This window comes from Gordonia sp. ALPHA1B1 (assembly GCF_005502615.1).
Lineage (GTDB): Bacteria > Actinomycetota > Actinomycetes > Mycobacteriales > Mycobacteriaceae > Gordonia > Gordonia hongkongensis.
Window position 1 is genome coordinate 1 of record NZ_SCOC01000014.1, and the last position, 115,343, is coordinate 115,343.

The 115,343-nt window shown below is 67.4% G+C and carries 102 protein-coding genes, 4 tRNA genes and 2 riboswitches; of the genes, 61 read left to right on the forward strand and 45 right to left on the reverse strand.

What is annotated here, in order from left to right; genetic code table 11:
* Positions 1-256: 256 nt before the first annotated feature.
* From FFS52_RS11440 to FFS52_RS11455, 4 genes are all read right to left on the reverse strand, one after another.
* The gene (locus tag FFS52_RS11440; RefSeq protein WP_137809746.1) at positions 257-703 is read right to left on the reverse strand and encodes an Hsp20/alpha crystallin family protein; all 447 of its coding nucleotides are present in this window, start codon (positions 701-703) and stop codon (positions 257-259) included.
* 251 nt (positions 704-954) lie between these two features.
* A complete protein-coding gene (locus FFS52_RS11445; RefSeq protein ID WP_137809747.1) occupies positions 955-2,247 on the reverse strand; it encodes a saccharopine dehydrogenase NADP-binding domain-containing protein in 1,293 nt (430 codons plus the stop codon).
* A gap of 57 nt (positions 2,248-2,304) precedes the next feature.
* Positions 2,305-3,390: an AbrB family transcriptional regulator gene (locus FFS52_RS11450; RefSeq protein WP_137809748.1), complete on the reverse strand. Its 1,086-nt coding sequence runs from the start codon at positions 3,388-3,390 to the stop codon at positions 2,305-2,307.
* Between the two features lie 45 nt (positions 3,391-3,435).
* The gene (locus FFS52_RS11455; protein ID WP_058253339.1) at positions 3,436-4,053 is read right to left on the reverse strand and encodes a class I SAM-dependent methyltransferase; all 618 of its coding nucleotides are present in this window, start codon (positions 4,051-4,053) and stop codon (positions 3,436-3,438) included.
* A gap of 64 nt (positions 4,054-4,117) precedes the next feature.
* Between FFS52_RS11455 and menD the strand changes: the two genes are divergently transcribed.
* Complete coding sequence (gene menD / locus FFS52_RS11460) at positions 4,118-5,821, forward strand: 2-succinyl-5-enolpyruvyl-6-hydroxy-3-cyclohexene-1-carboxylic-acid synthase (RefSeq protein ID WP_137809749.1); 1,704 nt, start codon at positions 4,118-4,120, stop codon at positions 5,819-5,821.
* A 77-nt stretch (positions 5,822-5,898) separates the two neighbouring features.
* The gene (locus tag FFS52_RS11465) at positions 5,899-6,441 is read left to right on the forward strand and encodes a hypothetical protein (protein WP_058253358.1); all 543 of its coding nucleotides are present in this window, start codon (positions 5,899-5,901) and stop codon (positions 6,439-6,441) included.
* Here FFS52_RS11465 and FFS52_RS11470 read toward each other — a convergent pair.
* A complete protein-coding gene (locus FFS52_RS11470; protein ID WP_137809750.1) occupies positions 6,422-7,042 on the reverse strand; it encodes a Type 1 glutamine amidotransferase-like domain-containing protein in 621 nt (206 codons plus the stop codon). The two genes, FFS52_RS11465 and FFS52_RS11470, sit on opposite strands and share 20 nt — an antisense overlap.
* Before the next feature lie 108 nt (positions 7,043-7,150).
* On the opposite strand from FFS52_RS11470, the gene FFS52_RS11475 reads away from it, so the two are divergent.
* Positions 7,151-8,305 (forward strand): glycosyltransferase family 1 protein, encoded by a 1,155-nt coding sequence (locus FFS52_RS11475; protein ID WP_137809825.1) that lies wholly within the window; start codon positions 7,151-7,153, stop codon positions 8,303-8,305.
* A gap of 73 nt (positions 8,306-8,378) precedes the next feature.
* A complete protein-coding gene (locus tag FFS52_RS11480) occupies positions 8,379-9,113 on the forward strand; it encodes a demethylmenaquinone methyltransferase (protein ID WP_058253357.1) in 735 nt (244 codons plus the stop codon).
* Here FFS52_RS11480 and FFS52_RS11485 read toward each other — a convergent pair.
* Entirely contained in the window at positions 9,110-10,066 is a 957-nt protein-coding gene (locus FFS52_RS11485; protein ID WP_065629242.1) for an oxygenase MpaB family protein, read from the reverse strand. The genes FFS52_RS11480 and FFS52_RS11485 overlap by 4 nt on opposite strands.
* Before the next feature lie 124 nt (positions 10,067-10,190).
* Positions 10,191-11,450, reverse strand: coding sequence for a geranylgeranyl reductase family protein (locus FFS52_RS11490; protein WP_137809751.1), 1,260 nt, complete (start codon positions 11,448-11,450; stop codon positions 10,191-10,193).
* A gap of 117 nt (positions 11,451-11,567) precedes the next feature.
* Here FFS52_RS11490 and FFS52_RS11495 point away from each other — a divergent pair, with 117 nt between their 5' ends.
* Entirely contained in the window at positions 11,568-12,584 is a 1,017-nt protein-coding gene (locus FFS52_RS11495) for a polyprenyl synthetase family protein (RefSeq protein WP_137809752.1), read from the forward strand.
* 33 nt (positions 12,585-12,617) lie between these two features.
* Here the strand turns inward: FFS52_RS11495 and htpX are convergent, their stop codons facing one another.
* The 6 genes from htpX to FFS52_RS11525 form a co-directional block, all read right to left on the reverse strand.
* Positions 12,618-13,475: a zinc metalloprotease HtpX gene (htpX, locus tag FFS52_RS11500; RefSeq protein ID WP_137809753.1), complete on the reverse strand. Its 858-nt coding sequence runs from the start codon at positions 13,473-13,475 to the stop codon at positions 12,618-12,620.
* Positions 13,476-13,639: 164 nt separating this feature from the next.
* Positions 13,640-14,131 carry a YajQ family cyclic di-GMP-binding protein gene (locus FFS52_RS11505; RefSeq protein WP_058253332.1) on the reverse strand — a complete coding sequence of 164 codons (492 nt, stop codon included), beginning with the start codon at positions 14,129-14,131 and terminating at the stop codon, positions 13,640-13,642.
* A gap of 51 nt (positions 14,132-14,182) precedes the next feature.
* The gene (locus FFS52_RS11510; protein WP_137809754.1) at positions 14,183-15,028 is read right to left on the reverse strand and encodes an ABC transporter ATP-binding protein; all 846 of its coding nucleotides are present in this window, start codon (positions 15,026-15,028) and stop codon (positions 14,183-14,185) included.
* Positions 15,021-15,815 carry an ABC transporter permease gene (locus tag FFS52_RS11515; RefSeq protein WP_058253330.1) on the reverse strand — a complete coding sequence of 265 codons (795 nt, stop codon included), beginning with the start codon at positions 15,813-15,815 and terminating at the stop codon, positions 15,021-15,023. Before FFS52_RS11515 ends, FFS52_RS11510 begins: the two co-directional genes overlap by 8 nt.
* On the reverse strand, positions 15,790-16,827 hold the full coding sequence (locus FFS52_RS11520; protein WP_137809755.1) for an ABC transporter substrate-binding protein: 1,038 nt from the start codon (positions 16,825-16,827) through the stop codon (positions 15,790-15,792). Before FFS52_RS11520 ends, FFS52_RS11515 begins: the two co-directional genes overlap by 26 nt.
* Entirely contained in the window at positions 16,824-17,534 is a 711-nt protein-coding gene (locus tag FFS52_RS11525; RefSeq protein ID WP_137809756.1) for a TenA family protein, read from the reverse strand. The genes FFS52_RS11520 and FFS52_RS11525 overlap by 4 nt, the downstream gene beginning before the upstream one ends.
* Positions 17,522-17,616: riboswitch (TPP riboswitch) on the reverse strand. It overlaps the preceding gene by 13 nt.
* Positions 17,617-17,771: 155 nt before the next feature.
* On the opposite strand from FFS52_RS11525, the gene FFS52_RS11530 reads away from it, so the two are divergent.
* The 10 genes from FFS52_RS11530 (at position 17,772) to rplA (ending at position 22,715) form a co-directional block, all read left to right on the forward strand.
* Positions 17,772-17,852, forward strand: a tRNA-Tyr gene (locus tag FFS52_RS11530).
* Positions 17,853-17,969: 117 nt separating this feature from the next.
* Positions 17,970-18,042, forward strand: a tRNA-Thr gene (locus FFS52_RS11535).
* Between the two features lie 21 nt (positions 18,043-18,063).
* Positions 18,064-18,137 (forward strand) — tRNA-Met (locus FFS52_RS11540).
* 93 nt (positions 18,138-18,230) lie between these two features.
* The gene (rpmG, locus tag FFS52_RS11545; RefSeq protein WP_045823858.1) at positions 18,231-18,398 is read left to right on the forward strand and encodes a 50S ribosomal protein L33; all 168 of its coding nucleotides are present in this window, start codon (positions 18,231-18,233) and stop codon (positions 18,396-18,398) included.
* A 94-nt stretch (positions 18,399-18,492) separates the two neighbouring features.
* Positions 18,493-19,590 carry a fused (3R)-hydroxyacyl-ACP dehydratase subunits HadA/HadB gene (locus FFS52_RS11550; RefSeq protein ID WP_137809757.1) on the forward strand — a complete coding sequence of 366 codons (1,098 nt, stop codon included), beginning with the start codon at positions 18,493-18,495 and terminating at the stop codon, positions 19,588-19,590.
* A 246-nt stretch (positions 19,591-19,836) separates the two neighbouring features.
* A tRNA-Trp gene (locus FFS52_RS11555) sits at positions 19,837-19,909 on the forward strand.
* A 39-nt stretch (positions 19,910-19,948) separates the two neighbouring features.
* Positions 19,949-20,422, forward strand: coding sequence for a preprotein translocase subunit SecE (gene secE / locus FFS52_RS11560; RefSeq protein WP_137809758.1), 474 nt, complete (start codon positions 19,949-19,951; stop codon positions 20,420-20,422).
* A gap of 70 nt (positions 20,423-20,492) precedes the next feature.
* A complete protein-coding gene (gene nusG / locus FFS52_RS11565; protein ID WP_137809759.1) occupies positions 20,493-21,371 on the forward strand; it encodes a transcription termination/antitermination protein NusG in 879 nt (292 codons plus the stop codon).
* A 75-nt stretch (positions 21,372-21,446) separates the two neighbouring features.
* Positions 21,447-21,878, forward strand: coding sequence for a 50S ribosomal protein L11 (gene rplK, locus FFS52_RS11570; RefSeq protein WP_065629250.1), 432 nt, complete (start codon positions 21,447-21,449; stop codon positions 21,876-21,878).
* 120 nt (positions 21,879-21,998) lie between these two features.
* On the forward strand, positions 21,999-22,715 hold the full coding sequence (rplA, locus tag FFS52_RS11575; RefSeq protein WP_065629251.1) for a 50S ribosomal protein L1: 717 nt from the start codon (positions 21,999-22,001) through the stop codon (positions 22,713-22,715).
* Between the two features lie 171 nt (positions 22,716-22,886).
* On the opposite strand, the gene FFS52_RS11580 is transcribed toward rplA, so the two are convergent.
* The 4 genes from FFS52_RS11580 to FFS52_RS11595 all read right to left on the reverse strand — a co-directional run bounded on the left by FFS52_RS11580 (position 22,887) and on the right by FFS52_RS11595 (position 27,622).
* Complete coding sequence (locus FFS52_RS11580) at positions 22,887-24,416, reverse strand: HNH endonuclease signature motif containing protein (RefSeq protein WP_249357907.1); 1,530 nt, start codon at positions 24,414-24,416, stop codon at positions 22,887-22,889.
* 205 nt (positions 24,417-24,621) lie between these two features.
* The gene (locus FFS52_RS11585) at positions 24,622-25,701 is read right to left on the reverse strand and encodes an ABC transporter substrate-binding protein (RefSeq protein ID WP_137809760.1); all 1,080 of its coding nucleotides are present in this window, start codon (positions 25,699-25,701) and stop codon (positions 24,622-24,624) included.
* Positions 25,702-25,712: 11 nt separating this feature from the next.
* On the reverse strand, positions 25,713-26,519 hold the full coding sequence (locus FFS52_RS11590) for an ABC transporter ATP-binding protein (protein ID WP_137809826.1): 807 nt from the start codon (positions 26,517-26,519) through the stop codon (positions 25,713-25,715).
* A gap of 23 nt (positions 26,520-26,542) precedes the next feature.
* The gene (locus tag FFS52_RS11595) at positions 26,543-27,622 is read right to left on the reverse strand and encodes an iron ABC transporter permease (RefSeq protein ID WP_065629253.1); all 1,080 of its coding nucleotides are present in this window, start codon (positions 27,620-27,622) and stop codon (positions 26,543-26,545) included.
* A gap of 46 nt (positions 27,623-27,668) precedes the next feature.
* Positions 27,669-27,847, reverse strand: a riboswitch (cobalamin riboswitch).
* Between the two features lie 117 nt (positions 27,848-27,964).
* Between FFS52_RS11595 and FFS52_RS11600 the strand changes: the two genes are divergently transcribed.
* The gene (locus FFS52_RS11600; protein ID WP_137809761.1) at positions 27,965-28,918 is read left to right on the forward strand and encodes an L-lactate dehydrogenase; all 954 of its coding nucleotides are present in this window, start codon (positions 27,965-27,967) and stop codon (positions 28,916-28,918) included.
* 2 nt (positions 28,919-28,920) lie between these two features.
* On the opposite strand, the gene FFS52_RS11605 is transcribed toward FFS52_RS11600, so the two are convergent.
* Positions 28,921-29,805 (reverse strand): alpha/beta fold hydrolase, encoded by an 885-nt coding sequence (locus tag FFS52_RS11605; RefSeq protein ID WP_137809762.1) that lies wholly within the window; start codon positions 29,803-29,805, stop codon positions 28,921-28,923.
* A gap of 125 nt (positions 29,806-29,930) precedes the next feature.
* Here FFS52_RS11605 and FFS52_RS11610 point away from each other — a divergent pair, with 125 nt between their 5' ends.
* From FFS52_RS11610 to FFS52_RS11635, 6 genes are all read left to right on the forward strand, one after another.
* Positions 29,931-30,323, forward strand: coding sequence for a hypothetical protein (locus FFS52_RS11610; RefSeq protein WP_249356598.1), 393 nt, complete (start codon positions 29,931-29,933; stop codon positions 30,321-30,323).
* A gap of 150 nt (positions 30,324-30,473) precedes the next feature.
* Positions 30,474-30,746, forward strand: a complete 273-nt coding sequence (locus FFS52_RS11615) for an excalibur calcium-binding domain-containing protein (protein ID WP_137809763.1) — start codon at positions 30,474-30,476, stop codon at positions 30,744-30,746.
* Positions 30,747-30,767: 21 nt separating this feature from the next.
* On the forward strand, positions 30,768-31,244 hold the full coding sequence (locus FFS52_RS11620; RefSeq protein WP_137809764.1) for an AraC family transcriptional regulator: 477 nt from the start codon (positions 30,768-30,770) through the stop codon (positions 31,242-31,244).
* Positions 31,241-31,702, forward strand: coding sequence for a VOC family protein (locus FFS52_RS11625; RefSeq protein ID WP_065629259.1), 462 nt, complete (start codon positions 31,241-31,243; stop codon positions 31,700-31,702). The genes FFS52_RS11620 and FFS52_RS11625 overlap by 4 nt, the downstream gene beginning before the upstream one ends.
* A gap of 72 nt (positions 31,703-31,774) precedes the next feature.
* Positions 31,775-32,476, forward strand: coding sequence for a DUF1275 family protein (locus FFS52_RS11630; RefSeq protein ID WP_249356597.1), 702 nt, complete (start codon positions 31,775-31,777; stop codon positions 32,474-32,476).
* A gap of 10 nt (positions 32,477-32,486) precedes the next feature.
* A complete protein-coding gene (locus FFS52_RS11635) occupies positions 32,487-33,317 on the forward strand; it encodes a DUF2786 domain-containing protein (RefSeq protein ID WP_058253315.1) in 831 nt (276 codons plus the stop codon).
* On the opposite strand, the gene FFS52_RS11640 is transcribed toward FFS52_RS11635, so the two are convergent.
* Positions 33,314-34,255, reverse strand: coding sequence for a YhjD/YihY/BrkB family envelope integrity protein (locus FFS52_RS11640; protein ID WP_058253352.1), 942 nt, complete (start codon positions 34,253-34,255; stop codon positions 33,314-33,316). The two genes, FFS52_RS11635 and FFS52_RS11640, sit on opposite strands and share 4 nt — an antisense overlap.
* Positions 34,256-34,372: 117 nt before the next feature.
* On the opposite strand from FFS52_RS11640, the gene FFS52_RS11645 reads away from it, so the two are divergent.
* Positions 34,373-34,891: a TIGR04338 family metallohydrolase gene (locus FFS52_RS11645; protein ID WP_058253351.1), complete on the forward strand. Its 519-nt coding sequence runs from the start codon at positions 34,373-34,375 to the stop codon at positions 34,889-34,891.
* 6 nt (positions 34,892-34,897) lie between these two features.
* Here FFS52_RS11645 and FFS52_RS11650 read toward each other — a convergent pair whose 3' ends face one another.
* The gene (locus FFS52_RS11650; RefSeq protein WP_137809766.1) at positions 34,898-36,925 is read right to left on the reverse strand and encodes a CocE/NonD family hydrolase; all 2,028 of its coding nucleotides are present in this window, start codon (positions 36,923-36,925) and stop codon (positions 34,898-34,900) included.
* A 214-nt stretch (positions 36,926-37,139) separates the two neighbouring features.
* Positions 37,140-38,327 (reverse strand): glycoside hydrolase family 76 protein, encoded by a 1,188-nt coding sequence (locus FFS52_RS11655; RefSeq protein ID WP_058253309.1) that lies wholly within the window; start codon positions 38,325-38,327, stop codon positions 37,140-37,142.
* 279 nt (positions 38,328-38,606) lie between these two features.
* Between FFS52_RS11655 and rplJ the strand changes: the two genes are divergently transcribed.
* From rplJ to FFS52_RS11735, 16 genes are all read left to right on the forward strand, one after another.
* Positions 38,607-39,137 carry a 50S ribosomal protein L10 gene (gene rplJ, locus FFS52_RS11660; protein WP_004019499.1) on the forward strand — a complete coding sequence of 177 codons (531 nt, stop codon included), beginning with the start codon at positions 38,607-38,609 and terminating at the stop codon, positions 39,135-39,137.
* Positions 39,138-39,224: 87 nt separating this feature from the next.
* The gene (gene rplL / locus FFS52_RS11665) at positions 39,225-39,614 is read left to right on the forward strand and encodes a 50S ribosomal protein L7/L12 (RefSeq protein ID WP_004019500.1); all 390 of its coding nucleotides are present in this window, start codon (positions 39,225-39,227) and stop codon (positions 39,612-39,614) included.
* Between the two features lie 283 nt (positions 39,615-39,897).
* On the forward strand, positions 39,898-40,857 hold the full coding sequence (locus tag FFS52_RS11670) for a hypothetical protein (protein ID WP_137809767.1): 960 nt from the start codon (positions 39,898-39,900) through the stop codon (positions 40,855-40,857).
* A gap of 373 nt (positions 40,858-41,230) precedes the next feature.
* Positions 41,231-42,460 (forward strand): ABC transporter ATP-binding protein, encoded by a 1,230-nt coding sequence (locus FFS52_RS11675; RefSeq protein ID WP_137809768.1) that lies wholly within the window; start codon positions 41,231-41,233, stop codon positions 42,458-42,460.
* On the forward strand, positions 42,457-43,263 hold the full coding sequence (locus FFS52_RS11680; protein ID WP_005199661.1) for an ABC transporter permease: 807 nt from the start codon (positions 42,457-42,459) through the stop codon (positions 43,261-43,263). The genes FFS52_RS11675 and FFS52_RS11680 overlap by 4 nt, the downstream gene beginning before the upstream one ends.
* 56 nt (positions 43,264-43,319) lie before the next feature.
* Positions 43,320-44,147 (forward strand): ABC transporter permease, encoded by an 828-nt coding sequence (locus tag FFS52_RS11685; protein WP_081598192.1) that lies wholly within the window; start codon positions 43,320-43,322, stop codon positions 44,145-44,147.
* Positions 44,148-44,149: 2 nt separating this feature from the next.
* Positions 44,150-45,487 (forward strand): MCE family protein, encoded by a 1,338-nt coding sequence (locus FFS52_RS11690; protein ID WP_005199664.1) that lies wholly within the window; start codon positions 44,150-44,152, stop codon positions 45,485-45,487.
* Entirely contained in the window at positions 45,484-46,566 is a 1,083-nt protein-coding gene (locus FFS52_RS11695; RefSeq protein WP_005199666.1) for an MCE family protein, read from the forward strand. Before FFS52_RS11690 ends, FFS52_RS11695 begins: the two co-directional genes overlap by 4 nt.
* 5 nt (positions 46,567-46,571) lie before the next feature.
* Complete coding sequence (locus FFS52_RS11700) at positions 46,572-47,663, forward strand: MCE family protein (RefSeq protein ID WP_024499808.1); 1,092 nt, start codon at positions 46,572-46,574, stop codon at positions 47,661-47,663.
* Entirely contained in the window at positions 47,663-49,012 is a 1,350-nt protein-coding gene (locus tag FFS52_RS11705; RefSeq protein WP_005199668.1) for an MCE family protein, read from the forward strand. Before FFS52_RS11700 ends, FFS52_RS11705 begins: the two co-directional genes overlap by 1 nt.
* The gene (locus FFS52_RS11710; RefSeq protein ID WP_024499809.1) at positions 49,012-50,316 is read left to right on the forward strand and encodes an MCE family protein; all 1,305 of its coding nucleotides are present in this window, start codon (positions 49,012-49,014) and stop codon (positions 50,314-50,316) included. Before FFS52_RS11705 ends, FFS52_RS11710 begins: the two co-directional genes overlap by 1 nt.
* Complete coding sequence (locus FFS52_RS11715) at positions 50,313-51,554, forward strand: MlaD family protein (RefSeq protein ID WP_137809769.1); 1,242 nt, start codon at positions 50,313-50,315, stop codon at positions 51,552-51,554. Before FFS52_RS11710 ends, FFS52_RS11715 begins: the two co-directional genes overlap by 4 nt.
* A gap of 82 nt (positions 51,555-51,636) precedes the next feature.
* On the forward strand, positions 51,637-52,293 hold the full coding sequence (locus FFS52_RS11720) for a hypothetical protein (RefSeq protein WP_005199671.1): 657 nt from the start codon (positions 51,637-51,639) through the stop codon (positions 52,291-52,293).
* Positions 52,293-53,132: a hypothetical protein gene (locus FFS52_RS11725; RefSeq protein ID WP_024499810.1), complete on the forward strand. Its 840-nt coding sequence runs from the start codon at positions 52,293-52,295 to the stop codon at positions 53,130-53,132. The genes FFS52_RS11720 and FFS52_RS11725 overlap by 1 nt, the downstream gene beginning before the upstream one ends.
* A 346-nt stretch (positions 53,133-53,478) precedes the next feature.
* The gene (locus tag FFS52_RS11730; protein ID WP_137809770.1) at positions 53,479-56,967 is read left to right on the forward strand and encodes a DNA-directed RNA polymerase subunit beta; all 3,489 of its coding nucleotides are present in this window, start codon (positions 53,479-53,481) and stop codon (positions 56,965-56,967) included.
* A gap of 35 nt (positions 56,968-57,002) precedes the next feature.
* Complete coding sequence (locus tag FFS52_RS11735) at positions 57,003-60,959, forward strand: DNA-directed RNA polymerase subunit beta' (protein WP_137809771.1); 3,957 nt, start codon at positions 57,003-57,005, stop codon at positions 60,957-60,959.
* A gap of 60 nt (positions 60,960-61,019) precedes the next feature.
* Here the strand turns inward: FFS52_RS11735 and FFS52_RS11740 are convergent, their stop codons facing one another.
* The 5 genes from FFS52_RS11740 to FFS52_RS11760 all read right to left on the reverse strand — a co-directional run bounded on the left by FFS52_RS11740 (position 61,020) and on the right by FFS52_RS11760 (position 67,004).
* Positions 61,020-62,000, reverse strand: a complete 981-nt coding sequence (locus FFS52_RS11740) for an alpha/beta hydrolase (protein ID WP_137809772.1) — start codon at positions 61,998-62,000, stop codon at positions 61,020-61,022.
* Between the two features lie 235 nt (positions 62,001-62,235).
* Positions 62,236-63,750, reverse strand: coding sequence for an acyl-CoA synthetase (locus tag FFS52_RS11745; RefSeq protein WP_137809773.1), 1,515 nt, complete (start codon positions 63,748-63,750; stop codon positions 62,236-62,238).
* A gap of 31 nt (positions 63,751-63,781) precedes the next feature.
* Positions 63,782-64,618, reverse strand: coding sequence for an SDR family oxidoreductase (locus FFS52_RS11750; RefSeq protein ID WP_137809774.1), 837 nt, complete (start codon positions 64,616-64,618; stop codon positions 63,782-63,784).
* Between the two features lie 65 nt (positions 64,619-64,683).
* Entirely contained in the window at positions 64,684-65,481 is a 798-nt protein-coding gene (locus FFS52_RS11755) for a maleylpyruvate isomerase N-terminal domain-containing protein (protein ID WP_137809775.1), read from the reverse strand.
* 68 nt (positions 65,482-65,549) lie between these two features.
* The gene (locus FFS52_RS11760) at positions 65,550-67,004 is read right to left on the reverse strand and encodes an aldehyde dehydrogenase (RefSeq protein ID WP_137809776.1); all 1,455 of its coding nucleotides are present in this window, start codon (positions 67,002-67,004) and stop codon (positions 65,550-65,552) included.
* Between the two features lie 116 nt (positions 67,005-67,120).
* On the opposite strand from FFS52_RS11760, the gene FFS52_RS11765 reads away from it, so the two are divergent.
* Positions 67,121-68,143, forward strand: coding sequence for an AraC family transcriptional regulator (locus FFS52_RS11765; RefSeq protein ID WP_137809777.1), 1,023 nt, complete (start codon positions 67,121-67,123; stop codon positions 68,141-68,143).
* Here FFS52_RS11765 and glsA read toward each other — a convergent pair.
* The 7 genes from glsA to FFS52_RS11800 all read right to left on the reverse strand — a co-directional run bounded on the left by glsA (position 68,140) and on the right by FFS52_RS11800 (position 73,562).
* Positions 68,140-69,405 carry a glutaminase A gene (gene glsA / locus FFS52_RS11770; RefSeq protein ID WP_137809778.1) on the reverse strand — a complete coding sequence of 422 codons (1,266 nt, stop codon included), beginning with the start codon at positions 69,403-69,405 and terminating at the stop codon, positions 68,140-68,142. The genes FFS52_RS11765 and glsA overlap by 4 nt on opposite strands.
* Positions 69,406-69,426: 21 nt before the next feature.
* On the reverse strand, positions 69,427-69,798 hold the full coding sequence (locus tag FFS52_RS11775; protein ID WP_137809779.1) for a VOC family protein: 372 nt from the start codon (positions 69,796-69,798) through the stop codon (positions 69,427-69,429).
* Between the two features lie 212 nt (positions 69,799-70,010).
* Entirely contained in the window at positions 70,011-70,871 is an 861-nt protein-coding gene (locus FFS52_RS11780; protein WP_137809780.1) for a hypothetical protein, read from the reverse strand.
* Positions 70,872-71,207: 336 nt separating this feature from the next.
* Entirely contained in the window at positions 71,208-72,089 is an 882-nt protein-coding gene (locus tag FFS52_RS11785; RefSeq protein ID WP_137809781.1) for an ATP-binding protein, read from the reverse strand.
* Positions 72,090-72,147: 58 nt separating this feature from the next.
* A complete protein-coding gene (locus FFS52_RS11790; protein ID WP_078113060.1) occupies positions 72,148-72,474 on the reverse strand; it encodes a hypothetical protein in 327 nt (108 codons plus the stop codon).
* Positions 72,475-72,611: 137 nt separating this feature from the next.
* A complete protein-coding gene (locus tag FFS52_RS11795) occupies positions 72,612-73,151 on the reverse strand; it encodes a sigma-70 family RNA polymerase sigma factor (protein WP_068970782.1) in 540 nt (179 codons plus the stop codon).
* 63 nt (positions 73,152-73,214) lie between these two features.
* Positions 73,215-73,562 (reverse strand): hypothetical protein, encoded by a 348-nt coding sequence (locus FFS52_RS11800; RefSeq protein WP_137809782.1) that lies wholly within the window; start codon positions 73,560-73,562, stop codon positions 73,215-73,217.
* Positions 73,563-73,721: 159 nt separating this feature from the next.
* On the opposite strand from FFS52_RS11800, the gene FFS52_RS11805 reads away from it, so the two are divergent.
* The 3 genes from FFS52_RS11805 to FFS52_RS11815 are packed head-to-tail and all read left to right on the forward strand — an operon-like array spanning position 73,722 to position 78,821.
* The gene (locus tag FFS52_RS11805; RefSeq protein WP_249356498.1) at positions 73,722-75,104 is read left to right on the forward strand and encodes a GTPase; all 1,383 of its coding nucleotides are present in this window, start codon (positions 73,722-73,724) and stop codon (positions 75,102-75,104) included.
* A gap of 48 nt (positions 75,105-75,152) precedes the next feature.
* The gene (locus tag FFS52_RS11810) at positions 75,153-77,006 is read left to right on the forward strand and encodes a dynamin family protein (protein ID WP_137809828.1); all 1,854 of its coding nucleotides are present in this window, start codon (positions 75,153-75,155) and stop codon (positions 77,004-77,006) included.
* A gap of 45 nt (positions 77,007-77,051) precedes the next feature.
* Positions 77,052-78,821 carry an Hsp70 family protein gene (locus FFS52_RS11815; protein WP_137809784.1) on the forward strand — a complete coding sequence of 590 codons (1,770 nt, stop codon included), beginning with the start codon at positions 77,052-77,054 and terminating at the stop codon, positions 78,819-78,821.
* A gap of 27 nt (positions 78,822-78,848) precedes the next feature.
* On the opposite strand, the gene FFS52_RS11820 is transcribed toward FFS52_RS11815, so the two are convergent.
* Positions 78,849-79,502, reverse strand: coding sequence for a hypothetical protein (locus tag FFS52_RS11820; RefSeq protein ID WP_137809785.1), 654 nt, complete (start codon positions 79,500-79,502; stop codon positions 78,849-78,851).
* Between the two features lie 305 nt (positions 79,503-79,807).
* On the opposite strand from FFS52_RS11820, the gene FFS52_RS11825 reads away from it, so the two are divergent.
* On the forward strand, positions 79,808-80,512 hold the full coding sequence (locus FFS52_RS11825) for a hypothetical protein (RefSeq protein ID WP_137809786.1): 705 nt from the start codon (positions 79,808-79,810) through the stop codon (positions 80,510-80,512).
* Between the two features lie 41 nt (positions 80,513-80,553).
* Positions 80,554-81,684, forward strand: coding sequence for a DNA polymerase IV (locus tag FFS52_RS11830; RefSeq protein WP_137809787.1), 1,131 nt, complete (start codon positions 80,554-80,556; stop codon positions 81,682-81,684).
* A gap of 716 nt (positions 81,685-82,400) precedes the next feature.
* Here the strand turns inward: FFS52_RS11830 and FFS52_RS11835 are convergent.
* The 3 genes from FFS52_RS11835 to FFS52_RS11845 all read right to left on the reverse strand — a co-directional run bounded on the left by FFS52_RS11835 (position 82,401) and on the right by FFS52_RS11845 (position 86,462).
* Entirely contained in the window at positions 82,401-83,660 is a 1,260-nt protein-coding gene (locus FFS52_RS11835) for an HNH endonuclease signature motif containing protein (RefSeq protein WP_137809788.1), read from the reverse strand.
* Between the two features lie 754 nt (positions 83,661-84,414).
* On the reverse strand, positions 84,415-85,605 hold the full coding sequence (locus tag FFS52_RS11840) for a nucleotide pyrophosphatase/phosphodiesterase family protein (RefSeq protein ID WP_249356557.1): 1,191 nt from the start codon (positions 85,603-85,605) through the stop codon (positions 84,415-84,417).
* 5 nt (positions 85,606-85,610) lie between these two features.
* Positions 85,611-86,462 carry a GNAT family N-acetyltransferase gene (locus FFS52_RS11845; RefSeq protein WP_137809790.1) on the reverse strand — a complete coding sequence of 284 codons (852 nt, stop codon included), beginning with the start codon at positions 86,460-86,462 and terminating at the stop codon, positions 85,611-85,613.
* 73 nt (positions 86,463-86,535) lie between these two features.
* Here FFS52_RS11845 and FFS52_RS11850 point away from each other — a divergent pair, with 73 nt between their 5' ends.
* The 4 genes from FFS52_RS11850 (at position 86,536) to FFS52_RS11865 (ending at position 89,316) form a co-directional block, all read left to right on the forward strand.
* Positions 86,536-87,051, forward strand: a complete 516-nt coding sequence (locus FFS52_RS11850) for a YtxH domain-containing protein (protein ID WP_137809791.1) — start codon at positions 86,536-86,538, stop codon at positions 87,049-87,051.
* 86 nt (positions 87,052-87,137) lie between these two features.
* Positions 87,138-87,869, forward strand: coding sequence for a YcnI family protein (locus FFS52_RS11855; RefSeq protein ID WP_137809792.1), 732 nt, complete (start codon positions 87,138-87,140; stop codon positions 87,867-87,869).
* Complete coding sequence (locus FFS52_RS11860) at positions 87,862-88,410, forward strand: copper resistance CopC family protein (RefSeq protein ID WP_137809793.1); 549 nt, start codon at positions 87,862-87,864, stop codon at positions 88,408-88,410. The genes FFS52_RS11855 and FFS52_RS11860 overlap by 8 nt, the downstream gene beginning before the upstream one ends.
* 6 nt (positions 88,411-88,416) lie before the next feature.
* A complete protein-coding gene (locus FFS52_RS11865; protein WP_065631018.1) occupies positions 88,417-89,316 on the forward strand; it encodes a CopD family protein in 900 nt (299 codons plus the stop codon).
* Between the two features lie 238 nt (positions 89,317-89,554).
* On the opposite strand, the gene FFS52_RS11870 is transcribed toward FFS52_RS11865, so the two are convergent.
* Positions 89,555-90,478, reverse strand: coding sequence for an alpha/beta hydrolase (locus FFS52_RS11870; RefSeq protein WP_065631017.1), 924 nt, complete (start codon positions 90,476-90,478; stop codon positions 89,555-89,557).
* A gap of 30 nt (positions 90,479-90,508) precedes the next feature.
* On the opposite strand from FFS52_RS11870, the gene FFS52_RS11875 reads away from it, so the two are divergent.
* Positions 90,509-91,405, forward strand: coding sequence for an alpha/beta fold hydrolase (locus FFS52_RS11875; protein ID WP_171011617.1), 897 nt, complete (start codon positions 90,509-90,511; stop codon positions 91,403-91,405).
* 109 nt (positions 91,406-91,514) lie between these two features.
* Here FFS52_RS11875 and FFS52_RS11880 read toward each other — a convergent pair whose 3' ends face one another.
* Positions 91,515-92,774 carry an HNH endonuclease signature motif containing protein gene (locus tag FFS52_RS11880; protein ID WP_137809795.1) on the reverse strand — a complete coding sequence of 420 codons (1,260 nt, stop codon included), beginning with the start codon at positions 92,772-92,774 and terminating at the stop codon, positions 91,515-91,517.
* A 128-nt stretch (positions 92,775-92,902) separates the two neighbouring features.
* Positions 92,903-93,190, reverse strand: a complete 288-nt coding sequence (locus FFS52_RS11885; RefSeq protein ID WP_137809796.1) for a hypothetical protein — start codon at positions 93,188-93,190, stop codon at positions 92,903-92,905.
* Between the two features lie 833 nt (positions 93,191-94,023).
* Here FFS52_RS11885 and FFS52_RS11890 point away from each other — a divergent pair.
* The 4 genes from FFS52_RS11890 to FFS52_RS11905 are packed head-to-tail and all read left to right on the forward strand — an operon-like array spanning position 94,024 to position 100,868.
* A complete protein-coding gene (locus tag FFS52_RS11890) occupies positions 94,024-95,568 on the forward strand; it encodes a hypothetical protein (protein ID WP_137809797.1) in 1,545 nt (514 codons plus the stop codon).
* A 23-nt stretch (positions 95,569-95,591) separates the two neighbouring features.
* Entirely contained in the window at positions 95,592-97,010 is a 1,419-nt protein-coding gene (locus FFS52_RS11895; RefSeq protein ID WP_137809829.1) for a glycosyltransferase family 2 protein, read from the forward strand.
* Positions 97,003-98,967, forward strand: coding sequence for a hypothetical protein (locus tag FFS52_RS11900; protein WP_137809798.1), 1,965 nt, complete (start codon positions 97,003-97,005; stop codon positions 98,965-98,967). Before FFS52_RS11895 ends, FFS52_RS11900 begins: the two co-directional genes overlap by 8 nt.
* On the forward strand, positions 98,964-100,868 hold the full coding sequence (locus tag FFS52_RS11905; protein WP_137809799.1) for a glycosyltransferase family 39 protein: 1,905 nt from the start codon (positions 98,964-98,966) through the stop codon (positions 100,866-100,868). The genes FFS52_RS11900 and FFS52_RS11905 overlap by 4 nt, the downstream gene beginning before the upstream one ends.
* Before the next feature lie 3 nt (positions 100,869-100,871).
* Here the strand turns inward: FFS52_RS11905 and FFS52_RS11910 are convergent, their stop codons facing one another.
* From FFS52_RS11910 to FFS52_RS11920, 3 genes are all read right to left on the reverse strand, one after another.
* Complete coding sequence (locus FFS52_RS11910) at positions 100,872-101,288, reverse strand: hypothetical protein (RefSeq protein WP_137809800.1); 417 nt, start codon at positions 101,286-101,288, stop codon at positions 100,872-100,874.
* Between the two features lie 86 nt (positions 101,289-101,374).
* Complete coding sequence (locus FFS52_RS11915; RefSeq protein WP_137809801.1) at positions 101,375-102,202, reverse strand: SGNH/GDSL hydrolase family protein; 828 nt, start codon at positions 102,200-102,202, stop codon at positions 101,375-101,377.
* 94 nt (positions 102,203-102,296) lie between these two features.
* A complete protein-coding gene (locus tag FFS52_RS11920; protein WP_137809802.1) occupies positions 102,297-103,493 on the reverse strand; it encodes a lipase family protein in 1,197 nt (398 codons plus the stop codon).
* 116 nt (positions 103,494-103,609) lie between these two features.
* Here FFS52_RS11920 and FFS52_RS11925 point away from each other — a divergent pair, with 116 nt between their 5' ends.
* Genes FFS52_RS11925 through FFS52_RS11935 form a run of 3 tightly spaced genes read left to right on the forward strand, consistent with a single transcriptional unit; the run spans position 103,610 to position 107,606 of the window.
* On the forward strand, positions 103,610-105,274 hold the full coding sequence (locus tag FFS52_RS11925; RefSeq protein WP_137809803.1) for a cellulose synthase catalytic subunit: 1,665 nt from the start codon (positions 103,610-103,612) through the stop codon (positions 105,272-105,274).
* Positions 105,271-105,453: a cellulose synthase (UDP-forming), glycosyl transferase family 2 gene (locus FFS52_RS11930; RefSeq protein WP_137809804.1), complete on the forward strand. Its 183-nt coding sequence runs from the start codon at positions 105,271-105,273 to the stop codon at positions 105,451-105,453. Before FFS52_RS11925 ends, FFS52_RS11930 begins: the two co-directional genes overlap by 4 nt.
* A 26-nt stretch (positions 105,454-105,479) precedes the next feature.
* Entirely contained in the window at positions 105,480-107,606 is a 2,127-nt protein-coding gene (locus FFS52_RS11935) for an acyltransferase family protein (protein ID WP_137809805.1), read from the forward strand.
* A 103-nt stretch (positions 107,607-107,709) separates the two neighbouring features.
* On the opposite strand, the gene FFS52_RS11940 is transcribed toward FFS52_RS11935, so the two are convergent.
* Positions 107,710-108,000, reverse strand: coding sequence for a hypothetical protein (locus tag FFS52_RS11940; RefSeq protein ID WP_137809806.1), 291 nt, complete (start codon positions 107,998-108,000; stop codon positions 107,710-107,712).
* An 88-nt stretch (positions 108,001-108,088) separates the two neighbouring features.
* A complete protein-coding gene (locus FFS52_RS11945; RefSeq protein WP_249356549.1) occupies positions 108,089-109,084 on the reverse strand; it encodes a glycosyl hydrolase in 996 nt (331 codons plus the stop codon).
* A gap of 709 nt (positions 109,085-109,793) precedes the next feature.
* Between FFS52_RS11945 and FFS52_RS11950 the strand changes: the two genes are divergently transcribed.
* From FFS52_RS11950 to FFS52_RS11965, 4 genes are read left to right on the forward strand one after another with little or no spacing between them, the layout of a single operon-like run.
* Entirely contained in the window at positions 109,794-111,197 is a 1,404-nt protein-coding gene (locus FFS52_RS11950; RefSeq protein ID WP_349291572.1) for a sugar transferase, read from the forward strand.
* Positions 111,197-112,498, forward strand: a complete 1,302-nt coding sequence (locus FFS52_RS11955; protein ID WP_137809832.1) for a UDP-glucose/GDP-mannose dehydrogenase family protein — start codon at positions 111,197-111,199, stop codon at positions 112,496-112,498. The genes FFS52_RS11950 and FFS52_RS11955 overlap by 1 nt, the downstream gene beginning before the upstream one ends.
* A gap of 54 nt (positions 112,499-112,552) precedes the next feature.
* A complete protein-coding gene (gene gmd, locus FFS52_RS11960) occupies positions 112,553-113,575 on the forward strand; it encodes a GDP-mannose 4,6-dehydratase (protein WP_137809807.1) in 1,023 nt (340 codons plus the stop codon).
* Between the two features lies 1 nt (position 113,576).
* Positions 113,577-114,557, forward strand: coding sequence for a GDP-L-fucose synthase (locus FFS52_RS11965; RefSeq protein ID WP_137809808.1), 981 nt, complete (start codon positions 113,577-113,579; stop codon positions 114,555-114,557).
* Positions 114,558-115,343 lie beyond the last annotated feature (786 nt).

The following is a 115,343-nucleotide window of genomic DNA, read 5'->3' on the forward strand; positions in this document are numbered from 1 at the left end:
CCTTCTGAGCTGGAATGTTTTGTTGTCTCAACACCACCAATCATTCCAGCTCAGAGGGCATTTTCACGTTATCGACACCCCGCACCCATCCACGGATCCAGGCTCAGGGAGCAGAGAGAGACGGCACCGCTTTACCCGACAGACCAACGGTTCTGCGGTTCGTTCGGACTAGGGAGCGGGATGATTCGTCGTCGATGGCACCCCCCTTCGACATGCGGCTGTTTCCTCAAATGTGTTGCGGCTCCAGACGATCAATTCATGTGACCGTACTGGTCTCGATCGCCTGTGGTCGGCCGGCCGACTCCACCTCGATCCGCCGCGGCTTGGCCTTCTCGGCGACCGGGATGGTCACGGTGAGAACGCCGTTGTCGTAGCGCGCCGAGATGGCCGCGCTGTCGATGGCGTCGCCGAGAGTCAGTTGGCGGCGGTAGGTTCCGGAGAATCGTTCGCTCGTCAGCCACTGCACACCCTCGTCGGACGGTGTGCTCCGCTGGGCGGAGAGGGTGAGGACCCCGTTGTCGACGCTGACGTCGATGGAGCCGGGATCGGCGCCGGGCAGATCGGCGACGAGTAGGTAGTGGTCCTCGACCTTGTACAGGTCCAGGGGCATGAAGCGGGGAGTGCGGGCAGTTCCGGCCGCTGAACCGGTCATCATGCCTCGGGTCCAGGCATCCATGTCGGAAAAGGGATCGAAACGAAGCACAGCAGTTCACCTCCTGATTCTCAAGGCTGCTCGCCACCCGTTAGACGAGCAGTTCATCGCTGTACTGCCAACGAAGATAGCACCGGATCCGGCACTCGTCTAGCACTTTGGAGGTGAGAGTGCCAGATTTTTCCGGGGTCCGAAGACGACGCCGCCCGACCGCGAGTTCGACTGTGCCGGAGTGGGTCCGGTCTGCGCCGGCGTGGCTGCCGGAGGGTCGAACGACGCGATCGGGCGGGGTCGGGGCAGGGTCAGTCGGTGAGCTCGGTGGCGTCGATGCTGAACCCGGCGTTGCGGAGACGGTCGATGAGGGCGTCGCCCATCGCCACGGCGGTCGTCAGCACTCCGGCCCGCTTGGGCAGGTGGTCGCGGTCGAGGGCCAGTGCCAGTGCGCTCTCGGCGAGCATCACCGCGGTGGCCTTGTAACCGGGGTCGCCCTGGGCGCGCATCCGGGCCTTGTAGCGTCGTCCGGTGGTGGTCCGTGTGAACGTGTCGACCACGAAATAGCCGTTCTCGCGGGCCTTTTCGCTGGGTCCGTCACCGGGCTTCGGCAACACGCGGTCGAGGACACGTCGCGTGGGGCCGAAACTCATCGCTCCCATGAACGCGCCGGTACCGACCGCGACAGCGCCGGCGATCAGGGTCGACACCGCGGGGACGCCGCCGACGCTCATCGTCTCCGCGTAGTGGAAGTCCTTGCCGTAGGCGTTGTCCAGCAACGCATTCGATCGCCGCACGATCCGGGTGTTGTGGGCGGCCATGAAGAAGGGGGCGAGGGTGCCGCGCAGCGACGGGTCGACCTTCTTGGCGTTGATGATGGACAGGTCGCTCGGTTCGTCGGACAGGCTGACCCGCGGGACCTCGCCGGGGCCGCCCGAGAGGGCCTGTGGGTTGAGCATGAGCCGCCGGGACTGGGCGTTGCGGGCCTCCTCGGCGATGACCCGCATCGAGTCGATCGTTCCGCCGGAGATCCCGCCGCGGAACGACGCGACGACGAGGGTCGTGTCGGTCATCTCGCCGGCGGCGTCGTCGGAGACCTTGCGGTGCAGCGCGTAGGTGGTGATGTCGGAGGGCACGGAGTCGAAGCCGCAGGAGGGCACGATGCGTGCCCCGGAGGCGGCGGCGACGTCGTGGACCTTGTCGATCGCGTATCGCACGAACGGCACCTCGCCGGTGAGGTCGACGTAGTCGGTTCCGGCGGTGGCCGCCGCCACGATGAGGGCCTCGCCGTACTTGAGGTAGGGGCCGACGGTGGTGCAGACGACCTGGGTGCGCGCGACCATCGCGTCGAGCGCCGCGGGGGATTCCGCGTCGGCGATGATCAGCGGCCAGTCGTGTGCGCGCAACGGCAGGCGCTTGCGGGCGTCCGTCAGCTTCGACCGGTTGCGGCCCGCCAGCGCGATCTTCGTACCGATCGGGGCGTGGTCGGCCAGATACCGTGCCGTGAGTTCGCCGACGAAGCCGCTGGCGCCGTAGACCACGACGTCGAACTCGCGGCCGTGGGAGGTGGATGATGTGGTGTCGGTGTTCGATTCCCCGCTCATCTTCCCGACCTTACGTGGGACCGGGGTCACACGTAACCGTCGAGTCGGGTGTGACGGTCACGACGCCCGCCGAGCGGCGAGGCGCGCGGCGAAGGGCGCCACGAACAGCATGAGCAGGACGCGCAGGATCTGGGCGGCCACGACGAACGCGACGTTCCCGCCCGCCCCGGTGGCCGCGGCGAGGACGGCGTAGATCCCGCCCGGAGTGGTCGCGAGATAGCAGTCGAACATCGACTCGCCGGTCCACGCGGACAGCACGACCCCCAGCAGGGCGCAGCCGGCGCCGATGACGAGGATCAACACCAGCGCCAGCGGCAGGACACGGCCGATCGCACGCAACCGCGGCATCGTGAATCCGAGGCCCGCCTGCCAGCCGATCACCGCGTAGGCGACCGCGAGCAGTGCGGGGGACACCTCGGCGGAACCGGCGATCCCGGTCAGTTCGGCCGCGGTGGCCAGCGCCAGCGGACCCAGCAGACCGGCTGCGGGCATGCGCAGCAACCGGCCGAGCGGGATCCCGACGCCCAGGCACACCGCCAGCAGTAGCAGTCCCCAGCCCTGATTCTGCAGCGTTTCCGCCGACCAGGCGTCGGATCCCGGTGCGACGGCTCCGTTTGCGGCACCGAACACGAGCGAGGCGACCACCGGGATGGTGACGGTGACCAGCGCGACGCGCAGGTACTGGATGACCGCAACCATCCGTTCGTCGCCGCCGAACTCGCGGGTCAGCGCCACCAGCCCGGACGCGCCGCCCGCGACGAGCGCGAGCGAGCCGGTCAGGGAGTCGACGTCTCGGTGCAGCCCGAGCAGGGCGCCGCAGGCGATCGAGATGACCAGTGTCCCCAGGCCGATGACGAGCACCGGGAACCACGACGACCCGAGTCCGCCGACGGTCTCGGGCTCGGCCATCGTGCCGATGAAGACGCCGAGGACACCCTGCGACGCCACGAACGCCCATCGCGGGACGATCGGGTCGTCGGATTCGTCGGCGTCGGTGTTCGTCCGGCCGGGCGCGCGGCCGGCGATCGCGAGAGCACCCGCGACCACGAGCCCCGCGAACAGGGCGGCGGCGTCGACCTCGAGGAGCTCCAGAACGAGCGTCGCGACCGCGGTGAGGAGTACCAGCACTGTCCAGCGACGCACTGGCTCCACAGTAGGCCCGCCGCCGGGAGCGGAGCGAGCGGGACCTCAGACCGGCCGGGCGGTCCCGACGGTCAGCGCGCCGAACGGCTTCGGTACGCCGGGCTGATAGAACGCATCGACCGGCCCGAGTGCGAAGCCGGCGGCGGTGAGCTCGGCGCGTACGTCGCGGGTGAGATGGCAGCCGCCTGCGACGCGTTTCTGGATCGGTTCGAGTCGGCGCTGCCACCGCCGGACGCGGGCGTCGGGGGCGGAACCGTGTTCGAGGAATCCGAGTTGTCCGTCCGGACGCAGCACGCGGCGGAGTTCGGCGAGCGCCGCCTGGTGGTCGGGGATGGTGCACAGGGTGAAGGTGGTGAGCGCGGCGTCGAACGAGTCGTCGTCGAACGGCAGTCGTTGGCCGTCGAGTCCGGCACGTTCGATGGGCACCGGGGAGGTGGCGACGCGGTCGGCGGCCATCGACCATCCGACGGTCGACGGTTCGACGGCCGCGACCTCGGTGAGCCCGGCCGGGTAGACGCCGACGTTGAGGCCCGAGCCGAAGCCGATCTCGATCATCCGGCCGGACAACGACGCGCAGGCCCGCGCCCGCAGCGGGGTCAACGCCGCCATGCCGCAGGTGCGCTCGATGAGGTGCGGCAGGACTCGATCGTCGTAAAAGCCCACGTGACGAGGGTAACCCCGCTCCCCGCCGCGATGTGTGGACTCGGGAGAGCACTAGGCTTGTGGGATGAACCGACCGGCCCAGAACGCCCCCGGGCCCAACCCGTCCACACTGCAGGCCCGGGTCATCGTCGACGAGATGATCCGCGGCGGTGTCCGCGAGGCCGTGCTGTGTCCGGGGTCGCGCAACGCGCCGCTCGCCTTCGCCCTCCACGCCGCCGACGCCGCCGGGCGATTGCGTCTGCACGTGCGGATCGACGAGCGCTCGGCGGGTTATCTGGCTCTGGGGCTCGCGGTGTCGTCTGGACAGCCCGTCCCCATCGTGATGACCAGCGGCACCGCCGTGGCGAACATGGGACCGGCGGTCTTCGAGGCCAACTATGCGCGGGTGCCCCTGGTCGTCGTCAGCGCCAACCGGCCGTACGAGCTGCTCGGTTCCGGCGCCAACCAGACCGTCGAACAGTTCGGCATCTTCGGGACCCAGGTGCGCGCGGCGATCAGTCTCGGCCTCGCCGAAGAGGATCTCGACACCAACAGCCAGTGGCGGTCGGCGGTCGGTCGCGTGCTCGCCGCCGCCCGGGGCGCGCGTACCGGCAACGCCGGCCCGGTGCAGTTCGACATCCCGCTGCGCGAACCGCTGGTCCCCGACCCGGACGAACTGGCCGGCCCCGACCCGTCGACCGACCTCGGCTCCTTCTCCGGCCGGCCCGGCGGACTGCCCTGGACGCAGGCGCCCGTCGGCAAGCTCGACGTCCCGCTGCCCATCGACCTGTCGCTGGACACCGTGGTCGTGTCGGGGCACGGGTCGGGCATCCACCCGGTTCTGGCCGGGATCCCCACCGTCGCCGAACCGACGGCACCGCGGCCGGCGACGCCGCTGCATCCGCTGGGCCTGAACTCCGTCCGGCCCCAGCAGGCGATCATCTGCGGCCGGCCGACGCTGCACCGCGGGGTGTCCCGCCTGCTCGCCGACCCCGAGGTCCGCGTCTACGCGCTGACCACCGGTCCGCGCTGGCCCGACGTCTCCGGCAACGTCTACGCGACCGGCACCCGGATCGAGGTCGTCGGCGAGCCGCGCGAGGACTGGCTCAAGGAGTGCGCGGCGGTACAGGAGCGGGCGGCCTTCGCCGTCACCGCCGAACTCGACGAGCCGGGCCCGGCCACCGGGCTCCACGTCGCACGGGCGGTCAGCGACGCCATGGCCGCCGGCGACCAACTCGTCGTCGGCGCCAGCAACCCCATCCGGGACATCGCCCTGGCCGGCCGGATCACCGACGGGGTGCGGGTCCTCTCGAACCGCGGGGTCGCGGGTATCGACGGAACCAATTCGACGGCGATCGGTGCCGCCATGGCACGTGACCGGGATCAGGCCGGCGCGCGGACCATCGCCCTGATGGGCGACCTGACCTTCGTGCACGACGCGACCGGTCTGGTCATCGGCCCGGGCGAGCCGCGCCCGACATCGCTGCGGATCGTGGTCGCCAACGACGACGGCGGCGGGATCTTCGGTCTGCTCGAACAGGGCGACCCGCGCTACAACACCGGGCTGTACGCCGGGGCCTACGAGCGGGTCTTCGGGACCCCGCATCGGACCGACATCGCGTCGATGTGCGCGGGTTTCCACATCCCGCATCGTCGGGTCGGGGTCGGTGAGGTCGGCGCGGTGCTCGCGGAGGAGCCTGCTCCCGGCGGGATCGAGGTCGTCGAGGTCGCCACCGACCGCGAACGGCTGCGATCCGTGCACGCGGCGATCGCGGCGCGCCTGCGGTAGTGCGGCCGGTGCGTCCCGGCGGTGCGCGACCGGTCGGGCCGGGCGCCGGCGGATCGGTGCCCGCTAGTCTGAACGGCATGAATCCGGTGATCCAGCGACGCGTGCAGCTCGGTCTGCTCGTCGTCGGCGTGACGATCACCTTCATGGCGATGACGCTCATCGCCGGTTGTTTCAAGAACGACGCGACGATCGAGGCCAGCAAGGCGACCGTGATGGCCGAGGTCGTGTCCGTGGACAGCCTGCACGCCGCGGTGAATTTCCAGACACCCGACGGCTCGTTCCACAGTCCCCGCTTCGGGCTGCTGTATCCGACCGAGCTGAGCGAGGGACAGCGCATCAGCGTCGACTATGCGGTCTACAACCCGGATCTCGCCCGCCCGACCGGTCGCACCGCGGTGCTGTCCATCATCCCCGCCCTGTCGGTGATGGTCGGAGCGTGGCTCGTCATCGGCCTGCTGATGGTCGGGGTCGCGGAGTCCAGTCGCCGCTGGGCCCGTCGCGGCACCGCCGACGGTGCTGTCGCCGACGATGCTGTCGCCGAGGACGCCGACAGCGACGCGGCAGACCGGGACCCGGCCGCGGCCGACCGGGACGAGACGGTCAGCCCGGGATCACCCTGAGGTCTCCGCCGGCGACGACGATCGCCTCGGCGTCGGTCAGGAAGTGCAGCCGGTGCTCGGCGCCGAACCGTTGCCTCGTCGCCTCGATCGGTCCGCGACCCCCGACGGTGCCCTCCGCGTGCGGGATCACCGTGGTGTCGATCAGTCCGAGGCCCGCGGTCGAGGTCAGGGGTGCGGCCTCGGCGGGATCGTCGAGCAACGACAGGGGAGCGATGTCGGGGCCGACGACCGCGGCGCCCGCGCTGACCCCGATGTAGGGGAGGCCGGCGCGGACCGCGTCGACGAGGGTGCGGTCGGCACCCGCCAGCCGCAGCGCCCCGAGCAGATGGAAGGTGTTGCCGCCGGCGACGAACACCGCGTCGACCCCGGCGAGCTCCCGGGTGAAGACGGCTGACCCGGTCAGCTCCGGATCGAGGTCGGTCACCTCGAAACCCTGCTGCCGAAGGGTGTCCCGCTCGAGGTCGAGCCAGGCGTGATCGGGATAGATCGACGACGCGGTGGGGACGTAACCGATGCGGCAGCCCGGCCCGGTCAACGGGGCGAGGAACTGCGGGACTGGGGTGAGCCAGCGGCTCAGCAGCAGGAGGTGGGTGTCGGCCACCCCTCCACTGTGCCCGGTGGCCGGGGCAACGCACCGTTCATCCTGAATTGGGTGGGCCGACACGTGCGCCGTGCGGTCCGGTCAATTCTGCGGGGGACGATCGCGATCATGCGCGTCGCGATCGTCGCCGAGAGCTTCCTGCCCCAGATGAACGGGGTGGTCAATTCCGTCCTCCGGGTTGTCGACCATCTCGAGTCCACCGGCCACACCGCCGTCGTCATCGCACCCGACACCCCGCGCGGCGTGCCGGGCGGGCCGCGGATGGTCGGCCGCCGGACCCCGGTGCACCTGCTGCCCGCGGTGCAGGTGCCGCGGGTGACCTCGCTCCCGGTGGGCGTGCCGTCGCCGCTGCTGTACCGCACCCTGCGCGACTTCGAACCGGATGTCGTCCACCTGGCGTCACCGTTCGTGGTGGGTGCCGCGGGCGCAGTCGCCGCCCGGGCGCTCGGCGTGCCCGTGGTCGCCGTGTTCCAGACCGACGTCGCCGGGTTTGCGGCGGCCTATCGGCTGGGCGCGGTGGAGAAGCTGGCCTGGCGCTACACACGCCGGCTGCACGAGATGTGCGACCTCACCCTCGCGCCGTCGACCGCGACGCTGGAGGTCCTCGCCGCCCACGGCATACCGCGACTCGCCCGCTGGGGTCGCGGCGTCGACGTCGGACTCTTCTCGCCGGACAAGCGCGACCCGTCGCTGCGCGCGGACTGGCTGGGTGCCGCCCGCGACGCACTGGTGGTCGGGTTCGTGGGTCGGCTCGCGCCGGAGAAGCACGTCGAGCGCCTGGCCGGACTGTCGGGGAACCCGCGCGTGCAACTGGTGATCGTCGGGGACGGCCCCGAGCGGGACCGGCTCCAGCGCGCGATGCCGGATGCGGTGTTCACCGGTGAACTGCGCGGGGAGGCGCTGGCCCGCGCGTACGCGAGCTTCGACGTCTTCGTGCACGCCGGCGAACACGAGACGTTCTGTCAGGCCATCCAGGAGGCGATGGCCAGCGGTCTGCCCGTGATCGGTCCCGACGCGGGCGGCCCCCGCGACCTGGTGTCGGCGTTCCGGACCGGATATCTGCTGGAGGTCGGACGCTTCGCCGAGGAGCTGCCCGCGATCGTCGAATCCCTGCACGACGAGTCGGTCCGGGCGGCGTTCGGCCGAGCCGCGGTACAGGCCGTGCGTGCTCGCACCTGGCCGTCGGTGTGCGCGGAGCTCGTCGGCCACTACGCGAGCGTGACGGGCCGCGGAGTCGTCACCGAGGTGGGACGGCCCGCCTGAGGGCGGCCGACCGCCCGGCGAGGCGACGCACCTCACGGCGGTCCTGGCCCGAACGACCGGTAGCGTGATCGGCATGTCATCGACGGGTGCGACACCACCGGAACGAGCGGGTCTGGGCCGGAGTGTGGGCCGGGCAAGTCTGGAGAAGGACCCGGCCGAGGTCGCGGCCATGTTCGACGGCGTCGCACGCCGCTACGACCTCACCAACACGGTCCTGTCGTTCGGCCGGGATCGCGGCTGGCGCAAGAAGACCCGAAGGGCACTCGACCTGCGCCCGGGCGACGTCGTCCTCGACCTCGCGGCGGGCACCGCGGTGTCGACCGTCGAACTCGCCTCCTCGGGGGCGCACTGCATCGCCGCGGACTTCTCGCTCGGCATGCTCAAGGCCGGTGCGCATCGGGACGTGCCGAAGGTCGCCGCCGACGCCCTGTCGCTCCCGTTCGCCGACGATTCGTTCGACGCCGCCACCATCTCCTTCGGTCTGCGCAACGTCAACGACGTCCCGACGGCGCTCGCCGAGCTCCGTCGGGTACTCAAGCCCGGCGGACGTCTGGTGATCTGCGAGTTCTCCACGCCGACGCTGAAGCCGTTCCGCACGGTGTACATGGAGTACCTGATGAAGGCGCTGCCCGCGGTCGCGACCAAGGTGTCGAGCAGCCCGGCCGCGTATGTCTATCTCGCCGAGTCGATCCGGGCGTGGCCGGACCAGTTCGCGCTGGGCGACCTCATCCGCGACGCCGGGTTCACCGGGGTGCGATGGGAGAACATGACCGGTGGGATCGCCGCGATCCACTCGGCGCGGGCCTAGTGGTTCGCGGCCCGCGGGGTCTCGTCGTGCGACACCGGGCACCCGGGCGCGAAGGTGCCGAGGTCGTCGATGCGGAAACCGCCGGGGTAGCTGCGAACCTGCTTCGTCTGGCGACCGAAGAGCGGTTCGGTGCGGGGTGACGCGAAGAGGCGGATCGCGAGCCCGCGAGCCTTGAGCCCGCCGCGCACCAGGACCCGTTCGACCGCGGTCGGTTTCGGATACTTGAACGCCGCGAGCAGCCGATCGTCCATGAGCGCGAACGACATCCGACGCACCACCGCCCGCGGCAGCAGCTTGTACGGCATGAACGTGCCGAGCAGGTCGAGGGTGGCGTCGGCGACGGCCAGGGAGTCGGGACTGAAGGCGAAGTGGGCGGTCTCGTACTCGTCGTAGAACGTCTTGAAGTCGTCGTAGGTCTCGGGGATGTCCTTGATGCCCATCAACTGGCCGAGCCGGCGGTAGTAGTTGGTGAGGCCGAGGATCTCGTGGTTGGTCAGTGAGCGCCACTCATAGGAGTTGACCCACTCGACCGGGCAGACGACGAAAGTGGCCAGCACATAGAGGAAGTCGCTGTTCGGGATGTCGTACATCCCGTGCATCTGGTTGATGCGCCGGATACCGGCCCGTCCGGCCGGGCTGTCGACCCCGTGCTCGATCGGGGCGTCGAGCAACAGGACCGTGTCGTCGTAGCGCTTCTGCGTCGACTCGGTGAACTGGCTGGTCTTGTATAGGAGGTCGCCGATCGACGGCACCGCGTAGGTCCGGAACAGGGCGAAGCTCAACGCCTGCGTGATGCCCCACGGGAATTCCTGCGTGCCCAGGGCGCGGGCGATCGCGGTCGGGTCACCGACGGCATCCATGCGGTCGATCTCGCCGCGCAGGTGGTAGCGCTGTGCCAGGCGGTTCTGGACGGCGTGCTTGGCTCGGGTGGCGAGAGTGGATGCGGCGGACATCTTCCATCTCCTGGGTCGACGGGTGGCCTGATTCTGTCACAGCTGTGGCCGCGGCCACACGTGTTGGAACACTACAGCCCGATCGTCTCAAAGCGCCACCGGGTTGGCGGCCCGGCGGCCCCTCTCACGAGAAGGGCGGGCGCGGGTCGACCTGCCGGGAGACCCGCCCGGCGGTGCGCCAGGCCCGGGCCACGAGGTCGGCATCCTCGGCGGTGATCAGGTTGCCCATGACCCGCACCACCATGGACATCAGTTGCGGCGACCGGATGCCGGGCCGGCCCAGGGTGGGGACGGTCTTGGGCATGGTGAGCAGGCCGGCGAGACGGCGGGCGGCGGAGAAGGCGAGCCCGTAGTGCTCCACCAGCACATCGCGCCACCGGTCGGTGTAGTCGTCCGTGCCGAGGAGTTCGACGGCGAGCCGGGCGGTCTCCAGGGCGTAGTCGATGCCCTCGCCGTTGAGCGGATTGACGCACGCGGCGGCGTCGCCGATCAGCATCCAGTTGCGACCCGCGACACCGGACACCGCACCACCCATGGGCAGCAGGGCGGACGTGATCCGGACGGGTGGGCCGTCGAGAGCCCACTCGTCGTGCACCATCGCGGCGTAGTGCTCGAGGATCGGTCGAAGTGCCATGTGCGCCGGACGTTTCGACGTCGCGAGCGCCCCGACGCCGACGTTGACCTGTCCGCCCCCGGCCGACCCGAGGGGGAAGACCCAGCCGTACCCGGGCAGCAGTGCGTCGTCGGGTCCCCGGAGTTCGAGGTGCGACCCCATCCAGTGCGAGTCGGCGCGCGCCGACGGTGCGTACGCCCGGGCGGCGACTCCGTAGGCGGTGTCCCGATGCCATTGCCGCCCCAGCGATTTGCCGATTCCCGAACGGACGCCGTCGGCGACGACGAGGTCGGTGACCCGCATCGTGTGTGTGCCCGCCGGGGTCGCGAAGGTCACCGCGCCCACCCGGTCACCGTCCATCTCGACGCCGATGGCCTTGGCGCCCTCGATCATTCGCGCTCCCACCGACACCGCATGCGTACGGATGGCGTCGTCGAACTCGGTGCGTGCCACCGCGCTGCCGTAGGCGGGGAACCGGCCGGAGGGCCACCGGACCTGCTGGCGTGCGCCCCAGCCGTTGAGCAGGAGTCCGTCGATGCGCGGACGGTCGTCGAGGAGTGCGCCGAGCCCCAGCGCGTCGAGTTCGGCGACGGCCCGCGGCGTGAGGCCGTCGCCACACGTCTTGTCGCGCGGGAACACCGCGGCGTCGGCGAGGACCACATCCCGGCCGGCGGCGACGGCATGGGCGGCCGCCGCCGATCCACCCGGTCCGGCGCCGACGACGAGGACATCGGCGGAATCGGGGAAAGTAGGCGTCGTGTCCGTGCTCACCCGACCAGTATGTCCGGACCCCCGACGGGCTAGGCTCGCAGCAGGTGGGGTCTACGCGGCAGCCGCGTGTCCGCCGTCGAGTAGTTGCCGGATCAGACGAGATGGGGCCGCGTTTCCGTGAAGTCCACATTCGCCGGGGTTGACCTGGTGTCGGATGAGTTCGCCGATACGGTGCGCTCGTCGCTGCAGCGGGTCGAGGATCTGTTGCTCGCCGAACTCTCGTCGGGTGACGAGGTCATGACCGAGGCGGCGACCCACCTCGCGAAGGCCGGGGGCAAGCGGTTCCGGCCCATGTTCGCGATCCTGGCCGCCCAGTTCGGTCCGCGCCCGGATTCCGACGATGTCATCACCTCGGCGACGGTGGTGGAGATGATCCACCTCGCCACGCTCTATCACGACGACGTGATGGACGAGGCCGCGATGCGCCGCGGTGCGGCGAGCGCCAACGCGCGCTGGACGAACAGCGTGGCCATCCTGTCCGGTGACTTCCTGTTCGCGCGCGCCTCCCGACTCGTCTCGACGCTGGGCCCCGAGGCGGTGCGCATCATCGCCGAGACGTTCGCCGAACTCGTCACCGGCCAGATGCGGGAGACGGTCGGGGTCAAACCCGGCGCCGACCCCATCGAGCACTACCTGCAGGTCGTCTGGGAGAAGACCGGCTCGCTGATCGCCGCCGCCGCCCGCTTCGGCGCGATGGCCTCCGGGGCCGAGTCCGACGACATCGAGCGGCTCTCCCGCATCGGCGACATCGTGGGAGTCGCCTTCCAGGTGTCCGACGACATCATCGACATCAGCTCGGTGTCGGTGGAGTCGGGCAAGACCCCGGGTACCGACCTTCGCGAAGGCGTCCACACGCTGCCGGTCCTCTACGCGCTCACGGGCGACGACGCGACGTCGGCCCGGTTACGCGAACTCCTGGTGGCCGCCGACGGCGCCGCCCGGCCGCTCACCGACGACGCCGAGGTCGCCGAGGCGATCGAACTGCTCGGTTCGTCGGCGGGTATGACCGCCGCCCGGGCGAAGTTGCAGGAGTTCGCCGACGAGGCGCACGCGATGCTGGCCGAACTCCCCGAGTCGCCGGCCCACCGTGCCCTGGCGTCGCTCGTGGACTACACGATCGAACGCGTGGGCTGAGGGGTCGACCGGCAGGATCTCTGCTCAGCCGGCTCAGCGACCGTCGCGGGCCATCTCCTGCAGGCGGCGGATGCGTTCCGCGGTCGGCGGGTGGGTGGCGAACATCTTGGCCATCCGGTCGGTCGCGCGGAACGGACTCTCGATCATCATGTGCGACTGGGCCGCGATGTCGGGCTGCGGCGGCAGCGGCGCGGCCTGCACCCCGCCGGAGATCTTCGCCAGCGCCGATGCGAGTGCGAGCGGATCCCCGGTGAGTTCGGCCCCGGACTGGTCGGCCTGGAACTCGCGTGAGCGGGAGACGGCCAGCTTCACCAGGGTGGCCGCGATCGGTCCCAGCAACGCGATGAGCAGCATCGCCAGCGGGTTCGGCGCGTTGTCCCGCCCGCCGAACGCGCCCATGAACATCGCGAAGTTGGCCAGGCCGCTGATCACCGCCGCCATCGCGCCGGCGATCGAGCTGATGAGGATGTCGCGGTTGTACACGTGGGACAGCTCGTGGCCCAGCACGGCGCGCAGCTCGCGCTCGTCGAGCAGGTGCAGGATGCCGGTGGTGCAACACACCGCGGCGTTCTTCGGGTTGCGGCCGGTGGCAAACGCGTTGGGCGACTCGGTGGGGGAGATGTAGAGGGCGGGCATCGGCTGGTGTGCCGTGGTCGCCAGCTCACGCACGATCCGGTACATGGCCGGTGCCTGCAGTTCGGTGACCGGTTGCGCGTGCATCGCCTTCAGCGACATCTTGGCGCTGTTGAAGTAGACGTAGGCGTTCATGCCGACGGCGACGATCACCGATCCCCACAGGATCAGCGGGCTCTGGAACAGTGCGCCGATGCCGACGATGATCGCCGACATCAGACCCAGCAGAGCCGCCGTCTTCAATCCGTTGAAATGCATCGGGTCCTCGTCTGTCCGGCGCCGCGGGTCTCGGGCTCCGGGCGGCCCGGGTGAACCCGGTGCCGGCCGCGGAGTGCAGGCGCCTCATCCGGTCAAACGACGCAGCGCCCGTCTGGGTTTCCGACGGTCGGGGTTCGGTGCCGCCGACCCACCGACCGGGCGGGTCAGCGGTAGTTGACGAACTGCAGGGCGATGCCGAAGTCCTCGCCCTTGAGCAGCGAGATGACGGCCTGCAGGTCGTCGCGCTTCTTGCTCGACACGCGCAGCTCGTCGCCCTGGATCTGCGCCTTGACGCCCTTCGGCCCCTCGTCGCGGATCTTCTTGGAGATCTTCTTGGCGTGCTCGGAGTCGATGCCCTGCACCAGCGAGCCGGTGATCTTGAAGGTCTTGCCGGAGCCGACGACCTCGCCGGCGTCGAAGGCTTTCAGCGAGATGTCGCGTCGGATCAGCTTCTCCTTGAACACCTCGAGGCCCGCCTGCGCGCGCTCCTCGGCGTCCGAGGTGATCACGATGTTCTCCTCGCCGGACCACTCGATGCCGGTGTTGGTGCCGCGGAAGTCGTACCGTTGCGACAACTCCTTGGCAGCCTGGTTCAGGGCGTTGTCGACCTCTTGCCGGTCGACCTTGCTCACCACGTCGAAGGAAGAATCAGCCATGTCCGACAGGGTATGTCATGGCGATCAGCGGAAGTGGGCGGCCGCGCGGGTCTACCGGGGTGTCCGACGCTGTGCCTGCTCGGCGAGGGCACGACGCGACTCGTCATGGAGTACCTCGAGTAGTTCTCGCTCGAGGGCGACGAACTCGGGCGCGGTGAGCCCCGCCGGATCGCGCGGGCGCGGGAGGTCGACGCGCACCTCGTGGACCACGGTGGCCGGGCGGGCGGACAGCACGATCACGCGGTCGGAGAGGTGGACGGCCTCGCGGACGTCGTGGGTGATCATCAGCACGGTCCACCGGTAGCGCTGCCACACCGACTGCAACCACGTCTGCATCTCGGTCCGGGTGAGTGAGTCGAGGGCGCCGAACGGCTCGTCGAGCAGCACCAGGTCGCGATTCTGGACGACGGTGCGCAGCAGTGCGGCGCGCTGTCGCATCCCGCCGGACAGCTGGAACGGGCGGGCGTCTTCGAATCCGGCGAGTCCGAAGGCGGGGAAGAGGTCCGCGGCCCGGCGTCGGGCCTCCTTCGTCGGCACGCCCTGCACCTGGAGGCCGAGGATGGTGTTGTCCAGCACGGTGCGCCATGGGAACAGCAGGTCCTTCTGCGGCATGTACGCGCAGTGTCCGGCGACGGCGGGTTCGGAGCCGACGGACGCGCTGCCGGAATCGGGGACGTCGAGTCCGGCCAGCAGGCCGAAGACGGTGCTCTTGCCACATCCGCTGGGCCCGATGACGGAGACGAACTCGCCGGGCTCGGCGGTGAACGACACCCCGTCGAGGACCTCCCGGCGAGGTTGTCCGAGTCCGGGTCGGGGATAGGACTTGGTGAGCCGGTCGACGACAAGTCGGTGGTCGCCGATCAGCGGGTTGTCAGCGTCGAGCCGTTGGTCAGTCATGGTGGTTCCGGTCCTCGGCGCGGGCCCAGGGCGCGACGATCCGCTCGACGGCGAAGGTGAGCAGGTACAGGGTCACGCTCAGGAGCGCGGTCACCAGCACCGCCGCGAGCACCAGGTCCGTGCGGAACGAGTTCTTCTGCAGGCTCATGTAGATGCCGAGCCCCTGGGTGGCGCCGACGTACTCGGCGAACACGGCGCCCACCACCGCATAGGTGATGCCGATCCGCAGCGCGGTGAAGAACCTGGGTAGCGCGGACGGGAGCCGCACGTACCGGAAGACCTGGCGGCGGGTGGCTCCCATGCTGCGCATCAGTGCGCCGGCCTCGCGGTCGGTGGCGGCGAATCCCTCGATCAGGCCGATCGCCACCGGAAAGAACGTGACCAGGGCGATGACCAGCACCTTCGGGAGTAGGCCGAAGCCGAACCAGATGATCATCAGCGGTGCGATCGCGATGATCGGCAGGGTCTGGGAGGCGACGAACAACGGCACGAACGCCCGTCGCAGCGCCGGCGAGAAGTCGACGACGATGGCCAGCAGCCAGGCCAGGACCAACGAGACCGTGAACCCGATCAGGGTCACCTGCAGCGTCGCCGCGGCGTGCACCCCGATCTCCGCGCGGTGCGACCAACCCTGCGCGACGACGCGCGACGGCGACGGCAGCACCTGCGGCCGGATTCCGCTGACGTCGACGTAGACCTGCCAGACCGCCACCAGGACGACCACCGCGACGAGCGCGGGCGCGATGCGACGCAGGCCGGTGCTACCGAGGGGTGTCGAGGTAGTCATTGGTGAAGTACGTCGACCAGTCCGGCTCGGTCGTGAGCGGCGCCCCGTCCGGGCCGGTCAGCAGACCACTGCGGTACAGGAACCCGGAGTTCCCGGCCCACTGTTCGAGCGTCTGTCGCCCGACCTGGCCGTCGGCGTCCTTCATGTACTGACCGGCGAGCATGCGCTGGCTCTCGAACACCAACTGCTCGTCGTTGAACGCACCGGGGTTGGCGGCGAGGAGGTCGCGGGCCGCCGCGTCCGGGTCGTCGGCCGCTGCCTGGTAACCGCGCTGCAGCGCCGTCACGAAGGCCGCCGCGCGGTCCGGGTTGTCCGCCAGCCAGTCCTCGTTGGCGTCGACGACGATCGCGTATGCCTCCGGGAATCCGAAGTCGGTGTAGTGGAAGTACCTCATCGGGGTTCCGCGATGCTCGGCCTCGATGCCCTCCCACGCGAGATAGGAGACGGTGAAGTCGGCCTGACCGGAGTAGACCGCCTCGTATGCCGAGGTCCCGAGGGTCACCGAGGTGAACTCGCCGGTGCCGCCGTCGTTTCGGATCACCTGCTCGAGGGTCTTCTCCTCGCCCGGGTCGCCGAAACCGGCGTATGTCTTCCCGTCGAGGTCCTTCGGGCTCGTGATGTCGCGGCGGTCGGCGCGGACACCGATGCCGGTGGCCCACTTCTGCAGCGGCGCGAACACGGAGATGGTGTGCGCGCCCGATGCCCGCGAGAAGGTCGACGAGTTGTGGGTGCTGATCCCGAACTCGGCGTTGCCCGCGTCCACGATGGTGTCCACGGCGGTGTTGTTGTACGGCAGGATCTCGACGTCGAGTCCGGCCTCCTCGAACCAGCCGCGCTGCTGCGCCACGAACAATCCCGTGTGGTTGGTGTTCGGGGACCAGTCGAGCGCGAATCGGATGGTGCCGTCCGAACCGGCGCCCGAACCGCACGCGGTGATCGCCGACGACGCGACGACCGCGGCGGCGAGCGCGGTGAGGAGGCGGCGCGCGCGGGCGCTCATGCGGGCGCTCATGCGGCGGGCCACGGTTGCGGGTTCAGCGCGGTGTCCCAGAACAGAAGCTCGAACCGGGTGGCGACGGTGAACGCCGTGGCCATCGCGGCCCGCTCCCGCTCGCCGGCGTGCGCCGCAGCCTCGTCCACGAGTTCCCTTGCCCGCGAGGCGGATTCCTGGAACTCCGGGGCGTCGTAGGTGGTCACCCACTGCGCGTAGGGGTGGTTCGGGTCGGCGGCGAGCACCTGGGCGGCACTCGCGGCCAGGGCCCGGCCGACTTCCGCGTAGATCCAGAAGCAGGGCAGGGCCGCGGCCGCGCCGACCGCATACGACTCGGTCGCGGCGACGGCGGTCAGGTAGGACACGTACCCCAGGCACGCCGGCGACGGCTCGGGTTCGCCCTCACGCGGAGGCAGCTGGCCGCCGTTGAGCAGGTCGCCGTGCAGCGCCGACTCGACGGTGGCCGCGGTGGCCGACGAGTTCGCCCAGAACCCCGCGGTCTGCGGGTCGGGGGACTTCGACGCCAGGATGGCGAGGGCCTTCGCGTACCCGGCGAGGTACAGCGAGTCCTGCTCCATGTAGGTGCGGAACACCTCCAGTGGCAGCGTCCCGTCGCCGAGCCGCCGCAGGAACTCGAGGTCGTCGATCGCCGTCCGCAACCCCTTCGTCTCCTCCCAGAGGTGGTCGGAGAAACGGCCGGAGACCGGCATGCGCGCATGCACAGACATGACATCCCTTCGTCAGCATTACCTGGACAGGTTCTCGGGTCTCATCTCAGCCCCGCGTCGCGGAGCACCCCGTGTCAGAACGCAGCCACAGTAGCAGGAGTGGGGGTCGCAGTGGGACGCCTGTGCCACGACCGGGTCCCGGCCTGTTGACCAGCCGGTTTGCGCGTTGATGCGGTGTTCGTTGTATTCTTCACGGCGTTGTTCGTACGGCCGTCACGGTGGCCGGAAGAGCGGCACGGCAGGTTGCCCGAGCGGCCAAAGGGAGCGGATTGTAAATCCGTCGCGCAAGCTACATAGGTTCGAATCCTATACCTGCCACAGCGTGGTTCATTCTCGCGAAACTGCTCTACAGACGGTCTCCGACCAGCGATTTGTCTAGCGCAGACGCGAGTGTGTAACCTCGTTAAGGCTCTCGGGCACAACCGCCCGGGGCACGCCCCCTTAGCTCAGTCGGCAGAGCGTTTCCATGGTAAGGAAAAGGTCGACGGTTCGATTCCGTCAGGGGGCTCGCTGGACGAGAAGTCCGCGGGGCGGTGTAGCTCAGCTGGTTAGAGCGCACGACTCATAATCGTGAGGTCGAGGGATCGAGTCCCTCCACCGCTACACATCGGGTCCGACCGGAACCGAGCGCAAGGGTCGCAAGCCCTGAGGGAACTTCCGAACCCGACCACGTACCACCCGAAAGAAGGCAATCAAGTGGCCTCCTCAACAGATGTTCGCCCCAAGATCACCTTGGCCTGCGAGGTGTGCAAGCACCGTAACTACATCACGAAGAAGAACCGCCGCAACGATCCCGATCGCCTCGAGATCAAGAAGTTCTGCCCGAACTGCGGCAAGCACCAGGGGCACAAGGAATCGCGCTGACGCCGTCGTCGGCCGTTTCGAAGTACCACCAGCAGCGGGCTGCCTCTCGATGAGGCAGCCCGTCTTGCTGTGTCGGCCGAAGGAGTAGAGCTCAATGTCACAGGTAAGCGGAGCCGAGATCCAGGATCGTCCGGACGAGGCGTCGAACGGTGGCGCGAAGCCGACCCCCGACGAGATCGCCGCCCACACGCAGAGCCTCGTCGGCTTCCACTACACGGTCGACGACTATTACGAGATCGGCCGCGAGGAGATCCGTAAGCACGCGATGGCGGTGCAGGATGCGCACCCGACCCACTGGAGCGAGGAGGGCGCCCGGGCCTTCGGTCACGACCGCCTGATCGCCGCGCCGACCTATGTGTCGGTGCTCGGGATCATCGCCCAGCGCAAGCTCTTCGAAGACGTCGTCACCGGCTACGACATGTGGCAGATCATGCAGACCGACCAGCGGCTGGTCTACCACCAGCCGATGAAGGTCGGGGACCGCCTGATCTGCGACGTCTCGCTCGAGTCGTTCCGGCACGTGAGCAGTCCCGAGATGATCGACCTGATGGTCACCAAGAACGTCATCTGGAACCAGCACGACGAGCCGGTCATGACCACGTGGACCTCTCTGGCCGCGCGTCCCGGCATGGACGTCGACCCCGAACTCGAGGCGTCACTCGACCACGTGATGATCAAGGTCGACGCCATCGGCGAGTCCGGGCACACCGTCGAGTCGAAGGCGGGTCGCTACGACCTCCCCGACCCGACGCAGTCGCCGGGCGCCTTCGGTGCCGTCGACTTCGACACGCTCACGGTGGGTCAGGAACTCACGCCCAAGCGCTACCTGCTGACGCGCGGCAATCTCGCGAACTACGCGGGCGTGGCCGGCGACCCCAACCCGATCCACTTCTCCGACCACGTCGTGAACGCGGCCGGGATGGACGACGTCGTCGCGCACGGCATGCAGACGATGGGGCTCGGCGCGAGCTTCGTCTCCGAGTTCATCGGCGACCCGGCGGCCTTCTGCGAGTACAACGTGCGCTTCACCAGCCCGGTGTACGTCCCGGCCGACGACAGCGCGGCCGTCGACTTCACCGGCAAGGTGAAGTCGCTCGATCCCGCGACCCGCCGCGGGACCATCGCGATCACCGCCAAGCAGGGCGATCGCCGCATCTTCGGACGCGCGCAGGCCGTCATCCAGTTCAACTGATCGACCGGTCGCGAGCCGTTCGGGCGGCTCACGGACGGGTGGCGTGTACGGTCGTCGGGGGAGCGGAGGCGAGCCCGTTTTGGGTCCACCGCCCCGGTGATCTACACTGAAGTGTCTGATTGATTCAGACTTGCGCGCTACCCATAGGGTGGCGCGTTGGTTTTGTCGGCGACGAAACGTCGACGGGCCGCGAGGCCGGATCGAGAAGGACGGCAACGCCGACCACTCCGGTGGCGGGCGTCGCAAAGGGGCGTAGCTCAATTGGCAGAGCAGCGGTCTCCAAAACCGCAGGTTGCAGGTTCAAGTCCTGTCGCCCCTGCCCTGGTGAAGGGCACACGCTGACGAGAGGACCGCGAAGTTGAGCAAGCGAGACCGGGCCGCCCGCGCCAAAGACGCCGCAGAGGGTTCTGCGGCCGATTCGGCTGCGGCTGAGCTCGACGGTCGCGACGAGGCCACCGACGCGGGTACGGACGACGGCACGTCGACCGAAGCCGCGAAGGAGCTGCGTCCGTCCGGTAAGCGCTCGGCTCGCGGACGTCGCTCGGCGGCGGGTGCAACCGACGGTGACGCCGACTCCGACACGGGGTCGGTCGCCGTCAAGGAACGCAAGACCAAGAAGAAGGCGTCTGCCGAGGAGAGCCGGAATCCGTTCGTACGGATCTGGGTCTTTCTGACGCAGGTCGTCGCCGAGCTGAAGAAGGTCATCTGGCCTACGCGGCGCGAGATGATCACCTACACGATCGTCGTGCTCGTGTTCGTCATCGTGATGACCGCGTTCATTGCCGGCCTCGACCTCGCCTTCGCCAAGGGCGTGCTCTGGTTGTTCGGCTGACCCACGCGGTGGGCTCGGCCGGCGACGAGGAACACGACCGCCAGATGAACCATAAGGAGCGTGGGCTGCAGTGAGCACCCCGGAGAACGAACTCGCCTCGACCGATTCCGTCGACGTGGCTGCTGCCGACGTCGACGCTGTCGACGCGGCCGTGACCGACGCGGTGGACACCGAGGGTGACGCGGTCGCCGACGACGCGGTCGTCGAGGGTGACGAGGCCCCCGCCGAGGACACCGTCTCCGAGGATGCCGACGAGGTCCCGGTTGACGAGGCCGCCGCCGACGAGGCCCCTGTCGAAGAGGCCGAGGTCGAAGCGGTTGAGGTCGATCCGGTCGAGGAACTGCGCAAGCAGCTCCGGCGCGCGCCCGGCGACTGGTACGTGATCCACAGCTACGCCGGTTACGAGAACAAGGTCAAGGCCAACCTCGAGACCCGCGTGCAGAACCTCGACGTCGGCGACTACATCTTCCAGGTCGAGGTGCCGACCGAAGAGGTCACCGAGATCAAGAACGGCCAGCCCAAGAAGGTCAACCGCAAGGTGCTCCCGGGCTACATCCTCGTCCGCATGGAACTCAACGACGAATCGTGGGGCGCCGTGCGCAACACGCCGGGCGTCACCGGCTTCGTCGGGATGACCAGCAAGCCGTCGCCGCTCTCGCTCAACGAGGTGCTGCAGTTCCTGATGCCGCGGACCGAGGCCAAGAAGCCCGCCGCGTCGCGCGGTGCCGCTGCCGAGGGCGTCGAGGCCGCAGCGGCCGCCGCGTCGAACGTCATCGAGGTCGACTTCGAGGTCGGCGAGTCGGTCACCGTCATGGATGGCCCGTTCGCCACGCTGCCCGCGTCGATCAGCGAGGTCAACGCCGAACAGCGCAAGGTCAAGGTCCTCGTGTCGATCTTCGGTCGCGAGACGCCGGTCGAGCTCGGGTTCAACCAGGTCGAGAAGATCTAGGGCCGGACCACCAACCCAGAACTTTCACGTCTCCAGCGGGCGTGAATTCGCAAGGAAACAAGCAAGGAACAGAAGATGCCTCCCAAGAAGAAAAAGCTCGCCGGGATCATCAAGCTCCAGATCTCGGCAGGCCAGGCCAACCCGGCCCCGCCCGTGGGTCCGGCGCTCGGTCAGCACGGCGTGAACATCATGGAGTTCTGCAAGGCGTACAACGCGGCGACCGAGTCGCAGCGCGGCAACGTCATCCCGGTCGAGATCTTTGTGTACGAAGATCGCTCCTTCGACTTCAAGTTGAAGACCCCGCCGGCTGCGAAGCTCCTGCTGAAGGCCGCCGGCCTGCAGAAGGGCTCCGGCGAGCCCCACACCAACAAGGTCGGCAAGGTGAGCATGGACCAGGTCCGTGAGATCGCCAAGACCAAGGCCGAAGACCTGAACGCCAATGACATCGACCAGGCCGCGAAGATCATCGCCGGTACTGCTCGGTCCATGGGCATCACCGTCGAGTGAGCTTGCGATCTCGCGCTCTCGACACCGTCGAAGGCTGACAGACCTCATCATCACCGTGGGAGGGCCGGCTCGGCCCGCACCACACACCCCGCCGACTGACGGCGGAGAAGGAACAGAGCAATGAGCAAGAAGAGCAAGGCCTACGCGGCCGCGGCCGAGAAGGTCGACAAGACCAAGCTGTACAGCCCGCTGGAGGCTGTGGAGCTGGCAAAGGACACGTCGTCGAAGAACACCGACGCGACCGTCGAGGTCGCGATCCGGCTGGGCGTCGACCCCCGTAAGGCAGACCAGATGGTTCGAGGCACCGTCAATCTGCCGCACGGCACCGGTAAGACTGCCCGCGTGATCGTGTTCGCCGCCGGCGACAAGGCCGCCGAGGCCACCGCCGCCGGTGCCGACGAGGTCGGCGCCGAGGATCTGATCGAGCGCATCCAGGGCGGTTGGCTGGACTTCGACGCCGCGATCGCCACCCCGGATCAGATGGCCAAGGTCGGCCGTATCGCGCGTGTCCTCGGACCCCGCGGCCTGATGCCGAACCCGAAGACCGGCACCGTGACCACCGACGTCACCAAGGCCGTCAACGACATCAAGGGCGGCAAGATCAACTTCCGCGTCGACAAGGCTGCGAACCTGCACTTCGTCATCGGCAAGGCCTCGTTCGACCCGGCCAAGCTGGCCGAGAACTACGGCGCTGCCTACGACGAGATCATGCGCGCCAAGCCGTCGGCCGCCAAGGGCCGCTACATCAAGAAGGTCACCGTCTCCACGACGACGGGCCCGGGCATCCCGGTCGACCCGGCGGTCACCCGCAACTTCGCGGAGGCACCGCAGGCCTGATCCCGCATCAGGCGCACTGACACCCACGAGGGGCCCGGCATTCCGATGCCGGGCCCCTCGTGTTGTGTGCAATCACGCGTGGTCGGTGAGTATGCGTGCGAGTGCTTCTTCGACCGGGGTCAGTCGTTGGGTGGTGAGGTGCTCCGGCGGTGTTCGCGGATGGACGAGTTCTCAGTAGGCGAGTTCGAGACGGAGGCCGCGGTCGCCGTAGCCGACGGCGTCGGGGCGCGACTGGTCGCCGGACCGGGTGGCAGGTCCGTGGATCTCGTTGCGCACGGTGTTCAGGTGTTGTGCGAACCGCCGGGGTATGTCGGGTCGGCGGTTGATGTGTTCGGGGTTGGGCGGTGCGCCGGGTTCGGCGTTCAACCGCCACAGGCAGCGGCCTTCGTCGGGGCCGGATCGGGCGATGCGGGTGGTGTATTGGCCGGGTTGGTCGCCGACCATGCGGTTGTGACGGGGACAGGCCGGGGCGAGGTCGTCGATGTCGGTGAGACCGCCCTTGGCCCAGTCTCGTTCGGCGTGATGAAGCTCGACGTGGGTGGCGGGTTGATCGCACCCGGGTGCCGAACACACTTCCCCGTCGGGACGGGCGAAGGAGACGAGGCGTTGTTCGCGGGTGGCCAGGCGTTTGCCCCGTCCGAAGTGCAGGGGGACGGTGGTGGCGTCTTTGAAGATCGCGAGCCAGGGTTGCATGTCGGCGGCCATCGTGATCAAGTCCCGGATGGGCAGCAGGGTGCCGGTGGCGGTGGTGGCGAGTCCGGCTTCGCGGATGAGGTCGTTGAGGTCGGCTTTGATGATCAGTTGCACGGGTAGCCCTCGGTGCGAGGTGCCGAGTGTTCCGTCGGCGAAGCCTGCGGCGAGTGCGGCATCGAGGGCGTCGTGATTGGTCTGGGCGAGGGTGCGTTGGTCGCGGTCGGCTGCGGCGGTCAGGGCGTCGGGGTCGGCGGCACCGGCCGGGCCTTGGGGCGAGGCGGGGTCGTCGGGGTTGTTGAGTCCGGGTTTGCCCCACACGGCGAACATCATGGTCAGTCGGGCGGCGAGTGCGGGGGTCAGGGTGCCGGAGATCTTGGCGGTGCCATCGGCGCGTTGCCGACCGATCCACAGGCCGCGGCGTCGTTTCTGGTCGGTGTCGTCGGCCAGTGTGCCGTCGGGATCGAGGTGGGCGAGCAGCCGCGAGCCGAGCTGGGTGATCTCGGCAGGCGTGTGGGCTTCGGCGATCTCGGCCATCTGCCGCTCAGCGGCGACCTGTACATCGTGGTCGATGGTGCCGGGGATGCGGTCGAGGACGTCGAGGGTGGCTTGTACGTGGGCGGTGCCGACTGTGCCTTGTGCGAAAGCTTCGGCGAGGCAGGGGTATTCGGGTGGGAGGACCTCGCCGCCGAGGCTGGTCCGGTGGGCGGTGGCGTCCATCTGCTTACGGCGGCGCATCGGGTTCGAGACTCGTAGCCGGTGGGTCATGTACTGCATGAGGGTGCGGCAGCCGGCCTTGCGGGGTAGGTCGCGGGCCTCGACCTGATCGATCTGCCGGTCTCCGGCGACGGTCAGACGCGCGATCGCGCGCTCGGTCTCCGCGGCCACGTCGGCGAGTTCGGCATCGGTACACGGCGACAGGTCCACGGTCTGCAACTCACCGAGGATGCGGTGCAGGTCGGCCACCAACTCGAGGGCGCGCGGTCGCCGCGCCGCTTGTTCGTCAGACATGGTCACCCCCGAGAACCGTTGCCGCGAATGTACGTTCGAGTGTACACCGTTGCGAGCGCGTTGCAAGCCAAAACTGATGTTGTGCAACGCTATTCGGAGCCGGTAACTTGTCGGTGCCTCGTGGTAGGGGGTCCACCGACTACTCCGTGGGGCGGCGGCATGACGATCGCCGCGGCCCCACGTGTTCAACGGGGCGTCCCGCGACTCACTCCAGCCAGTTGTTGCCCCCGAGGTCCAATTGCGCGACATCCAGGGACGGGGTGATACCGGATTCCGGTGCGAGGCCGTGGTTCTCGAGAACGCCGCGCATGATCTCGGCGGCGTCGATGTTGAGTGGGCTCGACACCCACATCGCGTACGGCAGGTTCACGAAGCGGTTCTCGCGCACCGCCTTCAGGTTCCGGCTCGCCGGATTCGAGCGCAAGGCGGCGATCTTCTCCTCGACCGACTGGCCGGGATAGTCGACGAACACGATGACGTCGGGGTCCGCGGTGGTGAGGCGTTCCCAGCTCACGGCGGTCCAGGTGTCCTCGATGTCCTCGGTCGCGTTGCGCGCGCCCGCGGCGTCGATGATGCCCTGCGGGCCGCCGAAGGATCCGGAGGAGAAGATGGTGTCCGAGACGCTGTCGAAGACGAAGACCGTCGGTTTCGCGGCGGGTTGTGGTGCGGCGCGCAGCTTCTCGAGGCGGTCGGCCACCTCGTCGGCCGCGGCGGCGCCCTGCTCGGGATTGCCGGTGAGGGTGCCGATGTTGCGCAGATCGGTGTCGAGCGCGACCCACGGGTCCATGGTGCCGCGCTGCGCCTCGCCCTCGGTCTGCCGGCACGCCTCGGACAACTGGTACACGTCGATGCCGTGTCCGGCGAGGATCTCGGGTGTGATCCCGCGCGACTCGCTCATGCCGTAGTTGTATCCGGCATACAGCACTTGGGGTTTCGCCGCGACGATGTTCTCGAGGGTGGGACGTTCGGTCGCGACCTCGTTCAGCGTGTCGACCTGGGGTCCGTACTCCAGCCGCAGGACGTCCTTGCCCCGGGCGAGCGCGCTGACCGCCACCATGTTGTCACGGGCACCCGCGGCGAGTGCGATCGCGATCATGCCGCCGTCGTTGACGAACAACCGGTCGAGGGGTTGCGGGTAAGCGACGTCGGCTCCGCAATTCGATATGGCGACAGTGCTTTCCGACGCCACAGTGCTGTCGGCACCGCAGGCGGTGGCAGTTCCCAGCGTCAGAGCCGCCGCCACGATGGCGACGGTCGGGTGGACTCGGGACGTACGTATGGTCAAAGGATGTCCTCTCACGGGATGTCTTTCGTCAGAGTGCTGGGGGCGGGTGTGGTGGTGGGAGTGTTCAGGAGCAGATGGGGCAGGCCCGTCGATGGATGGTCGACGACGGTGCCGGACACCTCGAAGACGTCGGCCAGCAGAGCCGGCGTCAGCACCTCGACCGGTGGCCCGTGCACGATGACACCGCCGTCGGAAACCACTGCGACGGAGTCGAAGTGACGCAACACGAGGTCGAGGTCGTGCATCGCCGCGACCACGGTGGCGTCGAGCTCGTCGAGAACCTCCATCAGTCGTAGTCGCCAGGCGGCGTCCAGGTGATTGGTGGGTTCGTCGAGCACCAGGATCGGGGTCTGCTGAGCGAGCGCGCGGGCGAGGACGACGCGGTGCCGTTCGCCGCCGGACAGCTGGGTGCACGAGCGGGTGCCCCAGCCGTCGAGCCCGACCTGGATCAACGCGCGATCGACCACCGTCTTGTCGTCGGAACTCCCGGTGGACCAGGCCGACCGGTACGGGGTCCGGCCGAGGCCGACCGCCTCGGCGACCGTCAGCTCCGCGGAGGGCTGTTCCTCCTGGCCGACCACCGCCATCGACATGGCGCGGCGTCGGGAGGGGATGTGGTGGAGGTCGTCTCCGTTCACCTCGACGGTGCCGGCGACTGGTCGTTCGAGACCGCACAGCGTGCGCAGCAGGGTGGTCTTGCCGGAACCGTTGGGCCCGACGATGGCCAGTCGGGTGCCGGCGGGGACCGCGAGATCGACATCCCGCAGTACGACGCGGCCACCGCGACGGCACGCAAGCGCGTTCGCGCGCAACGACATCGACGATGCGCGGGCGGGGTCGGTCACGAGCCACCCCCGAACACGTATTGGCGTCGTCCCATGAGGAACAGGAAGATCGGCGCCCCGATCAGTCCGGTCACGATGCCCAGCGGCATCTCGCGCGGTGCGGCCGCCACCCGCGAGATGACGTCGACCCACACCAGGAAGAGCGCACCGCCGCAGACCGCCACCGGCAACATCGCGCGGTGGGTGGCGCCGACCAGGAGTCGCGCCGCGTGCGGGACGATGAGACCGACGAAGCCGATGCCGCCCGCCACCGCGACGAGCACGCCGACCAGGAGACCCTGGACACCGAACAGCGCGTTGCGCATCGCGCGTACCGGCACGCCCAGCGACGTCGCGGTGTCGGTGCCGGCCGCGTAGGCATCGAGCCAGGAGTGGATGGCGAGCATGGCCACGACGGTGACCAGCACGACCGCCCCGGCGATCTGCACTTTCGCCCAGGTGGCGCCCGCGACGCTGCCGAGCATCCAGAACATCACGTTGTCGGCGGCGTGCGGGTCGGCGGCGGTGAACACCAGCAGCGACGACAACGCCATGAACGCCGAGGACAACACCACCCCGGACAGGATGAGTCGCAGCGCGGTCAGCCCGCCCTGGGCGCGGGCCACCAGGTACACCGTGACGGTGGCGGCCAGCGCGCCGAGCAGCGCCCCGCCGGACAGCGCCCAGACGCCCAGTCCCGCGAGCACGCCGAGGGTCATCACCGCGGTGGCCCCGACCGCCGCGCCGGCGGACACACCCAGCAGGTACGGCTCGGCCAGTGGGTTGCGGACCAGGGCCTGCATGAGTGCGCCGGCCAGCGCCAGCCCGGCTCCGACCAGCGCGGCCAGCACGGACCGGGGCAACCGGAGATCCCAGATGATGACGGCGTGCGCGGAGTCGAGCTCAGCCCCGGTCATCCGGCCGACGACGGTGTGCCACACGTCGCCGACGGGGATGGTCTCCGCGCCGAAAGCGGTGGCCAGGGCGATGCTGAGGAGGGTGAGGACGAACAATACTGCGGCTAGCGGCGTCGACGGGAGTCGCCGGACCGACGGGGCGGTCGCGCTCTCGGTCGTGCCGTCGGTACGACGGGACACGGGTGGTACTGCCTATCGGTCTGGGTATCTGTGCGCGAGATACACGATGGACTCGAGCGAGAACGGCCGGTAATCGGACTCGGGATCGTGGCGCCGGCGCCTTCCCGGGTCGCCCCGGTGTCCGCGCCGAATCCGTCTCCCATACCGTTGCGCGCCAGTCCCGGATTCACACCGGGTTCCCTGACACCCACGTGTGCGGGTGTGACCGTTCTCGGCGCTCACGCTATCAACATCGACCGCCGACCGAACGCGCGGTCGGCCGGCGCAGCCCGGACAGCCGGCACGCGAGCACCTACGCTGGGTGCCGACGATCGATGAACCCGACGCGGAAACGGTGAACCGATGGACGTACGAGACACGAAACTGGCCATCATCGGGGCGGGTGCGGTGGGCACCGCGATCGCCTACTCATCCCTCATCCGAGGTGTCGCACGGACCATCGCCCTCCTCGACATCAACGCCGCCAAGGTGACCGCCGAGGTGCTCGACATGTCCCACGGCCTCGAGTTCGTGCCCCGCGCGGACATCATCGGATCCGACGACGTGTCGGTGTGCGCGGACGCTGACGTCGTCGTGTTCACCGCCGGCGCGAAGCAGAAGCCAGGGCAGTCGCGCCTCGAATTGGCCGAGGCCACAATCGGTCTCACACGAGCCATCCTCCCCGGGGTGCTGGCGGTGGCCCCGACCGCGATCTATGTGATGGTCACCAATCCCGTCGACATCGTCACCTACGCCGCCCAGGAGATCAGCGGGCTGTCACCGCACCAGGTCTTCGGGTCGGGCACGGTGCTGGACTCGTCCCGGCTGCGATTCCTGATCGCGCAACACTGCGGGGTCGCGGTACAGAGCGTGCACTCCTACATCGTCGGCGAACACGGCGACAGCGAGATCCCGCTGTGGAGTTCGGCGTCGATCGGGGGCGTGCCGCTCACCTCGTGGACGCCGCTACCCGGCCGTCCGGCGATGGACGTCGTTGCGCGCGAACGTATTCACCACGAGGTCGTGCACGCCGCGTACACCATCATCGAGGGCAAGGGGGCGACGAACTACGCGATCGGTCTGGCCTCGACGCGCATCGTCGAAGCGATCCTGAACAACGAACACCGGGTGCTGCCGGTGTCGACGCGGGCCGACGGTATCGAGGGGCTCGACGGCGTGTGCCTCTCGTTGCCGACCGTCGTCGACCGCGGTGGTGCCCAGACCCGGCTCGATGTCCCGCTGTCGGACTCCGAGCGGGCGGGTCTGCTGGCATCGGCGGAAACGCTGCGCGGGATGCAGGCGCGGTTCGGGTTCTGACGTCACACGGGGACGGTCCCGCGCAGGAACTCGAGCTGATCGGCGACCACCCGCTCGAAGTCGGCGCCGACGTAGATGTCGAAATGTCCTGCCGGATAACGAATCACTCGCGCTGCCGGGGCGCGGCGGGCGTACCGGGCAGTCGGTCCGGCCGGCGCCACGGTGTCCTCGTCGCAGATGCACACGAGCGTGGGACAGGTGAGCTTTCGCAATGACCGACCAGGCGTGTGCAGCGGGATGGCGAGACCGACCCGCGCGGCGACCTCGTTGATGAACTCCAGGTCGTCGGGCACCAGCGGCAGGTATCCCGACACCGCGTCGGGTGCCGTCATCAAGGCGGCCGAGCCGGACGCACCGGCGAGGCCGACGGTGACCGGCGGACGGCCCAGTGCCGAACCCGCCAGATCCGCGAGCGCGCGCACGGTCACCTTTGCCCCGGACGCCACTCCCAGGGCAGCGGTGGAGGCTGTTCCACTGGTGAAGGGGCACTGGGAGATCACCGCGGCCACCCGGCCGTCGCGTTCGCCCGCGACGAGGGCGTGTCCGCCGCCGAAGGAGGTGCCCCACAGCACTATCCGTGAGGTGTCGACACCGCTGAGTGTTCGGGCGAAGGCGATTGCCGCGGCCCAGTCGTCGAGTTGGCGGCGAATGGACAGCAGCTGTCGCGGTTCGCCGTCGCTGTCACCGAAGTGGCGGTAGTCGAACACCAGGCACGAGTATCCCGCGGCGGTGAAACGCTCGGCGAACGCGTCCAGGCGCATCCGCCGGACCGCACCGAGCCCGTGTGCCATCACGATGACCGGTGCCGGAGTGGTTCCCTCGGGCCGGTACCACCAGGCCCGGCATGTCGTCCCGGACGAATCGAACTCGACGTCGTTCCTGCTCATCGTTCCCCCGCTGTCGGTGATTGCCTGGCCGGACTGTACCAATACGCGTTGTCGGATGGCAGGCTTGCCGGAGGCTGTGGAAAGCGAGATGGAACCCGACGTCGACGCTGCTAGCGTCTGCCGTCGTGAAGAGATTGATAGCGGGGGCGTTGATCGCCGGAACAGCAGTATTCGGATTGACTGTGGGCGCGGGTGATTCCAGCGCCAAGATCAAGCCGGGCAACTACAAACATCAGCAGCTCATCTACGGGGTCATCCCGACCCCGGAGTCGAACGTCCGGGTCATCGGCAACGGGTTGTACACCGACTACTACGGACTCGGACCGTGGAATCTGTCGCGTCAGCAGATCCAGCACACGAAGAGTGGTGGCGTCGTCGCGTTGACCGCGGACCCGCCCGTGCAGTGGTACCAACGGGTCGAGTATCGGCGTACCAAGAACGGTTACACCGGTACGACGTACATCCTCGGCGGCATCCCGACCGGCAACGTCCTGCTCAAGGAGCAACCCCGCCGCTGACCCCGCGCCTTCCGATCCCGGGTCCGGCCGACGGCGTGTCCGTCGGCCGGACCAATCTTCGCGTCGCATGCGCTGTTCGCCGGCCGGAACCCGTAGTGTCACCTCGTCACGTTGAGGTGTCGGGGGACACTACGAAGAAGGTCAAGCACGATGCGTCGCTCGCGAAAGATGGTTCTCGGATTCCTGGCCGCGGCGTCGATGACGGTCGCTCCGCTGATGGTGGCGGCACCCGCCGCGGCGGCAACCGACTACGCCAATTGCACCGAACTGCGCGGCGACTACCCGCACGGTGTCGGCAAGACCGGCGCCGTCGACTCGACGTCGGGTACGCCGGTCACGACGTTCACCGTCGACGACGAACTGTACGAGGCGAACTCCGAGAGCGACCGCGACGGGGACGGCATCGCCTGCGAGAAGCACTGAGCGTGCGTCACACTGGGTGACGTGTTCACCCAGGTCGAGGACGAGAACCGCCGGTTGCTCCGTGCGCGCGACGCCATCGACCGCTCCTACGCCGACGACCTCGACATCGCAACGCTCGCCCGCATCGCGCTGATGTCGCCGTCGCACTTCATCCGCCGGTTCCGGGCCGTGTTCGGGGAGACGCCGCACCGCTACCTGCAGCGTCGGCGCATCGAGCGAGCCTGTGCCCTCCTTCGGACCACCGACGTCCCGGTGCTCGACGTCGCGTTGCTGGTCGGCTACGACAGTCCTGGCACGTTCGGCCGGACGTTCAGCCGAATCGTCTGCTGTAGTCCCACGGCCTACCGGCAGCGTGTCGCTCCGATTCCCGTTCCCGGTTGCTTCGTGCGCCGGTGGACCAGGCCGAGCGATGCTGCCACCGGGGTCCCGCGAGCGGCCGAAGTGAGCGATTTCGGAGAAGCGCCGACCGGGCCGCCGGTCGTATCGTCGGGCGCATGATCAACGGCATCGGTATCCATTCCGTCTACGTCCTCGATCAGGACGTCGCACTCGACTTCTACGTCGGCACACTCGGTTTCACGGTCGACACCGACGTCGACATGGGTTTCATGCGGTGGTTGACGATCGCGCCGCCCGGTCAACCCGACCGGCTCATCCTGCTCGAGAAGCCCGGGCCGCCCGCGCTTTCCGACGAGACCGCCGCGAAGATCCGCGACCTCGTGACGCAGGGGGCGATGCCGGTGACGATCCTGTCGACCGACGATTGCCGCGGCACCCACGCGGCGCTCGTCGCACGCGGCGTCGAGTTCACCCAGGACCCCGAAGACCAGCCCTACGGCACCGATTGTGCGTTCCGGGATCCGTTCGGGAACCAGCTGCGGATGACCCAGCGGGCGACCGCGGACCGGCCGGTCGCAGACGCCGACATCGCGCGGTGGGCCCCACCGGACAGCTGACCGGTCCAGGGCCATGGGTCGGATGCGGGCAACGATCCGGCCGCGACCGGAGTAGGCGTTAGATTCGTGCCCATGGCGGTCCGACTCGACAAGTACCTGAGCAGCAACCACCCGGACATCGCGATCGCGGCGGCGTTGCTGTTCCTGGCCGGGCTCATCGACGCCATCGCGTTCGTCGTGCTCAAGGGCAGCTTCGTCGCGTTCATGTCCGGCAACTCGACGATCCTGGGAGCGTCGACCGCCGCGGGCCGGTGGTCGACGATCGCGATCGTCGCCGGACTCGTCGCGGCCTTCTTCGGCGGGGCCGTGGGCGGCGCGGCACTCGGTCGCTGGGGCGGACAGCACTCGCCGGTCTGGGTTCTCGTGGCCGTGACGGTGACGCTTCTCGCCGGCACCGTTGTCGCGCTGACCGCGTCGCCGACGGCCGGGATGATCGTGGTGGCGACGGCGACCGGCGCGATCAACTCGGCGCTGTCGCACACGTCGGCGGTGCCGGGCGGCTTGACGTACGTCACCGGCACGCTGGTGAAGTCCGCGCACGAGCTGGTCGCCTCGCTGGGTACCGATCGACCGTGGGCGTGGCTGGCGGTGTTCTGGTTGTGGCCGGTGTTCGTCCTGGGCGCGGTGTGCGGCGGTTTCGCAGAACGTCACTGGGGTGTCGCCGGGTTGTGGGCCGGGGTCGCGATCGCCGCCTGCACCCTCCTCCTTCGGGTTGCCGAGACGTTGTCTCGGGGCAATTCGCGCTCAGATGGAACCGATCTTGCCGCTGGATAGTCTGAGTTACATGCGCGACGACAAGCTGCTCACCCGGATCTCCGCCCTTCTCCGTCAAGCGGAGAACACCGACAACGAGCACGAGGCCGAGACCTTCATGCAGGCCGCCCAGCGGCTCGCGACGGCGTCGTCGATCGACCTGGCGGTAGCGCGGGCCCACGACCCCGCGGCGCGCAAGAAGGTCACCCCGATCAGTCGACAGATCGCGATCGGCGAGCCCGGCAAACGCGGACTGCGGACCTACGTGCAGCTCTTCGTTGCCATCACCGCCGCCAACGACGTGACCGTCGACGTGGCGAGCAACTCGACCTTCGTGCTCGCCTACGGGTACGAAGCCGACATCGACGCCTGCGAGGCCCTCTACACGTCGCTGATCGTGCAGATGGTCGCGGCCAGCGACGCCTACCTGCGGTCGGGTGCCTACAAGGGCGAGACGTTCGCGCGGGTCGTCACCCGCGGGAACGGGTGGCGAGCCCGGCGGGTGATCGAGGAGAAGCCGTTGTCGCCGATCACGGCGCGGCTCAACTTCCAGTCGGCGTTCGCCGAACGCATCGGCAAGCGTCTCGCCGAGGCCCGCGACGCGGCGCGTGCGGAGGCCCTGGCCGCCGAACGCGACTCCGGGGAGACCACGCGCTCGACGGCGGTCGCGTTGCGCAACAAGGAGATCGAGGTCACCGACTTCTACCGGACCGAGTCGAGCGCCCGCGGGACGTGGCGTCCGTCGAGCGCCTCGGCCGGCTACTCGGAGGCCGCACGCCGCGCCGGCGACCGCGCGGGACGTCGCGCGAAGATCGGTGCCGACCGCGAGTTCGGCGGTGCGCGTGGCGCTTTGGAGGGTTAGGGCTCCACGCGCGTGGGCGGGGCGTCCACCGGACTCCCGGGAGGCCGGTCGTACCAGGATGCAGACGGGTGCGGGACGAACGGTGTCGGTGTGCCGGCCCACCGCCGCACCCACCGGCCCAGACGACCCTCGTCCGTTGCCACGGCGTGCACGACGATGGCGGTGACGACGAGGATCAGCGCGAACACGAACAGCCAGCTGATCGCGACGAAGACGACACCGAGGGTGCCGTAACTGCGGATGGTGCCCGCCGCGAGCGTCGGCAGTGCGACGCGGCTGCCGGCGAGCAGGGCGGTGATGAGGATGCCGGTACCGAGGCCGTTGAGGACGAGCAGCTTCATCGGTACCTGCGACGACACCAGGAGCCGCGGGATCGCGGTGAAGGTGACCGACCAGATCAACACGGTCACGGCGACGATGAGCCCGATTCCCAGGACGCCCCGATCGCCGATGTGCATGCCAAACAGCGAGGTGGCCTCCACTCCGGTGGACAGACCCTGCACGGTGACCGCGGCGGGGATGAGGAAGACGACGACGACCCATCGCCAGAAGCTGCTCCACGGCAGTTTGGCGACGTCCCAGATCGACACATACATTCGGCCGAGAGCACGGGACAGGGAGGTGGCGCCGGCGATGGTCATCAGCGCACCGACGATGCCGAAGGTCGTCGCCGAGGTCGGGTCGTCGATCGTGGGCGTGTCGAGACTGCTGACGGGGATACCGAGCTGGGTCAGTGCGTCGTCGACGACGCTGGCGCCCGGCAGGGTGAGCACCAGGATCACGACCGGGAGGATCGAGGTGAAGGCCTGCGCGGCCAGGGTCATCGACCGGTCCGTGAGATTACCCCGAGCCATGTCGATGACGATGCGGAGCATCAGGGAGGCGCCGGGCAGTCGCATCACGCGCTCGCGTACGGCATCGAGGTCGGGACGGCGCATGAAGTCTCCCATCGGCTCCGGGGTGAGCTTCGGCCCGCTCGCTTCGCTCCCGGCGCCGTGGCTCCTCGGCCCGCTCGCTTCGCTCCCGGCGCCGGGTCTCTCATCATCGGCGATGCCGTGAGTGAACGGGACACCGGGCGCGCACGATTCTATGAGGCCGAGCACCTCGTGCATCGCCTGTTCGACAACGTGTCGTCGTCACGGACGGTGCAACTCGCCGGCACCGAGGTCACCCTCCCCGCGGAGGCGCGCTTCGCCTCGATCGACGCCGTCGACGACTACGTGGGCCGCGTGCTCGCGCTGCCGGGTGTGCGGTCGAGTTTCGAGCGCGCGTCGCACCCGGTATCGGTCCGCGAACGGCGCGGCCAGCGGTCCGCCCACTATGCGGCGCGGGTTCGCAGATCCGACGGTGTGCCGGTCGCCGCCGAGATCGCCATCCCGTCCGCGGCCGACGGACGCTGGGCGCTGCGTGAACTGGTGGTGCTGCACGAGCTCGCCCATCACCTCGACGGCACGACCGGCCCGGCTCACGGGCGCGGATTCGTGCTGACGCTCATCGAACTCGTCGGGCTCGTACTGGGGCCCGAAGCCGCGTTCGTCTATCGCGTCGTGCTGTCGGATTCCGGGGTGGGGTGAACGACCTCAGCGCAGCCCGTCGCCGGCGAGCAGCGTCAGGTGGCTCGGGTGGTCGGGGTCGAGGACCAGACGCTGGTGTCGTCGTCCGCGTGCCTTGATGAGGTCGGGCACGAGCGTCAGGTAGCGCGGCAGGCTCGCGGCGTAGACGTCGACCCGGAGCCGATGGCCCGGCTGCAGGACCGCGTCGGTGGGGACGAGATCGACGTCGAGGCGGATCGGTTCGTCGGCGGGCACCGGCAGCTTGCGCTTGCGGGACAGATAGTGGTGCGCCGAGAGCAGGCTGCCGTCGTCGGCGTACGTCGACTTCGATTGGTCCAGTGCGCGATTCGACGCCGACAGCGCGCCGTTGGTGAGGACGACCGACGTACCGTCGGGCGCGACGTCGTTCACGGTCACCGCCCAGACGGCCTCGTGTGCCGTGGTGGCGACGTTGAGGCGCAAGTTCATGGCGCCGCTGATCGGGGTGGCCTCTCCGACCGGCTCCGTGGTGAACGACAACGCGCCCCGCTCCTGGTATCGCGCATCCCGGGCGAAGTCCGCGCCGAGGGCCAGCGTTGCCCCCGCGGTCACCTGGGTCATGTCCCGGGACCGGAGCCCCCGGGTGTCGGGCCGGACGTGTAGGGACGAAACACCCTGTGCGGGAGTGGCGCTCAGCGAACCGTCGTGAACGCAATGGTCGGCGGTCGACGACGGTTCGGCAGTCAGGTAGAGCCGCGTCGGGGCCACCCCGGGACGGGGGAAGCTCTGGCCCGCGGTCCACGCACCGCCCTGCTGCAGCATGGTGACCGGCCCGTAGTGCTCGATCCCGTTGCGGTGCCCCTTGAGCCAGCGGTCGAACCACGCGCGTTCGAGGACGTCCAGGCGCGGGGGAGCGAACTTGCCGCCGTATCCCGACCCCACGTCGAGGTGATAGCCGTCGCCGACGATCATCTGCTTGCGGCCCGGCTCCATCTGCAGGCGCTCATACACACCGGTTGCACTGCGGCCGAACAGATCATGCCAGGCGCCGACGGTGAAGGTGGGTGCTTCGATGCGATCGACGATCGGGTCGCGGGCGTCGAAGTACGGGTCGTCGAAGATGCGTGGATCACGGGCGGTGAGGAACCCCCACAGCAGCGAGGGGATCTCGGTGGCCGGGGACTTCACCCGGTCGATCGCCCAGCGCACCGCGTCGCCGCGCACGAGGTCGCGGATCACGTTGGCGGGGTTGGGAACCCACTTGAGCATGTTGACCGCGGACAACCACACCGGGATGAAGGCCGACGGCATGCCGCCGGTGATGTAGATGTCGCGCACCAGGTCGTCGCAACCCTCCACGGCGAACACGGCTTTCAGCTGTGGCGGCCGCTTGTCCGCGGCCTGCAGCGAGTTGATCGCCGAGTACGACCAGCCGGCCATCCCGACGGTCCCGTCGCACCACTCCTGCTCGGTCACCCAGTCGATGACCTCCACCGAGTCCTGCTGCTCGCGAGGACCGAGGATCTGCCACTTGCCCAGGCTCGCACCGGTTCCGCGGACGTCGACAACCACCTGCACATATCCGCTGCGCACCAGGTTGCGGTTGATGCCGAAGACGTCGAAGACCCCGCCCGACAGGGTCTGAGTCAGCGTCGTGAGTCCCTCGAGGGCCGTGCCCGTCGCGTCCATCGACCGGGATGCGGTGTGCAGTGCCTTGCCGAGGACGGGGGCGTGGAGGGTCTGGTCGATGAAGTCGATGGCCGCGCGGTTGTACGGGTTGATGTTGATGACCGCGGGATAGGGGGTGAGGATCGTCTGCCCGAACCGGTTGGCGGGCCGGATGACCGTGGCGCGCAGGACCACGCCGTCGCTCATGGTGATGGAGACGTTCCGGTCGATGACGACGCGCGGGTAGAGCTGCTTGCCGTCGACCTGCTCGCGCCAGCGGATACCGTCGGCGCCGCCGGTGGGATCACCGAGGGGGAGGGTGCCGAAATGCGGCGCACCAGTGGTGCGGGTTCGCGTCGACGGAGCGACGCGGGCGCGCGGCTGTGTGGGATCCAGCTGGTACGTCATGGTGCATCACCCTGCCTGGGATGAGGTGTCGCACCCGCGAGTTGTTGCACGGATCGAGACGGCCGGGTGGACACCGACACCCCGTCGTGTCGGTCGCTTGCTTCCCGGCCCGTCCGCTGGCTGCGGATTACAGTGTGGTCCAGGTCACTTCACGTAGTCGCTGAAGGATAACTCAGCGGCGGTATCGGATGGCTAACGAGGGGGCGTCTTTTGGTCATGCCTGCGTGTGTTCCTGGTCACATTCAGGTAAACCCAGGTCGATGGCGGCCGCCGCCTCGAGCACCATCCACGCCGACAACTGCACCGACAGATCCCGCTCCGGGACCTCGGACGGATTGACGGCGCCCGCCACGAACTGGGCTTTCGTGCCGGCGTCGGTCGGGATCACCGCGGTTCGTCGCCAGTCGCTGGAGAAGATCACCCGTCCGGCGACCTCGGTGCGATGAGCCCACGCGGCGTCCGCGCTTCGGGTCACGATCCGGGCTGCCCGCGTACGGAGTTCATCCGAACCGTCGACCTCGGGCAGGTCGGTGGCGATGAGTGCGAGGTAGCGGGCCAGCACGCCGTGGAAGAGGCCGCCGTCGCCGCCGCCTCCGCCGTTGATCACCCCGTCTGTGCAGGAGTGGTGCTCGACGGCGCCGAGCAGCCGGGCCAGCCGGTCGAGGTGCCGGCGATCTCCGGTCGCCCGCAACGCCTCGAGTTCGGCGCCCAGCACGACGCCCTGGCAGTAGGTGTAGGTGCCGGTCTCGGGTTTCAGTGAACCGTCGGGCAGCTTCTTGAGACCGTCGATGACCAGATGGGTGTCGGGATCGACGAGGTTGGCGTCCATCCAGTCGCACATCGCCACGGCGCGTTCGACGTGACCCGTGCGTGCCAGCAGGATCGCGGCCGGGCCGTTGGCCGGTGCGTTGAAGAACTGATCGGCCTTGCGCCAGGGGATGCCGCCGCCGTCCGCGGGCACCCAGGCGTCGAGCATCTGCGCGGCGAGGACGCGGAGTCCGCTCGCATGGTCGAGGTGTAGATGCCGGTCGGCGCGTTCGATGGCCAGCCCCAGCCACGCCATGTCGTCGTAATAATTGTTGGTCCAGCGGCCGCCGTTGCGGATCCGGATGCCGCGCAGCAACCGGTTGGCGTCGTCGGCGACGTCGGGGTCGAAGGAGCGGTCCGAGCCGACACGGTGGATCGCGGCGTCGACGAGCAGGTCGACGAGGTGTGCCTGCCACCAGTAATGCCAGGATCCGAACTGGGCCTGCACGCGCCCGATGGGCCAGGCGACGGCTCCGGCACGTGTCCCCGGCAGCCAGAAGGCCCGCTGCAGGTGCCGGTCGTAGATGGCGTCCGCGGCGGCCTGTGCGCGGGCGTTGGGGTCCCGCAGGTCCGACGATTTGGATTGTTCGTCCACGTCCGCGTAGCCTAGTCGTCGATGTGATGCACACCCGTGTGTCGTATCGGTTCAACCAGAGACCGTTGGTCGTCGGGATTTCCCGGACGAAGGCGCGACGAGGTCGCCGGCCCACGCAGGATGAACGAGGAATGTCGCTCCACACGATCAGTGTGTGCGTTCACGCCCCGTGCCTGTGTGCCGGGGCGTTTGTCGTCTCCGCCCTCGATCGCCTCCCGATGCCCGTCGCTCTTTTGTTGGACTCGACCAACTCATAGTGACGAGGAGAGGAGGCGAAGTATGGCCAAGTCCGAAAAGGTCGCCGCAGTTGCGGAGATCGCGGAGCAGTTCAAGAGCTCCACGGCGACGGTTGTCACGGAATACCGTGGCCTGTCCGTCACCCAGATCAGCACGTTGCGACGTTCCCTCGGTGAGGGTGCAACCTACTCCGTCGCCAAGAACACCCTGGTGAAGCGTGCCGCTGCTGAGGCGGGCGTGGAAGGGCTCGACGAGCTGTTCACCGGTCCGACCGCCATCGCCTTCATCGAAGGTGAGCCGGTCGTGGCCGCGAAGGCGATCAAGACGTTCGCCAAGGACAACAAGGCGCTGGTCATCAAGGGCGGGTACATGGACGGCCGCGCGCTGTCCATTGCCGAGATCGAGCAGATCGCCGACCTTGAGACCCGTGAGGTCTTGCTGGCCAAGCTCGCCGGTGCCATGAAGGGCAACTTGGCTAAGGCCGCCGGTCTGTTCAACCAGCCGGCTTCGCAGGTGGCGCGCCTGGCCGCGGCCCTGCAGGAGAAGAAGAACGAAGCCGGCGAGACCGAATAGGTCGTCCGCCGCACCACACCAATCCCCGAACCGTACGGGGATGAACACCAAAGCCCCGTACGGGGACTGACAGGAAGGACGCCAACCATGGCGAAGCTCACCGCTGACGAGCTCATCGATCAGTTCAAGGAACTGACCCTGCTGGAGCTCAGCGATTTCGTGAAGAAGTTCGAAGAGGTCTTCGAGGTCACCGCTGCGGCTCCGGTCGCCGTCGCCGCTGCCGGTGCCCCGGCTGCCGGTGGCGCCGAGGCCGCTGCCGAGCAGGACGAGTTCGACGTCATCCTCGAGGGTGCCGGCGACAAGAAGATCCAGGTCATCAAGGTCGTCCGCGAGGTCGTCTCGGGCCTGGGCCTGAAGGAAGCCAAGGACCTCGTCGAGAGCGCTCCGAAGGCTCTGCTGGAGAAGGTCGACAAGGAGGCCGCCGAGGCTGCCAAGGCCAAGCTCGAAGAGGCCGGCGCCAAGGTTTCGGTCAAGTAAGACCGACTCACGCGCAAGCGTTTCACGAGCCCGGGACAGCATCGCTGTCCCGGGCTCGTTGCTGTCCCGGGGAGGGGCGCTGGGTCGGGAGGGCGCTGGGTCGGGGTTCGCCCGCCCACCGGCCCGCGAATTGAGGTCGCATGCGATCTCGTTTCGTCGTTGCGACCTCGATCGAAGTCGCATCGACGACATGAAGTCGCATGCGACCAAGAGGTTGGCCGGCTCGGTAGGAGACCCGGCTCGGCGGATGAAACCGACGGGGCGGTCCGTGCGTCCAAGTCCCATGCCTGCGCCCTTCGCTCATGAACTGCCCGTCGACCGATACGGTCTCGTTCGTCGGGAAGCGACCCTGCGGGCCGGTGTCGGGGACGACGTCGTCGCCGCTGCAGTCCGACGCGGTCAACTCCTGCGGCTGGCGCCGGGGGTGTGGGTCGAGGGGGGAGCGCGGTTCGAGGGGCCGGCGGGCGCCGATCTGCTCTTCCGGCACCGATCCATAGCCGTGGCGACATCGGCGCGCGACCGCGGCATCTCGACACTGAGTCACGAATCGGCCGCCGCGCTTCTCGGGCTCGACACCCTGCATCCCGATCGCACCACGGTGCACCTGACGAAGGCCGCGAAATCCAGTGGCGGCTATGTGCGCGGACACCGTCATGTCCACAACGGCCCGCTGGGCCGCGATGAGACGGTCACAGTGGACGGATTGTCGGTCACGAGTGTCGAACGCACCGCGGTCGACATCGCGATGGCCGGTGACTTCGCCCAGGGGGTCGTCGTCTTCGACCGGGCGCTGGCGAAGGACGCGGATCACGACACGATGGCGGCCATGGTCGACGCACGCACGGGATGGAAGAACGTCGGCACTGCTCGCAGAGCGCTGGCGTGTTCGAACCGTCGATCGGAAAGCGTCGGTGAGTCGTGGAGCCGCGCGCAGATGATCGTCGCCGGACTCCCGGCACCCCGCCTGCAGAGCTCGTTCTCGACACCGGACGGAGAAATACGAGCGGACTTCGACTGGGACGGCCGGGTGATCGGTGAGTTCGACGGCCTCCAGAAGTACGGTCGGCTACTCCGCCCCGACGAAGAGCCACGTGATGCATTGATCCGCGAGAAGCGCAGGGAGGACGCGCTGCGCGCTCTTGGGATCATGGTGATCCGCTGGACCTGGTCGACTCTCGAACGCCGAGAACTCGTGGCTCTACTACGACCGTGGTTGACGACGACAGGTTCGCCCGCGGCCTGACCGTACGCAGAGCTAACACAGTCCCCATCGAATGCGATTACGCATTCGACGCACTTACGACGACCACCCGCGCCTCGACCCCGACGCGCGGTGCTGAGCCGTCGAAATCGTGTTCCGCAGGTGGAGCCCAGGTCTGCGGTGGCCGTCACATCGAGGGGCCGGCCCGACTTCCCTCACCGCGAACCATCGGATATTGTCATCGTCGCGGCGAGAGTTACCGGGCGGTAGGTTTCCCGCAGCCATCACCGAGAACCACGCGGCGGCGTTGTGGGCGGGGACGGGTCGGTTAGAGTGACCCCAACCACAAATGCCGCCGGTTGGTGCGCGGTCACACCGTGGCCGCCTCGGGGGCAGCGATCGTCTGGAGGAAGTTGTGGGTGTTGAGGTCAGCGTCGAAGGACTCACCAAGTCGTTCGGTTCGCAGAACATCTGGCGTGATGTCACTCTGACCCTGCCGGAGGGGGAGGTCTCGGCGCTGCTGGGGCCGTCGGGTACCGGTAAGTCGGTCTTTTTGAAGACCCTGATCGGTCTGCTGCATCCGGAGCAGGGGTCGGTGATCATCGACGGGACCGACATCACGCAGTGTTCGGCCAAGGAGCTCTACGAGATCCGCAAGCTGTTCGGTGTGTTGTTCCAGGACGGTGCGCTGTTCGGGTCGATGAGCCTGTTCGACAACATCGCGTTCCCGCTTCGTGAGCACACGAAGAAGAAGGAGAACGAGGTCCGCGACATCGTGATGGAGAAGATCGACCTGGTCGGTCTGACCGGTGCCGAGGACAAGCTTCCCGGTGAGATCTCCGGCGGTATGCGCAAGCGTGCCGGGCTGGCGCGCGCGCTGGTCCTCGACCCGCAGATCATCCTGTGCGACGAGCCGGACTCGGGTCTGGATCCGGTGCGTACCGCCTACATCTCGCAGTTGCTGATCGACATCAACGCCCAGATCGACGCCACGATCCTGATCGTGACCCACAACATCAACATCGCGCGGACGATCCCGGACAACATCGGCATGTTGTTCCGGAAGGAGCTGGTGATGTTCGGTCCGCGTGAGCAGTTGCTGACCTCGGAGCAGCCGGTGGTCAAGCAGTTCCTCTCCGGTGACCGGTTCGGTCCGATCGGTATGTCGGAGGAGAAGGACGAGGCCGTCCAGAAGCAGGAAGAGGCCATGCAGGCCGCGGGTATCTCCGGTGGTGGTACCAAGGAGGACTTCACCGAGATCATCCCGCAGGTCCAGCCCAATCCGGGTATGCCCGAACGCAAGGCGGTCGCCCGTCACCGTGAGCGCGTGCATGCGATGCTGCCCGGCCTGCCGCAGAACGCGCAGGAGGCCATCCGTCGCAGCCAGGAGCAGGAAGACCAGATCCGCGAGGAGAGCCGCGCCCACGCCGAGGATGTGGCGAACGGACGCCACAGCGGGGACAACGAGTGGACGAGCGCTTCCTCGGGGAACCTGGCCGTCGCCGACGCCAAGACCGACGTGATCGACTACGGCGGCAGCGATGCGCCGACAGAGCAGTGGCAGACGCCCGGTGGCGGCGACGCACTGACCAAGCCCAGTCATCGTGCTTCAGACGCAAACGAAGGGCGGACGATCCAGGGATGACCAATGCCACCACGCGTGGCGTCGACCGAATCGCGCAGGCCGGAACGGGCGCCCTAGCCCAGACCGGCAATATCGTTCAGCTCTTCGTCGATGTTGCACGCCAGACCTTTGTGCGCCCGTTTCAGTGGCGGGAGTTCATCCAGCAGGCGTGGTTCATCGCCAGTGTGACGATCCTGCCCACCGCCCTGATCGCGATTCCGTTCGGCGCGATCGTCTCCTTGCAGACGGGTTCGCTGATCAAACAACTCGGCGCCGAGTCGTACACCGGTGCGGCCAGCGTGTTGGTGGTCATCCAGCAGGGGTCACCACTCGTGACCTCGCTCCTCATCGCGGGTGCGGCCGGGTCGGCGGTTGCCGCCGACCTCGGTTCGCGCACCATCCGCGAGGAGATCGACGCGATGGAAGTGTTGGGCATCAACCCCATCCAGCGACTCGTGGTCCCGCGTGTGCTGGCCATGGTCCTGGTCGCGATACTGCTCAACGGTCTGGTCGCCGTCATCGGCATCGGTGGTGGTTACTTCTTCAACGTGGTGATGCAGGGCGGCACCCCGGGCGCCTACCTGGCGTCGTTCGGTGCCCTCGCCCAGCTGCCCGACCTCTGGGTGTCGACGCTGAAGGCCGCGGTCTTCGGTGTCCTCGCCGGCGTCGTCGCCGCCTACAAGGGCCTCAATCCCAAGGGCGGCCCGAAGGGTGTGGGTGACGCCGTCAACCAGAGCGTCGTCATCACATTCCTTCTGCTGTTTCTCGCCAATCTGATCATCACTGCGGTCTACCTGCAGATCGTCCCACCGAAGGGGAGCTAGTCGTGACCGATGGTGGCGGCGGCGTGACGATCGCCAAGAGCAGGCCCGAGTACTACATGTACGAGGCCCGCAAACAGCTGGGCAGACCACTCAAGGTGCTCGACGGCGCCGGTGAGCAGATGTCGTTCTACGGCCGCACGCTCGCGTGGATGCCGAAGACGCTGGTGCACTACACCCGTGAGGTCCTGCGCCTACTCGCCGAAGTTGCCTTCGGCTCGGGCGGACTCGCGGTGATCGGCGGCACCATCGGCGTGATGGTGCTGATGTCGGGCTTCACCGGCGTCGTCGTCGGCCTTCAGGGTTATGCGGCACTCGACCAGATCGGGTCGCAGGCACTGACCGGCTTCCTGTCGGCCTATGTCAACACCCGTGAGGTGGCGCCTCTGGTGGCGGGCCTCGCCCTGTCCGCGACCGTCGGCTGTGGCTTCACCGCCCAGCTCGGCGCCATGCGCATCTCGGAGGAGATCGACGCCCTCGAGACGATGGCCGTGCCGTCGATCCCGTTCCTCGTGTCGACGCGCGTGATCGCCGGGTTCATCGCGGTCATCCCGCTGTACGTGCTCGGTCTGCTGTCGGCGTACCTGGCGTCTCGGGTGGTCACGACGGTCTTCAATGGACAGTCAGGCGGTTCCTACGACCACTACTTCAACCTGTTCCTGCCGCCGGCCGACGTGCTCTGGTCGTTCGGCAAGGTGCTGGTCTTCGCCTTCGTGATCATCCTGGTGCACTGCTACTACGGCTACTACGCATCGGGTGGACCCGCAGGTGTGGGCGTGGCCGTCGGTCACGCGGTCCGCTCGGCACTGGTCCTCATCGCGATCCTCGACTTCTTCCTGGGACTCGCGATCTGGGGCACCACGACGACGGTCAGAGTGGGAGGTTAGCGGTGTCGGTCCTGCGTAGAAGGCTGCTCGGCCTGGTCTTCTTTCTCGTGGTCGCACTGTTCCTCACCGCGACCATCACCAAGTTCAACAAGACGTTCCAGGACTTCACCGACGTCACCCTGATGACCGACTCCACCGGCAACGCGCTGCCCGCGAACGCCGACGTGAAGGCGCGCGGCATGGTCGTCGGCGAGGTCCGTGAGGTGAAGCCGGCGCCCGACGGGTCGGTCGAGGTCATCCTCGGCCTCGACCCGAACAAGGCGAAGGAACTGTCGGACAAGACCACCGCGCGGATCCTGCCGAAGACGCTCTTCGGCGAGCGGTACGTGGCGCTGCAGGTCCCCGAGGACAACACCGGACCGACGCTGACCAACGGCGCGACCATCGAGACCGATCGCAGCGGCAACGCACTCGAGGTCCAGGAGTTGTTCGACAAGCTGCTTCCGGTCCTCGACGCCATCCCGCCGCAGGATCTCAACGCCACGCTGACCGCGCTGTCGAAGGCGTTGTCGGGCCGCGGTGAGCAGCTCGGCACGACGCTCGAAGAGCTCGACCAGATCTTCGTCGAGGTCAACAAGAACCTGCCCGACCTCGAGGGCACCCTCGAGGGCCTGGCGACCTTCTCGCAGACCTACTCGCAGGCGCTGCCCGACGTCGTCGACGCACTGGACTCGTTCCGGACGACGTCGAACACCATCGTCGAACGGCAGGCAGATCTGCGGACGCTCATCGCGACCCTCGGTGTGGCATCCGACGACCTCACCGGCTGGCTGCGCCAGAACCGCACCGACCTGATCGACCTCGCTGTCGACTCGGAAGAGTTGCTCGTCGGACTCGCGAAGCAGTCGCCGACCTTCGTCTGCACGTTCCGCAACTTCGTGGGTCTGATCCCCGAGTCACGCAGAATCGTGGGCGAGGGCACCAAGAACCCGGGTGTGCGGGTGAACCTGCAGTTCATCAATCCTCGTGGCCGCTATCTACCGAACCAGGACGAACCCCGCTTCATGGATCTCGACCCACCCGCCGTCTGCTACGAGCCCCCCACCGACGGTCGCCCGTTCCCGCAGTATCCGGGTGGCAGTCTCGCCGACGGCAGCTACCAGCCGCCGTCACGCAACGCCGGTCCGCGCAACGTTCAGAAGCTGCCGCAGCCGCAGTTCAGCGGCGTGCCTGCCGGTACCGCATCGGTCCGGTCCAACCCGTTCGACGATCCGGACTACCGCAAGCAGCTGCAGGTCATCTACGGCGCCACGAGCGGCCGTTCGCCGGAGTCGGTGCCGACCTGGGTGACCATGATCGCCGGCGGTTCCCTCCAGGGAGCGCAGGTCGAGATCAAATGAGGTCGATAATCGCGCCCCTGGTCAAGCTGATCATCTTCGCGGTCGTCACCGTCGTGACGACCAGCCTGCTCGCGATCACCATCGCGAACGCCGGCGGCGGCGGAGACGCGAAGTTCAAGGCCGTCTTCGACGACGCCACCCTGCTGAACTCCGGCGACGACGTCCGCATCGCCGGCGTGCGAGTGGGACAGGTGGAGAAAGTCGAGGTCTACGACCGCAACCGGGCGATGGTCTCGTTCAACCTCGACCGCGACCGGTTGCCCGACGGGACCCAGCTCTACATCCGCTATCGCAACCTCACCGGCCTGCGGTATCTGGCGCTCGAACGCGGCGCCGGCGACCCGGCCCGGACCGTGTCGCAGGGTCACACGTTCGGGTTGGACGAGGACGACGACTCCACCCACCCGCCGGTCAACCTCACCGAGTTGTTCAACGGGTTCCGGCCGCTGTTCCAACAGCTGTCGGCCGACGACGTCAACAAGCTGACCTCCGAGATCATCGCGGTCTTCGACGGTCAGGGCGGCTCGATCACGCGGCTGGTCAGCGACACCGCGGACCTGACGAACGCGATCGCCGACAAGGACAAGGTGATCGGTGAGCTGATCGGCAACCTCACCAAGGTCCTCGACACGGTCAACCGCAACGACGAGCAGTTCACCAGCCTCCTCGACAACACCGAGAAGTTGGTGACCGGGCTTGCCGCGCAACGCGGTTCGGTGGGATCGGCGATCAGTTCCGTGTCGAATCTGACCTCGGTGACCGCGAACATCCTCGGTGCGACGCGCCCGTCGATCCAGGGCGACATCGCCGGACTGAAGTCGCTGTCCGACGAGATCAACAAGCGCAACGAGGACATCGAGGAGACGCTGACCAACCTCCCGGTCAAGCTGCGCAAGGTCGGCCGGGCCGCGACCTTCGGTTCCTGGTTCCAGTTCTATCTGTGCGGTATCGACGTCGTCGCCGGCAACGGCAAGTCGACGCTGCTGACACAGCCGCTGGTGCCGCTGCCCGACATCAATCACGTGCTCTACACCAGTGCGGCCACCCGTTGCTGGGCTGACGAGAAGCCAGGGGGGTGACCACGATGGCAGACGAGAACAACCGCGCCGACGACAACGGCGACGACGACGCCGCGAAGCAGCCGGCGCAGCACCCGCATCGCCGCTTCGGCGGACGACGCAGCCCGGTCAGCATCGGCGCCATCGGTGTCCTGATCCTCCTGATGCTCGGACTCAGTGCCTTCTACCTGACCGAGGTTCCGCTGCTGGGCGCCGGCGCCCGCTACACCGCGCAGTTCACCGAGGCCGCCGGACTCAGGGCGGGTAATGAGGTGCGCGTGGCAGGCGTCAAGGTCGGCGAGGTCGAGAGCGTGAAGCTCAACGGCGACCGCGTCGACGTCAGCTTCAAGGTGGAGAACACCTGGATCGGCGACCAGACACAGGCATCGATCCAGATCAAGACGATCCTGGGGCAGAAGTACCTGGGACTGAACCCGCGTGGCAGTGAACCGGCCGACCCCGACGTTCCGCTCACCGACACGGTCTCGCCCTACGACGTCATCGAGGCGTTCTCGGGTGCGGCGCAGCAGATCGAGGACTTCGACAACGATCAGCTGGCCGAGTCGATGCGCGTGCTGTCGGATGCCTTCTCCGGTACGGCCGGCAACACCGGACCCGCGCTCGACGGTCTCGCGCGGTTGTCCAACACGATCGCCAGCCGCGACCAGGAGGTGCAGAAGCTCCTCGCCGCGACCAAGGACACCTCGAAGCTCCTGGCCGATCGCAACGAGGAGTTCGTGCGCCTGATCGGCGGCGCGGGCCAGCTGCTCGACGAGTTGAACAACCGGCAGCAGTCCATCTCCGCTCTGCTGGCCAGCACGACGAGCCTCGGCGACTCGCTTACCGGCATCGTGCGCGACAACGAGGAGCAGATCGGCCCGGCGCTCGACGCGCTGAAGGGCGTGAACGAGCTGCTGCAGCGTCAGAACCAGAACATCCGCGACACGATCAAGAACATGGCGCCGTTCTACCGCCTGTACGCCAACGTCCTCGGCAACGGCCGTTGGTTCGATCAGGTCGTGGTGAACCTACTGCCGCCGGCGCTGCCGCAGCAGAACACCACACGGCCGCCGAACAAGACGGCGATGGAAAACAACGGCGGAACGGGGGCAGGCTGATGACCGCACCAGACCTGACACAGATCTCCGGCCCCGGCCGCTGGTTCACCCCGCGGCACATCGTCGCGCTCATCCTCGGGCTGATTCTCGCGCTCGTCGTCGCGGGCGCCCTGTGGTGGGTGTTCTCCGCGATCGGGACCACCAAGATCACCGCGACGTTCAAACGTTCGGTCGGCATCTATTCCGGTTCCGACGTCCGCATCCTCGGCGTGGCCGTGGGCAAGGTCGATTCGGTGACGCCGCAGGGTGAGACGGTGAAGGTGACCATGACGGTCGACCGCGGCATCACGCTGCCCGAGAACGTCCGTGCCGTGCAGATGATCCCATCGGTCGTCGCCGACCGTTTCGTGCAACTGACCCCGGCCTACTCGGGAGGCCCGAAGGCCGGTCGCGACATCACCCTGAACGAGGACCAGACCATGGTCCCGGTCGAGGTCGACGAGCTCTATGCCAGCGTCAAGGAACTGTCGGACGCCCTCGGGCCCGACGGCGCGAACAAGACCGACGGCACCGGACGCCAGGGCGCGGTGAGTGAACTCGTCGCGACGGGCGCCGAGAACCTCGCCGGCAACGGCGAGAAGCTCGGAAAGGCCATCGAGAACCTGTCGAAGGCCTCCACGACGCTGAGCGATTCGCGGAACAACCTCTTCGACACCGTCAAGGGCCTCAACACCTTCGTCGGCGCGCTGCGCGAGAACGACGCCCAGGTGCGGCAGTTCAACACCCAGATGGCGTCGTTCAACAGGTTCCTCGCGGGTGAGCGCGAACAACTCGCAGCCGCGCTGAACAAGTTGTCGATCGCGCTCGGGGATGTGGCCGGCTTCCTGGCCGACAACCGTGAGCAGATCGGGGAGACGGTCAAGGACCTGCAGCCGACCACGCAAGCGCTGCTCGATGAGAAGAACAACCTCAAAGAGGTCCTGACGGTCCTGCCGGTGGCCATGAACAACCTGATCAACGCCTACGACGCGGAGTCGGGAACGCTGGCCCTGCGTCTGACGATCCCGGAGCTGCAGGACCTGATCGGCGCGCAGTGCCGCCTGCTCGATCTGGGCGCGCTGATGCCGGGCAACCCGCAGTTCACGCAGTTCAGCAACACTCTGCGCCCGCTGATCAACCAATGTGAGGCCATCGGCAAGCAGATCACCGACGGGGTGCTCGAGCCGGTGTTACCGGTGCTGCCCTTCGGCATCATGAGCAACAACAAGCTGCAGAAGGCACCGGTTCCGGGCACGGTTCCGGGCAACCCCGACCCGCAGATCAACACGCCTGCACCGTCGGCGACGAAGACCCCGTCGACGAAGCCGTCACCGAGCTCGAGTGCCCCGCGACCCCGGGGAGGCAACTGATGAACCGACGCTCCGTGCGGACCACCCTGGCCGGCGCCGCGCTCTCGCTGACCGTGATGGTGTCGGGCTGTATGTCCGGCGGCATCCAGTCGATCCCGCTGCCCGGCGGCGTCGACACCGGGAGCAGCCCGCGCACATACAAGATCCAGTTCGACGACGTGCTCGACCTGGTGCCGCAGTCGATGGTCAAACGCGACGGCATCCCCGTCGGGCGCGTCACCAAGGTCGAGGTGCCGAACGACGCCTGGTTCGCGCAGGTCACCGTCGAGGTCCAGAACGACGTCGACCTGTCCGACGAGGCGCAGGCCAGCGTCCAACAGACCTCGCTTCTCGGTGAGAAGTTCGTGTCGCTGAGCGATCCGGACAACAGCGCGAACGCGCCGCGGCAGAATCCCGCCGAGCCGATCCCGGTGGACCGCACGCGTACCGCGACCGACATCGAGCAGGTTCTCGGAGCCCTGGCGTTGCTGCTGACCGGCGGTGGCATCAACCAGCTGCAGCCGATCGTCTCGGAGCTGAACAAGACGCTCGGCGGCCGTACCGACGAGGTGCGCAGCCTGATCGATCAGACGGAGAAACTCATCGCGGGGCTCAATCGTCAGCGCGACGACATCGTCGCCGCGATCGACGGTCTCGCGGATCTGTCCGCACGGACCGAGAAGCAGACCGCACAGATCGACCGCATCCTCAAGCAGCTCCCCGAGGGCATCGAGGTGCTCGAGGAACAGCGACCGCAGTTCGTCGACCTGCTGACCAAGCTCGATCAGCTCGGTCAGGTCGGTACCGATGTGCTGGGCAAGTCCCGCACGGCGCTGATCAACGATCTCAAGGCGCTGCGGCCGATCCTGAGCGAGCTGACCAAGGCCGCACCGGACCTGATCACCGCGGCGCCGCTGATGCTGACGCTCCCGTTCCCGGACTGGGTCCTCCCGGGCTTCCACGGTGACTCGGCCAATCTGTTCATGACGCTGGACCTGCGCATCCTCAACCAGCTCGAGGCCCTCGGCGTCGGGCAGGGGACACCGAAGTACTCGCCGCCGGCCCGCGTGAAGGTGCCGGTCAATCCGCGCAACCCGTACTACAACGGCAACGGGCCGCGGTACGGCTGGCCGACGATCACGCTGCTCCCGCCGGCCCCGAACTCACGGCCGGGACCCAACACCCCACCGTCGGGTGGCACCTACCCGGCCTCGGCGCCCGTACCGGCGGCGCCCGGCCAGGGGGTTCTCGACGGCCCGCTCGCGGCCATGGGTCTGGCCCCCAAGTCCCAGGCCCCTGAGTCACCGACAGGAGCAGGACGATGATCGGCAAGCTCGTCAAGATCCAGCTGATCGCCTTCGTCATCGTCGGCCTCGTCGCACTGGCCTACGTCGGCGCGAAGTACGCACGGCTGGACAAGCTGGTCGGCGTCGGCATGTACACCGTCACCGCCGAGCTGCCCGCCTCCGGCGGCATCTTCACCAACGCCGAGGTCACCTACCTGGGTGTGCCGGTCGGCCGGGTCGGTGCGCTCGACCTCACCCAGGAGGGTGTCGACGTCAAGCTCGAGCTCGACTCGGGCGGACCGAAGATCCCGGCGTCGGCGGTGGCCGTGGTGGCATCGCGTTCGGCGATCGGTGAGCAGTACGTCGACCTGCAGCCGACCTCGGCGTCGGGGCCCTATCTCGAGAACGGCTCGACCATCCGGGAATCGCGGTTGCCCGAGCCGCTCGAGGACGTGGTCAAGTCCGCGGTCGACTTCACCTCGTCGATCCCGGTCGACGACCTGCACACCGTCATCACCGAACTGGGTAACGCATTCAACGGCCAGGGGGAGAACCTCACCCGGCTCGTCGATTCCCTCGGCAAGCTCTCGCGGGCCGGCGTCGACAACCTGAGCGAGGTGGTCGGGCTGATCCAGGATTCGAACGTCGTCCTGGCGACACAGGCCGACCAGTCCGACGCAATCCTCAGCTGGTCGCGCAACCTCGACCTGATCACCGCGACCCTGGCGTCGTCGGATCCGGATCTGCGCCGGCTGCTGACCACCGGCACCTTGTCGGCGACGCAGATCTCCGAGTTGATCCAGAAGAACGGCAACGACATCTCCAAGGTGGTGAAGGATCTCGCCGAGGTGGCGCGCACGATCGAGCCGGTCACCTACACGACGTCGATGACGTTCGCGATGCTGTCGGCACTGTCTGCGGGCAGTTACTCGCCGGCTCCCGGTGACGGTCAGATCCACTTCGGTATCGTCCTGGAGACCAACAACCCGGCCTCGTGTACCCGCGGTTACGAGGGGACCCAGGAGATCATCGCGGAGATGAAGCGCAAGAACCCGAACTTCGACGTCCACTACGACGAGTTCCCGTTCAACACCGAGGCCCGATGCAAGGTGCCGTTCGGGAACCCGACGGGTGTGCGCGGCGCCGACCGTGCGCAGTACGCCAACCCGGCGTACCCGCAGCCGTGGGACAACACGCCGAAGAAGGACCCGGACAAGCTGAACCTCAACCCGCTCGCCATGCAGCTCAGTGCGCTGCTCGGCGTGCGGCCCAAGTAACGACGCGCGGCCTGCCGAGCCCGACGCCCCGCCCAGCGCGGGCCGATCGGGACTTAGGCTGTGCTCAGGAGCGATCTATACAGTGTCTTCTGCTATGACTGGCACCTCGACAATCACCGGCCCCGAGACCCCGGATTCCTCGGGTTCGACGACGACCCGCGTGGGACTACTCGCGCTGTCCGTGGTCGCGGTGATCGCGGCACTCGTGTGCGTGGCGGTCTTCGGTGTCCAGGCCATGGGTGCGTACGCCACCAAGGACGCGCGCGACGAGGCGACCCAGGCAGCCGAGCAGGCCGTCCTGAACATCACCACGATCGACCCGGCGAACATCGACGACTTCCGTCAGCGCGCGGAGGGTTCGCTTACCGGCAAGGCCAAGCAAGAGGTCCTCGGCGACGCGACGGACGGCGATGAGAAGGCCGGCGACGAGAAGGCCGGCGAGACCGGCAACGTCCTCGACGTGCTCGCCGAGGCGGGGGAGAACACCGCGAAGCTCAGTGCGCGGCTGCTGCGCAGTGCGCCGAGCGAGGTCGACGACGAGGGTGGCAAGGCGAAGGTCCTCGTCTACGTCCTCACGACTCTCCAGCGCGCCGGGGAGCCGAACGTCGACCAGACGCGCGGCTTCCAGGTCAGCATGACCCGTGAGGGAGACACCTGGAAGGCCGAGAACGTCGCCGGTCTCGAGGGCATCGAGTACGCCGACGCCGGCCAGGCGCCCGCGACGGGAGGCGGAAACTGATGGCACCGACCCCGAACCAGCCCCCGCGCAAGCGACGTCCGACGCCGAAGGTCGCCGGACACACTCGTGCCGCGCGTTCGGACGCCGACGAGGTGGCCACCGAATCCGGTGTGTCCCTGTCGAAGTCCGACGACGCGGAAGTCTCCGTGCCCGCTGAGGAGCGAGGAGCGGAGACGCCGGGCCTCGAAGGGGCCGAACCCACCCCGCCCACGACCAGGACCCGCCCGGTGTCGCGGGTTTCGACCCTGCGTCCCAGCGGAACGCAGACAGGCGCGGACGGTCCGTCGTCGACCGGTTCTGGGCCGTCTCGGCCGGCCCCCGAGCGGGGACCGGCGAAGAAGCGCAATCCGCTGCTGTTGACCGCGATGCTGGCCGGGGTGGCCGTGCTGCTCGGCGTCGCCGCGGTGATCCTGGCCTTCCGGCCGGGCCTCGGGGAGAACCGGGCGTTCGTCGATCAGAGCGCCACCACCGAGCTCATCGGCCAGTCGCAGGAGCAGATCTGCGCGGTGTGGGGACACGAGCACACCGACCTCGGCGGCTGGGCGAAACGCGCCCAGAACGCGCTCACCGGAGATGCGCGCAAGGAATTCGACGAGTCGCTGAAGACCCAGCGCGACCTGATCACCCAGACCAAGTCGGGAGCCGAATGCCGGGTCGACGCGGTCGGCGTCACCAACCTGTCCGGCGCAGGCGACGGCGCGCGTGCGACGGTCATCGCGAACCTCATCATCAGCGAGACACAGAACAGCATCGCCACCAACAGTCTCGCCCCGCGTGTCCAGTTCGCGATGGTCAAGGAGGGGGATACGTGGCGGATCCAGGGCGTCGAGCCCTTCTGATCGCCGCGTGAGCGCCATGTGGACGGGTGACTCGCGGGACAAGTTGGCGAAATTGGCGCGTACCGCTTGACGTTTGGGCGTTGTCGGGCCAGGCTGTGACCAGCGGTCGACGTGCAGGCAGCCACCCGTGCGAAATCGCTTCTTGACGGGCTTGACAAAGTACGTCTATTTTCTGCTACAGTTGGACGTTGCGCTGGCTGCCTCCTGTCCATCTACCGATCCTTCTACGGCCACTCTTAGCTGTGTGTGCTGCGGTGATCGCCGATCTCAGGGTGTCACCAGCGAACGGCCCATCAAGCCACCGCACATCTAGGTTGTGAATAACGTCGTGTTGGAAGGACGCATCTTGGCAGTCAACCGCCAGTCCACCTCAACAATCCCCGGCGCGCCGCATCGCGCGTCGTTTGCAAAGATCAGCGAGCCGCTGGAGGTTCCCGGCCTCCTCGACCTCCAACTCGATTCCTTCGAATGGCTCGTCGGGTCCCCGGAGTGGCGCGCCAAGGCGATCGCCCGCGGAGACGAGAACCCGACGGGCGGGCTGGAGGACATCCTCCACGAGCTGTCCCCGATCGAGGACTTCTCCGGGTCGATGTCCCTTTCGTTCTCCGAGCCGCACTTCGACGAGGTCAAGGCCTCTGTCGAGGAGTGCAAGGACAAGGACATGACCTACGCGGCGCCGCTGTTCGTCACCGCTGAGTTCATCAACAACAACACCGGTGAGATCAAGTCGCAGACCGTCTTCATGGGCGACTTCCCGATCATGACCGACAAGGGCAGCTTCATCATCAACGGCACCGAGCGTGTCGTGGTGAGCCAGCTGGTCCGCAGCCCCGGCGTCTACTTCGACGCCGCGATCGACAAGGCCACCGAGAAGACCCTGCACACCGTCAAGGTGATCCCGGGTCGCGGTGCGTGGCTGGAGTTCGACGTCGACAAGCGCGACACCGTGGGTGTGCGTATCGACCGCAAGCGCCGTCAGCCGGTCACCGTGCTGCTCAAGGCCCTCGGTTTCACCACCGAGGAGATCTCCGAGCGCTTCGGCTTCTCCGAGATCATGATGTCGACCCTGGAGAAGGACAACACCGCCAACCAGGACGAGGCGCTCCTCGAGGTCTACCGCAAGCTGCGTCCGGGTGAGCCGCCGACCAAGGAGTCCGCGGAGAACCTCCTGGAGAACCTGTTCTTCAAGGACAAGCGCTACGACCTCGCTCGCGTGGGCCGTTACAAGGTCAACAAGAAGCTGGGCCTGACGGCCAACCCGATGATCGGCGAGTCGACCCTGACCCGCGAGGACATCATCGCGACCGTCGAGTACCTGGTGCGTCTGCACGAGGCCGATCCGCACACGGTCACCTACATGACCGTGCCCGGTGGCGTCGAGGTGCCCGTCGAGGTCGACGACATCGACCACTTCGGCAACCGTCGTCTGCGTACCGTCGGCGAGCTGATCCAGAACCAGATCCGCGTGGGCCTCTCGCGTATGGAGCGTGTCGTGCGTGAGCGCATGACCACCCAGGACGTCGAGGCGATCACCCCGCAGACCCTGATCAACATCCGTCCCGTCGTGGCGGCGATCAAGGAGTTCTTCGGAACCAGCCAGCTGTCGCAGTTCATGGACCAGAACAACCCGCTGTCGGGTCTGACCCACAAGCGTCGTCTGTCGGCGCTGGGCCCGGGCGGTCTGAGCCGTGAGCGTGCCGGCCTCGAGGTGCGCGACGTCCACCCGTCGCACTACGGCCGTATGTGCCCGATCGAGACCCCTGAGGGTCCGAACATCGGTCTGATCGGTTCGCTCTCGGTGTACGCGCGGGTCAACCCGTTCGGCTTCATCGAGACCCCGTACCGCAAGGTCGTCGACGGTGTCGTCACCGACGAGATCGAGTACATGACCGCCGACGAGGAGGATCGCTTCCTCATCGGTCAGGCCAACACCAACTTCGACGGCAGCGGCCGCATCACCGACGAGCGTGTGCTGGTGCGCAAGAAGGGCTCCGAGGTGGAGTTCGTGGGCGCCGACGCCGTCGAGTACCTCGACGTCTCGCCGCGCCAGATGGTGTCGGTCGCCACCGCGATGATCCCGTTCCTCGAGCACGACGACGCGAACCGCGCCCTGATGGGTGCGAACATGCAGCGTCAGGCCGTGCCGCTGGTGCGCAACGAGTCGCCGCTGGTCGGTACCGGTATGGAGCTGCGTGCCGCCGTCGACGCCGGTGACGTCATCGTGTCCTCCAAGACCGGTGTGGTGGAAGAGGTCTCGGCCGACTACATCACCGTCATGTCCGACGAGGGCACCCGTGACACCTACCGGATGCGCAAGTTCGCGCGTTCGAACCACGGCACCTGCGCCAACCAGCGTCCGATCGTGGACGAGGGCCAGCGCGTGGAGGCCGGCCAGGTCCTCGCCGACGGCCCCTGCACCGAGAACGGTGAGATGGCGCTCGGCAAGAACCTGCTCGTGGCGATCATGCCGTGGGAGGGTCACAACTACGAGGACGCGATCATCCTGTCGCAGCGCCTCGTCGAAGAGGACGTGCTCACCTCGATCCACATCGAGGAGCACGAGATCGACGCCCGCGACACCAAGCTCGGTGCCGAGGAGATCACCCGGGACATCCCGAACGTCTCCGACGAGGTCCTCGCCGACCTCGACGAGCGCGGCATCGTGCGCATCGGTGCCGAGGTCCGCGACGGCGACATCCTGGTCGGCAAGGTCACCCCGAAGGGTGAGACCGAGCTGACCCCGGAAGAGCGTCTGCTGCGTGCCATCTTCGGTGAGAAGGCCCGGGAGGTCCGCGACACCTCGCTGAAGGTGCCCCACGGCGAGACCGGCAAGGTCATCGGCGTGCGCGTGTTCAGCCGCGACGACGACGACGATCTCGCGCCCGGCGTCAACGAGCTGGTCCGCGTGTACGTGGCCCAGAAGCGCAAGATCCAGGACGGCGACAAGCTCGCCGGTCGCCACGGCAACAAGGGCGTCATCGGCAAGATCCTCCCGCAGGAGGACATGCCGTTCCTGCCCGACGGCACCCCGGTCGACATCATCCTGAACACCCACGGTGTCCCGCGTCGTATGAACATCGGCCAGATCCTGGAGACCCACCTCGGGTGGATCGCCAAGGCCGGCTGGAACATCAACGTGGCCGAGGGCGTCCCGGAGTGGGCCTCGAACCTGCCCGAGGACATGTACTCGGCGGAGCCCGACACCAACACCGCCACCCCGGTGTTCGACGGTGCGCGTGAGGAGGAGCTGACCGGACTGCTGTCCTCGACGCTGCCCAACCGCGACGGTGAGGTCATGGTCAACGGCGACGGCAAGGCGATGCTGTTCGACGGTCGTTCCGGCGAGCCGTTCCCGTACCCCGTGGCGGTCGGCTACATGTACATCATCAAGCTGCACCACCTGGTCGACGACAAGATCCACGCCCGTTCGACCGGCCCGTACTCGATGATCACCCAGCAGCCGCTCGGTGGTAAGGCGCAGTTCGGTGGTCAGCGCTTCGGTGAGATGGAGTGCTGGGCGATGCAGGCGTACGGCGCCGCCTACACCCTGCAGGAGCTGCTCACCATCAAGTCTGACGACGTGGTGGGCCGCGTGAAGGTCTACGAGGCGATCGTCAAGGGCGAGAACATCCCGGAGCCGGGAATCCCCGAGTCGTTCAAGGTGCTTCTGAAGGAACTTCAGTCGCTCTGCCTGAACGTCGAGGTGCTCAGCTCCGACGGTGCCGCCATCGAGATGCACGACACCGACGACGAGGACCTGGAGCGCGCTGCTGCCAACCTCGGAATCAACCTGTCGCGCAACGAGTCGGCAACCGTCGACGACCTCGCCAACTGATCCTCACTGACAACAGAGCTCTGGAAAGGTAACAAGTGCTCGACGTCAACTTTTTCGACGAACTGAAGATCGGCCTGGCCACGGCCGACGACATCCACAACTGGTCATACGGTGAGGTCAAGAAGCCGGAGACGATCAACTACCGCACGCTCAAGCCCGAGAAGGACGGCCTGTTCTGCGAGAAGATCTTCGGACCGACCCGCGACTGGGAGTGCTACTGCGGTAAGTACAAGCGCGTCCGCTTCAAGGGCATCATCTGCGAGCGCTGCGGCGTCGAGGTGACCAAGGCCAAGGTGCGCCGTGAGCGCATGGGCCACATCGAGCTGGCCGCACCGGTCACGCACATCTGGTACTTCAAGGGTGTGCCGAGCCGGCTGGGCTACCTGCTCGACCTGGCGCCGAAGGATCTCGAGAAGATCATCTACTTCGCCGCCTACGTGATCACCGCCGTCGACGACGAGCTGCGTCACAACGAGCTCTCGACCCTCGAGGCCGAGATGGAGGTCGAGAAGAAGGCCGTCGCCGATCAGCGCGACGCCGACCTGAACGAGCGTCAGCAGAAGCTCGAGCAGGATCTCGCCGAGCTCGAGGCCGAGGGTGCCAAGGCCGACGTGCGCCGCAAGGTGCGCGACGGTGCCGAGCGCGAGATGCGTCGTATGCGCGACTCCGCCCAGCGTGAGCTCGACGGCCTCGAGGAGATCTGGGACAAGTTCGTCAAGCTCTCCCCGGGCGACCTCATCATCGACGAGAAGCTGTACCGCCAGCTCGAAGAGCGCTACGGCGAGTACTTCCAGGGGTCGATGGGTGCCGAGGCGATCAAGAAGCTCCTCGAGACCTTCGACATCGACGCCGAGGCCGAGTCGCTGCGCGAGACCATCCGCAGCGGCAAGGGCCAGAAGAAGCTGCGTGCTCTCAAGCGCCTGAAGGTCGTCGCCGCGTTCCAGCAGTCGGGCAACTCGCCGCTGGGCATGGTCCTCGACGCCGTGCCGGTGATCCCGCCGGAGCTGCGCCCGATGGTTCAGCTCGACGGTGGCCGCTTCGCGACCTCCGACCTGAACGACCTGTACCGCCGCGTCATCAACCGCAACAACCGCCTCAAGCGTCTGATCGACCTCGGTGCCCCCGAGATCATCGTGAACAACGAGAAGCGGATGCTGCAGGAGTCGGTCGACGCCCTGTTCGACAACGGTCGTCGCGGCCGTCCGGTCACCGGACCGGGCAACCGCCCGCTGAAGTCCCTGAGCGATCTGCTCAAGGGCAAGCAGGGTCGTTTCCGTCAGAACCTGCTGGGTAAGCGCGTCGACTACTCGGGCCGTTCGGTCATCGTCGTCGGCCCGCAGCTGAAGCTGCACCAGTGCGGCCTGCCGAAGCTGATGGCTCTCGAGCTGTTCAAGCCGTTCGTGATGAAGCGTCTGGTCGACCTCAACCAGGCCCAGAACATCAAGTCGGCCAAGCGCATGGTCGAGCGTCAGCGCCCCGCGGTGTGGGATGTCCTCGAAGAGGTCATCTCCGAGCACCCGGTTCTGCTGAACCGTGCACCCACGCTGCACCGCCTCGGCATCCAGGCCTTCGAGCCGCAGCTGGTGGAGGGCAAGGCCATCCAGCTTCACCCGCTGGTGTGTGAGGCCTTCAACGCCGACTTCGACGGTGACCAGATGGCCGTGCACCTCCCGCTGTCGGCGGAGGCGCAGGCCGAGGCGCGCATCCTGATGCTGTCGTCGAACAACATCCTGTCGCCGGCGTCGGGCCGTCCGCTCGCCATGCCGCGTCTGGACATGGTGACCGGTCTGTACTACCTGACCACCCTCAAGGAGGGTGCGGCGGGCGAGTACACCCCGGCGAACGGCGACGACGTCGAGCGTGGTGTCTACTCGACCCCGGCCGAGGCCATCATGGCCGTCGACCGCGGTGTGCTGACCGTGCAGTCGCGCATCAAGGTGCGTCTGACCGACCAGCGTCCGCCGGCCGACATCGAGGCCGAGCAGTTCCCCGACGGCTGGAAGTACGGCTCGCCGTGGGACATCGAGACCACGCTGGGCCGGGTGCTGTTCAACGAGCTGCTGCCGATCGAGTACCCGTTCGTCAACGAGCAGATGCCGAAGAAGCGTCAGGCCGTGATCATCAACGATCTCGCCGAGCGCTACCCGATGATCGTGGTCGCCCAGACCGTCGACAAGCTGAAGGACGTCGGCTTCTACTGGGCCACCCGTTCGGGCGTCACGGTCTCGATGGCCGACGTGCTGGTGCCGCCGCAGAAGGCGGAGATCCTCGACAAGTACGAGGAGCGGGCCGACGGTCTGGAGCGCAAGTTCCAGCGCGGTGCCCTCACCCCGGACGAGCGTCGTGACTCCCTCGTGGAGATCTGGAAGCAGGCGACCGAAGAGGTCGGCGCGGCCATGGAGGCGCACTACCCGGACGACAACCCGATCCCGATGATCGTGAAGTCGGGTGCGGCGGGCAACATGACCCAGATCCGCTCGCTGGCGGGCATGAAGGGTCTGGTGACCAACCCGAAGGGTGAGTTCATCCCGCGTCCGATCAAGTCCTCGTTCCGCGAGGGCCTGACCGTGGCCGAGTACTTCATCAACACGCACGGTGCCCGCAAGGGTCTGGCCGACACCGCGCTTCGTACCGCCGACTCGGGTTACCTGACCCGTCGTCTGGTGGACGTGTCGCAGGACGTCATCGTGCGCGAGACCGACTGTGGCACCGAGCGTGGCATCACCACGACCATCGCCGAGAAGCAGGCCGACGGCACGCTCATCCGTGACGCGCACGTCGAGACCTCGACCTACGCCCGCACGCTGGCGCAGGACGCGGTCGACGCCGACGGCAACGTCATCGTCGAGCGCGGTCACGACCTGGGCGACCCGGCCATCGAGGCCCTGCTCGCCGCCGGCATCACGCAGGTGAAGGTCCGCTCGGTCCTGACCTGTGGGACCGGCACCGGTGTGTGTGCGATGTGCTACGGCCGTTCGATGGCCACCGGCAAGCTCGTCGACATCGGCGAGGCCGTCGGTATCATCGCGGCCCAGTCGATCGGTGAGCCCGGTACCCAGCTGACGATGCGTACGTTCCACCAGGGTGGCGTCGGTGACGACATCACCGGTGGTCTGCCGCGTGTCCAGGAGCTCTTCGAGGCCCGCGTCCCCAAGGGCGTCGCGCCGATCGCGGAGGTCTCCGGCCGGGTGCGTCTCGAAGACGACGACCGCTTCTACAAGATCACCCTCATCCCGGACGATGGTTCGGAAGAGGTTGTCATCGACAAGATCTCGAAGCGTCAGCGTCTGCGCGTGTTCAAGCACGACGACGGTTCCGAGCGGCTCCTCGCCGACGGTGACCACGTCGAGGTCGGCCAGCAGCTCATGGAGGGCTCGGCCAACCCGCACGAGGTGCTCCGTGTCATGGGTCCCCGTCAGGTGCAGATCCACCTGGTCAACGAGGTCCAGGAGGTCTACCGCAGCCAGGGTGTGTCGATCCACGACAAGCACATCGAGACCATCGTGCGTCAGATGCTGCGTCGCGTGACGATCATCGACCACGGTTCGACCGAGTTCCTGCCCGGTTCGCTCGTCGAGCGCGCCGAGTTCGAGGCGGCCAACCGTCAGGTCGTGACCGAGGGTGGCGAGCCCGCTGCCGGACGTCCGGTGCTGATGGGTATCACCAAGGCCTCGCTGGCGACCGAGTCGTGGCTGTCGGCGGCGTCGTTCCAGGAGACCACGCGTGTCCTGACCGACGCGGCGATCAACAGCCGCAGCGACAAGCTGATCGGTCTGAAGGAGAACGTGATCATCGGTAAGTTGATCCCGGCCGGTACCGGTATCAACCGCTACCGCAACATCCAGGTTCAGCCGACCGAGGAAGCTCGTGCCGCGGCGTACGCGGTGCCGTCCTACGACGACACCTACTACAGCCCGGACGGCACCTTCGGTGCTCCGGCCGGCGCTGCGGTGCCGCTGGACGACTACGGGTTCTCCAACGACTACCGGTAGGCGCTAGGACAAGACGACGCGGCCCCCGCACTCATCGCGAGTGCGGGGGCCGCGTCGTTTCTAGGGAACGGGAAGAGTTGTGACGGTGCGGGTTTTGAGCAGCAGGTCGTAGTAACGGCCGCCGGGGTAGTAGGTCGGGGTCGCGGTGTCGGCCACCATGTCCGACGACCAGCCAGTGGCGAGTGCGCGGATGACCCGTCCGTTGCGGGGACGCGGCACCGCAAGCTCGGACAGTTCGCCGATCAGGTCGGTCGACTCGCCTTCGGCGTCGATGTGGATTCCGGTCACCAGGCGCGAGCCGAGAAACTCCTGCCGCGTTGTCTCCTGCAGGACGGACACGCCTTGCCCGAAGTTGTTGGATACCGACGGTTGCGAGGCGATCACGCGAATCTGCAGCCCGGCGGCACTGAGAGATGCTGCGGCGGTGGCGAAGTTGACGCCGAAGAACGAGTTGACGGGGTCGAACAGCATGAGGCCGGCCAGGCGTCGGTAGGCGACGGGGTCGGCGCGGCGGAGTGCGTCGGCCGCCACGACGACGAACTCGCCGCCGGCCGAGTGTCCGGAGAAGATCATCCGATACGGCATCGTCACGTCGGGGCGGTGGGCGGAATCGCGTGCTTTGCGAAGGCTTGTCGCGAGCGGACTGCCTCTGTCGCGGCCGGCACCGAAGACCCCGCCGATGGTCCGCGCGAACGCGGCGTTGTCGGCGATGTTGTAGGCGACGGCGCACCCGCCGAGGTTGACCGAGTCCAGCGTCGGGCTCACGACGAGGAACCCGGCTTTCGCATACGCGCGGGCCATGGCGTCGAGGTTGGCCGCCGTGCGGGAGAAGCCGTGCTGCAACCACACGATCGCCGAGGGTTCACCGGGCGGGAAGTACCACCGGGCCGCGACCCGGACGGGCTTGCCCGCACATTCGGTGGCGATGTCGGACCACGACACGGCCGCCGGCGCTGCTGTCACTGCCGACGGTGTCACACCGACGAACACCACGATCGCGGCAACAACCGCGATGCACCAGCGGAACAATCTTCCCGACATCCGGCAAGTCTAGGACCGGCCAGATGCCACGGTGCGCGGTTTCAGGGAGCGCGACCCCCTCCGGCCTCTGCTCCCTGAGGAGCGTCACACCCTGCCCCCTGAGGTGCGAGGAGCGTTGGCGACGAGCCACGAAGGGCCTGGTGAGGCACCTTGCGAGCCCCTTCGTGGCTCGCTTCGCTCGCACCTCAGGGAGCATGAATGTCGGACGCCCGCGTCCGCTCCCTGCCTCGAAGGGTCACAGCTTCCGCTTGACCAGCTTCCCGGTCGGCGTGCGCGGCAACGTGTCCCGGAAGATGACCTCGCGCGGCAGCTTGAACTTCGCGATCCGCGGTCGGAGGTGATCCAACAATGCATCGGCGAGCTCGTCGCCGGCGTCCTGCCCCGAGACCGGTTGCACGACCGCCGTCACCCGCTCGCCGAGATCGGGGTCGGGTACGCCGATGACCGCGGCGTCGAGCACCGACGGGTGGGCGAGGAGTGCATCCTCGATCTCCCGCGGGTAGATGTTCACCCCGCCGGAGATGATCAGGAACGAGTCGCGGTCGGTGAGGAACAGGTGGCCATCGTCGTCGACGTAACCGACATCGCCGGTGGTCGTCCATGTCGGATGCTCGGGATGCTGTGCGCCACTGGTCTTCTCGGGGTCATTGTGGTACTCGAACGGCAGCCGGTCGCGCTCGAAGTAGATCGTGCCGATCGTTCCCGGCGGCACCTCGGTGCTCTCGGGATCGCAGACCCGGATCGTGCCGAGGACGGCGCGCCCCACCGTGCCCGGGTACTCCAGCCACTCCGGGGTGTCGACGATGGTGAGACCGTTGAGCTCGGTGGACGAGTAGTACTCGGACAGGATCGGACCCCACCAGTCGATCATGGCCCGTTTGACGTCGACGGGACACGGCGCGGCGGCGTGCACAGCGACCTTCAGGCTCGACGTGTCGTACCGGGCCCGCACCTTCTCGGGCAGGCGGAGCATGCGCACGAACATGGTCGGCACCCACTGGCTGTAGGTGACGCGGTGTTCCTCGATGAGGGCCAGCGCCCGTTCCGCGTCGAACCGCTCCATCACCACCACCGTGCCGCCGAGTGCCTGTATCGAGGCGCAGGTGCGGAGCGGCGCAGCGTGATACAGCGGTGCCGGCGACAGGTATACGGTGTCGGGACCGACGCCCCACACGGACTGGTTCATCGCGATCATGGTGTCGCCGGGCTCGTCGACCTGCCGGTTCGGCAGTTCGGGTTTGATGCCCTTCGGTCGTCCGGTGGTGCCGGACGAGTAGAGCATGTCCGCGCCTCGCGGCTGGTCGGCGAGCGGTTCGGTCGACTGCGTCGCCGCGGCGGCGTCGAGGTCCTCGTGACCCTCGATCCGGCCGGAGTAGGCGAAGCGAGTCTCGACGCCGGGGGTGAGCGGGATCAGCTCGGCGCCGAGGTCGGCGAGAGCGGCGTCGACGATGAGGGCCTTCGCGCCGCAGTCGGTCACGATGTAGGCGCTCTCGGCGGCGGTGAGGTGCCAGTTCACCATCGTCAGGTAGAGGCCCGACCGCATTGCCGCCCAATAGATGTCGAAGATCCGCGCGGAGTTGGTGGCGAGCACCGCGAGGTGGTCGCCGGGACGCAGACCACGGTCGGCCAGGGCCCTGGCGACCTGGACCGACCGGGTCTCCAACTGGGTGAAGGTGACCGTTTCACCAGAGTCGGCCATGATGACCGCGGGATCGTTGGGTCGGGTGGAGAGGTGGGCTCCGGGGTACATCAGAAAGCTCCTAGCGGGTCGAACCGGTCGATCAGTACAGGTAGTCCTCGCCGCTGGCACGCACGGTCACGTCGGAAAGGCTGATGCCCCACGGCTGGTCGATGACGTGGACGACGGCGTCGGCGAGATCCTCGGGCTTGATCAGCCAGTACTTGATCGAGTCGACGTCGGTGAGTTCGGCGGGCAGGTCGTCGTTCACGAGGGCCGTGACGTGCTCGCCGTAGGAGGCGGCGCGCTGGCCGACGAGGCCCATGATCGCGGTGTCGTTGACGATCCAGCTGGCGAGGTTGGTGCCGGTGATGCCGGTCGGCTTGACGGTGGTGACCTTGATCTTGCCCTTGGCCTCGATGCGCAATGAGTCCGAGATGGTGGTGACCGCGGCCTTGGTCGCGCTGTACACGCCCGAACCCTCGATGCCGGCATTGCCGTAGATCGACGAGATGTTGACGACCTGTCCGCGACCCTGCGCGATCATCTGGTCGTACACCGCGGAGATGCCGTTGACAACGCCCTTGATGTTGATGTCGATGGCGGCGTGCCACTTCTGCCAGGCCCGCGAGTGATCGGCGAAGTACGCCAGCGGCATCACGCCTGCGTTGTTGACGAGAACGTCGATGGCGCCGAACTTCTCGACGGCGGCCGTCGCCGCTGCGGCGACCTGCTCCATGTCGGTGACATCGGCGACCTGGGCGAGCGCCGACCCGCCGGCTGCGCGAATACCGTCGACGACAGCATTGACGTTGTCGGCATTGACGTCCACTCCGACGACGTGCGCGCCGGCGGCCGCGGTCTTCTCCGCGATCAGCTTGCCGAAGCCGCTTCCGGCGCCGGTGATGACGATGACCTTGTCCTTCAGGTACTCGGACATGGGGGTACTCCGTTTCTGTTCTGGGTGAGACGATCTGACGTGGATGCGTCTGGCGATGAGTGAGGTCAGACGATGTCGACGGCGTCAAGGACGCCTGCGACGCGCTGCCGGTCGCCGCTGACGGTGACCGCTGACCGCCAGGCGCTGCGGGTGGTGCCCCAGCGCAGGAAGTCGGTGGCCGAGGAGGTGGCGACGTCGGCCGGGAGGTCGGCGGTCTCGCGCACGGTGACGATCGTGCCCGCGGTGTCCCGGTCGAGGACGAACGAGCGATCCGTCGCGCCGGTGAGCCGCAGGCCGATCGGTCGCTCGAGTGTGGGATACAGTGCCGCACAGTTCATCTGGGGCAGCCCGGCGATCATCCAGTCGATGGCGGGATCGATGGCCGCGCTCACCGACACCTCAGCGGCGTCCAGCGGTCCGAACGGTTGCATCAGGTCGCTGGTGAGATGCACGAGGTGGTCGAAGGCGACGGCGTCGCTGAGCTGGCGCAGCCGGTAGGTGCCCAGGTCGAGCATGTCCAGCGGCTGGTCCCGCAGGTCCTCGCCCTGTAACGCGGCCAGGGTGGCGAGGCCGGCCTCGGACTGCGCGCGGTAGTACTCGACAGCCTGTTCCGACGACCAGTCGGCCCGCTCGCGTACCGCGGCGTCGTTGAGTCGCTCGGACTTTCCGCTCGGATTGTCGGGGAAGACCAGGTCTGGGTCGGCGATGAAGTTGAAGAAGAAGCCCATGTGGGTGACGACGTCGTGGACGCGCCAGCCGTGGCAGGCGCTGTCGGCCGCCCAGTCGGCGGGCGTGAGCCGGTCGAGCAGGGCGAGGGTGTCGTTCACCAGTGCCTTGGCAGCGGTGACTCCGGCATCGGACATGGCCGATCGCCTCCTTGGGATGATGTGGGAGATGCGTTGGGCGAGAGAGTGCGTGGGGAGTCGACCGCTCAGGCGGGCAGGAAGATCGACTTGAGGTTCTGGTAGGCGGCCAGGCCCTCGGGGCCGAGCTCGCGGCCGATGCCGCTGGCCTTGACGCCACCGAAGGGCGAACCCCAGTCGAGGTTGAAGTAGTTGACGCCGAACGAGCCGGTCTCGACGCGACGGGCGACGTCGACGCCGCGATCGGGATCGGAGGTCCACACCGTTCCGCCGAGCCCGTACGACGAATCGTTGGCGAGCGCGATGGCGTCGTCGACGTCGTCGTAGCGCAGCACGGTGAGGACGGGACCGAAGACCTCTTCGCGGGCGATGGTGGCCGAGTTGTCGATGCCGGCGAAAACGGTTGGTTCGACGAAGAACCCGCGGTCGACCCCCGACGGCGTCCCGCCACCGGTGGTGACCGTGCCACCCTCGGTGCGGCCGCGTTCGATCAGCGACAGCACCCGATCCCGGTGCCGGCCGCTGGCGAGCGGACCGACCGCGACGTTCTCGTCCATCGGGTCGCCGACCGGCAGCGACGCGCACATCGCGCTGATCGCATCGAGGTACTCGTCATAACGGCTGCCTGGCACCAGGATTCGGGTGGACATGTAGCAGGTCTGGCCGGTGTTGAGCAGCGAGGCGGTGGCGAGTCCGCCGACGGTCTGCTCGAGATCGGCGTCGTCGAGCACCAGCGCTGCGGACTTGCCGCCGAGTTCGAGGGTCACCGGACGGATGAGTTCGCCACAGACGCGGCCGATCTCGCGGCCGGCCGGGGTCGAGCCGGTGAACGCGACCTTGTCGACGTGCGGGTGCGACACCAGGTGACGGCCGATCTCGCTGCCGCCGTTGACGATGTTGAGGACACCGGCGGGCAGGTCGGCGGCGATGGCCGCCTCGGCGAGGACGTAGGCGTCGAGGCTCGTCTCGGGCGACGGCTTGAGGACCACGGTGCAGCCGGCGGCCAGCGCGGGCGCGATCTTGAACATCGAGAGGATCGCGGGGAAGTTCCACGGTGCGATCGCCCCGACGACGCCGATGGCCTCGCGGCGCACGATCGTCGAGCCGGGCAACGGCTGGCTGGTACGCGTCTCCTCCACCGGGGTGGACTCGACGAGGTCGGCGTAATAGCGCAGCAGCTGGACCGGCGCGGCGCCCTCGGCGAACCGCGCCAACGCGATCGGCATGCCGTTCTCGGACGTCACCGCCGACGCGCGATCCTCGGCGCGCTTGTCGAGCTCGTCGGCGAACCGGCGCAGGTGTGCGGCACGGTCGGCAGGGGACAGGTCGCGCCAGCCCGACGACCGGAACGCGGTGCGGGCGGCCTCGACGGCCGCGTCGACGTCGGCGGTGGTGGCCTCGGGTACCGAGCCGAACTGCTCCTCGGTGAGTGGAGAGATGACCGGGATCGTCGCCGAACCGGCCGGCGCGCGCCAGCCGCCGTCGATGAAGAAGCTCGTGCGGACGGTGTCGATGGTGGTCATGAGTACTCCTCGCTGAGTGTGTCGGCCGTCGAGCGGTCGGCCGCCTGTGTCCATGATCACTCCCGGCCAGGTCGGATTTCTTGACATCTCATGACGACTTCTTGACAGTTGGTGCCATGGCCGACCTGATCTGCGCATCCTCGCTCAGTCAGTTACCCGAACTGATCGCCGAACACGATGGCGATGCCCGCGCGATCCTCGGCCGCGTCGGCATCGACCCGGCCGTCGTCGGCGCGTACGACCGGTTCGTCCCGTTCACCGCTCTGTCGACGGTCATCGGTCTGTGCGCGGCCGAGTTCGACGTCCCCGACTTCGGCCTTCGCCTCGCTGCCCGGCAGGACCCCGACATCCTCGGGCCGGTGGCGATCGCGGCCCGCAATGCCGAGACCGTCGGCGACTCCTTCCGGCAGGTCTCCGAGTTCGCGCACGTGTACAGCCCGGCCATCACCGCCCAGATGCACTACTACGAGCGGGAGGTCGCCTACGAGTTCGATACCGTGCTGCAGCGTGTGCCGTACCGGCCGCACGTCGTCGAACTCGCGATGGGCGTCACCCGGTCGACGTTCGCGATGACGCTGGGTCACGGCTTCCGCGCGAACCGGATCACCTTGGCGCACCCGCCGATGTCCGAGCCGCGCGTCTACACCGACTATTTCGGTTGTCCGGTCGAGTTCGAGGCGCCGGCCAACCTGGTGGTCTTTCCCCGCGGGGTGATGCAACAGACGTTGCGGCGGGTCGACCCCCTGGCCTACGACGTGGCCATCCGATTCATGACCGGACACGATCGCGAGAGGGCCTTCGGCGAGGCGGTCTCGGCGCTGATCGTGCGCGCCCTGCCGGCGGGGGCGGCCACGCTGGAGGCGGTGTCGAAGCTGCTGATGATGCACCCGCGTGCGGTGCAGCGGGGTCTGGCCGACGAGGGCGCGACATTCGAGCAACTCGTCGACGATGCGCGCCGCGACCTCGCCGTCTCACTGCTGTCGAACCGGGGTGTGCCGCTGGCGGCGGTGGCGCGGCAGATCGGGTACTCCGAACAGAGCACGCTGACCCGCAGTTGCCGACGCTGGTTCGGCGTGCCGCCGCTGGCGAAGCGCCGCGAGCTGACTGCCCCGGGCCAGGACTCGTCCCGAGATCTCTAGGAGTCTTCGACGGTCGGGGTGTCGTCGCTGTCCGGGGTGTCGTCGCCATCCGAGAAGTCGTCGTCAGCCGAAGCGTCGTCCAGGAGGTCATCGGGGTCTTCGATGCTGACGTCGTAGTCGTCGCCGAGGCGGCGGGCCACCTCACCGATCAGGCGGCGCGCAGCGTCGTCCATCACCCGGACGTGGGTGAGGTCGAGGACGACGGCCTCGGTGCCGAACCCCTCGCACGCACGGCTGGCGAGGATTTCCGCACCCGCGAAGCGCACATCGCCCTGCAACTCGACGACTGTAGTGCCGTCGTGTTCGGTCACCGATCGCAGCGCGGGCCGACCGGTGGGGGCCACGTGCATCATGTGCAGTTCCATGTCGCGCGACAGCCGTTCGAAAACGGCGACGCCGCGCACGCTGTTGCCCTGTCGGTCGAGCCGCGGTGACCACACCGCGAGCCCGACCTGGCCGGGCAGTACGCCCAGGATCGCGCCGCTGACACCGCTTTTCGCGGGGATTCCGACCGTCGCCATCCAGCTGCCGCTGCCGTCGTACATGCCGCACGTGGCCATGACCGACAGGACGTGCCGGGTGATCCAGCCTTCCAGGATGCGCTCGTCGTCGCCGGTCGACAGTCCGCCGTTGGCGAGTACCGACCCCATGACGGCGAGGTCGCGGCAGGAGACTCGGATCGAACACTGGGCTGCGTACCCGTCGACGACCTCGTCGGGTTCGCAGTCGAGTTTGCCCGCCGAGCGCAGCAGGTAGGCCAGCGCGGTGTTGTGGTCGTCGGAGGCGAGTTCGGCGCGGTGGACCTCCTTGTCGACCGAGACCTCGCGACCGGCGAGAGTGCTGACGAGGTCGATGACGCGGTCGACGCGTTCGTTGGGATCCGCGCCGTTGATCATCCCGTGCACGGCGACGGCGCCCGCGTTGATCAGCGCGTTGCGCGGCCGACCGGTCTCGGCCTCGAGCGAGATCTCGTTGAAGGCGTCGCCGGACGGTTCGGTGTCGACGCGTTCGAGTACGGCGTCGAGCCCGCGGTCGCGCAGGGCGAGTGCGTAGGCCGGTACCTTGCCGATGGACTGGATGGAGAACTCGTGATCGGCGTCGCCGGCGGTGTACACGGTGCCGTCGATGGTGGCCAGGGCGATACCGAACGACGACGGATCCGCCTGCTCGAGTTCACGATTGCCGCTCGCGACCTCACCGCCGTCGTCGTCGCGGCATTCGGAGAGTACGCGTTCGAGGTAGTCGTCGATGGGGGAGCGCATATCCCACGGTAGCCACCTGGCTCAGTTCTGGCGGTACGGCATGTACTGCACCGACCAGTGGTTGCCGTCCGGATCGTCGAAGTACACGAAGTGGCCCCACGCCTGTTCGTCGATCTCGCCGGGGTCGACGCCAACCGCGAGCAGCTGCTCGCGGGCCTCGTTGATGTCGGTGACGACGACCTGCAGACCCTTCACCGATCCCGGTTCCGCGTCGCTCAGTCCCTTGCCGAAGGCGATGGAACACGCCGACCCGGGCGGGGTCATCTGGACAAACCGGATCTCGTCGGACACGACGTGATCGTGGTCGACGTTGAAGCCGATCTTGGAGTAGAAGTCTCGCGCCCGGTCGACGTCGCTGACCGGCAGGATGACGAGTTCGAGTGTCCAGTTCACGGTTCCTCCTGGGGTTGTGGTGTGACACCAGCTTCTCAGGGCATGCGGACAGTTACGGTCCTTATTCGGAGACGTTCGCCCGCATCCGAAAGAACCTCAGAACCGCTGCTGTGTGGGGTGCAAGCGATGCCCTCCCTCTGCTCCCTAATCCGAAAGAACGCCCTGCCCCCTGCTCCCTGAGCTGAGGAGCGCCCGGAGCTTGCGGAGGGCCGTCACGAAGGGTCGCCCCGTCGGCGGATGCGGTGCCGGTCGGGGCGTGTCAGCGCGCGGATCTCCTCGAGGACCTCCTCCCAGTCGTACAGCACGTCGTCGTAGGTGAGGCGCATCGTCATCCAGCGGTCGAGCATGGTCATCCGGTCCCGCCGACGGTCGTTGCGGAATGCGGCTCGGTCGGAGTGGTACGACTCGCCGTCGCACTCGATGAGCAACGAACCCGTGCGGAGATCAGCGTGTTCGCGGTCGCCGATCGACGGTTGCACCTCCACGTCGAATCCCGCGGCGATGAGCCGGAGCCGGACGAGCGACTCGGTGCCGGATTGCGAACGGGCATCGCATCGATCGAACATCCCCGAGACCGCACGGGTTACACGACCCATCTCGGCCTGGATGTCCGGAATGGTCCAGTCGGTGGTGTTGAGGACCGAGTCGACCACCGCTATCCACTCCTCGGCCGGCAGGCATCGTGCGGCGCAACCGACCGCCACGGCGATCGGGTCGACGGCCGTCGTCACGGGCAGCGGGCGGCCGAAGCCCTGGCACCACCGGAACGGGCCGCTGGGCTTCGTGGTGGACTTCGCGTGTTTGCTGAGACGAACGTGGGTCTCGTTGTGGCCCGGCGGTGTCCAAAGATCCGGCAGGCCGCGCCGCTGATGGAACCGCAGCGCGCTGATGCAGGACAGCGCACCTCCGGCCGTCACCGCGGACACGACGTGGGGGTCCGCCGCGGACGTCCGCACCCAGCCGTATCGGAGCGACGTCAGGGTCTCGGCCTTGCGCGCCTGCGCAATGGCATCGGGCGCCCAGCCCATCGCGGTCAGTTCTCTCAGCGAGTACACGCCACAATCCGAAGTCACACCTGCTTTGACGCACGGAACCGGTCGGTGGTTTCGTCAGATCGGGCCGGGTGTGGAAAGTGTTGTCCCCGTGAGAGTCGTGGGAGGGCAATATGCCCTTCGAGGTCGCTCATGGGGACGAGACTTTGACTCACCCCGCCGAGAACCGGACCGTGGTGCGGATCTGGGTGGCTCCGGGGTGGTCACAGGCGGTAGTCGTGCCGGCTTTGGGCGTGGCCAGGCGCGACGGACCGGTTCCTAGGCTTCGTCGGGCCGGGTGTGGAAAGTGTCGTCCCCGTGAGTGTCGTGGGAGGGCAATGTGCCCTTCGAGGTCGCTCATGGGGACGAGACTTCGGCTCACCCCGCCGAGAACCGGATGGCGGCGCGCACCTGGGCCGCGATCGCCCGCCCGGCGCCGAGCGGCCATCGGTGCATGACGTAGTCGGCGGCCGCATCGACGGAGAGTTGGCGGGTGGAGTTTCCCGCGCGCACCCAGAACTCGGGCGGGGCGTTCTTCCCGGCCCGCAGGTAGACCGGCCGCGGGGACGGTGAGCACGTCACCCGGCAGACCGGGACGTCCCCCGATCCGTCGGGCCGCGCGACCGATTCGACGGCGATACCGACGGCCGCCGCGGTGTTCTGGCCGAGGGTCGTGGTCAGCAGATCGCGCAGCCACAGTTCGAAACGGTCGGCGTCGGGCACCTTCAGCGTCGCGAAGTCGGGTTCGAGACCGAGCGGGGTGCCGTCGTCGGCGACACCGATGAGCAGGGTGCCGCCGTCGGAATTGAGGAACGCCGACACCGTCTTGACGATCACCTGTTCCATGCGCGGGTCCTTCTCGCCGCTGCGCAGGTTGACCCGGGCGGTCGACTTGAACTCGAGTCGATCGGATTCGCCATCGGAGAGCAGTTGCGCAACAGGGGCATTGGATTGCCGTTGCAACCGGGCCGCGAGCAGGCCGTACGCGCCCACCGCCACGACCGAACTGATCAGCCCCAACACGACCGTCGTCACGCTCCACACCCGGAGGTGTTTGTCGACGAGGCCGGCGATGTAGAGGCCGAGCGCGGTGCCGAGGATCGACAGCACCATCGCCGTCGTCGCGTCGAGGCGGGCGCGTCGGCGCAGCAACCACCGGGCGACGACGCCGAACACCCACGCGACCACCAGCACCAGTACCAGCGCGGTCGCCGTCGCCCAGACCGGTACCGCGAACTCGATTCCGCCGATCGTTCCCACACAGCTTTATAGCCCGGAGCCTCGCTCAGCGAGGCTCCGGGCTATAAGAACGTCGAACTCAGACGGCGTCGCCGCCGTCGATGCTGCCGAAGTCGCCGACCTCGACGTTGCCTTCGTCGTCGACGGCGGTGTCGAAGGTGCCGTCGCCGTCGGTGTCGGCGACGGCGATGTCGGTGTAGCCGTCGGCGTCGGTGTCGGCTTCGATGATGTCGATCTCGCCGTCGGCATTCGTGTCGTAGGCGATGGAGTCGGCCTGGCCGTCGCCGTCGGTGTCGAGGATGGCGTCGGTGGTGCCGTCACCGTCGACGTCGGTGAGTGCGGCGTCGACGGCTCCGTCGCCGTCGGTGTCGACGAGTACGGCGTCGGCGGGGATCTCGGTGCTCATGGTGGGTCCTTTCGGGTTTCGGCGCGGTGGTGCCGGCGGGTTGTGAAGTGCTTCTGGTTACTTGGAGGTGAGTCTGCCCCGGTTTGTTCCCCACGGCCTCGAAGTCGCGTCGGGATCATTCGCGGGGAGTACCCCCGTCAGCGCAGATCGGCGAGCAACTCCGACAGGAGGGACCGCGCGCGGGAGATGCGACTGCGCACGGTCTGCAGGCCGATGCCCTGGGCCTCGGCGATCTCGGAGTAGCTGAGCTCGCCGTAGACGCGCAGCACGAAGGTCGCCCGATAGGCGTCGGGAACCTGCGCCAACGCTTCGGCGATCCGGTCGGACACGACGACCTGCGCCGCGACGTCCAGATGGCTCATCGGGTCGTGGTCGGCGATGTCGTCGGCGTCGGTGCGTTTGCGGATCCGGGCGAGCGCGGCGTTGGACCCGATGCGGTACAGCCAGGTCGACAGTTGCGCGTCACCACGGAAGTTGCCGATGGCCCGCCACGCGGCGACGAGCGCGTCCTGCATGGCGTCCTCGGCGTCGTGCTGATTGCCGGTGATGCGTAAACAGATGGCCCACAGCCGGTCTCGATGTTGTTCGACGAGCGTGGTGAAGGCCGCCTGATCGCCGGCGCGGGCGCGTTCGAGGAGGTCCGCGCCAGAGGTGGATTCGTCGATCAACGACTGCACCCGCTCATCGTAGGGCCGTGTCCCGACCATGGCAGGACATCGCGACTTTCGGTGCCGCGCAGCTCAGAAGTCGTCATCGAATGTCCCGTCTTCCACTGGATCGACGACCGGATCCCCGTCGTCGTCGAAGACGTCGTCGATGGTGTCCTCGAAGTCGCCGCCGATCGGATCGTCACCCGCGAGGTCGGATTCCGCGGACACCTCGCCGTCGAACTCCTCGTCCGCCGGATCCGGCCCGGGTGCGGCGGTCAGGTCGGTGTCGAGTTCGTACGACGGGTCGAACGCGGTTCCGACGGCGGTCTCCCACGCGCCCTCGGGCACGCTCAGCTCGCCGGGCGGGTCGGTGTCGCGCAGCCAGTCGTCGAAGCCGCTCTCCCCGGAGCCGCTGTCATCGTCAAGGTCGTCGGTCATGGTCGTTCGCCTCCGCAGGTGTCTCTGTCATCCGGTCGACTGCCGGGCGCCGAGGAGTGATGGACAATTCTCGGCACGTACCTAGGAGTGTCGCCGAGCCCGGAATGTTCCCGCCGGATCGGAAGAAGTCTCGGGAGGTCAGATCTCGTGGAGCAGCGCATGACCGTGCGTGGTCGCGTGGAGCAGTTGCTCGACGAGGTGGGCCCGCTGGCGCCGGTCCCGGCGACGATTCCCGCCCTGCGGGCCCGACTCGCCGAACCGCTGACCGTCGCGCTCGTCGGACGCGTCAGCTCCGGCAAGTCGACGCTGCTCAACGCCCTCGTCGGGGACCGTGTCGCCCCGACCGACCGCGCCGAGTGCACCCGCGTCGCCGCGCTCTACGTCGAGGGTAACCCGCAGCGGGTCGAGGTCGTCGGACTCGATGGCACGGTCACCGAACTTCCCGGACCCATGCGCGGCGACCTCGGCCGGCCACCGGAGGAGATCGACCATGCGATCGTCCACACCCCGTCCCGGTTGTTGCGCGAGCGCTTCCGGGTCATCGACACCCCCGGCCTCTCGGGTTTCACCGACACCGCCGAGATCGCGACCCGGCGGGTGTTCGGCGGGCAGAGCAGGCTGGCCCGGCCGGACGTCGTCCTCTTCCTGCTCGACGACGCCGCGGGTCCGAAGGCCGACGAGGTCGCCTTCCTCGCCGACGCCGGTGCGTCGGCGCAGAACACGATTCTGGTGATCTCCCAGGCCGACCTCATCGCCGCCGACAACCCGATGCTCAAGGCGCAGGAGATCGCTCGCCGGGTCTGGCGACGCTTCCCGGCGATCGCGGGTGCCGTGGTCGCGGTGTCCGGGCTGATGGCCGAGGCGGGCGTCTGCGGGGTCACCGAACGTGAGACCGCCCAGATCTCGCGCCGCGGACAGCTCGAGTCCTGGGAGCTGTTGACCATCCTCGACGGCGGGATGCCCGCGCCGCCGGGGATCGACGTCGACGAACTGGGCCGGCTCGAGCAACTCGTGGGCACCTATGCGATGGACGCCGGGGGTGAGATCGCGCGGCAGGGTGCACGGGCGTACAGCGAATGGCTGCACCGGGTTTCGGGTATCGACGAGTTGCGGCTGGCCATCGGCCGGCGATTCCTGGCCGTCGGCGACATCCTCAAGGCACGCACGGTGCTGGCCGCGCTGCGCGAGTCGGCCTACCGCAGTCCGCGACGCGACGTCTTCCTGGAGGCGATCGACGAGGCCGAGACGTCCCCGGCGCTGCACCGGCTCCGCGAGATCGCCGCGCTCGAGGCCCTCGCCCGGTGGCAACCCGACAGTGAACTCGTCGGCGAGCTCAACGTCGTCGTCGCGAGTCGCGATGTGCGCGTGCTGTTGTCGTTGCCGCCGAATGCCGCACCACCGGCGATCGCGGACGCCGCGCGGCAGCGGGCCACCGACTGCCGGTCGCGGCGGGCCTTCGCGGCGACGTCTGCCGAACGGGAGGCGTTGCTGGTGCTCGAGCAGACCTATCAGCTCGTCCGGCGCGGACTGTGGGTCAACTGAGGTGACGGTGAAGGAGAGCAGACAATGACTTCCAGCGAACCCGCCGCCATGCCCGGGGCTGAGACCAAGGGACTCGAGAAGGCCCCGGCGAAGAGTGTGACGCCGACGCCGGAGGCGGTCCTGCGCTCGGCGATCGACGCATTGCGCAAGCACGGCGAGGACGCCATCGCCGACCGCGCGACCCGCGTCCGCGACCGACCGGCACCGCAGGGGACCGTGGTCGTCATCGGCGAGGTCAGCCGGGGCAAGAGCTCGCTGGTCAACACGCTTCTCGGGGTCGGCGACCTCGCGCCCGTCGACGCCGAGATCACCACCTCGGTGTACGTCCGGTTCACCCCTGCCACCGACGACCTGCCCGCCGGCACCGCGCTCGTCGAGTTCCCCGGTGCCGCCCACCGCATCCCGGCGACCGAACTGTCCGACTGGGTGACCGTCGGCGGACGTCACGCGGCCGGGGTGCCGGCGGAACGTCTCGCGCCCGGCACGCCCGTCGATTCCGTTCTCGTGCCGCCGGTCTCGGCGCGTGTGGGGGTCGACGCCACGGTGCTACCCGGCGTCACGGTCGTCGACACACCGGGTGTCGGGTCGCTGGTCCCCGAACACGTCGAGGCCGCGGTCAGCGCGGCGCGCGGCGCGTCGGTACTGGTGATGGTGTGCGACGCGACCGCACCACTCAGCGCACCCGAACTCGACTTCCTGCGCAGTGTCAGCGAGGAGGTCGCCTCGGTGGTGCTGGTGGTCACCAAGACCGACCTCGTGATGCGGCAGTGGCGGACGATTGTAGCCGAGAACCGAAAGCTGATCGGCGCCAACGCACCTCGCTTCGCGCACATCCCGATCATCGGCGTCTCCAACCGCATCGCCGCCCAGGCCGCGGCGATCCCCGATCCGGACCGTCGTGAACGGGCCCTCGCGGCGTCGGGCGTTCCCGAACTCGTCGACGCCCTGACACCGCTGGTCCGCGACGGGGCCGCGTCGCCGGTGCGCAACGCGCTGCAGCTGACATTCGCCGGGCTCGACGACGTCCGCACGCGTTTGGTCTTGGAGATGAAGGCCGCCACCGCGACTCCCGCCGAACGAGCCGACATCGAAGCCGAACGCGACCGGCTCCAGCGCCTCAAGGATCGTCGTCGGGAGTGGCGGGCGCGACTCACGCAGGACATCACCGCGGCGTCGCTGCAGACCGACGACCTCATGCGCGACCGCTTCGACACACTGCTGGGCCAGTGGTCCACCCGCATCGACAAGTTGCGCTTCTACGAACCGCACCGGGCGGGCCAGGAGCTGATCGCGCAGATGACCGTCGACCTCGAGGCCGCCGCGCGCGAGGTGAGCGCCTCGTTCGTGGCCGGGATCGAGCGGATCGCCGACGCACTGTTCGCCGATGCCGCCATCTCCGACGAGCTGGTCGGGCAGATCGCCGGCAGCGCGGGCGAGCTCAAGCTCCGTGAGCAGGAGAAGATCTCGCCGTGGAAGAACATGGTCGACCCGATCCTGCTCTCCATCGTCGCCGCCGGCGGCCCGCTGGCGATCATCCCGGTGGTCAACGTGGTGGCGGTGCCGGTGTGGGCGGGCGTCGTCGTCGGGTTCCGGGCGTCGAAGGTCGGCAAGGAGAATCATCGCAAGTGGCTGACGAAGGCGGTCGCCGACATGAAGGCCGACGTCCGGTCGCAGCTGCAGTCGATCAAGGCGCAGGCCAGCGGTGACCTGCAGATCGCCTACGACGAACTGCTCGAGCGGCTCCTCGCGGAGTCGACGAAGATCCTGAACGACGCCGCGGCCGATGCCAAGAAGTCGGCGGCCGAGCGGGAGAAGATCGCGCAGGATCTCCGGAACCAGATCATCGCGGTCGACAACGTGCGCAAGTCGATCGCCCGAGTACTTCGAGCGCCCGCCGGATGAAACCCGCTGTCATGTGTAACGATCTGCACCTGAGGAGGTGGCCACGTGGCGCAGGAGAGCAGGCGGCGACTGTGTATCGACTTCGGCACCAGCAACACCGCGGCCGCATACCGGGTCGGGTTCGGCGAGCCGGTCATCGTGCCGCTCGGCCCGGGCGGACCCGCGATGCCGTCGGCGGTGTTCGCGGCTGACGCGACCGTCGTGGTGGGTCACGACGCGGTGCAGCGGAGGCTGCAGGCACCCGACGCTTTCGAGGACACCCCGAAGTCGCGGATCGACGACGGCGAGATCGAACTCGGCGACCGGTTCTGGCCGGTCGAGGATCTGATCGCCGCAGTGCTGCGGCACGTGCACCAGACCGCGTTGCGCCACAGCGGACTGCCGATGTTCGACTCGATCGTGCTGACCCATCCGGACCGCTGGAGCGAGCGACGCAAGAACGTCCTCCGGCGCGCGGCGCAGCGGGCCGGCATCCCCGCGGACGCATTGCGTGTCGCCTCCGAATCATTGGCCGCCGCTTGGTACTACGTGTACCGCGGGCACGACGTCAGTGGTGGCGAACGGATGTGTGTCTTCGACTTCGGCGCCGGCACGTGCGACGTGGCGGTCCTCGTCCGCGACGGCGCCGAGGGGTTCACCGTCACCGGGTCGGGCGGCGACAACCACCTCGGCGGCCGGGACCTCGACGCCCGGATGATCCGTTGGGTGCACGACGAGGCCGCCGAACTCGACCCCGACCTCCCGAGCCGGCTCCGATCCCCGGCCGCCGCGATCGCCTTGGCCGATCGGGTGCGGACGGCGAAGGAAGCGCTGTCCGACACCGCACAGGCCGTCATCGAACTGCCCGGCACCCGGCACACGCTGCTGCTGACGCGACGCGAGTTCGAGGCGATGATCGGACCGTTCGTGGAGCGGGCCGTCGAGCTGACCCGGGACGCGATCGCGCGGGCCGACGCCGCGGGCACCGGTCCGGGCGGGCCGGTCATCGTCTATGTCACCGGCGGGACCAGCAGCATCCCGATGTTGCAGTCCGCGCTGTCGTCGGTCGGCCGGGTCGCCCGGATCGGCGACCCGAAGGTCGTCGTCGCGCAGGGTGGGCTCCTCCGCTCGACCAACGTCGTCCCGGGGACCGAGGCCGGCGGCTTCGACGCCGGGCGGGAGACCGATCCGCGGCGGACCGTGGGCCCTGCGGTCGACGCGTCGGGTCGTCGAATCGCGTTCCCCGCGTTGCCGGGCGGTTCGGTGATCGCCGCCGTCTCGGTGCGCAACGGCCAGCCCGTACGAGCGGGGGAACCGCTGGCGACCGTCGATTCCCCGGCCGGGCGGGTGACGATCGACGCACCGGTCGCGGGCACGGTGCACGGCCTCGACCTGCGGTCGGGCGCCGCCGTCCAACCGGGTGCGGTGTTCGCGGCCGTCGGACCGGTGGACCTGCGGCCGGACCAGTGGCCGCGGCTGCATCGGATGCCCGCCGGCACATCAGTGGCAGCGGCGCGGCCCGTGATGCAACCCGCCGTCCCGCAACCCCTCGCGCCCCAGCCTGTTGCCCCTCCTGCCCACATCTCGCAACCCGGCTCGGCGCAACCGATTCCGGAACCGGGGAAGGTGAATGCGTTCGGGCTGGCGGGACTCATCGTGGGAATTCTCGGGTTTCCGCTGTGCCTGGGTACGATCGTCGGCCTGGTACTCACGGTCGTGGGCATCACGCGTGCTGGTGGCCGTCGTGATGCCCTCACCACGACGGCGCTCGTCATCAACATCCTGGGCGCCGTGGCCTGGGTGGCGTTCGTCATCTGGGCGGTCATCAGCGGCTGACCCGCACGCCGACGCGCAGGTCGTCGGTCAGGGGTGGCTGTCGATGTCGAACTGACGCCACGCGGCGTCCCACTCTCGTGACCGGTGCCGATCGGCGACCAGGCGCACGAGCACGGTCGAGCCCCACCACACGAGCACGACGAGCATCACCACCCCGGCACCGGCGATCAGGCCCTCCATCACGGCGTCCGTCGTGGTCACGGGCGGGCCCACCACCGCGCCGGTGTCGTCGAGCCAGACGGTCCGGACCCGGCCGACGGCGTCGAGCGGCTCGGCGCCGACGGACGCCGTGAGCCGGTGACCGTTCGGGTCCTGCCACGCCACGGTGGTGTGGTCGGTGGTGTTCCGGCCGCTGTCGTTCGGCACGTCGGCGCTCGGAACACCTACGCCCGGGACGCCGGCACTCGGTGCGCCGATGCGTGGTTCCCCGACGCCCTCGACGGACGTGCGAATGATGGTGGCGCTGACCGAATGCCGGGGTTCCTGGTGCTCGATCGTTGCCTTGTGCGCCGCATAGGTGTTGCCCCCGACGGTCAGGGCGACCATGAGCCCGGCGAGTGCTGCGATCCACAACATCACGAGTGTCGCGGTTTCCAGGCGGTCGGCGCGGCGGACCAGGCCATTCGACGATGCGTGCATCACGCGCCAGCAGTGGAGTTCGCGGGCGAGGAATCGCAGCATGTCCCCCTCCTGATGCCGGTCGCCCCTTACATGGTCGTTGCCGGTGGCCGGCCTGGACAGGGCCTTTGGTCCCGAAACGGGCGCAGCAACGGCGTGTTCAGTCATTCGACTCACAAACGATCCGTGCTCGGCGTATCCTCGCACTGCGCCGATGGCCGACATCGTGTGGGGGTGCCGGGGCGTAGGGGGTCGACTCGAGGGGCTCCGATCTCGCTCCTCGTCGGTGTCCACGATCGTCATGGTTCGACAGGTCGTCGACGGTCGTGGTCTGAGTGGAGGGGTTGACGTTGACCAGCGTTGTGTCTGTGGGCGCATCGAGACGCGGTGCGCGCACGTTTCTCACGTCGTCGGCGATCGCCGAGGCGATCGCCATCGAGGAGTCGATTGTCCTGACCGGGTACGCGGCGCTCGCCGAGAGTGCCGCGGAGTTCGGGGTGACGACGGATCTGATGCGTGAGGTCGACGCGGCGGTGCACCGGCATCGGGCGATCATCGCGCGGCTTCGGCTGATGCGAACCGAAGCCGTTGCTGCCGAACAGGTCTCGTCGCCGCACGACGAGGCGCTGGCCGTCCTGGGTCTCGGTGGTCCCGATGGTGATCCGATCGCCACGGACGTCGAGACGTCCAAGGCGGTGCGGGCGTACCGTGCCGCCGGCCACGATGCCCGGCATTCGGCGCTGGTGGCCGTCGCGTACCTGCTCGCCGCGGCGCACGCGCTGACCGACCCGACGAACTGTGGGACCGCTTCGCCCGCACTCAATCTCATGCCCCCGCCGCTGCATCGGGATCGCGCCCTCCTGGAGAAGGTGCTGACCCACGCCGTGGCGATGTCCGACCCGGCCACCCGTGCGGAGCTGGCCGCTCACGTCACCGCTGCGAGTACCGCGTTCGCCGACGCCGGCGGCGTGACCGACCGTTCCCTCTCCGTGCTGCGGTACAACCCGCACTCGTTGCGCACCTCGTGCCGGTCGATGGGTCTGGGCGAGGTCGACATCTGTATCGCCGGCTGATCTGATCGGCCACCGGGCGCGCGGCGATTACTCTGGGCGTCGTGACCACGTCGGTTTCGCAGCGCTATCGGTGGCTCCTGCACGTCGATCTCGACCAGTTCCAGGTCGCGGTCGAGCGGCTGCGGGCCCCCGAACTGGTCGGGGTGCCGGTGATCGTCGGCGGCAACGGCGATCCGACCGAGGCGCGCAAAGTGGTCACCTGTGCGTCGTATGAGGCGCGCGACGTGGGCGTCCGTGCGGGGATGCCGTTGCGGGCGGCGCACCGCAAGTTGCCCGACGCGGTGTATCTGCCGCTCGACATGGGCGCCTACGACGTGGCGTCCGCCGAGGTCATGGACGTCCTGCGGGCCACCGGTCACCCGGTCGAGGTCTGGGGCTGGGACGAGGCGTACCTGGGGGTGAGCGCGCGCGGGGCGGAGGTCGACCCCTTCGACGACGCGGCCATCGTCGACCTGGCCGAACGGATCCGTTCGGAGATCCTCGACCGGTGCGGGCTCACGAGCTGCGTCGGGATCAGCGACAACAAGCAGCGCGCGAAGATGGCCACCGGATTCGCCAAGCGTCCGCCCGGCGGCGCGCGAAGCGGTGTCGACGCGCCGCGCGTGTTCGTGCTCGACGACCGCAACTGGCTGGAGCTGATGGGGGAGCGGCCCACCCGCGACCTGTGGAGCGTCGGGCCGAAGACGTCGGCGAAGCTCGCCGCCACCGGGATCAATACGGTGACCGAGCTGATCGCCACTCCGCGCGACGACTTGATCGCCACCTTCGGTCCGCACCAGGGCAATTGGCTGTACGTCCTCTGCCGCGGCGGCGGTGATTCGACGATCACCGCCGAACCCTGGCTGGCGCGTTCGCATTCCAAGTCCCGCACGTTCGCGACGGACCTCAGCGACGCCACCGAGATGCGCGCCGCCGCCGCGGACCTCCTGCGCGAGTTGCTCGATCAGGTGGTCGGCGAGGAACGCCTGCCGTTCCGGGTCGCGGTGACCGTCCGCACCACGACGTTCTACACCCGCACCAAGTCGAGGAAGCTCCCCGCGCCCAGTCTCGACTTCACCGAACTCGAGTCGGTGGTCGCCGACCTGCTCACCAGGTTCGACATCGACCGCCCGGTCCGCCTCCTGGGCGTACGCCTCGACCTGGTGACCGACGAGGAAGGCGCCGCAACCTGAAATGCCCCTCCGCTCCCTGATCAGAAAGAAGCGCCAGCCCCTGCTCCCGAGCCCGATGGGCGTGCTGAGCCACCGCTCCTTAGTCCAAAGAAACGACCTGCCCCTGCTCCCTGAGGAGCGCCCGGAGCTTGCGGAGGGCGCGTCACGAAGGGTCTTCGCAACCCGACTCACCAAGAACCTTCGTGACGCTCGCAAGTGGCGGGACTGTCTCGCGTACCCGCCCCGATTCGTGACCGACAGACTTCAACTCGACTCCTAGACCTCGATCGAAGTCTGCCGGTCGAGTTGAGGTCTGCCGGTCGCCGGCCCGACGTCTGCTCAAGTTGCTCTGCTCGACCCAGCGGGTCGCTTTCCACACTCCGGAGGGCGCGGCCGACTACTGCTCCCTGAGGAGGCCGGAGCTTGCGGAGGCCGTCACGAAGGGGCCTGGTGAGATGCGTCGCCGTCGCTGGCACTCCTTGCACATCAGGGAGCAGGGTTTTTGCAGTCCTTTCGGATCAGGGAGCAGAGGGGACGCTCGCGGCTCGCGACCCAGGGAGCGGGGCGGGGCGGCCCGCAAGCTCGCTTCCAGGTTTCGCGGCCCCCTGCGGGCCGTGCCTGGCCCACGATATTTGACCGGGTACGGAGCCGACTGGGGTGTTCACTGTGGAGTTGTCAAGGGACGGATGCGGTCCCGGGTGTGGCCCGGGTGCGGAAGGTGCTGCGCGAAGGTGTGGTCAAGCGGCGTCGTCGAGTCGCATGGTGCGTCGGTTGTAGGCGGGTAGTGGCCGGCGGTGCGGGTCGATCGACGCGGGTGGGATGAGCCAAGGGTGCCGGTCGTAACCGATGACGATGTCCCAGCCGTGGTGGTGGACCTGGGTGTGGCAGCGTTGGCAGAGCAGGCAGCCGTTGTCGAGGTCGGTGGGTCCGCCGTCGGCCCACGGCTTGATGTGGTGGACCTGGGTATGTGATGGCGGTGCACCACATTTGATGCAGCAGGCGTCGCGGACGATGATTGCTTTGCGGAGGTGTGCCGGATACAACCGGTGGGTGTGGCCCATCTGCAGCGGTACGCCTTCGCTGTCGAGGATGATCTCGGTCAGGGATCCGTCGCAGGAGACCTGTTTCGCGGTGGCGTGGCTGACCGTCCCGGTCCACGGCAGCGTTGCGAGTTCTCCGGTGGCGGGGATGGTCAGCATCAGTTGCGTCCGGGGCGAACCGACGGTGTCGATGGTCGCGCCGATCGCTGCTTGGTCGAGGATCAACTCGAAAGCGTCGGCACGGCGTTGCTCGGCGGTGCGACGATCTTCGGTGCCGTCGGGTTCGGGCCGTGGGCAGGACCGTTCGTCGATCATCGTCAGGAACTTCTCTCCCACGATCTGGGTGAGGTCGGCGCGGATTTCGACGCGGCCGTCGTCGGTGGTGTGGGCGTTCACCGAGTTCAGCGATGGGTCGTCGGCCGCGGGAACACCGGTGTCGGAGTCGTCGGCGAGGTCGTTGGCGATCGCGCGGGCGTGTTCTAGTACCTGTGTCGGGGTCGCGCCGGACAACGCTTGTGCGATGAGTTCGCTTTCGTATTGGGATCGGTCACCGTCGGAAAGCGCCTCACCACAACGCTTGTCGATCTGGTGCATGCCTCGGACGATGGCGTCGACGACCTCGCTGGACAGCCGCCCGTCGGCGGCATGCCGCGCTGTGGCCGGCAGAGTGGGCAGGGCGTCGACACTGCGCATGGTGCGAAGAGCGGCCGCCGGGGCGTGGCCTGACTCGATCAGCAGCTTCTTGGTGGTGCTGCCGGCTTTCTGTGCGACGCCGATGCCGTCGAGTTGCGCTGCGTGCGTGACGATCTGATGATCGGCAAGGTTGCGGATCAGGCGCCACGTGTCGAGGGCGTCGAGTGTTTCTCTGCCTGTTGGGTCGTCGGCGGGCGGACTGGTGTCGATGAGTTGATCGAGGAGCGTGGTGAGCTCTGGCATGACTCCAAGGTACCGGAACATGCGTTCGATTTCGAGGTTTCTCCACAGGCCAGAAGCTCGAATTCATCTACTGTGCAGCATTTGTCGTCGACTGAGCGCCTATTCGCGTTGACTGTGCGCAGATCGTCAACAGTGGTGTACTTCAGTCACACAGCTCTCTAGTTCTGGCGCGCCTTCGACCGACTGAGTCTGAGGTGTTTGAGCTGGTTCCCGTTGAGCAGGGGCCGCCGATCACAAAATCTCGCGCTTGACAGTCGACTTCGGGCGCGCGCGAGAGTGTAGCCGAAAACTCCTCCACCTGAGTGCGTTCGAAGGGCGATATGCCCTTCGATCATGCTGAGGGGGACGAACTTTCAGAGTCGTCTCCGCAGGGTGGCGCGCTGGGTCGTCAACCGTCTTCTACGGGCGGGCTCCTCAGTATCTGCGGCCTGGCGGCCGTCGTGGACTTCGTAAGAATTCGTTGTGCTCGGGGCGAGCCTTACCTCTGCTCCCTGAGGAGCCCGGAGCTTGCGGAGGCCGTCACGAAGGGTCCTGGTCAGTCGGGTTGCGAAGACCCTTCGTGACGCGCCCTCCGCAAGCTCCGGGCGCTCCTCAGGGAGCGGTGGTTGGCCGCGCCGTCCGCAAGCTCCGGGCGCTCCTCAGGGAGCGGTGGTTGGCCGCGCCCTCCGCAAGCTCCGGGCGCTCCTCAGTCTCAGGGAGCGGTGGTTGGCCGCGCCGTCCGCAAGCTCCGGGCGCTCCGTGAGCTGAGGAGCGGGGGGCGGGTCGTTCTTTCGGATCAGGGAGCAGGTTGGGCCACGATGAGCGGTACGAGTTGCTCGGCGGTGGTCCAGGCGCCGTGGTGGCCGAGCATCATCGACTCCATCGTCTCGCGCTTGCTGCGGGTGAGGGTGATGGCACCGCGGGCCACCGCGACGACGTCGCCGATGCGTTGTGCCACAGCGTCACTGACGATCGGTCCGAACCACCCTTCGTCGATGGTCTGCTCGCGCGAGACCACGTGTGCGGCGTCGCCGAGGTACGACGCCCAGCCGCTCAGCACGTCATCGGCCGATCCCGGTGTCGCGTAGACGTGTCGGACCCGTGCCTCGCCGGCCACCGCGTCGACGCCGTCGAGCAGGGCGGGGGCGGTGTCGATGTCGATCGCCCGGTCGGCGGTGATCATCCCGTGGTCACCGGTGACGAGAAGGGTTGCGCCATCGCCCAGTCCGGAGGCGAGGTCGGCAACCAACCGGTCGACGATGCGCAGCTTCTCCAGCCACTCCGCCGACCCCGGGCCGTGGATGTGGCCCGCCATGTCGAGCTCGCTGTAGTAGGCGTACACGAAACGCCGATGCCGACTCCGGCGCCGCAGGGTGGTCAGCACGGCGTCGCGGATGCCGTCGGGCGTCACGGCGGGCAGGAACTGTCCCGACGCTCGGAAGGCCGCCATCGTCAGACCGGTTCCGCGGAACTCGCCGGGCATGACATAGGTGACCCGGACACCCTCGGCGGCAAGCTCTTCGAGACTCCCGCGCTCGGTGCGTACGAGGGCCGGGGGATAGGTCATCAAGGCCGACGGTCCGGAGGCGTCGTCGAGCGTCCAGCGCAGCGAGTTGAGCACTCGTCGTGACCCGCGGGTCCGGCATTCGTCACCCGGGCGGAAGCTGTACCCGATGATCCCGTGCACTCCGCACGACGTCCCGCCCGTCAGGCTCAGGATGCTGGTCGCGGTGGTCGCCGGAAACCCGGCCCGCAGCGTCGTCGAGGTCAGTTCTTTGAGCGTCGGGGCATGTTCGGCGTAGTCGTCCAGCAGGGTCGCGCCCAGGCCGTCGATGAGCAGCAGCACCACCGAGTCACTGGTCGGAACAACGGGTCCCGCGCCCTCGGACGCGACCCCGAGTGCACCCGCCACCGCCGGCAACACGTCGGCCAGCGTGTGCGGATAACCGTGCCAGTCTGCCGGGGCCAGCTCCAGCGGACCCGCCACTTCTGTCACCGCGCCCCCGAACCGGCCGGTCCGAACACATAGTGTCCCGACCGCAGGAACCGGACCGACCGACGCGCGTCCCCCTCGACGAGCAACGGCGACAACGCATCTCGCAGCGCAATCCGCCACCGTGCGGCGTCGAGTGGCGCGCTGACCCGTATCGACTCGACGTCACGCGGAACCTCGACGACGGCGCCGGCATCCGGGGTGATGCGCTCGTGGTGCGCGACGGGATGGGATGGCCGGTCGACGTCGATGACCGACACGGCGCCACCGGCGAGCGCCTCGTCCACCGACTCCACCGACCCCTCCGACCTCGACGACCCGTCCGGCGCCGACGGCGCGGCGGACTTCAGGTCCCACGCCACCAACACCCGGTCGGAGTCGGCGTCGCCGCCCAGCTCGTCACCGAGTTCGCCGTAGAAATCCTCGTAGTAGTGCACGGGCGTCGCACCGAGCTTCGCGAGGTTGAAGTAGGCGTTCCGGGCGACCAGGGGATCGAAGGTCCAGGTGATCGTCGACAGTCCGCGTTCCAACGCCCAGCGACGCTGGTGCATCTTCAGCGCATGACCCACCTGATGGCCGCGGCCGCGGCGGGTGACCCCGGTGATGTGGCTGTGCAGGGTCTCGCCGACAGGCGCACCGAAGAACGCCACGCTGCCGCCGGCGAGGTGGTCGCCGATGAAGGCGCCGGCCACATAGTTGCCGGCGTGACTGAGCGCCCGCAGCATGTCGGTCCCCACGGGCCGGTTCGTCGGATCGGGCCGCCACACGTCGTCGAAGATCCGCAGCAGGTCCTCGAGCTCGTCGGGCGACGACAGTTCACGAACCTCCACACCGAGGGTTGCATCCGACATGGGGTCGATTCTGTCACCGCCCGACGACACCGGGGTCGGGGTTGGCCCAGTCCGCGCAACTACTATGAGCCCCATGTCCCGCACCGCCCGACCGTCCGACGCGTTCGCGCGCGTCGCCGCGGCCGGTGTGGTTCCCGCGGTCGCGGTCGCCGCGCACGGTGCGGCGAGCGGGGCGATGCCGAGTTCGTCGGGCGTCCTGCTGAGCGCCGCGATCGGCGTGGTCGCGTCGATGCTGCTCGCGCCGCGTCGGGGACGGCTCACGACGGCGGCGGCGTCGACCACCCTGGTCTTGTCCGCTGCCCAGGCGGCGAGTCACTGGGCTCTTGCACTCGACGCCGGGCACGCCGCCCACGACACCTCGACGCTGCCGATGCTCCTCACCCACCTGGTGGCGATCCCGCTCAGCGCGATCCTGATCGTCGCCGGTGCCCATCTCCTGGCGTCGATCGACTCGGTGATCCGGTCGCTGGTGCCGCCGGTCGCCCTCGCGGCACATCCGGCCGCTCCGGTGTTCTGGACGCCGCCTTGTGTTCCGGCCGCACCCGCGTTGTGCGGCACCGGCGTTCGCGGACCACCGGCCGCCACCTGACGCGCCCGGGCCCCAGACCAGAACGGTGTGGGGTCGATGCACGCGTCCACGAGGACCGGTCCCGACACCATCGAAAGACACAATCCATGAAGCTCAGTTCCCCGCGGGCGACGATCGCCCGCCGCATCGCCGCGCCCGCCACCGCCGTCGCTCTCGTCGGCCTCGCCTCCTTCGCGGGTGCGGGTGCCGCGTCGGCGCACGTCACCGCCAACGCGCCGACGGTCACCCAGGGTGGGTACGGCGTCGTCACCTTCGTCGTCCCCAACGAGTCCGATGCCGCCGCCACGACCGCGCTGCGGGTGACGCTGCCCGGGCTGACCTCGGCCCGCCCGGAGGTGATGCCCGGCTGGAAGTCCGTCGTCACCAAGAAGGACGACAAGGTCACCGAGATCACCTGGACCGCCGACCCGGGGTCACCGGGGGTGCCGGTCGGGCAGTTCGGCCAGTTCCGGTTCTCCGGCGGACCGTTCCCCGAGCAGGAGACCGTCGAACTCCCCGCGCTGCAGACCTACGCCGACGGTGAGACCGCCGACTGGAGTCAGCCGACCCCCGACGACGGCACCGAGCCGGAGCTGCCCGCACCGACGCTGACCCTGCCCCCGGCCACGGGCGACGGCCATCACGGCGGCTCGCACGCCGCCTCGACGACGGGCACCGCCGACGCATCGGACACCTCCGAGTCGTCGGCATCGTTCGAGGACTCCGCCGCGCGCTGGCTCGGTGGGATCGGCCTGGTGGTCGGCACCCTCGGCGCGGTCATCGGCGTCGCGGCTCTGACAGCCCTGCGCCGCAATGGTCGTGGCGGCGGCGATGCCTGACCGTCGCGCGCCGGTTCGACGCGTCGTCCTGGTCCTCGCGACGCTGCTGTGTCTCGGGCTCGTCGGATCGTGGGCGGCAGCCCCGGCGTCGGCGCACTCGCGGCTGGTCTCCTCCGACCCCGCCGAGGGGGCGACGCTTCAGACCGGTCCGCAGACGGTGACGCTGACCTTCAACGAGCCGATCCAGTCGTCATATGCGGTGCTCAACGTCGTCGGACCCGACGACCACTACTGGCAGAACGGCGACCCGACGGTCGACGGCCCCAACCTGCGTGTCGGGGTGCGCGAACTCGGCCCGGCCGGTGAGTACGTCGTCAACTACCGGGTGACCTCGGCCGATGGGCACGTCATCAGCGGACAGCGCACGTTCGAGCTCGCGGTTGCCGGCAACGGCGAACCCGGCCCGGCGATCGAAGCGGTCGATGCGTCGTCGGACGAGGGAATCCCGGTGTGGTGGTTCATCGCCGGCGCCGCCGTCGTGCTGATCGCCGGACTCGGTGTCGTGTTCTGGCTGAGCCGGCGACCCTCGACGCGGCGCTGACACCTGATGACCGTCCGCAACGGGTTGATCCTCGCGATGACCCTGGCCGGCGGTCTCGTGGTGAGCTGGTTGCTCGCCCGTCCCGACGGTCCGGATCTGGTCGCGGTGCCCACGACCCTCGCGCTCGGTGTGTCCGTGACGCTGCTCGGTCTGGGGGCGCTGCCGACGGTCGACGCCGAGCCCTCGACCCGGGTGATCGGCCTGCTGGCCGGGGTGTGGGTGTTGGCCGTGCTGATCAGCGCCTGGGTGCGGACGGCCGATCGGGCGGGTGTCGAGGTGCTCGACGTGAAAGCCGGCGACTTCGGCGACGTGCTGTTCTCGGGTGCGCCCGAGATGGTGGCGCTGGTGGCCGGGGTCCTGATCCTCGCGTGGGTGGTGCTGGACCTGCTGACCGGGATCGAGATCCCCGTGCTCGTGGTCGGAGCGCTCGCGGCGATCGGGGTGCTGGCCACCTCGATCGCCGGGCACGCCGGCAACGACTCGTGGGGGCCGTTCCTCATCGGTGCCCACGCGCTGGCCGCGGCCTGGTGGTGCGGACTGCTCGCGGCGATGTTGCTCTCGGTGCGCGGCCGGTCGGGGTGGGCGCGCAGTCTGCCGGTCTTCTCCGGGCGCGCGCCCTGGGCGGTCGGGGTGCTCACGGTGACCGGCCTGATCTCCGGCCTGATCGAGGTCGACGGTCCGGCGAACCTGGTGAGCAGCGGTTACGGCCGGATCCTGCTCGCCAAGGCCGCGGTGCTCGCGGTCCTCGTGGGTCTCGCGGTCTGGCACAGACGACGATGGCTACCGGCCGTGCAGCGGCATCGCAGCAGCGAGCCCGCCTCCGTGCGCGCGGCCGTCGTCGAACTGGCGATCATGGCCGTGGCGCTGGGCCTCGCGGCCGGGCTGTCGGCGACCGCGCCGCTCTGAGCTGGAGCGTCTCCCTCGGCTCCCTTTACGCTGGTCGAGAGGGCGACCTTTCCCGCTGGTCGAGAAGGTGACCTTTCCCGCTGGTTGAGCCGGCTCCGAGCGCAGCGAGGCGCCGTGTCGAAGCCACTTGTCCGGTTCACGACGTCGGTCACCAGGTGGCCTCGACGGGCGCGGCGGCCTCGCTTCGCTCCTTCGACGCTGCTCGACCAGCGGGGCGGGCGGCCGTCGCTGCTCGACCTCACTCGCCCATCGGCGGCCGCGATTGGTCCCACAGCGCGAGGAGTTCGTCGATGATGTCGGTCGACATGTGCAGGGTGCTGAGGTGACTCTCGCCGGGCATCTCGAAGAGCTTTGCGTCGGGGAGCAGCGACACCATGTGCTCGCCGTGGGCGTACGGGATGATGTGGTCGGCGTCGCCGTGCCACCAGCGCACGGGCACCGTGACATCGCCGACACGGAAGCCCCAGTCCCGCGCGAAGACGACGACGTCGGCGAACGGCGCGTTCATGCGTCGGCTTCCGCCGTGGAGCAGGTCGTCGAGGAACATGGCCCGGAATTCGGGGCGCGCCAACAATTCTCGGTCCGCCTGCGGGGACAGTCGACCGTAGATGGAGATCGCGGGTTCGGCGATCGGCCGGGCGAAGCCGAGGGCGACGCTCAGCACCTGGCCGATCGGCGCACCGGCCACGCTGACGAGCGGTGCGAGCAGCGTGCCGAGTCGCATCGCCCCGCCCTCGATGCGGTCGGGTCCGACCGTCGGCGCGACACCGCCGAGGATGCCCGCCGCCGTCACCCGGTCGGGCATGGCATGGGCGACCCCGAGTGCGTATGGCCCGCCGCCCGACAGCCCGATGATCGCGAAGTCGTCGATGCCCAGGGCCTCGAGGACCTCGGCGAGGTCGGGTGCGAAGGCCGCGACGTTGTCGTACCGATGCGGGCTCGACGACCCCACGCCCGGCCGATCGAGCCCGATGAGGCGGATTCCGCGTTCGAGCGCGTACGCGCGCGCTTCGACGGGGATCTGGCGCCGGGCGCCGGGGGTGCCGTGTAACCAGACGATCGCCCGTCCGGTGGCCGATCCGTACTCGGCGAATCCGATCCGACGATCACCGTCGGCGACGGCGATCGACCCCTCGATCTTCGGACGGGCGATGTCGATCATGTGATCAGCATCTCACGTACGGTTGGTGGCGTGATCCCCGAGTTCGTTCACGGCACCGCGCGCGCCATCCGCCACGTGTTCACCCCGTACCCGGCTCGGGACATCCCGGAGGGCCGGATGGTCGACCTCCCGGGGCGCGGGCGGGCGTTCGTCACCGACTCGGGCCCGCGCGACGCACCCGCCGTCTTCCTCCTGCATTCGGTGCTCACCACCGGGTTGCTCTGCTGGTACCCGACGATCCCGGCGATCAACGACCGCTACCGCGTCATCACTTTGGACGCGCGCTGGCACGGCCGCGGCATCGAGTCCGACACCTTCGACCTCCGTGACTGCGCCGACGACGTCGTCGCCCTCGCCGATGTCCTGGGTATCGACCGGTTCACGGTCGCCGGGTTCTCGATGGGCGGCGGCATCGCCCAGCTGGTGTGGCGACGCCATACGGGACGTGTCGCCGGTCTGGTGCTCTGTTCGACCGGTCCGTACTTCAGCACGCACGATCCCCGGCACCGCGCGTCGTCGGAACGCATGGGACGCATCCTCCGCCCCGTCTACCGCATCCTGCCGCGGGTGTCCGAGAAGAGTCTGAACAAGACGACCTCACACACCTCGATCTGGGCCCTTCGACAGTTCTTCTCGACGCCGCTGTCGCACCTCGGTGACTTCGGAAACGGGCTGGGGGAGTTCGACTCTCGCGACTGGCTCCACGAGGTCGACGTCCCGACCGCCGTCGTCGTCTCCATCCGCGACCGGGTCGTCGAGCCCGAACGGCAGCAACTGCTGATCGACGGCATCCCCGGCGCACAGCGCTTCGAGGTCGACGGCGGTCACGCCTGCTGCGTCCTCGGCGCGCGCTACTTCATCCCACCGTTCGCCGAGGCGCTCGACGCCGTGGTGCCTCGGGATCGGTCGTCAGTGGCGGCGCACTGACAGAGCCGCCGTTCACACTGTGGAGTTGTCAAGGGACAGATGCGGTCCCGGGCAAGGTCCGGGTGCGGAAGGTACAACGCGAAAGTCTGTGGTCTTTGGCGGGGTGAGGTCAGGCGGCGTCGTCGAGTCGCATGGTGCGTCGGTTGTGGGCGGGTCGGGGTCGACGGTGTGGATCTATCGAGGTGGGCGGCACGAGCCAGGGGTGTCGGTCGAAGCCCATCACGATGTCCCAGCCGTGGTGGTGGACTTGGGTGTGGCAGCGCTGGCACAGTAGGCAGCCGTTGTCGAGGTCAGTGGGTCCGCCGTCCGCCCACGACTTGATGTGATGCACCTGTGTATGAGAGGGCGGCGCACCGCATTTGATGCAGCAGGCGTCGCGGATGATGATCGCTTTGCGGAGGTGTGCCGGATACAGCCGATGGGTGTGGCCCATCTGCAGTGGTGCCCCCTCACTGTCGAGGATGATCTCCGTGAGCGAGCCGTCGCACGACGCCTGTCTTGCGGTCGCTTGGCTGACCGATCCGGTCCACGGCAGCGTGGCCGGGTCTCCGGTCGCGGGGATCGTCAGCATCAACTGGGTGCGCGGGGAACCAACGGTATCGATGCTCGCGCCGACTGCGGCTTGGTCGAGGATCAGTTCGAAGGCGTCGGCTCGGCGTTGCTCGGCGTTGCGCCGGTCCTCGGCGCCGTCGGGTTCGGGTCGTGGGCAGGATCGTTCGTCGATCATGGCCAGGAACTTCTCGCCTACGATCTGTGTGAGGTCGGCGCGGATTTCGACGCGGCCGTCGTCGGTGGTGTGGGCGTTTACCGAGTTCAGAGAGGGGTCGTCGGCTGCGGGAACACCGGTGTCGGAGGCGTCGGCGAGAGCGTTGGCGATCGCGCGGGCGTGTTTGAGGACCTGTGTCGGGGTCGCGCCGGACAACGCTTGTGCGATGAGTTCGCTTTCGTATTGGGGGCGGTCACCGTCGGAAAGCGGCTCACCACAACGCTTGTCGATCTCGTTCATCCCGCGGACGACGGCGTCGACGACCTCGCCGGTCAGCCGCCCGTCGGCGGCGTGACGGGTCAGGGCTGGAAGCGCGGGCAGGGCGTCGACACTGCGCATGGTGCGAAGAGCAGCGGCCGGTGCATGTCCTGACTCGATCAGCAACTTCTTGGTGGTGCTGCCGGTTTTCTGAGCGACGCCGAGTTCGTCGAGTTGTGCTGCGTGGGTGACGATCTGGTGGTCGACGGTGTTGCGGATCAAGCGCAGCGTCTCGAGCGCGTCGAATGTTGATCGGCCCGTGGGGTCGTCGGCGGGCGGGGTGGTCTCGATGAGTTGATCGAGAAGAGTGGCGAGCTCTGGCATGACTCCAAGGTACCGGAACATTCGTTCGATTTCGAGGAGTTTCCACAAGCCGGGAACCGCGAATTCATCGACTGTGCAGCGTTTTTCGTCGACAGTGTGGTAACTGTTGTCAGTAATTGACTCAAGTCACACCCGTTTCGAGTTCGCGCTCAGAATTGGTGATTCGCGCCATGGCCACGAGCCCCACGGGCGGTCAGGTAGCGGCCTTCGTGATGCAGACGAACGCCCACTCGGTGCTCGTCATCCCCACAGAGATCGGCGGTGGCCGGCAGGTCGAAGTTCGGCGACACCTGCGCGAGTGGCGCGTAGACCTCCTTGCGCTCAGCGGGTCCGCCGTAGCCCGCCACGCCGATCGGCCTGCGGTCGGTGGTGTAAGCGGCGCCTTGCCGTGCCGAGCCCCGCCAGTTGTCCCCGTTGTCGGCGATGCCGCCTGCCACGCCGACCGCGCCGACCGCGCCGACGGGTCCTCAGGTTCGACGGGTGCAAAGGCCAGGCCGCCGCCCGAGGGTCGTCCCTCACGAGGTTGACGAGCGGTCCGACGCGTCGGCTGACGCACCCGTGCCAAATCAGTGGGCCCAAAAGCGGAAGGCGCAGCCGATGACGGTGGATGCGCCGACCGATCACTGTCACCGACGTGGATGGCCGAGGTCTGCTGGTCCGGTCGCGAGGACGCAAAGCGCCAACACCGCCGTTGTCAAACGACCAGAAGTCGACGCAGTAGCACCACGTAACGTCGACGTGGTCTCGCGAATGGACTCACGACGATCCCGCTGCGACTGCTGACTGACAAGTAATGCTTGTTGATGATATTCCGCAGTGGCCGTACCACCCGACCATCTCGACATTGTTGCCGAACCACATGGAACGTTTGTGAATGGCTGTAGCGCAGCGTCTCTAGCGTTCCTAGGCGGTCAGGTGACCCACTTTCTCGGGTGTGACATCAACTACAAATTCGTGCCGTAAGTCGCGTGACTTCGGACCATGCCGCGGCCCAGTCGGCGATCCCGGACGACGCGATAAGTGTCCCAAATAAGCTGTGGCACAGTCAAAGATGAGAGACGCCTCGACCCCGCCTCGAGCTCACATCCAGCACCGACACGGCCGCGGCTCATGAAATTGGTGCGGTCAAAGATCTCCATCAACTTTCTTTTTAGCGTTACTCTCACTTCAGTTCGCGATTCGGTTGCCAGGGGAGGCCCTCAGGGTTGGCACCGAAGCCGCGTCTGGCGTTGGAGCCCACTGCTCAGGCGCCGTCCTGGGGAGGATCTCGATGACTGTTCTCGATTCAGTCGTGCCCGCGTCGCCGCCATCTGCGGACGTCGACGCCGACGCGGCTCCGACGCCGGCGCAAGGTGCGGCTCGTCGCACATGGCGAGCGACGCTGACCGCGCCGCGCGAGATGTCGATGGGCGCCCGGTACGCGTCGACGATCGGCGCGGGCATGCTGGCGTTCGCGCCGGCCATCGCTGCCGAGTTCGACGCGCTCCGCCAGGGGTCGCCGACGGCATACCTGCTGTTCGTACCCCTGTGGTGTCTGATGATCGCCTTCGGGCTCGACGTCTCGTCGCGGGGCCGTGAGATCGGTGACGGCGAGTTCGACCGCATCCTGGTCGTCGTGGTGGGCGGCGCGCTCGGACTGACCGCGGCCCTGGTCATCCCGCGGATTCCGGCCGTCGCGGCGTTCTGGCACGCCGATCTGATCCCGCTCCTCATCTGGGTGTTCGCGGCGTCGATCGTGGTCTTCGGGATCCGACGCGTCGTCCGCGACTACCTCATCTGGTTGTTCCTGCTGACCTGCTTCCCGCCGAACTACCTGCTCATGGGGCAGGTGCTCGGCGGCACGACCGTCGCCTTCGGCGCGTTGTCCGTGGCGATTGCCCTCGTCGTGACGTACATGTCGCTGCGTCGGCACCCGCGGGTCGCCCTCGCCACCGCGGCGCTGTCCGGCGTCGGCGGCGCGGTGCTGGTTGCGGTACTCCAGGACATCCCGGTCCTGGCCTACACGATTCCCGCCGGTGCGGTGACCGCGATCGCGATCGTCGTACGACTCCGGTTCGGGAGAACGGGCTCGGCACGCGCCGGTCTGCCCAAGCAGTCCATCGCCACCCTGGCGTCGGCCTGGTTGGTGGCACTGGTGATCCTGGCGGTGACTCCGTTCGCACCGGAGTCGCCGAAACCCGTTGTGTCACCGCCCATCGGCGAGGAGTGGCTCGAGCAGTTGCGGACGCTGGGTATCGGGATCACCGAGCCCGAGGTGTTCGACTGGGGTCCGCGGGTCATGGGGTCCGACGGTGACGTGCGTCGGTACCGCGTCACGACGGGGCAGACCGGTCCGGAGAACAGGCCGCTGTCCACCGCCTATCTCGACGTGTTCTCCACCGCGGATCTGGGCCGCTTCTCCAGTTACCGCCGTGGTCTCTGGTACGAGACGGTGCCGCCGGCGACGATCCACTCGACTCCCGCCTCTTCGGACGGCCGACACACCCGGCTCGGCAGCATCGCCAACACCCTGGAGTCGGTCCGCACCTCGGATCAAACACTGTGGACCGGTCGATTCTGGGGTTGGCGAGTTCCCACGCCAGCCGGTGAGCGCTACATCGCCGTCTACCTGATGGCCGCGCGTGATCAGCCGGGATCGTCGAACGTCGCCGAGCCGAAGCCGCCCAGTTATGCCACCACCGTCGCCGAACCCATCAGTTGGCTCATCCGCGGTGGCGACGACACCCCGGACCCCGTCGACGACTCCGACCTCGATGTCGCGCTGACCGATCTCGCGTGGTCGATGATCGACGCCGTCGAACGACCAGCTCGGTGACCGCCCCCGACGCGGGACGAGTTATGGACGCGCGGCATGTCTCCACCCTGTCGGCACAACATCCGTTGAGCCGCAGGCAGCGTCTCGGCCTCGTCGTGCTCGCGATCGTGACCGCGGCAGCGTTCCTCCTGACCTGGCGGGTCTCACTCGCGGTCATCTTGAGCATCTGCGCTCTGTACTTCCTGGTCTCGAGCGTCGACAAGTTCGTGCTCGTCACCCGCGGCATGACCGGCAGGGGAGTGCTGCGGGTGTCCGACGACGACGCACGCGCGATTCCCGACGCCGACCTGCCGGTCTACACCGTGTTGCTGCCGGTCTACGGGGAACCCGAGATCGTCGCCAACCTGGTCGCCGGTGTCGGCAAGATCGATTATCCCGCAGACAAACTCGACATCCTGTTGGTCCTCGAGGCCGACGACCACGAGACCCGAGCCGCCGTCGAACACGCCGACCTCGACGGGATCACCCCGGTGCTGGTCCCGCCGAGCGAACCGCGGACCAAACCCAAGGCGTGCAACGTCGCCATGGATCTGCCATCGGAACGCAGCGACATCGTCACCATCTACGACGCTGAAGACATCCCGGATCCGCTGCAATTGCGCAGAGCGGCAGCCGTCTTCGCCGCGAGTCCGCCCGAGGTCGGCTCGGTGCAGGCCCGGCTCGGGTACTACAACGAGCGCGAGAACCTGCTGACCCGATGGTTCGCCATCGAATACGACCAGTGGTTCTCCTACATGCTCCCCGCATTGAGTGCGTCGAAGTGTGTGATCCCCCTCGGCGGGACGTCGAACCACATCCGCACCGACGTGCTGCGGGAGGTCGGCGGATGGGATGCCTACAACGTCACCGAGGACGCCGATCTCGGAATCCGGCTGGCGCGCTACGGATATCGCACGGTCGTCCTGGACTCACTCACCGGCGAAGAGGCGAACGCCGACGTGGTGAACTGGGTGCGGCAGCGCTCGCGCTGGTACAAGGGTTATCTTCAGACCTTCCTGGTGCACACCCGCCACCCGGTCGACATGGTCCGTGAACTCGGACTCGTTCCGGCGCTGCGTATCTCGAACCTGACCGCGGGCATGCCGATCGCCAACACCCTCAACCTGCTGTTCTGGACGCTGCTGCTGGTGTGGTTCGCCGGGAAACCCGATTTCATGCATTCCCTGTTTCCGGGTCCCATCTACTACCTGTGTGTCCTGATGTTCACCGTCGGGAACCTGGCCACCATCATGCTGGGCGTCGTGTCGACCCGCACCCTCGGCAAGCCCTACTTACTCGGTGCCGCGCTCCTTGTGCCCGGTTACTGGTTCCTTCAGTCCATGGCTGCGATCAAGAGCATGGCGCAGCTCATCTACAAGCCCTCCTTCTGGGAGAAGACCGTGCACGGACTCTCGGCCATGCCCGGTGTGTCCCGACCGCCGAAAGGTCCTGAGAATGTCTAGCAACAGTCCTGTCCGCCTGCGACGCCTCCTGGGAGCGGTCCTGGCGGCGCTGATCGTCGGCATGGGAGCGGTGGCTCCGGCCGCGGCGGCGCCGGGAGACGGCACGACGACGCTCAACTGGCGGCAACTGGGAATGGGCACCTCGGTCACGATCGACGGCGCCGACGTTCCGGTCGGAGTGAGCATCCCGGTGCCGCAGGGGATGTCACCGACCACGCTGACCGGTGTGGTTGCGTCGGCGACCAACGTGACCGACGCCTTCATCCAGGTCGCCCGCACCGACGGCACGATCATCGGTACCGTCGTCGTACCGAGGTTCGGTCCGCGGCAGCTCAGCACCGCGTTTTCCGTTCCGCTGACCGCAGTGCCCGTGGGCGACAACGGCCGTGCGGATCTGCGACTGACGCTGCGCAACGGGACCGACGATTCGGTGTGCGGACCGGTGCCGGAGGTCGCGCTGACCAGCCTGAACGTCGCCTTCCGGGGCGCCGCGACGGTGCCCGCCACCATTCAGGATGCGTTCGGGACCGTGGTCAACCGGGTGACCGTGTACACCCCGGAGGACCCGAGTGCCGCGGCCGCGCAGACCACGCTCGGCGTCGTCGCCGCCATCGCGAATCACTATCGTCCGCAACGTGTTGCGATCGACGTGGTGGAGTCGGCCGATGCCCGGTTGCCGCGCGCGGCCAGTCCGCTGGACCGGGCGGTCGTCATCCGCGAGGAGGGTGGGGCGGGGAGTGTCCGTCTGGAACGTGCGGGACTTCCCGGGGCCGTGTTGGTGATCAGCGGTGATCAGGATTCCTTGCCCGATCAGGTGGCGCTCTTCCGCGACGGGCTGACCGATCTTGCCCAGACAGACTCTGCTGCAGTTGAATTCGTCGGAGACCGCGAGGTGCAGGGTTCGGATTCGGTGACCTTCGGGGAGTTCTCCGATCGGTTGTCGGTGGAGGCTCTCGGAACCGCCTCGCTTTTGCCGGGTTTCGATCCGACGATCCTCGCCCTCGGTCGGCCCGGCGCGGTCGACGTCGCGCTGAAGGCGCGCTACACCCCGGTCCGCGACGACGAGCGCGCGAATGTCATGGCCGTCACCGGCGGCGAGATCCTGCACACGAGTGCGCTGAACGCGTCCGGATCGCTGGACACGAAGTTCACCATCCCCGCCGCGCAGGTGGCAGCCAACGAGCCGCTCGAATTCCGGGTCTCCTACGAGCCGGCCCCGGGCGCCTGTTCGCCTCGCAGTGTGCCGCTGACGTTCCAGATCGACCCGTCGTCGACCGCGTCGTCGAGCACGACTCCCGTTCGGATGGGCGGTTTCTCGTCGGTGCCACTCGGGTGGCAGCCGACCGTCCAGGTCGCGCTCGACAACACCAACCCGGCGCAACTCGACGCCGCCGCTGAACTGCTCGCGTCGGTGCAGCGCAGTTCGGCCACCGCACTGTCGCCGGTGCTCGTGCCGCTGGATCAGGCGATCGCCAGCAACACCGGCGCACTCGTGGTGGCCGACGCGGCGAACGCCCGCCCGCTGAACCCGCCGATCAACACCGAGGATTCGTCCACGCTCGTCGACCTGGCCGCGCAGATCCGGCTGGCCATCCCGGACGGGCTGGGTACCATCCAGGCGTTCTCGCAGAACTCGCGCACGGTGGTGTTGGTGAGCACCTCGGGGTCGTGGGATCTGGTCGACCCGCTGTTCGCGTATCTCGATGATCAGCAGGGAGATCTGGCAAACCTCCGCGGTGACGTCCTGGTGGCCGGCCGCGCGGGTCAGCCCGAGCTGATGACCGTGCGGGCCGACGGTCCGCAGGCCGAGGTCGATCAGGTCGGCACCAGCTGGGTGGTGTGGCTGGGTGTCAGCGCCGCCGTAGTTGCGATCGCAGTCCTCGTCGCGATCGCGATCATTTTGTATCGCAGACGCTTCGGCGGCTCGAGCGGTCCCGCTGACGGCTCGACTACATGACCGTCGAGCTTCACGACGACGCCTCGGCACCGGCGGTCGGTGTGCAACCGCCGGTGACCGAGGGCCGTCGACGGCTCACCGCGACGCAGTGGTGGGGTATCTCGCTCTTCGCCGGTCTGGTCGCCGGGTATCTGGCGGTCGGTGCGTACCTGTACCTCGCTGTCGGCTACATCAATCCCGACGCGAGCAGTCGCGTGGGCAACGCCGGGTTCACCATCTGGAGCCGGGACCCGCACCTCGGTGCAATCGGTTTCGTCTGGAATCCGTTGCCGAGCCTGATCGAGATCCCGCTCGTCGAACTGTCGTCGCACTGGCCGCTGAACCAGTGGCCGGAGCTGCGTCGCGTCGGATTCGCCGGTGCGGTCATGAGCGCGGTGTTCATGGCCGGTGCCGGGTGGCAGGTTCGGCGCATCGCCCTCGATTACGGTGCCGGCCGTCTGCTGCGCTGGATTGCGGTCGCGGCGTTCGCGCTGAACCCGATGATCATCCTGTACGCGGGGATGGGGATGAGCGAGGCGCCGTTCCTGTTCTTCCTGCTGTGGACGTGTCGTCGAATCCTGTTGTGGGTGAACCGATCACGTGTGGTCGATCTGGTCATCGCCGGCGTCGCCCTGGGTCTGGCGTACCTGACGCGCTACGAGGCGCTACCCGCGGCTGCGGGTGTGGCGGTCGGGGTGTTCGTGGTGTCGACCCGACGACACCGTCCCGAAGGAGTCTCCGGACGCGCGGGGTGGCGGGCCGGAGCCGCCTTCGGTGTGCACGACGCGACCATCGTGGCCATACCCACCGCGTTCGCGTTCGTGGTGTGGGCGGGCCTCGGCTGGCTCCTCGACGGGAATGCGTTTTCCCAGTTCTCCTCGCAGTACGGCAACTCGGCGCAGGTGGCGGCCGCGGGAATCGTCTCGGCCGAGGACGTCGGAGCGGGTCCGCTGGCGGAGGTGATCGTCGCCAACCTGCTCGGCATGCAACCGCTGCTGTTCGCGGTGCTGCCGGTCGTGGCCTGGATCGCGGTCCGGCTGCGCAGGGTCGACGCCGCGGTGCCGGCAGTCGTGTTCGGCTCGGTTCTGCTGTTCCAGATGTCCGCGGTGATCCTCGGCTCGACCTTCGGCTGGTTCCGCTTCTACCTGGCGTCGACGCCACTGATCGTCGTCGCGGTCCTCGTAGCCTGCGGGCCCGCGCGCCGTCTGCTCCCCGACGCCGGGCAACCTCTGCTCCCTGAGGTGCGAGGAGCGAGCGCGCACCTACTGCTCCCTGAGGTGCGAGGAGCGCAAGCGACGAGCCACGAAGGGCCCCGCCGTTCCTTGAGCAGCGACCGGAGCTTGCGGAGGTCGGACACCCGCCGCTCCTTGAGCAGCGACCGGAGCTTGCGGAGGTCGTGTGTCGAAAGGACCACCCTCACCACCCTCATGGCGCTGGTCCTGGCGACCTCGTTACCCGTGACGGCGTCGTCGATGCTCAACCCGGCGCTGGGCAAGGAGGAGTACGGTCTGCGCTCGGCGTTCTGGCCCGATCGTCATCCGCCGTCGGAATTCTGGTTCTACTGGTTCGGCGAGGTCTCGGGCAACGTCGCCGCCTGGCTGGACAGCCAGAATCTGCCGGAGGGCTCCGTTCTCGTCGACACCTTCGGGGTGTCGCGCGTCTGGCTGGAGTCCGAGCGCCCCGAACAGTTCGTCGTGCGCAGCGACTTCGACTTCTTCGCGAAACTGAACGCACCCGCCGAGCAGGGCGTGCAGTACATCCTCACGCAGCGGCCGACCGGCCTCGGCTCACTCGACGCCATCAACGTTCGCTACCCAACCCTCTGGGCCGACGGCGCCGGCATCGCGACGGTCGCCATGACGGTGACGACGCCGACTGGCAAACCGCAGTTCCGGATCTATCGGATCAACGGATCGGACTGACCGTCACGGATTGACCCAGAAGGTGGCCGCAACCGGCGTGCTCAGGATGATGTTCTCTTGCGGGTAGTACTCGCCGGTCACCACCAGCTGGCCTGCTCCGGTGCGGATGGTGCTGCGGCGGTGGGGATAGTCGTACGGAATCCAGCCGGCGGCTCCTGTCGTGAGATTGCGCCAATGCCAGCGAAATCCGTAGCCAAGGGGATACGGGTAGATCTGGCCACGTCCGTAGAACACACGCGGCTGTACGACTCCGGCGCCGCCGATGCCCCAGACCACGCCGGGCACCTGCACTGTGACCGAGTGGTCCAGCCTGGGATGAGGCGGCGGGGGCGAGGCGGTTGCCGTAGCCGATGCCGACCACAGCGGCACGATGACCCCGAACGCGAGCAGCATCGAAAAGATTGCGCGACGAATTGTCATTCCGTGACGGTAGCGCCCGCTGGTGAGTTTCCCGCGCTATTTGCGCTGCGAGTGGCTTCGACCAGGCCAACCATCAAGAACCCCACCTACGCCTGCAACTCGAAAGCCTTCAACACGGTCGTCGTCCAGATCTGTTGGCCGGCCGGGTTGGGATTCACGGTGTCACGCAGCAGGGGGCGGAGTGCAGCGGAATCGGCGGGGAATGCGGAGTACACGTCGATGACCTGGATGCCTTCGGCGTCCATCGCAGACGCGTAGCCCTCCATGATCGCGTTGGTGGCGCCACCCTGCGCGGGGCTCTGCTTGATGGCCACGAGCTCGGCGTTGGGGTACTTCTGGCGCAACTCGGTGATCAGTGGCTTGAGCTGCTCGGCGAGCGGGGTGTTCGGGTCCTGGGTGTGGCCGAAGTTGAGCAGGATCAGGTTCGGGGTCACTTCCGGGGTGATCAGTTTGTCGAGATTCTCGAGCGCGTAGTCAGCGTCTTTTCCGGAAGCGCTGCCGTTCCAGAAACCGATCGGGCCGTTCGGGCCGTCGCCGAGCCCGACCATGGCGCCGTAGTCATTGGTGGTGGCATTCCAGAATTTGGTGGCCATCGGGCGTTGGAGTTTCTGGCTGATCGTCGTGCCGAGGGCGGGCGCCCAGCCGTCCCGGGCGGCACCGGTCGAGTCGCCGAGAAGCACGATGGTCCGGGGCTGCGCGGGATTCGCTTCCGCGTCTTCGATGAATTCGAGGGTCGCCGGCTGTTCGAGGGGAGCCATGCTGGCCGGGGTCACAGCTGCCGAAGATGTCGACGTCGGCGCGGTTCGATTGCTGGACACGATGAGTCCGACGATCAGGATCACCGCACAGACAACCATCACGATCCAGGCCCAGATGGGCGCGGAACCGAAAACGCGTTTCACAGCGTTCAACATCTACGTAATCTCCAACTCGCTTGAGGCCCCCCAGCCAACGTTGTCACCATAGCGGGCGTTGATTCCGAGTGCGCGTGACGCCAAACCCGACGGGTCAGCAATCGGTGGGGGCCGGCGCTCCGGCGAGGCGGTCCTGCATCCACGTAGCCATCGCGGGGCCGGGGTCGACGCCGTGTCCTTGCTGGTCGTGTCGGACCCGCATCAACCGGTCGCCGAGTTCGCAGGCTCGAGTCAAGGTGTCTTCCATGACGTCGACGGGGATGAGTGGGTCGGTGCCGCCGTAGAAGACCGCGATCGGGACATTCGTGGCGAGCCGCGGTAGGGCGTAACCCTCGAGTGCGCGGGACAGGGTTTGCGCCGCGCCCGGAGTCACCGCGTTCAGTGCGGCATCATCCGGCACCGACAGGCCCGCCAGCGCCGTGCGGTCGGCCGAGCAGACCGGCGCGGTGTCGGTGCTCAGCCCGGTCAGATGGTCGCCCGGGCGGACGGCGGGCTGGGCTTGGGCCACACCGTGCACCACCAGCGGATACAGGAATCGTTGCGCGCGCGAAAGACTACCTTCCTGCGCGCGGGTGACGAAGTAGCCGGCATCCAGCAGGGGAGCGACGGCAACCGCACCCACCAGTTCCCCGGCGCCATCGCCGTACTGCGCGAACTCCTCCGCTGTCGACCATGCGGCACCTCCGCCCTGAGACCGGCCGACGGCGAACCACCGGCCCCCGACGCCGAGGTCGGTGGACTGTGCGGCCCGCGCGGCGTCGATGACGTTGTATGCAGCGGTGCGGGGTTCGAGATAGGGATGAGGTGCTTGTTGGCCCGGCCGCACTCCCAGGCCTTGGTAGTCGGTCGTGACCACGGCATATCCCGCGGTGAGGAAGTCGGTCACGGCACTGAGATCTCCGAACATCGAGTCCTGGTCCGACGGCGCGCAATCCCGGGTGATGCCCGTGGTGCCGTGGGCGTAGGAGATCAGCGGATGACCGCCGGGCGGGGGAGGCGGCCCGGGGACGAACAGGGCGCCACTGACGGTCGTCGACCCGCCGTCGAGTCCCGATGCCGATCGATAGACGAGGCGCTGAGCCGTGATGCCGGGCGGCAGCACGGAGAACCACGCATCCGGAACGGTGTCGGTGCCGACGATCTGACCGCGCGCACGTCGCACGTCGGCGACCAATACAGGCGGGGGTGACGGCGGTGCGTCGACGGCTGCCGACGAGACCGGTCGCGCGGATTCCTCGGTCCCGGATGTCGAGCCGCAGGCGGCCACCGAGCCAACACCGAGGGTCGCCACGACAACCCATACGCCCGCCGTTCGGACGCGGCGCCACCCTCTTCTCACCCGAGAAAGGTATCCCGGCGATTCCCACGGTTTGCTTCGACGTATCTGTTTGCCCGATTCTCTAGGGCGTGGAGTCGATCACCGGGACCCGTCGGGCGGGCGCGTCATCTCTCGGTGAATCCGACGACGCCGATACCGTCGCCTTCGCGGCAGCCTCCCGTCGGTCCGCCGATCCGCCCGCGCCCGAGCGCGATCCGCTTGCGGTGGCCGCGCCATCCGATGCCGAGGTGTATGAATATCTCGGCCCGCAGATGCGCTGGGTGCAGCTCGTTCTCCTCGCCGCATTCGTCTTGGTGTCCATTTCCCTCGCGGCTTTCGCGTCGACCCATGTGTGGCTGTTGCCTGTTCTCATCGTTCTTGTCGCCAACGTGATTGGAAATGCACTTTCGTTAGCGACGGGAATGAACCGCCGGCGGATCACGTGGCGTTCCCACCAGAACCGGGTCACGAAATGGCAGCCGGTGGACCGGAGGTATCCCAGCGTCGACGTCTTCCTCCCCACCTGCGGTGAGAGCATCGCGATCCTGCGCAACACCTATCGACACATCGCGGCTCTGCGGTGGCGCGGCTCGTTGAACGTCTACGTCCTCGACGACGCGGCTCGGGGCGAGGTGCACGAATTGGCTGTCGAGTTCGGATTCGCCTACGTCGTCCGCCCGGATCGGGGCCATCTACGCAAGGCCGGCAACCTCCGGTACGCGTGCACCGTCAGCCGCGGCGAACTGATCGTCATCTTCGACGCCGACTTCTGCCCGCGCCACGACTTCCTCGCCCATCTCGTGCCTTACCTCGACGACCCGCAGGTTGCGATCGTCCAGAGCCCGCAGTGTTTCTCGACGACCGAGGCGATGAACTGGATTCAGCGCACGGCCGGCGCGACGCAAGAGTTCTTCTATCGCTGGGTCTTGCCGTCGCGGGATCGGATCGGAGCCGCGAACTGTGTCGGTACCTCGGCGGTCTACCGGCGCCAAGCTCTCGACCGCGTGGGAGGTTTCGCAGCGATCGAGCACAGCGAGGATCTGCACACCGGCCGGCTGGTCCAGCAGGCTGGATACAGCATTCGTTATGTACCGGTCGTCTTGTCGCGTGGGTTGTGTCCAGCGGACCTCGCGGGCTTTCTGAACCAGCAATACCGCTGGTGCCAGGGGACGCTCTCCCGCGTCCCTTCTGCGCACTCTGAGCGCACTCTCCGACAACGCATCGCCGACTGGGCCGGCGTCTTCTACTACCTCACCACCGCGATGAACGTCTTCCTCCTGTTCCTCCCGGGCGTCGTCATGGCCGCCTTCTATCCGGGGGACGTGCGGCCGGAGCAGCTCGTGCCGTTCCTGTTGGGGCTGTGGGTGTATGTCGTGTTGTTCCCGCTGGTGTCGAGAACCCGCTGGCGGTTTGAGGTTCTGCGCATCCAGATGGCGTACAGCTTCGCCCACGTGATCGCGATCTGGCACAAGCTGATCGGCCGCGAGATCGGCTGGGTGCCGACGGGTGCGATCGGGAAGTCCAATTCCCTGGCCCGCTCGATCAGCGCACTCGGCGCGATCACGCTCGGTACCTCGCTGCCGGTGTTCTGGGTGTTCATCATTCGCGACGTGATGCAGTACGGGCTGGGCCAGTTCTGGATGATGGTCGGGCTCGTGGTGGCCTACACCTATCTGGCACTCCCGCTGTTCGTGGAGTTCATCACAATCCTGCTGCCGCGGCGACGCGATCGACACGCGGAGGTCGCTGAATGACGACGCACGACCCAACACCGGATGACGCACCGATCGAAACCACGGGCAAGCGGCCGACGGCGACCAACTGGAACCGTATCTCGGCCTGGGAGGCCGTCGGTTACACGTGCGTGATCCTCTTCATCGCGGCGTTGGCGCTGGGATGGTTCGACGTCATGCTCCCGTGGGCCACGCCGTGAGCGGGCCCAGCAGGGGAGAGGAGGCGATGAACGTCGACGACGCACCGACCGTTCCGCTCCGCACGCAACCGGTCGGGGCGCCCGCGGACTCCTCACCCGAGCCGACGTCGCGGACGACCTTCTTCGACGACATCGCCGGACTACGTGGCATCGCCGTCCTGCTGGTCGTGCTGTTCCATTCGCACGTCCCGTTCCTCACGGGCGGATTCGTCGGCGTCGACGTCTTTTTCGTGATCTCCGGGTTCCTGATCACCGGGCTGCTGGTGCGCGAGTACGAGCGGAACGGTCGAATTTCGCTGCGCAACTTCTTCGCCCGCCGGGCCCGGCGCATCATCCCGCCGGCGGCGCTGGTGATCGTCGTGTCGATCGTCGCCGCCGCATTCTTGATGCCGTTGCTGAAGGTGTTCAAGCAGGCCATCGACCTGCTGGCCGCGGCCGCGCAGTTGTCGAACTGGCATTTCATCGAGCAGAACGCCGACTATCTGGCGGGGGCCATCGACGGCAGTCTGGCCACCCATTTCTGGTCCCTCGCCATCGAGGCCCAGTTGTACTTCGTGTGGCCGTTTCTGGTGATCGCGGCGGCTGCGCTGACGATGCGCACGCCGCTGGGCCGGGTGTTGTCGGTCCGATGGTCGGTCGGGTTGGCGGTGCTGATCGTCAGCGTCGTCTCGCTGGTCCTCGCCATCCTCATCACCGCAACCGACCCGGCGACGGCGTACATGGCCACCTACACGCGGGCGTGGCAGTTCGGTGTCGGCGGCCTGGTGGCGATCGCGCTACCGCCGCTTGCTCGCTTCGGCGGGCACCGTGTCGGTGCCCCGATGGCCTTCGCGGTCGGCTGGGCAGGTCTGGTCGCCGTACTGGTCGCGGGCTTTGTGATCAACGCGCAGACGCCATACCCCGGCACGGCGGCGCTGCTGCCGACCTTCGGCGCGGCATTCGTGATCGCGTCGGGCTGCATGGTGGGCACGCGATCGGTGTTCGTCGGTCATCTGCTGGCGACGCCACCGCTGAAGTTCCTCGGCCGGGTGTCTTATGCCTGGTACCTGTGGCACTGGCCGGCGATCGTGCTGTACGAGTCGGTCGCGGGTGCGTCGAGTTGGCCGGCGCTGCTGCTCGTCGCGGCCGGCTCGCTGGTGCTGGCGACGTTGTCCACCCTGTTGTTCGAGGAGCCGCTGCTCCGTAATCGCGAGTTGAAGCGCAATGCGTCTGCGTCGATTTCACTGGGCCTGACCGGGGTCGTGGTGGCCCTGGCGGTGACGATGACCGCCGGCGTCGTCACCGTGCAGCTCGCGAGTCGGGACACCGTCGCCAATGCGGCGCTGACGTACCAGTCGGTCTTCGGTGCCGAGGCAGGCGAACCGAGCGGCCCGGTCACGCCCAATCCCTTCCAGGCGTTCGACGACCGGCCGGAGCCGTTTGAGTGTCTGATCCCGGTCGGCGACGTGGAAGCGCGCGCCGACTGCGTCTTCGGTCCGCCCGACGGCATCCCGGTGGTGCTGTTCGGCGACAGCCACGCCGACCAGTGGGCAGACGTCATCCGCACGATCGGCGCCGATCACGGGTGGCGAGTCCATCAGTTCACGAAGGCGGCTTGTCCGGCGCAGCACCTACGGCCGCAGCGGGGGATCTTCGAGCCCTACGTCAAAGCGGACTGCCAGGAGTGGCGCGAAGCCACGTTGCGGCGTATCGCCGAGGTGGGTCCGCGGATCATCTTAGTGTCGTCACTGTCGACTTATGTGCCGTCGCGGGAAGCCTCGCGGGCCGCGTGGGATCACTCGCTCACCCAGCTGCGGAACACCGGCGCGAACCTGGTGTACATCGCCGACACCCCGTACCCGGGCTTCCAGGTCGCCGACTGCATCTCCGGGTCGATGGACGACTGGACGCAGTGCCGATTCAACTTCGACGACTATCCCCGCGTCGAGCCCATCATCGACGCCGACTCGCGTGACGCCTATCGGGACATCACCACGGTGAACGTCAACGACCTGCTGTGCTCAGGCAACTCCTGCGCCGCCGCGCACAACAAGATCCTCTTCTACCGCGACGACTCGCATCTGACCGCCACCGCCGCGCGGGTCCTAGAGCCAGCGGTCCGCAAGCAACTCGACCAACAGCGTTTCGACTACAACGGTCGATCTGCTGGTTGAGCCGGCCCCGGGCGACCCCCCGCTGGTTGAGCCGGCCCCGAGCCGCTAGGCGAGGAGCCGAGTCGAAGCCACCAGGCGACTACCACCCCGCACCACTCAACCCCTACTCTTCCCACCTTCGCCGTTCGCGCGTGCGGATACACGCGACACCAGCAAGAACAATCCCGACAATGCAAAGGATGTCGGACTCAGTAAAACCGCGCTCAAGCGTGAACGAGATCAGGACGTGCCCCTCGATCGGACCGTTCCAGAAGAACCACGCACCGGACAGAGCCGCGAGTACCGCAGCTACCGGGTAGCTCGGGCGCGCCAGGCTCCAGGCGCCGGTGACGAACAGGAGATTCAAGATCACCAGCGCGTGGAAGACTGCTGGCGCGACGGGCTCTGGAGGCATCCGACCAGTATCCGGGTCAGCGCGACCAAGTTCGAGCCGCAAGTAGCCGCGATTCGCGCCGCAATGCGGTGGCAACTGCCTGAGGCCGTCAGCTGCTGATCCACTTCGACAGCCCATCTCGGAATGCCTGTGTACTTGTCGGCGATGAATTGATTCTCCAGTCTCGTTCTTTGTCGGTCTGAAACCACATAAAGCCGGTTACGTCCGGATTGCCCATGACGACGTCGAAGAATTCAGATATCCATCGCGCCTTCTGTCCTGGGTCTGCGCCACCAGCACACCCAACCTCCGTGAGGACGATCGGCAGCGTGGCGCTGAGCCGCCGCAGGGCGGCGACGCTCGCCGAGAACAGCTTCTCCGGGGACTGCCATTGGTGCCCGGGGGTGTCACCCCAGTTGTATCCGTCGAGCCCGAGATGGTCGACGAACCGATCACCGGGGTAACAGTCGGCGAAGTCCCGGGAACCTTCGGTGAGCACATTCGGCGCCCAGACGAACTCGACGTTGGGCGCCTGGGCGCTGACGATCCGGTGCATCCGCACCCACGCCGCGCGGTACTCCGCCGCGGTGTTCCCGTACAGCCCGACAGACCACGGATACCAGGTCCCGTTCATTTCCTGAGCGAATCTCAGCAGGACAGCGTGCCCCCATGAATCCAGTTCCGCAGCCCACCGCTGTAGGTCAGAGTCATGCTGACCAGCGACGATGCTGCTCAGCGAAAACTCCGGCTGGTACCGCCCGACGCGAGGGTTCCACGGTTCAAGCGAGAGGACGGGAGTCGCCCCCAGCTGACGAATCGTGTCGAGGTGAACTTGCGGGGGCGAATCTCGGGTCGACGCGTACAAATGCAGGAGATCCGGCTCGGCACCGGCAAGGGCTGCGAAACGGTCAAGTGTTACTCGTGACTGTGAGGCCGGCGCAGACAGAAAAGCGCCCCAGGCACGGGCGGGCAACGAGAAAGTCGTTGCAGGGAAATTCGCTGCACACGAGGGGAGTAGTGCGCCTGCCGCAGCGAATGACGCCACAAGCATCGTTCGGCGCGTGATGGTGGCCCCTCGTTGCGCCGAGGCTGCTTCACCGTCCATGCCCTTCATTATCGTTCGCCTTCGCGGCGGGCAGTAGCGCGGGTTCTATGCCCGCCAGTGCTTAGGGGCGGGGTGGAGATAAAGAAAACGACTTGAAACTAGTAGGTGAACTCGGCATATCTTCGTACCGCTTGCTCTATGCGGAACACAAAAAATATGTCTAATCGTCAGTACTCGCCAGAGGGACGTAAGCGCGCTTCACGGGACATCTAGAGCGGCTGGAAGCTGACTTCGGAATCGTTAAAAGGGCCTAGTGTGGCATCAATCACATGCGGCATTGATCTCTGATGGCTCCGTGAAAGACGAAGGTGGAGCGTGGTTCTGCGGCTTCGACCGATCACACAAAGAACCCAGTCCTGCGGAACCACGCCCGCCGGCACGCTGGTTTGCATATCGGCCAGATCCGAGATGCAAAATTGCGACACGAACTGTCACCTGACCGGACTACACGTGATCTCCGAGTTGTGACCGTGACCGTCCTGAAATAGTCTCACCCACAGTCGTGAAGCGAATCGCGGCTCCGACGTCGTAGACGTTCTGGTGGTTGGGCGTAGGGGCCGATCGCCGCCTTCGAGTTCATCGTGTTGGGAGGTTGGCAGTGGCCCATGGCTCGGCCTTCGGTTCGTTGGGGCGCGCGGAGCGCACGCCCTTTCGTTTGCGGCTGGCGAGTAGAGCGAGAGATCGCTCGCGATCCTGGGTTCACGGCTATGTGACCAGGCTCGCGTGGACCGATGCCATCGTCGTGATTGCCGCGGTCAGCCTCGCTCAATTGGTGCGATTTGGTGCTGAGAGTGCGCTGGCGCCCAACGGCGCGGCGCAGGTACCCGCGGTCGTAGTCTCGATCGGTTTGGCGTTCTGCTGGATTCTTACGCTACGTGCGTTCCAGACGCTCGACCGACGAATCGTTGGTTCCGGATCGCAGGAGTACAGCCGGGTCGTCACCGCATGCTTGGCGGTGTTCGGAGTCTTGGCCATGATCGACCTCTTGTTCCGCCTGAACATCGCCAGGGGATTCGTCGCGATCGCCCTTCCGGTAGGGACTGCCGCACTGCTCTTGTCGCGTTGGCTCTGGCGGCAGTGGCTCGGGCATCAGCGGCTCCACTACCGGAATGTCGAGCGCGTGCTGGTTGTGGGAAGTGAGACCTCCGCGGTGCCGATGATGCAACGCCTGTTGCGTCAGCCGAGTCTCGGCTTCCAGGTGGTCGGTGTTTGCCTCCCGACCCGGCTCGCCCAACGGCAGTCTGTGTCCGTCGATGACATCGGTATCCCGGTTTATGGCTCCTTCGATGATGTCTGCGAAGGGGTAGTGGACTCCGGTGCAACCACAGTGGCCGTGACCTCGGCCGAGGCTCTCGGGCACGAAGCCATGCAGGCCCTGAGCTGGGACCTCGAGGGTCTCGACGTCGAGATGATGGTCTCGCCCGGCGTCACCGACGTCGCGGGGCCGCGCGTCATGGTTCGTCCTGTGGCCGGCCTACCGCTGTTGCACATCGATAAACCGCGATACGAGGGCGCGAACAGATTCCGTAAGGCGCTGGTGGACAGGATCGGGGCTGCAACGATCCTCACACTGCTATCACCGTTGCTGGTCGCGCTGGCGATTGCGATTCGACTTGATTCTCAGGGTCCGATTTTCTATCGGGCAACCCGTGTCGGACTCAACAACGCCCACTTCTCAATGTGGAAGTTCCGGTCTATGGTGCAGGACGCTGACGCGTTGAAGGACAACCTCCGCGGTCTCAATGAAGGTGCAGGAGTGCTCTTCAAGATGAGGGACGACCCTCGAGTGACCCGCGTAGGAGCCTTTATCCGTCGGTACAGCCTCGACGAGTTGCCACAGCTCTTCAATGTGCTGGCAGGGACGATGAGTCTGGTCGGCCCACGCCCTCCGCTGCCGGACGAAGTTGAGCGCTACGACGGCCGGGTCGCGCGTCGGATGCTCGTTAAGCCTGGTATGACCGGCCTGTGGCAAGTTTCGGGCCGCTCCGACTTGTCCTGGGAAGAGTCGGTCCGTTTGGACCTGTCGTATGTCGAGAACTGGTCGATCATGCAGGACGCATCAATTATGTGGCGAACGATAAAGGCAGTAATCGCGAAAGACGGGGCGTACTAATGCGGATGGTAGTTCTTGGTCTTGGCTATTTGGGTGCGACGCACGCGGCCTGCATGGCGGAACTTGGCCACGAGGTCCTCGGAATCGAGATTGTGCCCGAGAAACGGAAGCAGCTAGCAGCAGGCGAGGTGCCGTTCTACGAGCCAAACTTACCGCAACTGTTGAAGCGGCATATCGACTCTGGAAAACTCACAGTTTCTGGATCTTACGCAGAGGCCGCGGATTTCGCCGACGTATTCTTCGTCGCGGTAGGCACCCCGCAGAAAAAGGGCGAGTACAGCGCAGATCTGCGTTACGTCGACGCTGCGATCGAAGAGATAGTTCCACTCCTTACGCGGAATAGCCTTATACTTGGCAAGTCGACCGTGCCGGTGGGGACTGCGCAGAGGCTTGCAGAGCTCGCTGACGAGCTTGCTAAGGACGTCGAAGTCGAGATCGCTTGGAACCCCGAGTTCCTACGCGAGGGCTTCGCGGTAGAAGACACTCTTCACCCTGACCGTGTGGTCGTAGGTACGTTCCCCGGTGGACGCGCGGAAGAAGTGTGCCGCGAGGTCTACAAAACCGTCATTTGCGACGGAACACCTTTCATCGTCACTGATCCGCCAACAGCAGAGCTGGTGAAGACCTCTGCGAACGCGTTTCTAGCGACCAAAATCTCATTCATAAATGCGATAGCCGAAGTATGTGATGCTGCGGGTGCTGACGTGACCGCAATAGCGGACGCGATCGGCTACGATGCGCGAATCGGAAGACGATTCCTAAATGCGGGGCTTGGGTTTGGCGGTGGATGCCTACCGAAAGATATCCGAGCTTTCATGGCTCGTGCGGGCGAGTTGGGCGCCGCAGAGGCGCTAAGCTTCTTGCGTGAAGTCGACAACGTAAATATGCGACGCCGTACGCGTATGGTGGAATTAGCGCGCGAGGTATGTGGTGGAGCACTGTTGGGGAAAAGAATTGCGATCCTGGGCGCCGCATTCAAACCGGAATCGGACGACGTACGGGATTCGCCAGCACTAAACGTCGCTGGACAGATTCAGTTACAGGGCGCGTCGGTCACAGTGTACGACCCGAAAGCCATGGACAACTCAAGAAAGCTATTTCCGACTCTCGACTACGGGACATCGTCGCAGGAAGCATGCGACGGGGCTGATGCGGTCCTGGTCCTTACTGAATGGGATGAATTTGTACAGCTTGACCCTTTGCAGCTCAGGAAGGTCGTACGCGAGCGCAATGTGATCGATGGGCGTATGTGCTTGGACGGTGACGCCTGGGCCCAAGCTGGATGGACCTATCGAATTTAACAAATCGGCGGTAGCACCCTTCCAACCTCACCGAGAGACTTAAGGCGAGAAACCATGAAGAAAGCACTCATCACCGGTATTACCGGCCAAGACGGGTCATACTTGGCCGAGTTGCTCTTGGCGAAAGGGTACGAAGTACACGGTCTGATTCGTCGGTCTTCCACGTTCAACACGTCCAGAATCGACCATCTATATGTGGACCCTCACGAACCTGCAGCGAGACTATTTCTCCACTACGGTGATTTGAGCGATGGCGCCCGACTCGTCACGCTAGTCTCTTCCATTAACCCGGATGAAGTGTACAACCTGGCCGCCCAGTCCCATGTGAGGGTGAGCTTCGACGAGCCTGAGCATACCGCTGATACGACGGGGGTGGGGTCTATCAGACTGCTTGAGGCAGTGCGGCTCGCCGGAATAAGTTGCCGATTCTATCAAGCCTCCAGCTCAGAAATGTTTGGCGCATCCCCCCCGCCCCAAGACGAAGATACAGAGTTCTATCCGCGATCGCCGTACGGTGCGGCTAAAGTCTACTCGTATTGGATCACCCGCAACTATCGCGAAGCTTACGGCATGTACGCGGTGAACGGAATCCTCTTCAACCATGAATCGCCACGTCGTGGTGAAACATTTGTGACACGGAAGATCACACGCGCAGCTGCACGAATTAAAGCAGGGGTCGAACAGTATATCTACATGGGAAACCTCGACGCTGTACGGGACTGGGGATATGCGCCTGAGTACGTAGAAGGTATGTGGCGGATGCTACAAGCAGACGAGCCGACGGACTACGTCCTCGCCACAGGGCAAGCCACTACCGTTCGTGAGTTTCTCGTGACTGCTTTCGACCATGCGGGTCTCGACTGGCAGGAGCACGTCAAGTTCGATGACCGCTACCTGAGGCCAACCGAGGTGGATGCACTAATCGGAGACGCAACCAAGGCAGAGCGTGTTCTCGGATGGCGCCCGTCAGTTCGGTCAGCTGAGCTCGCCAGAATAATGGTAGACGCCGACATTTCTGCTCTGGAATGTGCAGGGAAGCCATGGATCGACCAGCCCACAGTCGAATCTTGGAGTTGATATGAACTCTCGGCACGAACAACTGAGCGCCGCCGTCCCCATCGACAGGTCAGCTCCGACATACGTCGCTGGGCACCGGGGCCTAGTTGGGTCCGCCCTATGGCGACATTTCGAACGCGAGGGATTTACGGACCTGGTAGGACGATCCAGTTCGGAACTCGACCTCACCAACCGGACAGCTGTGTTCGAGTTCTTCGATCAAGTCAAGCCTTCAACGGTGATCCTTGCAGCCGCAAAGGTCGGCGGGATTCTTGCTAACAGTACATACCCCGTTGACTTTCTTTCCCAGAATCTGCAGATACAGACTAACGTGCTCGATGCAGCCGTTTCATACCGAGTTCCGCGCCTGCTCTTTCTAGGCTCATCTTGCATCTATCCCAAGTTCGCAGCGCAGCCGATTACAGAGGACTCGCTGCTTACGGGTCCGCTAGAACCAACAAACGATGCTTACGCAATCGCAAAGATAGCTGGAATCATGAACGTACAAGCTGTGAGAAGGCAGTATGGATTATCTTGGATATCGGCGATGCCTACCAACCTCTATGGCCCGGGCGACAACTTCTCCGCAACTGGGTCACACGTTCTGCCGGCACTAATCCGCCGATACAGCGAGGCGAAGCAGATTGGTGCACCGTACGTAACGAATTGGGGAACCGGAAAGCCTCGCCGCGAGTTCTTGCACGTGGACGATATGGCTTCTGCATGCCTACACCTTCTCGATCATTTCGACGGGCCGGTGCAGGTTAACGTCGGTACCGGTATGGACTGCACACTTAATGACTTAGCACAAATGGTCGCCGCGTCTGTTGGATACTCGGGCGAGACCAAGTGGGATACCCAGAAGCCAGACGGGACGCCTCGCAAAGTGCTTGATGTCTCAACATTGAATGCTGCAGGATGGACACCATCTATTTCGCTACAAGAAGGAATTTTGCGAACCGTCGACTGGTACCGATCGAATTATGCCAGTTTGCGGATTTAACTTGCGAGAGCCTTGTGGCGGTGCGCTACCGGACGAAAGCGCCCAAGCACTACGCACCAGATCGCGCGAGAGACTGAAGTGACGATGTCATCTGCACCGGGGGTGACAGTGCAGGGCAAGGACGGTACCGCGCGGTCGCTCAACCGGGTAGTCGGCGCCGTTCTGACACAAGGAGTCGCAAGCGGAACAAGCTTCGGATTCGTTATTGTGTCAGCTCATTCGTTAAGCCCCAGTGAAATGGGCTACCTTCTTCTCGCGTTCAGCACAGTAGTCTTCTTGACGGGACTTAATCAGGCATACAATGTCGAGCCTGAACTAGTGTCTCACGCACACAGCGACAATTTGGCGTCGCCAGGACTGCGGGTGCGCGCGGTTCGTCGCACAGTACTTTCGACAGGGGCAGTCTCAGCTGTCGCAGTGAGCACGATATGGCTTCTTGCGGATCGAACCATAGCCACCACTGTGACCGCCACCGCTGTGCTACTTCCGCTGTGGGCGCTACTTGACGCCAACCGCGCAGTTCGGCAAGCGGCGGGTCAAGTCACACGGGCGCTGCTGACAGACTGTGTACTTCTACTTGCGACAATTTGTGGCGGGTACTACCTAGTGGGGCCAGGTGATCCATCGGCGACAGTCGCTCTATCGGTGCTAGCTGGAGCAGCAACACTCGCGTGTGCCACGCTACTCTGGCCGGCCCGGACCCGAACTCAGACGTTCAAACCGTTCTTGCTGACGATACCAAGATCTCAGCGACTGCACTTGACGGCAGAATATCTCAGTATGCAG

Coding starts and splice junctions, on each gene's coding strand:
- FFS52_RS11445 (WP_137809747.1), bottom strand. CDS start 2,247: ATGAGCGGGGAATCGAACACCGACACCACATCATCCACCTCCCACGGC.
- menD (WP_137809749.1), top strand. CDS start 4,118: ATGAACCGACCGGCCCAGAACGCCCCCGGGCCCAACCCGTCCACACTG.
- FFS52_RS11465 (WP_058253358.1), top strand. CDS start 5,899: ATGAATCCGGTGATCCAGCGACGCGTGCAGCTCGGTCTGCTCGTCGTC.
- FFS52_RS11475 (WP_137809825.1), top strand. CDS start 7,151: ATGCGCGTCGCGATCGTCGCCGAGAGCTTCCTGCCCCAGATGAACGGG.
- FFS52_RS11480 (WP_058253357.1), top strand. CDS start 8,379: ATGTCATCGACGGGTGCGACACCACCGGAACGAGCGGGTCTGGGCCGG.
- FFS52_RS11485 (WP_065629242.1), bottom strand. CDS start 10,066: ATGTCCGCCGCATCCACTCTCGCCACCCGAGCCAAGCACGCCGTCCAG.
- htpX (WP_137809753.1), bottom strand. CDS start 13,475: ATGCATTTCAACGGATTGAAGACGGCGGCTCTGCTGGGTCTGATGTCG.
- FFS52_RS11505 (WP_058253332.1), bottom strand. CDS start 14,131: ATGGCTGATTCTTCCTTCGACGTGGTGAGCAAGGTCGACCGGCAAGAG.
- FFS52_RS11510 (WP_137809754.1), bottom strand. CDS start 15,028: ATGACTGACCAACGGCTCGACGCTGACAACCCGCTGATCGGCGACCAC.
- FFS52_RS11515 (WP_058253330.1), bottom strand. CDS start 15,815: ATGACTACCTCGACACCCCTCGGTAGCACCGGCCTGCGTCGCATCGCG.
- FFS52_RS11520 (WP_137809755.1), bottom strand. CDS start 16,827: ATGAGCGCCCGCATGAGCGCCCGCGCGCGCCGCCTCCTCACCGCGCTC.
- FFS52_RS11525 (WP_137809756.1), bottom strand. CDS start 17,534: ATGTCTGTGCATGCGCGCATGCCGGTCTCCGGCCGTTTCTCCGACCAC.
- FFS52_RS11550 (WP_137809757.1), top strand. CDS start 18,493: ATGTCACAGGTAAGCGGAGCCGAGATCCAGGATCGTCCGGACGAGGCG.
- rplK (WP_065629250.1), top strand. CDS start 21,447: ATGCCTCCCAAGAAGAAAAAGCTCGCCGGGATCATCAAGCTCCAGATC.
- rplA (WP_065629251.1), top strand. CDS start 21,999: ATGAGCAAGAAGAGCAAGGCCTACGCGGCCGCGGCCGAGAAGGTCGAC.
- FFS52_RS11580 (WP_249357907.1), bottom strand. CDS start 24,416: ATGTCTGACGAACAAGCGGCGCGGCGACCGCGCGCCCTCGAGTTGGTG.
- FFS52_RS11590 (WP_137809826.1), bottom strand. CDS start 26,519: ATGTCGTTGCGCGCGAACGCGCTTGCGTGCCGTCGCGGTGGCCGCGTC.
- FFS52_RS11600 (WP_137809761.1), top strand. CDS start 27,965: ATGGACGTACGAGACACGAAACTGGCCATCATCGGGGCGGGTGCGGTG.
- FFS52_RS11605 (WP_137809762.1), bottom strand. CDS start 29,805: ATGAGCAGGAACGACGTCGAGTTCGATTCGTCCGGGACGACATGCCGG.
- FFS52_RS11615 (WP_137809763.1), top strand. CDS start 30,474: ATGCGTCGCTCGCGAAAGATGGTTCTCGGATTCCTGGCCGCGGCGTCG.
- FFS52_RS11625 (WP_065629259.1), top strand. CDS start 31,241: ATGATCAACGGCATCGGTATCCATTCCGTCTACGTCCTCGATCAGGAC.
- FFS52_RS11630 (WP_249356597.1), top strand. CDS start 31,775: ATGGCGGTCCGACTCGACAAGTACCTGAGCAGCAACCACCCGGACATC.
- FFS52_RS11635 (WP_058253315.1), top strand. CDS start 32,487: ATGCGCGACGACAAGCTGCTCACCCGGATCTCCGCCCTTCTCCGTCAA.
- FFS52_RS11640 (WP_058253352.1), bottom strand. CDS start 34,255: ATGCGCCGTCCCGACCTCGATGCCGTACGCGAGCGCGTGATGCGACTG.
- FFS52_RS11650 (WP_137809766.1), bottom strand. CDS start 36,925: ATGACGTACCAGCTGGATCCCACACAGCCGCGCGCCCGCGTCGCTCCG.
- rplJ (WP_004019499.1), top strand. CDS start 38,607: ATGGCCAAGTCCGAAAAGGTCGCCGCAGTTGCGGAGATCGCGGAGCAG.
- rplL (WP_004019500.1), top strand. CDS start 39,225: ATGGCGAAGCTCACCGCTGACGAGCTCATCGATCAGTTCAAGGAACTG.
- FFS52_RS11670 (WP_137809767.1), top strand. CDS start 39,898: ATGCCTGCGCCCTTCGCTCATGAACTGCCCGTCGACCGATACGGTCTC.
- FFS52_RS11680 (WP_005199661.1), top strand. CDS start 42,457: ATGACCAATGCCACCACGCGTGGCGTCGACCGAATCGCGCAGGCCGGA.
- FFS52_RS11685 (WP_081598192.1), top strand. CDS start 43,320: ATGTACGAGGCCCGCAAACAGCTGGGCAGACCACTCAAGGTGCTCGAC.
- FFS52_RS11695 (WP_005199666.1), top strand. CDS start 45,484: ATGAGGTCGATAATCGCGCCCCTGGTCAAGCTGATCATCTTCGCGGTC.
- FFS52_RS11700 (WP_024499808.1), top strand. CDS start 46,572: ATGGCAGACGAGAACAACCGCGCCGACGACAACGGCGACGACGACGCC.
- FFS52_RS11705 (WP_005199668.1), top strand. CDS start 47,663: ATGACCGCACCAGACCTGACACAGATCTCCGGCCCCGGCCGCTGGTTC.
- FFS52_RS11710 (WP_024499809.1), top strand. CDS start 49,012: ATGAACCGACGCTCCGTGCGGACCACCCTGGCCGGCGCCGCGCTCTCG.
- FFS52_RS11715 (WP_137809769.1), top strand. CDS start 50,313: ATGATCGGCAAGCTCGTCAAGATCCAGCTGATCGCCTTCGTCATCGTC.
- FFS52_RS11725 (WP_024499810.1), top strand. CDS start 52,293: ATGGCACCGACCCCGAACCAGCCCCCGCGCAAGCGACGTCCGACGCCG.
- FFS52_RS11740 (WP_137809772.1), bottom strand. CDS start 62,000: ATGTCGGGAAGATTGTTCCGCTGGTGCATCGCGGTTGTTGCCGCGATC.
- FFS52_RS11745 (WP_137809773.1), bottom strand. CDS start 63,750: ATGTACCCCGGAGCCCACCTCTCCACCCGACCCAACGATCCCGCGGTC.
- FFS52_RS11750 (WP_137809774.1), bottom strand. CDS start 64,618: ATGTCCGAGTACCTGAAGGACAAGGTCATCGTCATCACCGGCGCCGGA.
- FFS52_RS11755 (WP_137809775.1), bottom strand. CDS start 65,481: ATGTCCGATGCCGGAGTCACCGCTGCCAAGGCACTGGTGAACGACACC.
- FFS52_RS11760 (WP_137809776.1), bottom strand. CDS start 67,004: ATGACCACCATCGACACCGTCCGCACGAGCTTCTTCATCGACGGCGGC.
- FFS52_RS11765 (WP_137809777.1), top strand. CDS start 67,121: ATGGCCGACCTGATCTGCGCATCCTCGCTCAGTCAGTTACCCGAACTG.
- glsA (WP_137809778.1), bottom strand. CDS start 69,405: ATGCGCTCCCCCATCGACGACTACCTCGAACGCGTACTCTCCGAATGC.
- FFS52_RS11790 (WP_078113060.1), bottom strand. CDS start 72,474: ATGAGCACCGAGATCCCCGCCGACGCCGTACTCGTCGACACCGACGGC.
- FFS52_RS11800 (WP_137809782.1), bottom strand. CDS start 73,562: ATGACCGACGACCTTGACGATGACAGCGGCTCCGGGGAGAGCGGCTTC.
- FFS52_RS11805 (WP_249356498.1), top strand. CDS start 73,722: ATGACCGTGCGTGGTCGCGTGGAGCAGTTGCTCGACGAGGTGGGCCCG.
- FFS52_RS11810 (WP_137809828.1), top strand. CDS start 75,153: ATGCCCGGGGCTGAGACCAAGGGACTCGAGAAGGCCCCGGCGAAGAGT.
- FFS52_RS11820 (WP_137809785.1), bottom strand. CDS start 79,502: ATGCTGCGATTCCTCGCCCGCGAACTCCACTGCTGGCGCGTGATGCAC.
- FFS52_RS11835 (WP_137809788.1), bottom strand. CDS start 83,660: ATGTTCCGGTACCTTGGAGTCATGCCAGAGCTCACCACGCTCCTCGAT.
- FFS52_RS11845 (WP_137809790.1), bottom strand. CDS start 86,462: ATGTCGGATGCAACCCTCGGTGTGGAGGTTCGTGAACTGTCGTCGCCC.
- FFS52_RS11850 (WP_137809791.1), top strand. CDS start 86,536: ATGTCCCGCACCGCCCGACCGTCCGACGCGTTCGCGCGCGTCGCCGCG.
- FFS52_RS11855 (WP_137809792.1), top strand. CDS start 87,138: ATGAAGCTCAGTTCCCCGCGGGCGACGATCGCCCGCCGCATCGCCGCG.
- FFS52_RS11860 (WP_137809793.1), top strand. CDS start 87,862: ATGCCTGACCGTCGCGCGCCGGTTCGACGCGTCGTCCTGGTCCTCGCG.
- FFS52_RS11865 (WP_065631018.1), top strand. CDS start 88,417: ATGACCGTCCGCAACGGGTTGATCCTCGCGATGACCCTGGCCGGCGGT.
- FFS52_RS11870 (WP_065631017.1), bottom strand. CDS start 90,478: ATGATCGACATCGCCCGTCCGAAGATCGAGGGGTCGATCGCCGTCGCC.
- FFS52_RS11880 (WP_137809795.1), bottom strand. CDS start 92,774: ATGTTCCGGTACCTTGGAGTCATGCCAGAGCTCGCCACTCTTCTCGAT.
- FFS52_RS11890 (WP_137809797.1), top strand. CDS start 94,024: ATGACTGTTCTCGATTCAGTCGTGCCCGCGTCGCCGCCATCTGCGGAC.
- FFS52_RS11895 (WP_137809829.1), top strand. CDS start 95,592: ATGGACGCGCGGCATGTCTCCACCCTGTCGGCACAACATCCGTTGAGC.
- FFS52_RS11900 (WP_137809798.1), top strand. CDS start 97,003: ATGTCTAGCAACAGTCCTGTCCGCCTGCGACGCCTCCTGGGAGCGGTC.
- FFS52_RS11905 (WP_137809799.1), top strand. CDS start 98,964: ATGACCGTCGAGCTTCACGACGACGCCTCGGCACCGGCGGTCGGTGTG.
- FFS52_RS11910 (WP_137809800.1), bottom strand. CDS start 101,288: ATGACAATTCGTCGCGCAATCTTTTCGATGCTGCTCGCGTTCGGGGTC.
- FFS52_RS11915 (WP_137809801.1), bottom strand. CDS start 102,202: ATGTTGAACGCTGTGAAACGCGTTTTCGGTTCCGCGCCCATCTGGGCC.
- FFS52_RS11930 (WP_137809804.1), top strand. CDS start 105,271: ATGACGACGCACGACCCAACACCGGATGACGCACCGATCGAAACCACG.
- FFS52_RS11935 (WP_137809805.1), top strand. CDS start 105,480: ATGAACGTCGACGACGCACCGACCGTTCCGCTCCGCACGCAACCGGTC.
- FFS52_RS11940 (WP_137809806.1), bottom strand. CDS start 108,000: ATGCCTCCAGAGCCCGTCGCGCCAGCAGTCTTCCACGCGCTGGTGATC.
- FFS52_RS11945 (WP_249356549.1), bottom strand. CDS start 109,084: ATGGACGGTGAAGCAGCCTCGGCGCAACGAGGGGCCACCATCACGCGC.
- FFS52_RS11955 (WP_137809832.1), top strand. CDS start 111,197: ATGCGGATGGTAGTTCTTGGTCTTGGCTATTTGGGTGCGACGCACGCG.
- gmd (WP_137809807.1), top strand. CDS start 112,553: ATGAAGAAAGCACTCATCACCGGTATTACCGGCCAAGACGGGTCATAC.
- FFS52_RS11965 (WP_137809808.1), top strand. CDS start 113,577: ATGAACTCTCGGCACGAACAACTGAGCGCCGCCGTCCCCATCGACAGG.